At 35.0% G+C, this 115,343-nt stretch carries 113 protein-coding genes, 1 other RNA gene and 7 pseudogenes (2 of these 121 cut by a window edge); 64 read left to right on the top strand and 57 right to left on the bottom strand.

Annotated features, from left to right (window positions below; genetic code table 11):
• Nucleotides 1–346, top strand: the 3' end of a protein-coding gene (gene wmk / locus OOL05_RS00910) for a WO male-killing family protein Wmk (protein WP_264730434.1). Its footprint begins 587 nt before the window's first position; only the last 346 of its 933 coding nucleotides appear in the window; its start codon lies off the left edge, out of view; it ends in the stop codon at nucleotides 344–346.
• A 66-nt stretch (nucleotides 347–412) separates the two neighbouring features.
• On the opposite strand, the gene OOL05_RS00905 is transcribed toward wmk (OOL05_RS00910), so the two are convergent.
• Nucleotides 413–1,330 carry a patatin-like phospholipase family protein gene (locus OOL05_RS00905; RefSeq protein ID WP_264730432.1) on the bottom strand — a complete coding sequence of 306 codons (918 nt, stop codon included), beginning with the start codon at nucleotides 1,328–1,330 and terminating at the stop codon, nucleotides 413–415.
• On the opposite strand from OOL05_RS00905, the gene OOL05_RS00900 reads away from it, so the two are divergent.
• Nucleotides 1,329–1,850 carry a phospholipase D family nuclease gene (locus tag OOL05_RS00900; RefSeq protein ID WP_264730430.1) on the top strand — a complete coding sequence of 174 codons (522 nt, stop codon included), beginning with the start codon at nucleotides 1,329–1,331 and terminating at the stop codon, nucleotides 1,848–1,850. The two genes, OOL05_RS00905 and OOL05_RS00900, sit on opposite strands and share 2 nt — an antisense overlap.
• Here the strand turns inward: OOL05_RS00900 and OOL05_RS00895 are convergent, their stop codons facing one another.
• The 16 genes from OOL05_RS00895 to OOL05_RS00820 all read right to left on the bottom strand — a co-directional run bounded on the left by OOL05_RS00895 (nucleotide 1,851) and on the right by OOL05_RS00820 (nucleotide 14,823).
• The gene (locus tag OOL05_RS00895) at nucleotides 1,851–2,066 is read right to left on the bottom strand and encodes a hypothetical protein (protein ID WP_264730428.1); all 216 of its coding nucleotides are present in this window, start codon (nucleotides 2,064–2,066) and stop codon (nucleotides 1,851–1,853) included.
• Between the two features lie 285 nt (nucleotides 2,067–2,351).
• A complete protein-coding gene (locus OOL05_RS00890; RefSeq protein ID WP_264730426.1) occupies nucleotides 2,352–2,900 on the bottom strand; it encodes an ankyrin repeat domain-containing protein in 549 nt (182 codons plus the stop codon).
• A gap of 33 nt (nucleotides 2,901–2,933) precedes the next feature.
• On the bottom strand, nucleotides 2,934–3,884 hold the full coding sequence (locus tag OOL05_RS00885) for a contractile injection system protein, VgrG/Pvc8 family (RefSeq protein WP_208571686.1): 951 nt from the start codon (nucleotides 3,882–3,884) through the stop codon (nucleotides 2,934–2,936).
• Nucleotides 3,885–4,094 (bottom strand): tail protein X, encoded by a 210-nt coding sequence (locus OOL05_RS00880; protein ID WP_208571687.1) that lies wholly within the window; start codon nucleotides 4,092–4,094, stop codon nucleotides 3,885–3,887. It lies immediately after the preceding gene.
• Nucleotides 4,091–4,438 (bottom strand): phage tail protein, encoded by a 348-nt coding sequence (locus OOL05_RS00875; protein ID WP_264730424.1) that lies wholly within the window; start codon nucleotides 4,436–4,438, stop codon nucleotides 4,091–4,093. Before OOL05_RS00875 ends, OOL05_RS00880 begins: the two co-directional genes overlap by 4 nt.
• Before the next feature lies 1 nt (nucleotide 4,439).
• Nucleotides 4,440–6,746, bottom strand: a complete 2,307-nt coding sequence (locus tag OOL05_RS00870; protein WP_264730422.1) for a phage tail tape measure protein — start codon at nucleotides 6,744–6,746, stop codon at nucleotides 4,440–4,442.
• A complete protein-coding gene (locus OOL05_RS00865; RefSeq protein ID WP_255565541.1) occupies nucleotides 6,728–6,859 on the bottom strand; it encodes a hypothetical protein in 132 nt (43 codons plus the stop codon). The genes OOL05_RS00870 and OOL05_RS00865 overlap by 19 nt, the downstream gene beginning before the upstream one ends.
• Nucleotides 6,856–7,113 (bottom strand): phage tail assembly protein, encoded by a 258-nt coding sequence (locus OOL05_RS00860; protein WP_264377101.1) that lies wholly within the window; start codon nucleotides 7,111–7,113, stop codon nucleotides 6,856–6,858. The genes OOL05_RS00865 and OOL05_RS00860 overlap by 4 nt, the downstream gene beginning before the upstream one ends.
• A gap of 46 nt (nucleotides 7,114–7,159) precedes the next feature.
• The gene (locus tag OOL05_RS00855) at nucleotides 7,160–7,666 is read right to left on the bottom strand and encodes a phage major tail tube protein (RefSeq protein ID WP_264377102.1); all 507 of its coding nucleotides are present in this window, start codon (nucleotides 7,664–7,666) and stop codon (nucleotides 7,160–7,162) included.
• Nucleotides 7,667–7,681: 15 nt separating this feature from the next.
• Nucleotides 7,682–8,857: a phage tail sheath subtilisin-like domain-containing protein gene (locus OOL05_RS00850; protein WP_264377103.1), complete on the bottom strand. Its 1,176-nt coding sequence runs from the start codon at nucleotides 8,855–8,857 to the stop codon at nucleotides 7,682–7,684.
• Nucleotides 8,850–9,401 carry a hypothetical protein gene (locus OOL05_RS00845; protein ID WP_264377104.1) on the bottom strand — a complete coding sequence of 184 codons (552 nt, stop codon included), beginning with the start codon at nucleotides 9,399–9,401 and terminating at the stop codon, nucleotides 8,850–8,852. Before OOL05_RS00845 ends, OOL05_RS00850 begins: the two co-directional genes overlap by 8 nt.
• 15 nt (nucleotides 9,402–9,416) lie before the next feature.
• A complete protein-coding gene (locus tag OOL05_RS00840; RefSeq protein ID WP_264377105.1) occupies nucleotides 9,417–10,802 on the bottom strand; it encodes a hypothetical protein in 1,386 nt (461 codons plus the stop codon).
• Nucleotides 10,799–10,993 carry a hypothetical protein gene (locus tag OOL05_RS00835; RefSeq protein WP_264377106.1) on the bottom strand — a complete coding sequence of 65 codons (195 nt, stop codon included), beginning with the start codon at nucleotides 10,991–10,993 and terminating at the stop codon, nucleotides 10,799–10,801. Before OOL05_RS00835 ends, OOL05_RS00840 begins: the two co-directional genes overlap by 4 nt.
• Complete coding sequence (locus OOL05_RS00830) at nucleotides 10,993–12,177, bottom strand: hypothetical protein (RefSeq protein WP_264377107.1); 1,185 nt, start codon at nucleotides 12,175–12,177, stop codon at nucleotides 10,993–10,995. The genes OOL05_RS00835 and OOL05_RS00830 overlap by 1 nt, the downstream gene beginning before the upstream one ends.
• Nucleotides 12,178–12,188: 11 nt before the next feature.
• Nucleotides 12,189–14,120 (bottom strand): DUF4815 domain-containing protein, encoded by a 1,932-nt coding sequence (locus OOL05_RS00825; RefSeq protein WP_264690044.1) that lies wholly within the window; start codon nucleotides 14,118–14,120, stop codon nucleotides 12,189–12,191.
• Nucleotides 14,121–14,136: 16 nt separating this feature from the next.
• Entirely contained in the window at nucleotides 14,137–14,823 is a 687-nt protein-coding gene (locus OOL05_RS00820; protein WP_264686082.1) for a hypothetical protein, read from the bottom strand.
• Nucleotides 14,824–15,075: 252 nt separating this feature from the next.
• On the opposite strand from OOL05_RS00820, the gene OOL05_RS00815 reads away from it, so the two are divergent.
• From OOL05_RS00815 to OOL05_RS00790, 6 genes are all read left to right on the top strand, one after another.
• Entirely contained in the window at nucleotides 15,076–15,564 is a 489-nt protein-coding gene (locus tag OOL05_RS00815) for a sigma-70 family RNA polymerase sigma factor (protein WP_264377110.1), read from the top strand.
• Between the two features lie 52 nt (nucleotides 15,565–15,616).
• The gene (locus tag OOL05_RS00810) at nucleotides 15,617–16,420 is read left to right on the top strand and encodes an ATP-binding protein (RefSeq protein WP_264377111.1); all 804 of its coding nucleotides are present in this window, start codon (nucleotides 15,617–15,619) and stop codon (nucleotides 16,418–16,420) included.
• Nucleotides 16,421–16,443: 23 nt separating this feature from the next.
• Complete coding sequence (locus OOL05_RS00805; protein ID WP_264377112.1) at nucleotides 16,444–17,253, top strand: helicase RepA family protein; 810 nt, start codon at nucleotides 16,444–16,446, stop codon at nucleotides 17,251–17,253.
• A gap of 27 nt (nucleotides 17,254–17,280) precedes the next feature.
• Nucleotides 17,281–17,784 carry a hypothetical protein gene (locus OOL05_RS00800; RefSeq protein ID WP_230609029.1) on the top strand — a complete coding sequence of 168 codons (504 nt, stop codon included), beginning with the start codon at nucleotides 17,281–17,283 and terminating at the stop codon, nucleotides 17,782–17,784.
• Nucleotides 17,785–17,946: 162 nt separating this feature from the next.
• Nucleotides 17,947–18,939, top strand: coding sequence for an AAA family ATPase (locus OOL05_RS00795; RefSeq protein ID WP_264690046.1), 993 nt, complete (start codon nucleotides 17,947–17,949; stop codon nucleotides 18,937–18,939).
• A 35-nt stretch (nucleotides 18,940–18,974) separates the two neighbouring features.
• The gene (locus OOL05_RS00790) at nucleotides 18,975–21,119 is read left to right on the top strand and encodes an AAA family ATPase (protein WP_264377114.1); all 2,145 of its coding nucleotides are present in this window, start codon (nucleotides 18,975–18,977) and stop codon (nucleotides 21,117–21,119) included.
• 765 nt (nucleotides 21,120–21,884) lie between these two features.
• Here the strand turns inward: OOL05_RS00790 and OOL05_RS00785 are convergent.
• Together OOL05_RS00785 and OOL05_RS00780 are read right to left on the bottom strand one after the other, a co-directional pair.
• Complete coding sequence (locus OOL05_RS00785; RefSeq protein WP_264376970.1) at nucleotides 21,885–23,000, bottom strand: hypothetical protein; 1,116 nt, start codon at nucleotides 22,998–23,000, stop codon at nucleotides 21,885–21,887.
• Complete coding sequence (locus tag OOL05_RS00780; protein ID WP_264376971.1) at nucleotides 22,966–24,198, bottom strand: hypothetical protein; 1,233 nt, start codon at nucleotides 24,196–24,198, stop codon at nucleotides 22,966–22,968. The genes OOL05_RS00785 and OOL05_RS00780 overlap by 35 nt, the downstream gene beginning before the upstream one ends.
• A 217-nt stretch (nucleotides 24,199–24,415) precedes the next feature.
• Here OOL05_RS00780 and OOL05_RS00775 point away from each other — a divergent pair, with 217 nt between their 5' ends.
• From OOL05_RS00775 to OOL05_RS00655, 25 genes and pseudogenes are all read left to right on the top strand, one after another.
• On the top strand, nucleotides 24,416–24,871 hold the full coding sequence (locus tag OOL05_RS00775; RefSeq protein ID WP_264376972.1) for a crossover junction endodeoxyribonuclease RuvC: 456 nt from the start codon (nucleotides 24,416–24,418) through the stop codon (nucleotides 24,869–24,871).
• 109 nt (nucleotides 24,872–24,980) lie between these two features.
• A complete protein-coding gene (locus tag OOL05_RS00770) occupies nucleotides 24,981–26,192 on the top strand; it encodes a DNA modification methylase (protein ID WP_264376973.1) in 1,212 nt (403 codons plus the stop codon).
• Nucleotides 26,193–26,220: 28 nt separating this feature from the next.
• Nucleotides 26,221–26,706, top strand: coding sequence for a hypothetical protein (locus OOL05_RS00765; RefSeq protein WP_264376974.1), 486 nt, complete (start codon nucleotides 26,221–26,223; stop codon nucleotides 26,704–26,706).
• 18 nt (nucleotides 26,707–26,724) lie between these two features.
• The gene (locus tag OOL05_RS00760; RefSeq protein WP_264376975.1) at nucleotides 26,725–28,203 is read left to right on the top strand and encodes an ankyrin repeat domain-containing protein; all 1,479 of its coding nucleotides are present in this window, start codon (nucleotides 26,725–26,727) and stop codon (nucleotides 28,201–28,203) included.
• Complete coding sequence (locus OOL05_RS00755; protein ID WP_264376976.1) at nucleotides 28,200–30,026, top strand: phage terminase large subunit family protein; 1,827 nt, start codon at nucleotides 28,200–28,202, stop codon at nucleotides 30,024–30,026. Before OOL05_RS00760 ends, OOL05_RS00755 begins: the two co-directional genes overlap by 4 nt.
• Entirely contained in the window at nucleotides 30,019–30,243 is a 225-nt protein-coding gene (locus OOL05_RS00750) for a gpW family protein (RefSeq protein ID WP_264376977.1), read from the top strand. Before OOL05_RS00755 ends, OOL05_RS00750 begins: the two co-directional genes overlap by 8 nt.
• Complete coding sequence (locus OOL05_RS00745; protein ID WP_241654108.1) at nucleotides 30,240–30,434, top strand: hypothetical protein; 195 nt, start codon at nucleotides 30,240–30,242, stop codon at nucleotides 30,432–30,434. Before OOL05_RS00750 ends, OOL05_RS00745 begins: the two co-directional genes overlap by 4 nt.
• The gene (locus OOL05_RS00740; RefSeq protein WP_264376978.1) at nucleotides 30,418–30,945 is read left to right on the top strand and encodes a glycoside hydrolase family 25 protein; all 528 of its coding nucleotides are present in this window, start codon (nucleotides 30,418–30,420) and stop codon (nucleotides 30,943–30,945) included. The genes OOL05_RS00745 and OOL05_RS00740 overlap by 17 nt, the downstream gene beginning before the upstream one ends.
• Nucleotides 30,939–32,354, top strand: a pseudogene (locus OOL05_RS00735) (phage portal protein). The gene OOL05_RS00740 and the pseudogene OOL05_RS00735 overlap by 7 nt, the downstream one beginning before the upstream one ends.
• Entirely contained in the window at nucleotides 32,354–33,379 is a 1,026-nt protein-coding gene (locus OOL05_RS00730; RefSeq protein ID WP_264376980.1) for a S49 family peptidase, read from the top strand. Before OOL05_RS00735 ends, OOL05_RS00730 begins: the two are co-directional and overlap by 1 nt.
• A gap of 77 nt (nucleotides 33,380–33,456) precedes the next feature.
• The gene (locus tag OOL05_RS00725; RefSeq protein WP_264376981.1) at nucleotides 33,457–33,825 is read left to right on the top strand and encodes a head decoration protein; all 369 of its coding nucleotides are present in this window, start codon (nucleotides 33,457–33,459) and stop codon (nucleotides 33,823–33,825) included.
• 42 nt (nucleotides 33,826–33,867) lie between these two features.
• Nucleotides 33,868–34,872, top strand: a complete 1,005-nt coding sequence (locus OOL05_RS00720) for a major capsid protein (protein ID WP_264376982.1) — start codon at nucleotides 33,868–33,870, stop codon at nucleotides 34,870–34,872.
• 85 nt (nucleotides 34,873–34,957) lie between these two features.
• Entirely contained in the window at nucleotides 34,958–35,263 is a 306-nt protein-coding gene (locus OOL05_RS00715; protein WP_019236419.1) for a head-tail joining protein, read from the top strand.
• Nucleotide 35,264: 1 nt separating this feature from the next.
• Nucleotides 35,265–35,747, top strand: coding sequence for a phage tail protein (locus OOL05_RS00710; protein WP_264730413.1), 483 nt, complete (start codon nucleotides 35,265–35,267; stop codon nucleotides 35,745–35,747).
• 9 nt (nucleotides 35,748–35,756) lie between these two features.
• Nucleotides 35,757–36,239, top strand: coding sequence for a hypothetical protein (locus OOL05_RS00705; RefSeq protein ID WP_019236417.1), 483 nt, complete (start codon nucleotides 35,757–35,759; stop codon nucleotides 36,237–36,239).
• Nucleotides 36,226–36,690: a phage baseplate assembly protein V gene (locus OOL05_RS00700; protein WP_264376984.1), complete on the top strand. Its 465-nt coding sequence runs from the start codon at nucleotides 36,226–36,228 to the stop codon at nucleotides 36,688–36,690. The genes OOL05_RS00705 and OOL05_RS00700 overlap by 14 nt, the downstream gene beginning before the upstream one ends.
• Complete coding sequence (locus OOL05_RS00695; protein WP_264376985.1) at nucleotides 36,687–36,941, top strand: PAAR domain-containing protein; 255 nt, start codon at nucleotides 36,687–36,689, stop codon at nucleotides 36,939–36,941. The genes OOL05_RS00700 and OOL05_RS00695 overlap by 4 nt, the downstream gene beginning before the upstream one ends.
• A 2-nt stretch (nucleotides 36,942–36,943) precedes the next feature.
• Entirely contained in the window at nucleotides 36,944–37,279 is a 336-nt protein-coding gene (locus tag OOL05_RS00690) for a GPW/gp25 family protein (protein WP_264376986.1), read from the top strand.
• Nucleotides 37,280–37,281: 2 nt separating this feature from the next.
• Nucleotides 37,282–38,082 (top strand): baseplate assembly protein, encoded by an 801-nt coding sequence (locus OOL05_RS00685; RefSeq protein WP_264376987.1) that lies wholly within the window; start codon nucleotides 37,282–37,284, stop codon nucleotides 38,080–38,082.
• Nucleotides 38,082–39,242 carry a phage tail protein gene (locus OOL05_RS00680; RefSeq protein WP_264376988.1) on the top strand — a complete coding sequence of 387 codons (1,161 nt, stop codon included), beginning with the start codon at nucleotides 38,082–38,084 and terminating at the stop codon, nucleotides 39,240–39,242. Before OOL05_RS00685 ends, OOL05_RS00680 begins: the two co-directional genes overlap by 1 nt.
• Nucleotides 39,243–39,409: 167 nt before the next feature.
• A complete protein-coding gene (locus tag OOL05_RS00675; RefSeq protein ID WP_264730408.1) occupies nucleotides 39,410–40,120 on the top strand; it encodes an ankyrin repeat domain-containing protein in 711 nt (236 codons plus the stop codon).
• Nucleotides 40,121–40,158: 38 nt separating this feature from the next.
• Nucleotides 40,159–40,623: an ankyrin repeat domain-containing protein gene (locus OOL05_RS00670; protein ID WP_264376990.1), complete on the top strand. Its 465-nt coding sequence runs from the start codon at nucleotides 40,159–40,161 to the stop codon at nucleotides 40,621–40,623.
• 4 nt (nucleotides 40,624–40,627) lie between these two features.
• Nucleotides 40,628–41,059: a DUF2924 domain-containing protein gene (locus tag OOL05_RS00665; RefSeq protein ID WP_264376991.1), complete on the top strand. Its 432-nt coding sequence runs from the start codon at nucleotides 40,628–40,630 to the stop codon at nucleotides 41,057–41,059.
• A 9-nt stretch (nucleotides 41,060–41,068) separates the two neighbouring features.
• On the top strand, nucleotides 41,069–42,556 hold the full coding sequence (locus tag OOL05_RS00660) for a recombinase family protein (protein ID WP_264730406.1): 1,488 nt from the start codon (nucleotides 41,069–41,071) through the stop codon (nucleotides 42,554–42,556).
• A gap of 131 nt (nucleotides 42,557–42,687) precedes the next feature.
• On the top strand, nucleotides 42,688–42,813 hold the full coding sequence (locus OOL05_RS00655; protein ID WP_010405125.1) for a hypothetical protein: 126 nt from the start codon (nucleotides 42,688–42,690) through the stop codon (nucleotides 42,811–42,813).
• A 147-nt stretch (nucleotides 42,814–42,960) separates the two neighbouring features.
• Here the strand turns inward: OOL05_RS00655 and OOL05_RS00650 are convergent, their stop codons facing one another.
• The 7 genes from OOL05_RS00650 to OOL05_RS00625 all read right to left on the bottom strand — a co-directional run bounded on the left by OOL05_RS00650 (nucleotide 42,961) and on the right by OOL05_RS00625 (nucleotide 53,966).
• Nucleotides 42,961–44,043: a hypothetical protein gene (locus OOL05_RS00650; RefSeq protein WP_264730404.1), complete on the bottom strand. Its 1,083-nt coding sequence runs from the start codon at nucleotides 44,041–44,043 to the stop codon at nucleotides 42,961–42,963.
• Nucleotides 44,018–44,920 (bottom strand): ankyrin repeat domain-containing protein, encoded by a 903-nt coding sequence (locus tag OOL05_RS00645; protein WP_264730402.1) that lies wholly within the window; start codon nucleotides 44,918–44,920, stop codon nucleotides 44,018–44,020. Before OOL05_RS00645 ends, OOL05_RS00650 begins: the two co-directional genes overlap by 26 nt.
• Before the next feature lie 148 nt (nucleotides 44,921–45,068).
• A complete protein-coding gene (locus OOL05_RS00640; protein ID WP_230609244.1) occupies nucleotides 45,069–46,508 on the bottom strand; it encodes a hypothetical protein in 1,440 nt (479 codons plus the stop codon).
• A 1,368-nt stretch (nucleotides 46,509–47,876) separates the two neighbouring features.
• Nucleotides 47,877–49,844: a C48 family peptidase gene (locus OOL05_RS06710; protein WP_319803658.1), complete on the bottom strand. Its 1,968-nt coding sequence runs from the start codon at nucleotides 49,842–49,844 to the stop codon at nucleotides 47,877–47,879.
• A 48-nt stretch (nucleotides 49,845–49,892) separates the two neighbouring features.
• On the bottom strand, nucleotides 49,893–51,401 hold the full coding sequence (locus OOL05_RS06705; RefSeq protein ID WP_319803657.1) for a hypothetical protein: 1,509 nt from the start codon (nucleotides 51,399–51,401) through the stop codon (nucleotides 49,893–49,895).
• A 53-nt stretch (nucleotides 51,402–51,454) separates the two neighbouring features.
• Nucleotides 51,455–52,930 (bottom strand): hypothetical protein, encoded by a 1,476-nt coding sequence (locus tag OOL05_RS00630; protein WP_019236549.1) that lies wholly within the window; start codon nucleotides 52,928–52,930, stop codon nucleotides 51,455–51,457.
• Nucleotides 52,931–53,045: 115 nt separating this feature from the next.
• Complete coding sequence (locus OOL05_RS00625; RefSeq protein ID WP_264730400.1) at nucleotides 53,046–53,966, bottom strand: Rpn family recombination-promoting nuclease/putative transposase; 921 nt, start codon at nucleotides 53,964–53,966, stop codon at nucleotides 53,046–53,048.
• Nucleotides 53,967–54,086: 120 nt separating this feature from the next.
• On the opposite strand from OOL05_RS00625, the gene wmk (OOL05_RS00620) reads away from it, so the two are divergent.
• From wmk (OOL05_RS00620) to wmk (OOL05_RS00600), 5 genes are all read left to right on the top strand, one after another.
• The gene (gene wmk / locus OOL05_RS00620; protein ID WP_264336145.1) at nucleotides 54,087–54,998 is read left to right on the top strand and encodes a WO male-killing family protein Wmk; all 912 of its coding nucleotides are present in this window, start codon (nucleotides 54,087–54,089) and stop codon (nucleotides 54,996–54,998) included.
• Nucleotides 54,999–55,168: 170 nt separating this feature from the next.
• Nucleotides 55,169–55,825: a JAB domain-containing protein gene (locus OOL05_RS00615; protein ID WP_250119964.1), complete on the top strand. Its 657-nt coding sequence runs from the start codon at nucleotides 55,169–55,171 to the stop codon at nucleotides 55,823–55,825.
• 106 nt (nucleotides 55,826–55,931) lie between these two features.
• Entirely contained in the window at nucleotides 55,932–57,074 is a 1,143-nt protein-coding gene (locus OOL05_RS00610) for a hypothetical protein (RefSeq protein ID WP_264730398.1), read from the top strand.
• A gap of 96 nt (nucleotides 57,075–57,170) precedes the next feature.
• Nucleotides 57,171–58,079, top strand: a complete 909-nt coding sequence (wmk, locus tag OOL05_RS00605) for a WO male-killing family protein Wmk (RefSeq protein ID WP_264730397.1) — start codon at nucleotides 57,171–57,173, stop codon at nucleotides 58,077–58,079.
• Between the two features lie 25 nt (nucleotides 58,080–58,104).
• Complete coding sequence (gene wmk / locus OOL05_RS00600; protein ID WP_264730395.1) at nucleotides 58,105–59,007, top strand: WO male-killing family protein Wmk; 903 nt, start codon at nucleotides 58,105–58,107, stop codon at nucleotides 59,005–59,007.
• A gap of 54 nt (nucleotides 59,008–59,061) precedes the next feature.
• On the opposite strand, the pseudogene OOL05_RS00595 reads toward wmk (OOL05_RS00600), so the two are convergent.
• Nucleotides 59,062–59,400, bottom strand: a pseudogene (locus OOL05_RS00595) (patatin-like phospholipase family protein); the annotation flags it as partial.
• 221 nt (nucleotides 59,401–59,621) lie between these two features.
• On the opposite strand from OOL05_RS00595, the gene OOL05_RS00590 reads away from it, so the two are divergent.
• Nucleotides 59,622–60,644, top strand: a complete 1,023-nt coding sequence (locus OOL05_RS00590) for an IS110 family RNA-guided transposase (RefSeq protein ID WP_070357039.1) — start codon at nucleotides 59,622–59,624, stop codon at nucleotides 60,642–60,644.
• A gap of 185 nt (nucleotides 60,645–60,829) precedes the next feature.
• Here the strand turns inward: OOL05_RS00590 and OOL05_RS00585 are convergent, their stop codons facing one another.
• The 11 genes and pseudogenes from OOL05_RS00585 to OOL05_RS00535 all read right to left on the bottom strand — a co-directional run bounded on the left by OOL05_RS00585 (nucleotide 60,830) and on the right by OOL05_RS00535 (nucleotide 70,774).
• Nucleotides 60,830–61,090, bottom strand: a complete 261-nt coding sequence (locus OOL05_RS00585; RefSeq protein ID WP_264730393.1) for a head-tail joining protein — start codon at nucleotides 61,088–61,090, stop codon at nucleotides 60,830–60,832.
• A gap of 83 nt (nucleotides 61,091–61,173) precedes the next feature.
• Nucleotides 61,174–62,178: a major capsid protein gene (locus OOL05_RS00580; RefSeq protein WP_007548999.1), complete on the bottom strand. Its 1,005-nt coding sequence runs from the start codon at nucleotides 62,176–62,178 to the stop codon at nucleotides 61,174–61,176.
• A gap of 25 nt (nucleotides 62,179–62,203) precedes the next feature.
• A complete protein-coding gene (locus OOL05_RS00575; RefSeq protein WP_007549003.1) occupies nucleotides 62,204–62,575 on the bottom strand; it encodes a head decoration protein in 372 nt (123 codons plus the stop codon).
• 67 nt (nucleotides 62,576–62,642) lie between these two features.
• The gene (locus tag OOL05_RS00570; protein WP_141457038.1) at nucleotides 62,643–63,680 is read right to left on the bottom strand and encodes a S49 family peptidase; all 1,038 of its coding nucleotides are present in this window, start codon (nucleotides 63,678–63,680) and stop codon (nucleotides 62,643–62,645) included.
• Nucleotides 63,677–65,098 carry a phage portal protein gene (locus tag OOL05_RS00565; protein ID WP_007549005.1) on the bottom strand — a complete coding sequence of 474 codons (1,422 nt, stop codon included), beginning with the start codon at nucleotides 65,096–65,098 and terminating at the stop codon, nucleotides 63,677–63,679. The genes OOL05_RS00570 and OOL05_RS00565 overlap by 4 nt, the downstream gene beginning before the upstream one ends.
• On the bottom strand, nucleotides 65,098–66,129 hold the full coding sequence (locus tag OOL05_RS00560; RefSeq protein WP_039963965.1) for a PDDEXK nuclease domain-containing protein: 1,032 nt from the start codon (nucleotides 66,127–66,129) through the stop codon (nucleotides 65,098–65,100). Before OOL05_RS00560 ends, OOL05_RS00565 begins: the two co-directional genes overlap by 1 nt.
• Before the next feature lie 26 nt (nucleotides 66,130–66,155).
• A complete protein-coding gene (locus tag OOL05_RS00555) occupies nucleotides 66,156–66,380 on the bottom strand; it encodes a gpW family head-tail joining protein (protein ID WP_007549008.1) in 225 nt (74 codons plus the stop codon).
• Nucleotide 66,381: 1 nt separating this feature from the next.
• Nucleotides 66,382–68,214 (bottom strand): phage terminase large subunit family protein, encoded by a 1,833-nt coding sequence (locus tag OOL05_RS00550; RefSeq protein WP_264730389.1) that lies wholly within the window; start codon nucleotides 68,212–68,214, stop codon nucleotides 66,382–66,384.
• Nucleotides 68,214–69,669 (bottom strand): annotated as a pseudogene (locus OOL05_RS00545) (ankyrin repeat domain-containing protein). The gene OOL05_RS00550 and the pseudogene OOL05_RS00545 overlap by 1 nt, the downstream one beginning before the upstream one ends.
• A 19-nt stretch (nucleotides 69,670–69,688) precedes the next feature.
• Nucleotides 69,689–70,159, bottom strand: a complete 471-nt coding sequence (locus OOL05_RS00540; protein WP_007549853.1) for a hypothetical protein — start codon at nucleotides 70,157–70,159, stop codon at nucleotides 69,689–69,691.
• Between the two features lie 144 nt (nucleotides 70,160–70,303).
• Nucleotides 70,304–70,774 (bottom strand): hypothetical protein, encoded by a 471-nt coding sequence (locus OOL05_RS00535; protein WP_007549851.1) that lies wholly within the window; start codon nucleotides 70,772–70,774, stop codon nucleotides 70,304–70,306.
• Between the two features lie 883 nt (nucleotides 70,775–71,657).
• On the opposite strand from OOL05_RS00535, the gene OOL05_RS00530 reads away from it, so the two are divergent.
• Genes OOL05_RS00530 through OOL05_RS00510 form a run of 5 tightly spaced genes read left to right on the top strand, consistent with a single transcriptional unit; the run spans nucleotide 71,658 to nucleotide 76,770 of the window.
• Nucleotides 71,658–72,149, top strand: coding sequence for a sigma-70 family RNA polymerase sigma factor (locus OOL05_RS00530; protein WP_264730387.1), 492 nt, complete (start codon nucleotides 71,658–71,660; stop codon nucleotides 72,147–72,149).
• Between the two features lie 51 nt (nucleotides 72,150–72,200).
• A complete protein-coding gene (locus OOL05_RS00525; RefSeq protein WP_077188248.1) occupies nucleotides 72,201–72,998 on the top strand; it encodes an ATP-binding protein in 798 nt (265 codons plus the stop codon).
• A 23-nt stretch (nucleotides 72,999–73,021) separates the two neighbouring features.
• Nucleotides 73,022–73,510, top strand: coding sequence for a hypothetical protein (locus OOL05_RS00520; RefSeq protein ID WP_015587751.1), 489 nt, complete (start codon nucleotides 73,022–73,024; stop codon nucleotides 73,508–73,510).
• Nucleotides 73,507–74,727, top strand: coding sequence for an AAA family ATPase (locus tag OOL05_RS00515; RefSeq protein ID WP_264730385.1), 1,221 nt, complete (start codon nucleotides 73,507–73,509; stop codon nucleotides 74,725–74,727). Before OOL05_RS00520 ends, OOL05_RS00515 begins: the two co-directional genes overlap by 4 nt.
• Before the next feature lie 15 nt (nucleotides 74,728–74,742).
• Nucleotides 74,743–76,770: an AAA family ATPase gene (locus OOL05_RS00510; protein ID WP_264730383.1), complete on the top strand. Its 2,028-nt coding sequence runs from the start codon at nucleotides 74,743–74,745 to the stop codon at nucleotides 76,768–76,770.
• Nucleotides 76,771–76,801: 31 nt separating this feature from the next.
• On the opposite strand, the pseudogene ltrA (OOL05_RS00505) reads toward OOL05_RS00510, so the two are convergent.
• The 4 genes and pseudogenes from ltrA (OOL05_RS00505) to OOL05_RS00490 all read right to left on the bottom strand — a co-directional run.
• A pseudogene (ltrA, locus tag OOL05_RS00505) lies at nucleotides 76,802–77,914 on the bottom strand (group II intron reverse transcriptase/maturase); the annotation flags it as partial.
• Nucleotides 77,915–77,957: 43 nt separating this feature from the next.
• Complete coding sequence (locus OOL05_RS00500; RefSeq protein WP_255446080.1) at nucleotides 77,958–78,080, bottom strand: hypothetical protein; 123 nt, start codon at nucleotides 78,078–78,080, stop codon at nucleotides 77,958–77,960.
• Between the two features lie 431 nt (nucleotides 78,081–78,511).
• Nucleotides 78,512–79,783, bottom strand: a complete 1,272-nt coding sequence (gene ltrA / locus OOL05_RS00495; protein ID WP_264377358.1) for a group II intron reverse transcriptase/maturase — start codon at nucleotides 79,781–79,783, stop codon at nucleotides 78,512–78,514.
• A gap of 43 nt (nucleotides 79,784–79,826) precedes the next feature.
• Complete coding sequence (locus OOL05_RS00490) at nucleotides 79,827–79,949, bottom strand: hypothetical protein (protein WP_255446080.1); 123 nt, start codon at nucleotides 79,947–79,949, stop codon at nucleotides 79,827–79,829.
• Between the two features lie 379 nt (nucleotides 79,950–80,328).
• Between OOL05_RS00490 and OOL05_RS00485 the strand changes: the two are divergent.
• A pseudogene (locus tag OOL05_RS00485) lies at nucleotides 80,329–80,523 on the top strand (hypothetical protein); the annotation flags it as partial.
• A gap of 12 nt (nucleotides 80,524–80,535) precedes the next feature.
• Here the strand turns inward: OOL05_RS00485 and OOL05_RS00480 are convergent.
• Together OOL05_RS00480 and OOL05_RS00475 are read right to left on the bottom strand one after the other, a co-directional pair.
• Nucleotides 80,536–81,645, bottom strand: coding sequence for a hypothetical protein (locus OOL05_RS00480; RefSeq protein WP_264730380.1), 1,110 nt, complete (start codon nucleotides 81,643–81,645; stop codon nucleotides 80,536–80,538).
• Nucleotides 81,611–82,807: a hypothetical protein gene (locus OOL05_RS00475; RefSeq protein WP_264730378.1), complete on the bottom strand. Its 1,197-nt coding sequence runs from the start codon at nucleotides 82,805–82,807 to the stop codon at nucleotides 81,611–81,613. The genes OOL05_RS00480 and OOL05_RS00475 overlap by 35 nt, the downstream gene beginning before the upstream one ends.
• Nucleotides 82,808–83,148: 341 nt before the next feature.
• Here OOL05_RS00475 and OOL05_RS00470 point away from each other — a divergent pair, with 341 nt between their 5' ends.
• From OOL05_RS00470 to OOL05_RS00440, 7 genes are all read left to right on the top strand, one after another.
• Nucleotides 83,149–84,780: a recombinase family protein gene (locus OOL05_RS00470; RefSeq protein WP_264730376.1), complete on the top strand. Its 1,632-nt coding sequence runs from the start codon at nucleotides 83,149–83,151 to the stop codon at nucleotides 84,778–84,780.
• Nucleotides 84,710–86,176: a YifB family Mg chelatase-like AAA ATPase gene (locus OOL05_RS00465; RefSeq protein WP_264730374.1), complete on the top strand. Its 1,467-nt coding sequence runs from the start codon at nucleotides 84,710–84,712 to the stop codon at nucleotides 86,174–86,176. Before OOL05_RS00470 ends, OOL05_RS00465 begins: the two co-directional genes overlap by 71 nt.
• A 77-nt stretch (nucleotides 86,177–86,253) precedes the next feature.
• Nucleotides 86,254–86,736, top strand: a complete 483-nt coding sequence (locus OOL05_RS00460; protein ID WP_264730372.1) for a hypothetical protein — start codon at nucleotides 86,254–86,256, stop codon at nucleotides 86,734–86,736.
• A 210-nt stretch (nucleotides 86,737–86,946) separates the two neighbouring features.
• Nucleotides 86,947–88,131: a cell division protein FtsZ gene (gene ftsZ, locus OOL05_RS00455; protein WP_264375783.1), complete on the top strand. Its 1,185-nt coding sequence runs from the start codon at nucleotides 86,947–86,949 to the stop codon at nucleotides 88,129–88,131.
• Entirely contained in the window at nucleotides 88,131–88,529 is a 399-nt protein-coding gene (locus OOL05_RS00450) for an EVE domain-containing protein (RefSeq protein ID WP_064085650.1), read from the top strand. The genes ftsZ and OOL05_RS00450 overlap by 1 nt, the downstream gene beginning before the upstream one ends.
• Before the next feature lie 339 nt (nucleotides 88,530–88,868).
• Nucleotides 88,869–89,327: an rRNA maturation RNase YbeY gene (gene ybeY, locus OOL05_RS00445; protein ID WP_015587883.1), complete on the top strand. Its 459-nt coding sequence runs from the start codon at nucleotides 88,869–88,871 to the stop codon at nucleotides 89,325–89,327.
• Between the two features lie 54 nt (nucleotides 89,328–89,381).
• A complete protein-coding gene (locus tag OOL05_RS00440; RefSeq protein ID WP_064085649.1) occupies nucleotides 89,382–90,170 on the top strand; it encodes a succinate dehydrogenase iron-sulfur subunit in 789 nt (262 codons plus the stop codon).
• A gap of 3 nt (nucleotides 90,171–90,173) precedes the next feature.
• On the opposite strand, the gene OOL05_RS00435 is transcribed toward OOL05_RS00440, so the two are convergent.
• The 4 genes from OOL05_RS00435 to OOL05_RS00420 form a co-directional block, all read right to left on the bottom strand.
• Nucleotides 90,174–91,310: a hypothetical protein gene (locus OOL05_RS00435; RefSeq protein WP_019236658.1), complete on the bottom strand. Its 1,137-nt coding sequence runs from the start codon at nucleotides 91,308–91,310 to the stop codon at nucleotides 90,174–90,176.
• Nucleotides 91,311–91,345: 35 nt separating this feature from the next.
• Nucleotides 91,346–92,137, bottom strand: a complete 792-nt coding sequence (locus tag OOL05_RS00430) for a GNAT family N-acetyltransferase (RefSeq protein WP_264730369.1) — start codon at nucleotides 92,135–92,137, stop codon at nucleotides 91,346–91,348.
• Complete coding sequence (locus OOL05_RS00425; RefSeq protein ID WP_010406878.1) at nucleotides 92,127–92,552, bottom strand: phosphatidylglycerophosphatase A family protein; 426 nt, start codon at nucleotides 92,550–92,552, stop codon at nucleotides 92,127–92,129. The genes OOL05_RS00430 and OOL05_RS00425 overlap by 11 nt, the downstream gene beginning before the upstream one ends.
• A gap of 76 nt (nucleotides 92,553–92,628) precedes the next feature.
• A complete protein-coding gene (locus tag OOL05_RS00420) occupies nucleotides 92,629–93,606 on the bottom strand; it encodes an NAD(P)H-dependent glycerol-3-phosphate dehydrogenase (RefSeq protein ID WP_139686884.1) in 978 nt (325 codons plus the stop codon).
• Between the two features lie 323 nt (nucleotides 93,607–93,929).
• On the opposite strand from OOL05_RS00420, the gene OOL05_RS00415 reads away from it, so the two are divergent.
• The gene (locus OOL05_RS00415) at nucleotides 93,930–94,700 is read left to right on the top strand and encodes a response regulator transcription factor (protein WP_010406882.1); all 771 of its coding nucleotides are present in this window, start codon (nucleotides 93,930–93,932) and stop codon (nucleotides 94,698–94,700) included.
• A 355-nt stretch (nucleotides 94,701–95,055) separates the two neighbouring features.
• Here OOL05_RS00415 and rnpB read toward each other — a convergent pair.
• Together rnpB and OOL05_RS00405 are read right to left on the bottom strand one after the other, a co-directional pair.
• An RNA gene (rnpB, locus tag OOL05_RS00410) (RNase P RNA component class A) lies at nucleotides 95,056–95,405 on the bottom strand.
• A 157-nt stretch (nucleotides 95,406–95,562) separates the two neighbouring features.
• Nucleotides 95,563–97,803 (bottom strand): hypothetical protein, encoded by a 2,241-nt coding sequence (locus OOL05_RS00405; RefSeq protein ID WP_264730366.1) that lies wholly within the window; start codon nucleotides 97,801–97,803, stop codon nucleotides 95,563–95,565.
• Nucleotides 97,804–98,392: 589 nt separating this feature from the next.
• Between OOL05_RS00405 and OOL05_RS00400 the strand changes: the two genes are divergently transcribed.
• The 4 genes from OOL05_RS00400 to OOL05_RS00385 all read left to right on the top strand — a co-directional run bounded on the left by OOL05_RS00400 (nucleotide 98,393) and on the right by OOL05_RS00385 (nucleotide 102,688).
• A complete protein-coding gene (locus OOL05_RS00400; protein WP_264730364.1) occupies nucleotides 98,393–100,456 on the top strand; it encodes an ankyrin repeat domain-containing protein in 2,064 nt (687 codons plus the stop codon).
• A 97-nt stretch (nucleotides 100,457–100,553) separates the two neighbouring features.
• Nucleotides 100,554–101,054, top strand: a complete 501-nt coding sequence (nuoE, locus tag OOL05_RS00395) for an NADH-quinone oxidoreductase subunit NuoE (protein WP_010402402.1) — start codon at nucleotides 100,554–100,556, stop codon at nucleotides 101,052–101,054.
• Nucleotides 101,055–102,266 (top strand): tRNA guanosine(34) transglycosylase Tgt, encoded by a 1,212-nt coding sequence (gene tgt / locus OOL05_RS00390; RefSeq protein WP_264730362.1) that lies wholly within the window; start codon nucleotides 101,055–101,057, stop codon nucleotides 102,264–102,266. It begins immediately after the preceding gene.
• 104 nt (nucleotides 102,267–102,370) lie between these two features.
• The gene (locus OOL05_RS00385; RefSeq protein WP_264730360.1) at nucleotides 102,371–102,688 is read left to right on the top strand and encodes a WD_0736 family protein; all 318 of its coding nucleotides are present in this window, start codon (nucleotides 102,371–102,373) and stop codon (nucleotides 102,686–102,688) included.
• Here the strand turns inward: OOL05_RS00385 and OOL05_RS00380 are convergent.
• Together OOL05_RS00380 and OOL05_RS00375 are read right to left on the bottom strand one after the other, a co-directional pair.
• Nucleotides 102,685–103,959, bottom strand: coding sequence for a M16 family metallopeptidase (locus OOL05_RS00380; protein WP_064085407.1), 1,275 nt, complete (start codon nucleotides 103,957–103,959; stop codon nucleotides 102,685–102,687). The genes OOL05_RS00385 and OOL05_RS00380 overlap by 4 nt on opposite strands.
• Before the next feature lies 1 nt (nucleotide 103,960).
• Nucleotides 103,961–104,569, bottom strand: a complete 609-nt coding sequence (locus tag OOL05_RS00375; RefSeq protein ID WP_007302021.1) for a superoxide dismutase — start codon at nucleotides 104,567–104,569, stop codon at nucleotides 103,961–103,963.
• 135 nt (nucleotides 104,570–104,704) lie between these two features.
• Here OOL05_RS00375 and OOL05_RS00370 point away from each other — a divergent pair, with 135 nt between their 5' ends.
• Nucleotides 104,705–105,235 (top strand): hypothetical protein, encoded by a 531-nt coding sequence (locus tag OOL05_RS00370; RefSeq protein ID WP_010402422.1) that lies wholly within the window; start codon nucleotides 104,705–104,707, stop codon nucleotides 105,233–105,235.
• A 610-nt stretch (nucleotides 105,236–105,845) separates the two neighbouring features.
• The gene (locus tag OOL05_RS00365) at nucleotides 105,846–106,166 is read left to right on the top strand and encodes a hypothetical protein (protein ID WP_264730357.1); all 321 of its coding nucleotides are present in this window, start codon (nucleotides 105,846–105,848) and stop codon (nucleotides 106,164–106,166) included.
• Nucleotides 106,167–106,666: 500 nt separating this feature from the next.
• Here the strand turns inward: OOL05_RS00365 and OOL05_RS00360 are convergent, their stop codons facing one another.
• The 5 genes and pseudogenes from OOL05_RS00360 to OOL05_RS00340 form a co-directional block, all read right to left on the bottom strand.
• Entirely contained in the window at nucleotides 106,667–106,813 is a 147-nt protein-coding gene (locus tag OOL05_RS00360) for a hypothetical protein (protein WP_164819305.1), read from the bottom strand.
• An 87-nt stretch (nucleotides 106,814–106,900) separates the two neighbouring features.
• The gene (gene rsmD, locus OOL05_RS00355; RefSeq protein WP_007302024.1) at nucleotides 106,901–107,449 is read right to left on the bottom strand and encodes a 16S rRNA (guanine(966)-N(2))-methyltransferase RsmD; all 549 of its coding nucleotides are present in this window, start codon (nucleotides 107,447–107,449) and stop codon (nucleotides 106,901–106,903) included.
• 104 nt (nucleotides 107,450–107,553) lie between these two features.
• Nucleotides 107,554–107,766: pseudogene (locus OOL05_RS00350) on the bottom strand (WD_0853 family protein); the annotation flags it as partial.
• Nucleotides 107,767–107,825: 59 nt separating this feature from the next.
• Nucleotides 107,826–109,097, bottom strand: coding sequence for a group II intron reverse transcriptase/maturase (gene ltrA, locus OOL05_RS00345; RefSeq protein ID WP_264377358.1), 1,272 nt, complete (start codon nucleotides 109,095–109,097; stop codon nucleotides 107,826–107,828).
• Between the two features lie 43 nt (nucleotides 109,098–109,140).
• The gene (locus OOL05_RS00340; RefSeq protein ID WP_255446080.1) at nucleotides 109,141–109,263 is read right to left on the bottom strand and encodes a hypothetical protein; all 123 of its coding nucleotides are present in this window, start codon (nucleotides 109,261–109,263) and stop codon (nucleotides 109,141–109,143) included.
• A 386-nt stretch (nucleotides 109,264–109,649) separates the two neighbouring features.
• On the opposite strand from OOL05_RS00340, the pseudogene OOL05_RS00335 reads away from it, so the two are divergent.
• The 5 genes and pseudogenes from OOL05_RS00335 to OOL05_RS00315 form a co-directional block, all read left to right on the top strand.
• A pseudogene (locus OOL05_RS00335) lies at nucleotides 109,650–110,078 on the top strand (ankyrin repeat domain-containing protein); the annotation flags it as partial.
• 122 nt (nucleotides 110,079–110,200) lie between these two features.
• Nucleotides 110,201–111,427: a cytochrome b gene (locus OOL05_RS00330; protein WP_264730355.1), complete on the top strand. Its 1,227-nt coding sequence runs from the start codon at nucleotides 110,201–110,203 to the stop codon at nucleotides 111,425–111,427.
• A complete protein-coding gene (locus tag OOL05_RS00325; protein WP_019236739.1) occupies nucleotides 111,427–112,188 on the top strand; it encodes a cytochrome c1 in 762 nt (253 codons plus the stop codon). Before OOL05_RS00330 ends, OOL05_RS00325 begins: the two co-directional genes overlap by 1 nt.
• Before the next feature lie 85 nt (nucleotides 112,189–112,273).
• On the top strand, nucleotides 112,274–114,208 hold the full coding sequence (gene uvrB / locus OOL05_RS00320) for an excinuclease ABC subunit UvrB (protein WP_264730352.1): 1,935 nt from the start codon (nucleotides 112,274–112,276) through the stop codon (nucleotides 114,206–114,208).
• A gap of 304 nt (nucleotides 114,209–114,512) precedes the next feature.
• Nucleotides 114,513–115,343: the 5' portion of an MFS transporter gene (locus OOL05_RS00315; protein WP_264730350.1), read on the top strand. It continues 366 nt past the right edge of the window; 831 of the gene's 1,197 nt are visible here — the first part of the coding sequence; it begins with the start codon at nucleotides 114,513–114,515; its stop codon lies beyond the right edge, outside the window.

Here is a 115,343-nt window from a genome sequence, read left to right as displayed (position 1 = left end):
TGCTACTATTTTAAGTGAAAGATTATGGGAAATAGCAGAGAAGTTATCAGTGAATGCTGAAGATCTGATGAAGAAGTATGAAGAAGATAATTGCAAAGCAGAAAACGAGCTATTAAGTTGGGTGAAAGAGTCTAAAAAAATTGACAATCAAGAATCACGAGATGAACTAGGCATATGGGTAGAATTTTTATCGCAAAGAAAGCAAATTTATAAAGAAAAGATTTACAAAGCAGAGGCAATAAAAGTTGCGAATAATCTACGTATGTTGGACGTTTCTATTGATGCTATTTCTAAAATAACAGATTTATCTATTGAGGAGCTTGAAAATTATGCTTTCAAAACTTAATCTGGGTTAAAAACAGCAGTAGTTTACTGACTCATAAATAATATATTAAAATATTAGAGAGAATAGTTATATATTTAATATTTCTATACAGAATTTTTCTATCACTTTTTGATTGTCCTCTACCATTGCCTTTGCCTCCTCCTGCAGAGATTTGATATTTTTTGATGTAATATTATCCATGTCAGGTGATGCTATTTTCAATTGCGATTGTATGCGTATATATTTATCAGCTATAACTTGATCAAGTTGGTAATTTACTGCATCTAAACTTGAAGCAAACATCACATGTAGTAGTGGCTTGATCCATCCTATTTTTCCAAATCTCCTTGAATTAAAATACTCTATGCTTCTATCTGTTCTGCCAGTACCAATTGATAAAATTATAATATCATCATTTGGAAATAACCTCTTACCACTTGCATATGCACAAGCCGCTGGATTATTTGCAAATACTCCGCCATCCACTAATACCATTTCCTTTTGGTTGATTTTAAGATATTTAGGTGCAAAGTAAGTAGGTGCTGCAGTTGTAGATCGTAATGCATCTTTCAATTTGATAAAATTTCTATCTTCTCTCCAGCTTTTAAAGAAGAAGGGATAATTGTTCTTAATATCGTAGCTTGTAAGCATTAAATTATTTGTTGCATCTGCAAGAGTAGAATCACCAAAATATCTATTCAGAACGCATTCAATATTTTTGCATGAATACTGTGCACAATTTAGCCAGGAAAATATTGATCTTCTGAAAAATGAAGACTTAAAGATATGTGACCCGTCTTTCTGATAGAGATCAACTAAGTCGAGAGCAGAGTATTGTTTATTACATAATCCGGCAACGATAATACCACCTGTAGAAGTTCCGACCATTAAGTCAAACATTTGAGAGATTGGCTTTTTTGTTCTATACTCTATTTCAGCTAGAACAATAGCAGGTATAATACCTCTTATGCCTCCACCGTCGACTGAAAGAATATATTTGGCCATGTTTAGATATTTATTGATTTTTTTAACTTGTTTGCTTTTATCAGGTTGTGTTTCTTGTCCAAGTACTACTGTATGTTTCACTCCTAGAGAAAATTGCACCAATCTAATAATTGATTCTGTGGGTCATGCTAAAAAATCCGTGTTGGTTCAGGCATACCAATTTACCTCGAAGCCTATTGCTGAATCCTTGGTTCAAGCTAAAAAGCGTGGAGTTGATGTCATGGTTATTCTCGACGAATCGCAAGTTAGCTCAAAGTATAGTGTTATCAATGAGCTGTTTGAGCAAAAAATCCCAATTTGGGTAGACTTTAAACCAGCGATTGCTCATAGTAAAATAATGATTATTGATGATAACAAAATAATAACTGGCTCTTTTAATTTCACCTATGCAGCTGAATCAAGAAATGCTGAGAATCTACTGATTATAACAGGGGATCCTCAATTAGTTGAGCAATACATCGAAAACTGGAAGGATCGTCAATCTCAATCTGATGCTTACACACCAAAAGTAGAAGAATAATTACTTTAAATCAGCTTTAAGTTCATCCAATTCCTCAGAAAGATTCTTTACCCGTTCTTCCAGACGATATACCGTAACGGCCAATCCATTGTTCTGCTCTATAAATTTATCATGCATGTGTACCCGTAAGTCTAGCTTGGCGAGCCACCAAATTGTTGCTATGGTCTGTATTACCATCGTTATTATTACTGTGATTGGGATTTTTTGTTTTTGCATGCTTTTCCTGATTGTATAATAAAAGACTTTCAATTATTTCTTGTTTGGTAGTGTTCATAAGCGTCAAGTTAAGTGCAAGCGGCATAAGAAGGAAAATGGAAAAAACTATTTTAGAAATTGAGTAATAAGGTTAGTAATTTATGGATCAATCTAAAAAAATTATCTTAAACTTGACATGTATAAATATTTCCTATTGTTTCCCAGTTACGAAATATTATAGCCTTTCTTGTAATAGTCCGAATGCGATAAGATATGTGTTTATGGCTATAGCAGACCAGTAGCATATTATGGTCTGTTCGGATTATTGTAAAAAGAGCTATACTGCTCAGATTTGTGTTCCTTTTCAGCATTATAGAGCAAGTGTATAATTTCATCGTATGGTTTATCTTTATTGTGCCGTGATCTTAGCACAGCTACATCTCTTGGGTTTTTTCCATCTTTATTTCTGATTGTAGGATTTGCACCTTTCTCCAATAAAAACCTTATGATTTCTAAATCCCCTCGATACGCAGCATTGTGAAGTGCTGTACTTCCATACCCGTTGATAATATTTACATTAATTCCTTCGTCTATCAGAAATTTGACAACTTCTAAGCATCCTTCTCCTGCAGCATAATGTAGTGTAGTAAGTTTAAAAATTTGCGTATCTATATCTAATAAATTTTTTACTGAAAACTTCGCAATTTCTAAGTTACAATTTTCAGATGCAATCCGCAATATTGTTTTATAATTATCTGTAGCTTTTGCTTTCGTATAGCAATAGGTAATAATAACACATACTACTGTTACTATAAACCACCAAAAATGTAGCTTATTTCTTGAGTCTCTGTTCATATTCAATACTTTTTTCAACATTAAACATTTGGTTTACTGATTTTTTCTTAACGTTGATGCTGATAACACAGTGCGATAACCTGAACTATCTAACACATGTTCTGCTCTGTCAATTATCCATTCACCGTCTATATCTTGATGAAACCCTAACAAGCTAAGTTTCGCCTCTGCAAATAGTTCTGGATTACCAGGCATAGTGATATCCAATACTGCATTATTTCGCTTTAGTTGTTTTAACTTAGCATTTGCTGCACTTAGTGCTGATTCTACATTAGAGTAAAGCGTTTGTATGGTATAACTTGGACTACCAGAGCCAACTGTTTCTGATATAGTTTCACCCTTTTCATAGCTATGCCATTTTGCAACCACTGAGTTGTACCTACTCACGGTAAAATGCACTTTCCAATTTATCGTGTCTTGAGGTCTAATAGCTGTTGTTCCTAAAGCTTTTCCAGTTGCCGACTTTGCTTTGCCTTTGGGAATAAAGAGTATGTATCCGCCAGCTAGCTTTGCCATTGCTCCGTATTCTATTGCTATTTTTGTTAATAAACTTATATCACTTTCTTCTATTTGGTTAATATGTGGAATCAACACATTTTCAAACTCTTCTGCAACTCCGTACCCATATCCGTGCTTTTCTGCTATTTCCTTAACCAAGTTACCTAAAGTAATTTGATGCCATTCCTTAGATACTTTCTCTTTTAATGACAGTCTTAAATTTGTTGCATGGGCTTTTATTAGTAAGGTTTTAGGTGGACTCTGCACCGTAATTTCATTAACTGTATATACACCCATTGGCATTACTCCGATTTCCCTGTACCCTAAAGAAATATTCAATTCATTAGGAATATCTATGTCTTTGTCCCTATAATCAACATGTACTTCAACTACATCGTCTATTGTCCCAGATTCATCGGTAAGGCGCAATGATATGACTCTATCTTTAACTGATTCACATTTATCTATTATAAAATCTGGCTGCATTTATTCCCAGACCTTTAATTTTGACTTTTGTACTGGTTTCTGAATAGTAGGAAGCTTTATCTTTAATCCTGCAGGCAAAAAGCTTCCGTATTCTGCCAAACCTAAGTTCTCTGCTAGTACTAATTCCACTACTCCATCCGTAAATCCATAATGTTTCCAGCAAATCAGATCTAGCATTTCTCCTTCTTTGGCTAAGTAATATATAATCATCTATAGCTCTTCAAACTCAAACTAAATTCAACTTTTCTTGGTAGTCCACTAGGTAAAAAATACATCTGCTTTTCTTCTAACCTGGTAATTACGAACTGTCCTAAAATATTACCTAAACTATCTACTAAAATATGTGGTTTTTCAGCTTCTTTCATATTCTTTAATTGATTTAGCCCATTGAGATTATGTAGATAAATCGTTCCTTCTAAATCTATATCTTCTATACCTTGACCGATATTTTGTAATAGTGGCATATTTTCAATACACTCAATTGTACTCCAACGATTTTCTCTATTATACTTTAAACTTGTTGGAGCAAATTTATAAGGGCCAAGAGACAACATTTTAATAAACGGAGTCTATGGTATCAAATAAAACATCACGTGACTTTTCTCTTATCCTTTTTATTACTTCATCTGCAAGACTACGAACATCTTGATTTGGCTCTGCTTTAATGCTGATAGTATAATTATTAGTGATGTTCTGAGTTTTATTTTGTTCTTTATTTTCAAATTTACTCTTTGCAAATATCTTATCATTATCACTCTCTGTAAACTTTTTCTCCTCAATAAGGCTTTTGATTCTGAAGCTATTCTGATTTCTATTGGAAAATTCTTTAATTATACTGTTACCTAGCAAAGGATTTCCACTGTTGAGAATATTACTCTTTAGGGGATTATGTACTGCTTTTATTTCAGTAACAATACTTTTTCTTTTTTCAAATTCTTTCAGTGGACTATTTTTAGCAAATATGCTACTAACTGTATTTTCTATCCATGAAAAGGCTTCTCCTATAGGTTTAATGAGTGATTTTATGTATTCCAAAAAGCTAGAAAAAAAGTCTTTCACCTTTTGCCAGTTAGTCACAACAAGAGCTGCACCAGTAACAAGACTTGCTATTAAAAATCCAATCGGGTTACTCATTATAGCGAGTGTTATTGCTCTTAGTCCTGTTACTACTGCAGGAAAAACTGTAGCTGATAAAAATGAAAATACTCCAAGTAGGTTTGCTTTCAGACTAAAAATCGTACTTCCTAGCAATGTAAATCCGTATCCTAGTCCTACTGCTACAATTTTTAAACTTATTAAAGCTGCTATAGTTCCCATGATTGCTGTAGTTAAGGTTGGATATTTTTCTGCAAACTCTGCTATATATCTAGTTTTTTCTTGTAAAAATTCAGCTATAAATTTTAAAGTAGGCAGCATCACCGAGCCCAGGTTCATACCAACTTCAGCTATTGCATTTCGAAGGAGTCTTAATTTATTGGCTGTAGTGTCTGCACGATTTTTGAATTCTTTTTGCAGAGAGCTTCCGTACTTTTCTGTGTTAGCCAATAACTTTATTGCATCCTCATACTTATTAAAACTTCCAGCTAATAATGCAATATCATCTTGATATTCCTGACCGAAAAGTCTCATCAGGATTGTAGAACGTTCCTGATTATCCATTTTCTTTAGAGTTTGAAAAAAGTAGAGTAATGCTTCTTCCCCATTTTCACTTATTCTTTGCACCATTTCTTCTGTGGATATACCCATTTCTTCTAGCGCTGCCTTAAATTCTTTTCCTTGTCCTTCAGCAGTTTGAAGCTTAGAAAGTAAAGCATTTATAGCAGTTGCAGCTTTTGCTGGTTGTTTGCCTAAACTAATGAAAGCATTTACTAAACTGCTGGTTTGTTCAAACTTTAATCCAAACTGCTTTGCAGTACCACCAACTATTGCTAGAGCTTCAACCATATCTTTTGCTTTAGCAGCAGTGTTATCTGATAAGTGGTTGATTACATTACCAACGTGCTCCATTTCACTAACATCAATTCCATAAACGTTAGAGAGTTTAGCTATGGAATCACCTGCTTGCTCTGCAGACATATCAAATGCTGTAGACATTTTTGCCACCGTTTCTGTAAATTTGAAAAGATCTTCTTTTTTGATACCAAGTTGACCACCGCTTGCAGCTATTTGTGCCAGTTCTGCGGCTGATAATGGTACAGTACGTGACATCTCTTTTAACTTTTTTGCAAATTTATCAGATTCCTTTGTCTTTTCATCAAAATCAACTACTTTTGTAACATCAGCCATAGCACTTTCAAAGTCAATAGCAACTTTAATTGGTGCTGCAAGTGAAAGCCCTAGTCCAATAGTCTCTATAATTTGTGACTTAAAATGTGTCTTACTTGCTAAAAAACTTTGGTGACTACGTATTGCAGACCCAAGCTTACCATACTTACCTTTTAGCACTTCAATAGAAGAACCAAGTTTATATTGATCACTTACTAATGACTTAATATTTCTTCCACTTTTTCTTACTTCCTCATTGAATGAATGCAAAGCATCTCTCTTTCTTAAGTATGCCTCTTTTGCTTTTGTTGCGGAGGTTTTGGCCTTGTCAAACTCAGCTTTTAAAGTTTTGCTTGGTTTCTCTATTGCTTTCATTTGTTTAGCTAAAGATTTTACCTGATCCTCAAAACCTTTCCATGACCTTCTGCTAGTTAAAACATCACTACCCAACTGCTTAAACTTTGATACTGATTTTAAAGATGAATCAAGCTTTCTTATATTCTCACCAAGACGGGTAAGTTGACCACTGCTTCCCTTTATTACAGTATTAAAACTGCCATCAAGTACCGCACCTATTTTTATCGATAATACTGACATTTGAACTCCCTAGCTAATTTGCTCCATAAAATAAACTCACTAATCTCCATATCAAGAATGTGCTCAACTCCACCACCTATGATAGAGCCAAGCACTAGTATTTCTAATCTCAAGTTTTTTGGATAATCGGTGAAAAAAAATCCTTTAATACTTCTTGAATTTTCACATAATCAGCAATATCTAACTCTTCAATTGCTTCTTTTGCAACTGATGTCAAATTGGCAGTCAAAGTTACTTCCTTATTTAGGTCACTACCATTAAGTCTCTCAATAGCTAGATAATCCCTAACTTTTGGACGTCTAACGGTAAGTTCTGAGACAGAAATTCCATCAACTGTTATTGGATTATCAAGTTTTACTGTTGTCATACTTTCTCCTAAAAAATAAAATTCTAAAATCTTTTTAAAACTAAACCTAAATACCTAAAACCGTTTGCAGCAAGGCCATTTGATCAACACCATTTATCTTTCTAATCATATTTTCAGCATCGATTTCTATCAGCTCATTACCACCTATCGTAAGTTTATAATAATGGGCAGCTACAGTACACTTCAGCGTTGCTTTTTCAGCAGGTTTCCAGTTACCAAAGTCAAATTCTTTAAAAATGCCTCTTAAATTGATTATTACTGCTTCAATATCATTACTTCCACTACCTTGCATTCCACCACGGAGCGTCAAAGCTACTGAATTCCCATTTATTAGACCAAATAGCCTAAAGAGTTCTGTATCGTATTCAGAAAAAGTGAAATCTGCTTCAATCTTTTCCATGCCCATATCAATATTTACTGTAATATCCATACCACCAGCACGATACTCTTCTGTTTTTATGGTAAGTTTTGGTAGGGTAATTTCATCTATTTTTCCTGCATAACCACGACCATCAACAAATACATTAAAATTCTTTAAAATCTTTGGTAACATCTCTTTCTCCCCTTTTTATAATATTGTACCACTCACAAGATGTGACCTGAAAGTAATCTGTTCTGCTGGATATGGTGGTGTAAACTCGAAATCAAAATACACTTTCCCGCTTGCAATGTTTGCCGGTGTATTGAGCTCTGGTGTTGCATAACATTTTCCACTGATAATCGCTCCTTGTGCTTTTAAATTGGCCAAATAAGAATTTACCCCCTCAATCACATCATCTATATAGGTTTTGGTAATATTGCGATCAACTGCCCATAAATGAGCTCGAAGTAAACTATCGTTAATTAAATCTGCAGTCCTTCTCACTGACAAAAAAGCCCATTTTGAGTCATTTGAACATGTCCTATTTCCCCAAAGCCTATAGCCATTTTGATGAATTATCGTTGTTACTTCATTTTCATTTAAATGGTTTGCTCTACAATTTGTATTACCGAGCGTAAAATCAATAGGCCTGCTTGTTCCAACAATACCATTTATCTCTTTATTTGAAGGTGAATGCCAAAATCCTTGCTCGCTATCTATTTTAGCTATTAAACCTGCTACAAATGGGCTTGCCGGTTTTTCTTCCCCTTCAAACACCTTAACCCATGGATCAACTACGTAAACTCTTGAATTACTGATGCTTTTTCGCCATTTTATTGCTTCTTCATCATTGGTATTTGGTCCATCTGCAACAATAATTGCTCTTAATTTTTCTGCTATGGAAATTAAAGCACTCACTACTGGATTTACTCCATCTATTTCAGGTAACTGATGAGTAAACTGAGGTGCAATTAATATTCTTGGCGCAACATGGACTATACTTTCACTGCTGAGAAATGCCTCAATTCCCTGATATTCTCCAGTCTCTTTATCAACTCCACCGATTATACTTTGAATAGTTTCACTTTCTTTGAGCTTTGAATCGCTGTTTTCACTTTCTTTAACTCGAATAACTACTACTGTTGCACCGATTTGGGAAAATATTCCATTTACTGCAGAAGGTAAACTTCCATTCTTTCCAAGTCTTGCTGCTTCTTTTAAGCTTCCTGCTATCAGTACCGGTTTATTCAGTGGAAATTTTTGCTCATCAGCTTCAGGTGCAGTACCAATTACACCTATCACTGATGATTTAGCTGCACGTACTGTTTTTGCTCCTGAGGTTACCTCAATAACATTTACTCCGTGCAAAAATTCTTCAACCATTTCTTTGCATCTTTTGTTTAAAATCGTTTAGTAAGTTCTCTACACTTTTGGCTTCTGCAATTTTCTTCTTGGTAATGTCTTCCAACTCTTCACATTTCATTATTTCTTTTACTGCTTTTTTTACTTTTTCTTCAATGATTCTTGCCATTTCAGTAACTGTAATACCACGTACTTTTGCTAATGGCTCTATAATTTCTGCATCTTTTTCGTCTATAGATTCTGGTGCTGCTAGAATGTTTTCTGCGGCTTTTGCTTGTATTTCGTACGACTTAAGCTTCTGATGAGAATATCCTGCGTATTGGTGAGTATAGTTATTATAATAAGTACGGAGACTAGAAAGTGCAGAAAGTTTTGCATTTTCCAATAATTCCAGCTCAATATCTTCCTTATTCCTTTCAACAATTTTCTCTCCTTCTGTTAAACAATAACTTTTTTGCCAGTCAAAATTCTTTGGCGCTTCATACCAATCATTTCCAATTGGCTTACTTTCAAGCGTTGTTGTTTCTACTTGTTTGTTATGTTCAAATCTAATATAAATTGGCATTGGTTTTCTCCGTTTTTAATTCCAAATTTTATGAGTGGCATCTAATCCTGGGCATTGCCAAGCTCTTAGCGTTCTCTCTACGTCCACCTCAAGTCCTGTGGTTAGAAAATTGCTGCGAAAGTTATATATTCCCCACTGAATAAATTGACCATAGATTGTGCTATACGTATGCTCACTTTCAAAGAACTCAGGTGTCTCACCAACTCTTTCACCCCCTGAGTGAAGATTGGATGACGTATAAAGTAACACTGTAACAGTTTTTCCTGCTGGAATGATTATGTTACCTGATGCAATAAATTCAGGACTGTTAATTTCATGCTGGTAAATACGTGCCCAAGTAATTCTCGAAATCTCTGACTTCCTTGTATTAGTTTTATCAGGTGTACCTATAAATAATCCTGCTCCTCCATAATTAACTTCATCTTTATACCACATTGCAGATCCAACAAAGTTTAGAGTTTTACTTATATCTACATTGCTTGTGTTTTTTACGAATATTACTCCCAATGCAGCATAAGGGTATTTCAGCATATTGAATTGCTCAGAAAATCCATCATACATGAATCTTGGGTATAATTCTCCATAGATAAATGTACCTTTGCTTCCCTCTAAAAAACTGAGTTGTCTTGGCCGATAAAAACTAACATAGCTTGTATCATATGTGTGAGTACCTGCTAGTAGTTGTAGCATATAGTCTGTTTTTGTTACATCACTACTCCACTGACCAAGCTCAGTTGTAAAAGTTCCGTGGCCAAAGTAATTATTTTTTCTACTTAGTACACCAAATAAAAAAGGTAATGCTCCAGGTTCAATCATATGACGATTTCTTACTTCTTTCATGATTGATGAGCCACTTGGTACATCATTAACAGTACGGAAGTTATTCACTAAACCTTTAAGACCATCTTTATGATCATCGCCAACACTGTTTATTGCTGCAATATTGGCATTCTTTCTTGTATCAAGTAGCGATAAATTTGTTGTTCCTTTTTCATCAATTCTCTTTAATAACTGCTTCTCTGATTCAGAGATCACTGCTAAAGAACTAGCTTTTTTATTATCCAGATCAGTTAAGTGTTTTTTTGCACTATCAAGAAGTTCTTTTAGCTTACCATCTGTCATCTGTACAATTTCAGAAACTGAACTTTTGCCGATTATTGATTCCAGTGCTTTAGCAAGATATGCTAGTTGATCTGGAGTACTGTTTTCTGCTAAATCCTTAAGTCTTTTTTGTAGTGCATCAATTATTCCTTTTACTTCAGTCATCTGCACAATGTCAGCAATAGCTTTTTTATCTGCTATCAATTCCAGTGATTTTGCAAGATATGCCAGTTGATCAGGTGTGCTGTTTGCTGCTAAATCCTTTATCCTTTGATGTAACGCTTCTATTGCTTCTTTCATTCCCAAAAATTCAAAAAAGTTTCAAATCTAAATCGTTTAAAATTATTTTTTAGTTGATTATGCTCATCTTCTCTTTCGGTAATATCTTCATCTATTTTCTCAATTGTGATACGGATACGAACAACATCCTGCACAGCAATATTTTCTGGATGAGGCAGTGGATATCCTCGTTTGGTTTGGTCAACAGTCATTATGTGACAATCACTCTGAGATTTTTTACCTTAGGGCGATAAACAACTGTTCCACTTAAAACTAATTTTATCCTTGTCTCATTAGCATTAAAGTTTGTCAGTACATGAGTTCTCTCCACCCAGCTTTCTCCAATTGGTTTTCCTGATGTTAAATTTACTAATTGCCAATCCACGTTTTTTTGTACATATGCTTTAACATCTGCAGTGCCAGGTATTAGCGCATCATACGTTATGGTGATTTTAGTGTTAGCTCCTGCTGTAATGCTTCTAGTTACATAATCTCCTTTTTCCCCTATATTACCCATAACTAGCTGTAACCCAGGATATAGCACTGGACTTTTTTCTTTTGACCCTTTTAAATTTGCCTTTACTGTTAGCTCTCCAGATAGTCTTTCACGCAGCGCGAGCGGCAAGTTATCAGATAGAAAATTTTCTTTTCCTTCTTCATCTGTCAGAATAAATTCTACATTGGTATCAAATGCTACTTTTTCGACGTTCGTCAAAACAATTAAATCTGATACGTTATTTGCAGTAACTTTACCAAGATCAATAACGTGAGAATTTTCGCTAAATTTTGCAGCTAGTAGTCGAAACGTTAAATCTAAATTTTGATGTGGAGTCCAGGTGCTTGCATTGCTAGATGAAAGTAATACTCCTACTTGATATGGCTGACTTGTTACCCAACGGCTATTTACTGCATCATATTTGCCAAGTTCTGCTATCTTTACTGCAGTACCAGGATCATCAGTAAGCAGTACTATTGCATACTCCTCTCCTGCATGGCAAAACACTGGTGGCCATTCTATACATGTTGCTGTGCCATCTATCTTTATATCTTTTGGCTCAATATAACTTTCAGCAATGACAGTCTGCGAGGGCATTCCCACTGCTGTTTCTCTAATCTGCACAACAACACGTTTTTTGCCGCTATTTGTGAACCATAAGTTTAGGCCTCCTATGTGTCTGCTCTCATTTAAAGTAAATGTTTGGGCTAAAGGGTCAATTCTTCTTGCTGCGATAACTCTTCTTCTTTCTTCTATAGTAATAGTTTTTTTACCAGTATAAGTTGTCTCTCCATAGCTTCCTTTATCCCCATAAAATTGTACTAATTTAGTACCTGCTGGAATATTAGCAGGAACGGTAAATCTTCCTTTTAATTTTCCCTGGTTGTTAGCTGTGAGCATATTTTTACCTCTTACGCAGTAGGCTGAATGAAGATACCATCGAACTTCACCTCCTTGAGCTTTTCATTTGGCTCAAAACCTTCGATCTCAAAATTCTGTACTGCTTCTCGCATAAATTCAGTTTCATAAGAATTACTTGACAATAGCTCTGTTGTTTCTCTAGTATTAAACACTCTAGTTACTGGACTTTTCCAATTCGTGGTAACCTCTGTCCAGTGGTCAATGTTTTTATTTAGAGTAATTTGTGCCGGGACTGGATCAAAAGCTTGATATGGATTGATCTTTTCTCCTTTGGTCTGTAAAAGCTGCTCCAGTACCGGTTCAAGTTTATAAGGCAAAAGATATCTTTCCCCACCTTTTTCAATATCTGCAACTTCTACATCTATTGGCAGAACTAGCTCTCTATTTACTATTGCTGCAGACTGCGAAATTCCTTGATCACGCATATCATCATCAAAGAATGAATCAACAAATATTCCTTTTTTGGTGGTAGGTTCTCTTGAATTTGCATCACTGCGTAGACGTTCCTGTGCAACAAGAGCATAAAGATCATTTATTCCTTTTTTCATTGCTTCAAGCTCATTCATCGGTACAGCATGAATAGCATTATTCACTATTTTTATCCCTTCTTTTTCTCCGTTTTTCCATGTCTGATGAATGTAGCAGAGCAAAAGTTGTCCGCTAGGTGCTTTAGGCATTGATGGTCGCCAAGGGTGAGCTATACCTTTTATTCTCCTTACTGCTCCTTTGCTATCGATAGTAATTAAATCAAAGCGGGGCATTTTCCAGGTGTAATCAATCAGAACCAAGCTGTTATCAACTGCTCCTTTTACTTTACATCCCTCTTCACTTATATCTTCAGGACTTACATGAGTGCGACAGTGGTAAGTTATTTGATAACTACTTCCAGGAGCTGGCTCTTTACCAGGTAATGACCAATCGACGTTTCCTGCGTTTAATTTGTAATCTATACTATTTTCATAAATAACATTACCTTGTTTAATTTGAATAATCTCAAGTACCGCAGAGTCAGGTATTGGATCAACAGCTCCTGAGTATGAACCGTGAGTAATGGTAATGGTTTTTTGAACGGTTATATCTACTTTTTTAATTTCACTTATTGGAAAATCATTAACTTTAAGTTCCATTACTCTTTGGCTATTTGGCTGAAAAGTATGTGGTTCTGATTCAACTGATTTTATATCCGGATCTTCATCAAAAGAAACACGAATACTGTGAGGAAGTTCAATCTCATAGCCATCAACATGAGCTTTGCCCTCATTAATCACAAATATTTTTTTCCCCTTTTCGTCCCCTTCTTCTCTCTGCAAACAAATTACTTCTAGACCGTTTACTACGTAAGATCCATTTGCTTCTTTATCATAACGAGCAAGAGCTGTAGTTACTATGTTTGCTTGTGGTGGCGGTGAATGTTCTATTAATACTCCATTTTCAATGTTATAAATTGGATAAAATTCTCCTTCAGAAAAACGTGGAGAAAGACCTTCTGCTTGATAACCCCAAATGGTGGAAACTTTAAGCCTTGCAGCGCCTACTTCTTGATAATTACGTGTACCAACTGCAGGATCACGAAGATTTTCGTCCTCAAGTTCTGTAATTGTAGATTCTAGATAATAAACACCTATGCGAACTGTAGTATTAAGCGGGATAACAAACTCTTTTGCCTCTACCTTTCTCACCGCTCCACGAAGATAGATTTTTCCTGACTCAAGTGTAACTTTTTCCCCATCTATGATGCAATTGCTTCCTGTTATAACATCACCATCACGAAATATTGCATCACCTATGCCTTTAAGCTTAGAGAGAGCATATTCTTGGGTTTCGTTTAATTCTGCAGATTGTAGACCTCTTCCTGCCAGGAACAAACTTTTTTCGTACTCTTTGTCAGGATTAAAGCGGTTATAATAGGCGTTTAAAGTCATTTTATGCTAGAAAAATTCAAAAAGTTACAACAAATGAAAAAGTTTCCCGAGTTGCAGATGTTCTGATAAGTGGTACGGTGTGTTCTAAAACTAACAAAATCCCAGGATTTTCCACGTCTTTTGGCTCGAAATATCTCTGTCCTTCAGGTAATCCTTCTTTTATTTTAGTACCAACCATAACCCCTAATTCCCGTATAACTTGATTTGCTGCGTCCGTGAAATCGAAAGTAAATTTAAGGTAGAGATTGTTGGTTGGTACAGCGGAAGATTTAAACCTTCCAGAAGGAGTTATAAGTTCGCCGTTTTCATCACCTTTGCAGAAGAGAACTTCGTCTGCAGTACGTCTGCCAAGTTCATTGAGTAGTTTTTGAGAAGTAATAGGCTCCGGTGGTGTGCTTTGAACGTACTCTATAGTAACTGTACTATTCTCTACAATAGAGCTATTTTCTGTGCGCTGAATAACACCAGTACTACTCTCAACTATATAATCTATACTTGGCTGATAAGTTGTTTGTCTGATAAAAATTTTTACGTCTTTAATGGGATGGTGATCAAGCTTGATTTCGCTATCAGCTGCAAAAGTTTTTTCTACTTTATGATTGCTTTCCCAACCTGCATCACCTGTTCCCCAGGCAAGATGTATCGGCTGCTCTTTTATACTTGCTGCTATTGCTGCTCTTCCTGATTGTGTAAGAATTGACACCTGTGATGAGTTTGAAAGGCTTATATAATATATATTCAGGATTTGGAAAATTTTTGTCCAAAAAAAATGAATTTTTGCCTAATTTTTTGTTGCAGTATTATTTAAAAATCGAACTGTATTATTCTCGAAAAAAAAACAATAGAATATCAATAGGTTAAAAATTGCATCTGTATTATTTATTTTTGCCCCTGTCCTACAAAGTGGACCTGTAAGTTCTCATCCTTAAAGCATTAATTGTTTTAGGGAAAAGTTATGAAACTAAAAACTGCCATAGTTGTTCAAAATATACGGTATCAAGCTAAGAGATTAAAACTTTTTGAATGCTTTGCTCATGAAACTCATGAAGATCTTGAGCAAGAACTTTTCTGTGAAATTTGGACTTATCTTGATAGATATGATGAAAGTAAAGGTAGCTTTAACACTTTTGTAGCAAGATTAACTGAACGTCGTGCCAATAACTTATTGGAGAAACAACTATGTATGAAGCGCAATATTAATAACTATGTCAATATTGAGAAAACAGAAGCTTTTGAAGATGAAGTAGCGAAACGTACTGATGTAGATTACATGATTTCAACGCTACCAAGAAAGATGCAAAAGATATGCGAACAACTCAAGTACTTTAACTTATATGAAGTTGCTAAGATGAACAACATATCAAGAACTACTTTAAATACTATGATAAGAAAAATACGTATAAAACTCTCTTCCATCTACTACAAGAGCAAAAAGAAAAATTGAACATAAATTCTACCTTTCCTGAATATATAACATATACCATTGAGGTGAATAAATGACTTTTAAAATTCTAAACAATAATGAAAGATTGAAAACAACTACAGGAATAAAAGTAGTAATTTTTGGTCCTTACGGTATTGGTAAAACCAGCCTCTTAAAGACTATAAGTGAACCAACACTATGTCTTGACTTTGAAGCAGGTCTGCTTGCTGTTCAAGATTGGCAGGGAGATTCAATTAGTGTTCGTACTTGGAATCAAGCTCGGGATATTGCCTGCCTAATTGGTGGTCCGAACCCTGCACTAAAATCTGATCAAGCGTATAGCCAAAGACACTATGAGCACGTATCAAGTAAATACAATGAAGAGTTTTCTAAATATCGATGTATTTTTATTGATAGCATCACTGTAGCATCACGTCTTTGTCTCTTATGGGCAAAAATGCAACCGGAAGCTTTTTCTGAGAGAAGTGGAAAGCAAGACATGAGAGCTGCTTACGGAATACTTGCGCAAGAGATGATGGCTTGGCTCAATCAGTTTCAACATATCAGAGATAAAGACATCATAATAGTTGGCACATTAGGTCAATATCTCGATGACTGCAATCGTCCAACTTGGCTACCTCAATGTGAAGGAGCTAAAACTGCTAGTGAGATTCCAGGGATAGTTGATGAGGTAATCAGCATGGTTGGAATCAAGAAAGATGATGGTACAGAGAAACGTTCATTTGTCTGTCAGACTATTAATACTTGGGGATACCCAGCTAAAGATCGCAGTGGCTGCCTGAATATGGTTGAGGAACCACATCTAGGTAAATTACTTGCGAAAATTAAAGCCAAAACTTTGGCTCCTATTGTTTAATTAAAAATTGGAGAATAATTATTATGGAACAAAGCTTTTTCAATATCGGTCAAAAAATTCCCTTTTTCAGCATAAAAGAGTATTTAAACGACAAAGCACCGATACCAGAAGATATAATCTCACCAAGGATTTTAACAAAAAGAGGTCTATTGGTACTAGGTGGCCCACCTAAAATTGGCAAAAGCGATTTTCTAATTTCATGGCTTGTCCACATGGCTGCTGGAGTTTCATTTTTGGGTATGACTCCAAGCAAACCTATGAAAATTTTCTATCTGCAAACTGAAATTGAATATGAATATATGAAAGAACGTTTGCAACAACTTCAACTGGATAACGAACTTTTGAATATAGCTGCCAATAACTTAATCATTACACCAAGAGTACAATTATCTTTCAGCAGTGAAGAAATAGATGAAATTAAAAATGTTATCAAAGAGCGTTTCAAACCTGATATTATTGCCGTCGATCCTCTTCGTAACATTTTTAACTCAAGTGAATATGGCAATGAAAACGACAATAGCGCTATGTTATTCTTCTTGCAAAAAACACTTGAAAGACTGAGAAATGTTATCAATCCAGATTCGGGCATAATACTCACTCACCATACAAAAAAACTATCCAAAAAAATGTTAGAAGAAGATCCATTTCAAGGCCTAAGTGGTGCTGGATCTTTACGTGGATTTTATAGCACTGGCATGGTGATGTTTGCTCATGATGAGGAAAGCACTGTCCGTCAAATAGTATTTGAGCTTCGTAATGGTGAACGTGTAGCAAATAAGCTTGTTGATAAGATAGATGGTCGTTGGAAGCTTGCAGACCAATGGAGTAACTGATTTTTACTTAATTTATAGGAGGACAATATGTTATCAGATTTTTTAACTGATTTTAATAACGCAAAACTGCAGAGCAATTTAATACCAAAAGGTACAATAGTCAAGGTAAAAATGGCAATAAAGCCTGGAGGTTATGAAAATTGGTTCACTAAAAGCTATGCTACCGGCAGCATCTATTTAAACGCTGAATTTACCGTCACTGAAGGTCAATATGCAAAACGTAAGATTTTTCAAGTAATTGGTATTAAAAGTGGCAAAGCAAGCGTTGAAGGAGAAGATACTTGGGGAGAATCTGGACGTTCTATGCTTAGAAGTATTTTAGAGTCAGCACGGAACATTCATGCAAATGACACTTCAGAAAAAGCAGTGATTGCTAGAAAAATCAACTCTATAGCTGATTTTAACGGGTTAGAGTTTACTGCAAAAGTTGGTATTGAAGCCGACAGTAGATACGGAGATAGAAACAGAATTGCTACAGTTGTTACTCCAGAACAAAACAATGGTATTGAATCTGACTGGTTGCCATTTTGAAGTACGACGAAGAGAAGCTCTGGATTGCTGTAATTGAGAGAGCTATCAAAGATGCAGCAGTAGAGCTAAAGAAAGAAGCAATTAAATGCAGAGTCTTTTGAAACTGTTTGTGAGCTAGCTAATCTCAGCTCTAAACGTATGAAAAGTATGTATGGGGGTTTTATGCAGAGAAAGGAAATAAAAGGATTATTGATTGATAATATTAAGGAGTGTGTACCTTACCTAATTCCAAACGGTAATTTTTATCGAGAGAGGACTTATGTTGGCAATTGTGATGGGGATACGATTACAGTTAAAATAGTGGGTAAAGAAGCTGGAAATTGGCGTAATTTTACTAAAGGAATCAGTGGTGATATTATTGATCTTTGGACTTTAGTTAAAGGTGATATAAATTCCGCTAAGAAGTGGTTAAATACTAAAGAAAACACAACAGAACATAAAATTACATCGTTTTCAGCAAGGCATTACTTGAATGATAAATCACCAATGCCAAAAGATATAATAGGCCCAAGAATTCTAACTCCAAGTGGTCTTTTAGTTATAGGTGGAACTCCAAAAATAGGAAAAAGTAATTTTCTACTTTCCATGTTAGTACATTTAGCTGCTGGAGTATCATTTCTTGGTATGAAGCCTGCAAGGCCACTTAAGATATTCTATCTACAGAATGAAATGGAATATAGAGAGCGCTTACAGAAGCTAAGAATCAGCAAGAAAATCCTTGATGAAGGAACAGAAAACTTAGTTATTACTAAAAAAGTACAGTTAACTTTGAATGTGGAAAAAATAAAAGAAATTATGTCGGAAAATCTCGATGTAAAAACAGTTGATCTTATAGTGATAGACTCTCTTTTTGATTATAGGAGTATGATCTCTTTTCTGCAAAATAGTATTGATGAACTACGCTCTATAACTAATCCTGCTGCTGGAGTAATAGTTACACATTACACCAAAAAAATGTCAACAACCACGTTAAAAAAGAATCCATTTCAAGCATTGAGTGGTGCTAATGTTTTAAGAAGTTTATATACATCTGGAATAATGATATTTAGGCCAGAAAGGAATACTCTGCAATTGATGTACGAACTTAAAAACGGCAAACCAATACCAACAAAATTCATAAATATGGTTAACGGACGCTGGATAGCTACAGCTTAACCAAATTTCTAAACTTTAAATATATTGGAGATTTTATGGATATCTATTGTGATTTTAATACTGCAGCTCCACGAAAAAATGCACCGTTAGTAGAAAAAGAACAACTTAAAGCTCAGCTTCTGTTAAATATCAGATCATGCCTTTCTTATCTATTGCCAAGAGGGATTTTTCGTGGTGATAAGTTTTATGTAGGCAATATACAAGGTGATAAAGGAAAGAGTCTAGTAGTAGAATTAAGTGGCAGTGAAGCTGGCCTATGGCATGATTTTGCAACAGGAGAAGGTGGTGACATTATCGACCTTTGGGCAGAAGTGCATAGAAAAAGTACTAGAACAGAGTTTACTGAAGTAATGGACTCTATAGCTGAATGGCTTGGTCATTTTAAAAAGATCAAAACTGACAAAACTGCAGGTAATCCAACTGCATATTGGGATTATTACGATGAAAAAGGCCAAGCTCTTGTTAGAGTATATCGTTATGATGATGATAGTGGAAAGAGATATCTTCCTTTTGATATCAAAAAATCCACCTTTAGTGTACCAGAGATAAGGCCACTATATAATATTCCAGGTATTTTAAAGTCCGATAAAGTTGTTCTGGTTGAGGGAGAAAAATGTGCAGAAGTGCTGATAGAGAAAGGAATAATTGCAACAACAGCAATGTCAGGAGCAAATGCACCTATTGAGAAGACAGATTGGACTCCACTTAAAGGTAAACACATTATTATATGGCCAGATAATGATGAACCAGGCAAACGATATGCTGAAAATGCTGCAAAAAAGCTGTTAGATCTTGGAGTTGCATCACTTGCTGTGCTTGAAATTCCTCAAGATAAGCCTGAGAAATGGGATGCCGCTGATTGTGTAAAGGAGGGTATAAGCATTGAAGAATTTTTAGCTTCAACTCCTTTACTTACTATTGATACCCCATCTACTGACATTCCAAATACTTCAAATATGAAAAGTTTAGAAAGATCTACAAAACAGCCGCTTAACATTTTAGACTGGAGTGTGAGTCGTTATTTAGGTTCAGTACCAATACAAAGGTTTCTTGTTGAAGGGTTATTTCCTTTAGGTGTTACCTCAATAGTAGCTGCTATGGGAGATACAGGTAAAGGTATGCTACTCCTTGACTTGGCACTTAAGGTTGCAAGTGATGCAGATCAGATATGTGGTTTTGGTTCCCTTGTTACAGAGCATGGATCAGTGGTGATTTTTTCAGCAGAAGATGATGCAGGTGAGATACACCGTCGTCTTGATCGTCTTGATCCTAGTAGCAAGAGAGCAGAATATCAAAATCGATTATTTATTATACCTATTCCAAATACGGGAGAGCCCTTTTCTATAGTGAAAAGCAACATGCGTGGTAAATGTCCTGAAACTTCAGATAAATTTGAAGACATCTGTAGACAATTAGATAAAGTAAAAGATCTAAAACTAATAGTATTTGATCCACTAGTATCATTTGTCCATGCTAATATAAACTCAGATCCAGAAATGGGATATTACGCAATGGGGTTACTTGCAAACTTAGCAAATGAAACAGGAGCAGCTGTAATTGTAGCACATCATATGAGAAAACCCAAGTGCAGTGAACCGATTACGACTGTGGAACAGGCAAGAGATGCGATAAGAGGTACAACTGCACTTGTTGATGGTGTGAGGTGTTCTTTTGCATTATGGCCTGCTTCAAAAGAGCATCAGAATACTGTGTTTAATACATTAAAGGTTAGTAAAGTTAATAATGCAGTATACCAAGGAGCTATAGTTAAGTCTAATGGAGCAACAGATAGGAATATAAGAACTTACTTACGCTCCTCAACTGGCTTGCTTGAGGATATATCTGAGGAATTTAAGCTTGGAAAATTATCTGATGAATACTTAAAAAAGATACTGATGCAAGCTATTGCAGTGTCAGCAGAAGAAGGTCATCCGTTTACTCATACAGGTGGACCAGGAGTGTTTCAACAACGGCATAGATTACCAGCTGCATTTCATGGTGTTAGTAGGCATAGACTTGAACGTTTAGCACAGGAACTATTAAACGAAAGAAAAATAGTAAAAGGTATGGCTACAAACTCAAAAGAGGATAAATGGCTTGATATCAAAACTGGTTCTTTTGCCAAAGGAGAAGGTAAGTTTAAGCTAGGTGCAGGAAGGTTTGAAATAGGTAACTTCTAAAAAATACTTAAAGCTCACTTATGAAAGTTTTGTGGGTTCATTTTGTCTCTCTGAAAGTAAGGTTTTAAGAACAAAAAATGAATTCCACACGACCAAATTTCCATGATTTCCGGAAAATTTATCAAGATTTGGAAATTAGAGTATATTCACACTTAAACTATTGAAATTCGTTGATTTTTAGCCATCTAATATAAGAAATATTACGTTTCCATTTCCAAAAAATTTAGCTAATTTGGTAATACTCAAACCCGCTACAGTGGCTGATTTCCACTTTCCGAGAATCTTATATATTATATATATATAAATAATAATAAATGATATAATAATAAACTAATATAAAATACAATAACTATAGTAATGGTTCATAGTAACTTTTGAGCAAAAAGAAAGAAGTTTGGAAAAGTAGTCACTAATAGAAATACAACACAGAGACAAAAATACGAAAAACCTACTATTGCATTTTGAACAACTTGAAAAAAAAGATGAAGGACCTAAAAGTGAAAGACAAAACAATTTATAATAGCGTTTTAAAAAGACTCTATGACCCAAGGGTACAATTATACCACCTTGACCTAAAGAACGCTTATAACAGCCCTTAAAAGCCGATTAATACCATGTCCTAACTTAGAAGTAAAGACCCTATGCCAATTTTATCACGTTTTACTTTAGTTGTAAAGAAATTTTTTTAATGTATGAGACAGATTTGTATAGTCGATATTTTACGTAACTTATGGCGCTTAATTGGTTATTTAGTATCTCTAAAACTTAACGAGTTGCTTTTATAACCAAAGTAAAAGGGTTAATACGGTAACCATAATCTTTACGCGATGATCCAGGCCAACCAACTGTTTGAATCACATCATTACGTTCGATGTTTAGTCCTAACTTTTTGGCTAATGTAGTTTTTATTGTTCTTTGAATTGTGTTTATTGGTTTTCTAATGTAATGTTCTGGATCTGCTTCTGGATCAAGATTTAGGCGCTTTTCTATTTCAGTGATGCTAAGCAACATGTGTTTTTCAGGGGGTAATTCTTTTTTACAATCATTCAAAAATTGTTCAAATAATATGCGAAAAACTTTCATACATGTTACAGCTTTCTTATTTAGAATCTCTATATTATTTACATAAAGTGAGCCCTCTATCAATTGCAACTTTAGTAATTCCTTCTCTTTAGGAGGTTCAATTAGATTAAGTGAAGTATGCAAAATTTGCATTGAAGTATTTGGTATGAACTCTAGTACTCCTCTTTGTGCTGCTTCTTGGAATACTTCAATTAAAGTCTTATGCTGAAAGAAAAGGTCAACCATTTTTACTATGGGCAAATCAAGAGGTATGTTTGATGGATTTTTTCTCAGTATTACTAATACGGTTGGATTGACTCTTAGCCTATCTATGGTTAAGAATGTTGGATTGGTGCAAAAATCAAGAACAATGAGATTTACAAATTGACCTTGGTCACCAACATGATAAACTCCTCTTTCCACCTTTTGCCACATGAAATGCGTATTACTTAGCTGACCTTCAAACCAATGCATGATTTTCTCTGGGTTTAAATATACAGATAAGCGATGAAATCTTTGCTTCTTGTAGGTATTAGGTAAAATATCACGGTTGCAGTTTTCACAAATTATATTATCGCATGCTTCGTTAAAGTCCTCATCAATGAAAATCTCATTGTTACAGTATGGATCAACTATATTTGGCCAATCTAATTTATCTTGTCTACGAGAGCAGATAATATAAGACCTCTCCTGCATCTTAATTAATTCAAGATCTGACAAATACCTTGCTGCTTTGATGTAATTTTGATTTGAGTTAACCCAAGAGCTGCCAGAATTAAGAAGATCAGAGATTTGCTCTTGGCAAGATTGTAAGACCATAAAATTGTTTTATGTATGCTTTAAAATCCTCTCTTTCCCTTTTATTCAGAGGATGTTCAGAGTAGTAAATTGCTATATACTCATCACTTCGCTTGAAAAATAAGCCTATCTTTTTGCCTTGAAATATTACTTTAATCGACTCTATAAGTGGCACTATGTTTCCTACAAATGGCTTTAAAACATGCAATTCCGGTGCAATAGGATCATATGGAGCAACAGTCAAAGTGATATTAGTATAGCTGTAATTGAAACGATTTGACTGAAACTTTAACTCAAAAACACGAATATTTGAATCAGATTCATTAATACAAGTTTCTATAAATTTATGCACCTGTTCCGCGAAATTTTTATCCTGCACATCTACAAAAATACATTCGCAGCCAAAGTAACAACTTGCAATGCTATTTGCTATTTCTATAGCTTGATCAATATTTCTAGCACCAAGATCTACCTGAGTGCCATTTAGTAGAAAATCCAAAATCATCCACTCTGCCTTATGGCCATGAATGACTTTGTTTGAATTTAACAACAAATCTATATCGCTAGCTTTGCGTATTAACACATATAAACGATTCTGATGATAGAAGAAACCTTGTAGTTGATTCTCGAAACTGTCATTTCTCTTAATGTTATCTTCTTTCAGTATTTGTTGTATGATTTCCTCTGAGATAAAGTCCTTAAATGGAGTACTTGGTCGTCTTGGTATTTTTTGTAAGGCAAAAGACATGAAACTCTTTCTTTGTATTTTTTCAAAGTGATAGACAGACTTTAAAAGATTGTAATCTGCATGAAACAGTAGAAACAGCAAAGACTTCTTATCATATTTATTATTATTTTTTACAAGGTAGGATTTCATGAGTTCCGTAGTTAATGCAGATCTTGCAATTTCACTGACAGTGACTTCTAGTTTTGCACGGTCAAAACAGGTAATCAAGTAGTAAGTAACGAGAGAATCGGAATAATTAGCAATCACTTTACGTTTGTATTGTACAGATGTATTATCGTAACTTTCATCATCAAAGAGTTGAGCATTTAATTTATCTTTAAAGGAGTTTTGAAAAATAATATTTAATTGCTTACCAGAAAGTGAATCTATCCAAGACTGACGTATTTTTGTATTGTGAAAACGATCAAGCAAATGGTTAACAGGGACTTCTAAATCATCTTCCCAAAATTTACGATTTGGATAAATGTTCATAAGAAACTAACCACACCATGATAACATAATAGACTATTTAAATAGTTAAGATAGAAATCTGAAAGTCTTGACCAATAATTATGCAATAGCTGTTTACTGATTTTTAACCAAGTTTTTTCTAAAAAGTTTGCTTAAGAAGAAGATTTTTTGGACAAAAATTTTTCAAATCCTGAATATATATTATATAGCACTCTAGCGAAACAAATTCTGAATATAAATGTCAATCCTAACACTGGACCTTGGCAAACAAACGGGCTGGGCAATTCTAACAGATGGAATAATTGAAAGTGGAAGCAAAGGCTTTCATGGTAGTCGTTTCAGTGGAGGTGGCATGTGCTTCTTGAATTTTCGTAATTGGCTTAATTCTTTGAAAGACATTTCTGCAGTGTATTTTGAGGAAGTAAGAAGACACTTAGGAACTGATGCAGCGCATTGCTACGGCGGTTTTCTTGCCGTTCTATCTGCTTGGTGTGAAGAGAACAATATTCCCTACCAAGGTGTTAATGTTAAAACTATAAAACGCTTTATCACAGACAAAGGCAATGCAAGTAAGAGTGAAGTTATTGAAGCGATACGTGAAAAAAGTTTTTCACCTCGAGATGATAATGAGGCTGATGCTTTGGCATTAATGTTCTATGTTAGTAAAGATTTTAACATATTAAAAATACCATAAAAAGTGGGTCCTTTCGGCCATACTGGCTGGTTTGGTGGGTTCGACCTCAGGCCTTCTTTAGCGTCAGACATATTTTAAATATTAACTTTTTAATTAGTATAGCAATTATATGAATTTAGTAATCCACTATTATCCTGTTGAAAACCTCGTCGAATATAAGCGTAATCCTCGTAAAAATGATGACGTAGTAAATAGAATGTGTGCTTCTATTCGGGAATTTGGCTTTCGTATACCAATAGTTGCAAAAAGCGATGGAACTGTGGTTGATGGTCATTTAAGACTTAAAGCAGCAAGAAAACTTGGTATGGAAAGTATACCAGTGGTTTTAAGTGATAATTTAAATGAACCACAAACCAAAGCTTTTCGATTACTGGCCAATCAATCAGCTAACTGGGCAAAGTGGGATGATGATCTTTTAAAGGTAGAAATTCAAGAGTTAGAAGATTTGCAGTTTGATCTTAAAATGACTGGATTTGAATTAGAAAAAGTTCAACATTTCCTTGATGATTTAGATAGTGAAAAAGAAGATTTTTCTGACTTGGTTGGTGATGAAAAAAGGGTAGAAATAACAAAACCAGGGGATTTATGGATTTTAGGTGATCATCGAATCTATTGTGGTGATAGCTCTGTAGTTGAATCATATAAAGCGCTGTTAGATGATAAAATGGCAGACATTACTGTTTGTGATCCTCCATATAACGTTGATTATGGTGGTAGCCAAGATAAAAAAATATTAAACGATAATCAAGGTGAAAAGTATGAGCTTTTTCTCTATGACATCTGTTCCCATATTTTAGCATATACGAAGGGAGCAATTTACATCTGCATATCATCATCAGAGTTTTCAACGTTACAAAAAGTATTTGAGGAAGCAGGAGGAAAATGGTCAACATTTATCATTTGGGCAAAGAATCATTTTACACTAGGCAGATCTGATTATCAGAGACAATATGAAGCAATGCTCTATGGATGGAAAAGCGGTAATAAACGTGAGTGGCATGGAGGAAGAAATCAAAGTGATCTGTGGTTTTATGATAAGCCAATACATAATACACTACATCCAACAATGAAGCCAGTAGAGCTAATGGAGAAAGCAATAGTTAATAGCAGCAGACCTGGGGATACTGTACTTGATCCATTTAGTGGTTCTGGAAGTACACTGATTGCATGTGAGAGAACAGGAAGAATTTGCAGGACAATAGAGCTAGATTCAAAATTTGTAGATGTAACCATAAAACGTTGGCAAATATATACCGGAAGAGATGCCTTTTTAGCCAGTACTGGTAAAACTTTTGCAGAAATTCAAGAAGAAAATTCGTAAAAAGGAGCAAAAAGAGAGGAGGAAAAGAGTGGAAAAAATCACGCAGACGGAATGGGCAAGAGAGATAGGAGTATCAAAGCAATATGTCTGTTATTTAGTAAAAAAAGGAATAGTTAAGTTGGAGGATAGTTTGATCAATAGAGAACAAGCAAATGAAGCGGTAGCAGCAATAAGAGATCCAAGTCAGCCACTTAGGAGGAAAAATCCAGAAAACGAAAATACAAGTAATCTTTCTACAATGTTGCTAAAAACGCGAATAAAAAATGAGATGGAACGTGGTAAACTGCTTGAGGCGAAAGCTAAGGCTGAGATAGGAGAACTTGTAGCAGTAGAAGAAGTAAAAAGTGAGGCATTTAACGTAGCAAGAGTTGTCCGTAATAATTTGCTTAATATTCCAAATAGAGTTTCAGCGCTGCTTGCATCACTGAGTGACACTGAAAAAATTCACGAGACGCTAACTGAAGAGATTACAAACTCACTTGAAGAATTATCTAACGCTAAATTTAAAATATAAAAAGATTTTGAATACAAAATGGCTGATAACTTAAGTTTAGAGTTAATAAAGTGTTTAATCAATCAACCTGGATTAGATGTTAATGTCAGAGGGTTAAACGGAAAAACTCCACTGCATTGCGCTATAGAGTTTGATGAATTAAGCATGGTGGATCTGCTACTTACGAAGAAGAACATTAATCCTTTTGTAGAAGATAATGACGGCAAAACATCTCTTGATTACGCTAAAGAAGGAAAAAAAGCAGAAATATTAAAAGCGCTAATTAATAATAAATACGGGTCAGAACAAGATAGCTTACTTCATTTAGCTGCAATGGTGGGTGAGGTAAATGCTGTAAGGTACCTAATAAATAGAGGCATCGATGTTAATTCGCGTAATGCAATATTTCATACACCATTACATTTGGCAGCTGGTATTGGACATGTAGAAGTTGTAAAGATTTTAGTCAGAGAAGGAAATGCTGAAATCGAGGTTTTTGATGCACGAAATCAGACACCGATGCACTATGCAGTTAACAACAAAAAATTAGAGATAGTAAAGTTATTACTGGAGCTAGGAGCAGATGTAAATAGCGCACGTGTAGGACAAAATTCAATGAAATTATCACCTATTCATATAGCTGTAAGTAATACTAATTACGATGAAAGAGATTTGTGTCTCGATATTCTCAAATGCTTAATAAAGGAACCTAATGCTCAAGTAAATTTGCAAGACTACGAAAATAGAACACCACTACATTACGCTGAAAGACTTAAAACAATAGAGGTCTTACTAACGCGAGAAGATATAGATCCATTGGTAAAAGACGATAACGGTAAGACACCATTTGACTACGCTAAACCTGAGATAAAAAAGGCTTTGATGAGTAATAAATACGGTTCTGAAAAGAATAGTCTACTACATTTAGCTGCACAAAGAGGAGAAATTGAGCTTGTAGAGTCTATTTTAAAAGAAGAAATTGATATTGATATTTCAAACAATAAAGGTCTATCACCGATTTACCTTGCTGCAGAAAAAGGACATTTACATGTAGTAAAATTACTACTGAAAAAAGGAGCAAACTATACACCTGTTCTGCACTCAGCAATCAAGTCAAATAATTTAGAATTGCTAAAAACTTTATTTAAAGAAAAGAGTATCAAATTACCAGATGAGATAGGCAAGTCTGTACCAGTTTATTATAGATGTATAGAATATAGAGATGCAAAAGTAAGAAAATACAATAATGTGATCTGTATTTTTACCTCAGTAAGTGCAGTAGCAATATCGGTATATATAGGGTTAACAGCAACAACAATAAGTAGTGCAATCATTTTTGCAACAATAACAGGGATATTTGCGCTTATTATAGCACTAATCATAAGTGAGATGAGCAAAAGATATATAGAAAACGAATTTCAGAAAAAGATGTTTATGGAACTGGAGGAGTGTGGAGGAATAAACTCTACTGTTAACAATATTGAGATAGAACCAATTATGAGTAGATGCAGACAATGATATACGCCACATCTTTTTCTGAAGGTTTAAAACCAGATCCAGAGCTTAAAGTATCAGAGTGGGCAGATGAGTATCGAGTTTTAGCCCCAACTGCAGCATCAGAGCCAGGTAAATGGAGAACAGAAAGAACTCCTTATTTAAAAGAAATAATGGATTCACTATCACCATCTTCACCTGCAGAAAAAGTAGTATTCATGAAAGGAGCGCAGATTGGGGGAACAGAAGCTGGTAACAATTGGATAGGCTATATTATCGATCAAACACCAGGACCAATGCTAGTAGTACAGCCAACAGTTGAAATGGGAAAGCGTTGGTCAAAAGGAAGATTTGCGCCACTGATTGAAAGTACACCATGTTTAAAAAGTAAAGTAAAAGACCCAAGGTCAAGAGATTCGGGCAATACTGTACAGAGTAAGGAATTTCCAGGTGGAATAGTAGTAATAACAGGTGCAAATAGCAGTGTAGGACTCCGATCTATGCCAGTAAAATACCTCTTTCTTGATGAAATAGATGCATATCCAGGAGACTCAGGAGGAGAAGGAGATCCAGTTTTACTTAGCATAGCTCGTACCAATACTTTTGCACGGCGAAAGATTTTTTTAGTATCAACGCCAACGATTCATGGAATAAGCAGAATTGAGAAAGAATTTGAAGCAACAGATAAGAGATATTTTTTTGTACCATGTCCGCATTGTAATTATTACCAAATATTAAAATGGTCACAAATAAAATGGGAAGATAAAAATCCAAATACAGCACACTATATATGTATAGAATGTGGTAAAAAGATAGAAAATCATCAAAAGACAGAGATGCTTGAGCGTGGAGAATGGAGGCCTACTGATAGAGTAAAAGGTGAGAAAAAAGGATTTCATCTTTCAAGTCTTTATAGTCCAGTTGGCTGGTATAGTTGGCAACAAGCAGTAGAAGATTTTCTCCATGCAAAAGAAAGTGAACAATTACTAAAAGTTTGGATAAATACCACGCTAGGAGAAACTTGGGTAGATAAAGGAGAAGTACCAGATTGGAAGCAATTATTTAATAGGAGAGAATTTTTTCCCGTAGGCACAGTACCTAGGAGAGAAGTGGTGCTTACTGCAGGAGTAGATGTCCAAAAAGATCGTTTAGAAGTAGAAGTTGTAGCATGGGGAAAAAGCCGCGAAAGTTGGTCAATAGAATACCGAGTATTTGAAGGTGATACTGGAAGAGGAGAAGTATGGGGAAAACTCTCTGAGCTCTTAAATCATCATTTTATCGGTGAAAATGGTCTTGAATACATGATAAGTATGATGGCGGTTGATGCTGGGTATGCGACACAAGAAGTATACAACTGGGTAAGAGGTCATCAAGGCTCTGGAAGAGTGATGGCAGTGAAAGGTGTAAATAAAGCGCTAGTACCACTTAGCAGCCCAAGTAGAGTAGATATAACAGTTGGTGGGCAAAAGCTGAAAAGAGGAATAAAGCTCTGGCCAGTGGGAGTATCGATATTAAAATCAGAGCTTTTTCAGCTACTTAATATTTTAAAAGAAGGTGAAGAAGCTCCAGCAGGATACTGTCATTTTCCTGAGTATGCACCTGAATATTTTAAGCAGCTAACGGCAGAGCAATTAGTCAGCAAGGTAGTAAAAGGATACACCAAACAAGAGTGGCAGAAGGTAAGAGAAAGAAATGAAGTACTAGATTGCCGAATTTATGCGAGAGCAGCATCTATTGCACTTGGAATTGATCGTTGGCCAGAGAGTAAATGGAATAGTTTGAGTGGAAAAATAGAAAGTAAAAAACCTAAAAAAGTAAGACAGAGTAAGTGGTTGAAAAATGTATAACGAAGAGTATTTAATTCAAGTTGAACAAGCAATAAAGAAGCTGCAAAATGGAGAGCGAGTAGTATCAATTGCATATGGTGATCATGTTGTGAGATATGCTGAAGTTCAGATAAATGACCTGCTAAGCTTAAGACAACGTATTAAAGCTGAGCTAAAGATTGCTGGAGTGGAGCCAAAGAGGAAAATTGTTTTTGCTACTAATAAGGGAATTATATGAGAGAATATCAAAATTTTCTGAAACAATTAAAGTATGTAATAGTCAATAGTGGTGTATTAGAAAAAGAAGGTAAATGTAAGAAAATAGCTGATTTATCAAATAAAGTATATGCGAATGCAGTAGTAGACCTATCACATTGGAATGCAGATGTAAATTTTAAGCTAGTCAAAGAAGATGGAATATTGGGATAAGGCAACTCAAGGATTAAAATTTGTAGATCTAAAGTACGCAGAGAGAAGAAAAGTTGCTGAAGAAGAAGGACTTCTGTATGGTGCATACCATTTTGGAGTAGGAGAAAACGGAAAAGACCAAGCTGAGCATTTTTTAGAGACAGTAGGAGATAGTTCTAAAGTTCTACTTGCTCTAGATATAGAAGAAAACAAAAATGGAGAAAACATAACACCAAAACAGGCGGAAGATTTTGTAACTAGAGTTCAAGAAAGAACTAATCGCTTACCATTGATTTGCGGAGGAGCTTATTTTCTAAAAGATTTTGCTACACCAATTTTAACTAAGTGTCCACTGTGGAAAATAAGATGGTCTAAACTACCAAAAGGATGGAATAAGTGGGTTTTGTGGCAATACACTAATGGTCAAATGGGACCTAAACCGCATTCAGTAAGAGGAATAGGACCATGTGATAGAAGTAAATTTAATGGAACAATAGAAGAATTAAAGAATTTTTGGTTATCAGGATGTTAAAGACCTTAAAACAACTATTTAGTAAGCCAAAAATCAAAAGTTCTGCATGGGATGCGTCAGGCTCAGGAAGAAGAGTGATGTATTGGCAAGGAGAAACAGGAAGCATAAATAATTTACTTTCTCAGAGCCTTGGGCACTTACGTAGCCGCTCTCGGGATATGGTAAGAAAAAATCCATATGCAGCCAATATCATTGATACAATAGTAAGTAACTCTATTGGAACAGGAATAAAACCGCAATCAAAAGCAAGAGATGGAGAATTTCGAAAGAAAGTGCAAGAATTATAGCTAAAATGGACAGATGAAGCAGATAGCTGTGGAATAAGTGATTTTTATGGATTACAAGCTCTAGTATGCAGAAGTATGATAGAGGGAGGAGAATGTTTTGTACGTTTAAGAACGAGAAAGCTGGAAGATAGATTTTCTGTACCACTACAACTGCAAGTACTTGAGTCTGAACATTTAGATAATAAAACAAATCAAACTTTAGGAAATGGTAATGTAATAAGAAACGGGATTGAGTTCAATAGACTTGGGCAAAGAGAGGCATATTACTTATTTGGAGAACATCCAGGAGAAGGCTCATTTGGAGAATCAGTGAGAGTACCAGCAAATGATGTTTTACATATTTATAGACCTTTAAGACCTGGGCAAATCAGAGGGGAGCCTTGGCTTTCTAATATACTGTTAAAGCTCTATGAACTTGATCAATACGATGATGCAGAATTAGTGAGAAAAAAGACAGCAGCAATGTTTGCAGGGTTTATTACAAGACTTGATCCTGAGGCAAATATTTTAGGAGAAGGCGAAGCGAATGAGCAAGGAGTAGCATTATCTGGCCTAGAACCTGGAACAATGCAGCTTTTAGACCCAGGAGAAGATATAAAATTTTCAGAGCCGTCTGATGTTGGAGGAAGTTATGAAGCATTCATGAGACAGCAGCTAAGGGCAATAGCAATAGGCACAGGGATAACATATGAGCAACTAACAGGAGATTTAACGGGCGTTAATTATTCATCAATCAGAGCTGGATTAATAGAGTTTCGTCGTCGATGTGCTATGCTGCAACACAACATTATAGTATTTCAATTTTGCAGACCAGTATGGAGTAGATGGCTAGAATTAGCAGTGCTTTGTGGAGAACTGAGTATAGATGAAAAAGTAGTAAAAGCAGCGAAAGAAGAAGTAAAATGGATACCGCAGGGATTTGATTGGGTGGATCCGCTAAAAGATCAGCAAGCACAGCAAATGGCAGTAAGGAATGGCTTCAAAAGTCGAGCAGAGGTAGTATCAGAAATGGGTTACGATGTAGAAGAAATAGACCAAGAAATAGCAGAAGATCAAAAGCGTGCTAATTCTTTTGGACTTTGTTTCGATTCTGACGTTAACCATAAAAGGGAAGGAAGGTGATGTGGATAAATAAGCCAATAATGGTAGAGAGAAGAAGCTTTGAACTACTATCATTATATAACAGCAAACAACCTATCTTTAAGAACTTAAAGCATTTTCATATAAACCCAAAAGGAATAGCAATAATACGTATTTATGGAGTTTTGACAAAAAAAACAGAAGCTTTTGATCATATTTTAGATATGACTTCGTATGAAAATATTCATGAAGAGATAGAGAGTGCTTTAGAAGATAAAAGCATAGAGACGATTCTACTTGACATAGACAGTCCAGGAGGGGAAGTAAACGGTGTCTTTGACCTAGCTGATTTTATCTATAGTGCAAGAGGAAAAAAGAGGATAATAGCAATAGCAAATGATGATGCATATTCTGCTGCATATGCTATAGCTTCTAGCGCTGAAAAGATTTTTCTCACCCGCACTTCAGGAGTTGGGAGTATAGGAGTAATAGCAAGTCATATAGATCAAAGTAGGTTTGATGAAAAGCAAGGTATTAAGTACACCACAATCTTTGCTGGTAGTCGAAAGAATGATTTAAACCCACATGAGCCAATGACGTCTGAAAGTCTGGGAAGCTTACAAAAAGAAGTAGACCGACTATATGAAATGTTTTTGCAGCTAATAGCAAGGAACAGAGGTCTTTCAATTGAAAAGATTCGATCAACAGAAGCAGGTCTATATTTTGGCGAGAAAGCAGTAGAAATAGGTCTTGCAGATGGAGTTACAACATTTTTTGAATTTATCAATAATCATAGGAGTGTTAGCATGACAACTAATGAGTTAACTGAGGAAGGCTACGAGAACTGTAGTAGAGAAATTTTAGAGATAATAAGATTATGTAATATATCAAAGATGCCAGAAAAGATAGGAGAATTTATTGAGCAGGGCGTAAGTGTTGAGCAAGCACGGGAAGTTTTAATGGAACTGCTAGCAGAGCGAACGAAGAAGACAGAAATACTGAGTGCAATACCACAGAATTCAGGAGAAGATTTAATGATACAGGTAGCAAGAAGTCGTAGGAGTTAAAGTATTTTTATAACCGCCGCGTACAATAACTACAAACATGGCGGTAAAACTAAAGGAAAAAAAGGAGAAAAGAAAATATGACATGTATAACCGAACAAAATAATCTAGGTGACTTATTAAAGTATGAGGCATCAAGTCTATATTCAAGAGATCAAATAACAGTAGCAAAAGGGCAGAACCTAAAGCTTGGTACAGTAGTGGCTCTTGATAAAGATAGCATGGTTAAGATAATAAATCCAACTGCCACAGATGGTACACAAACAGCAATAGGTGCAATAGTAAGTGATGTAAATGCGACAGAAAATGCTAAAGCAGTAATTATTACTCGTGTTGCAATGCTAGCTGATTGTGCGGTTGTGTGGCCAGCAAATATCACTGAAGAGCAGAAAAATGCAGCAATAAAGCAACTTGAAGGACGAGGGATCATTATCCGTAAAGCGGTGTAAAGCTATATTAAACAATAAAAAACACAAAGGGGAAAATAAAAGATGCAAAATCCATTTACAAATACAGCATTTAGTATGACGGCACTAACAAATGCGATGAATATATTGCCGATAAATTATGGACGAGTTGAAAATTTAAATTTGTTTCCAAGTAGGTCAGTAAGATTTAGACATATTACGATAGAAGAACACAACGGAGTGTTAAGTTTACTACCAACGCAAGTACCCGGAGCACCAGCAACAGTAGGAAAAAGAGGAAAAAGAAAGATAAGAACATTTACGATTCCGCACATTCCGCATGATGATGTAGTGCTGCCAGAAGAAGTACAAGGAATAAGGGCATTTGGATCAGAGAGTGAACTGAAAGCGCTTGCAGATGTAATAACTGATCATTTGCAGCTAATGAGAAACAAACATGCAATAACATTAGAGCATTTGCGAATGGGAGCGCTAAAAGGAATAATTTTAGATGCTGATGGGTCAGAATTATTAAATCTGTACAACGAATTTGAAATCACACCAAAAGTAGTAAATTTTGCACTAGGAACTGCAACAACTGATGTAAAGCGTAAGTGTATGGAAGTACTCCGGCATATAGAAGATAATCTAAGTGGTGAATATATGACCGGAATTCATGCCTTGGTAAGCCCTGAGTTTTTTGATGCACTAACTTCGCATAGTAAAGTGAAAGAAGCATACGAGAGATGGCAAGAAGGAGCAGCGCTAAGGAATGATATGAGATCAGGATTTACGTTTTGTGGAATCACGTTTGAGGAATATAGAGGGCAAGCAACTGATCCTGAAGGAACCGTAAGAAGGTTTATAGAAAGAGATACAGGACACTGTTTTCCAGTAGGAACAGCGAGCACATTTACAACATATTTTGCACCAGCAGATTTTAATGAAACAGTAAATACACTAGGACAGCCACTATATGCAAAACAAGAGCCAAGAAGATTTGATAGAGGGACTGATTTGCATACACAGTCGAACCCTCTACCAATGTGCCACCGCCCGGCAGTTTTGGTCAAGGTCGTTGCAACATAAAAGTACTGATAGAGCAACAAAAAGGCAGTTAGTATTCTATCAGCATATAGCGTACTGATGAAAACTTAATGAATAAAATAGAAGAATGCAAGGGAATATTAAGAGATTATTTAAAGATTGTTTTGCCCATTTAGGAGAAGTGGCTTTGTATAAATCAAAGGATAAGTCATATATGGTACAGGTATTAAAGCAACAGCCAGATAAATTATACGAGATTGGTGAAGGACAATTTGTGGGAGAGATGCTTTTTCTTGAGGTAAGCATTTTTGATATACTGAGGCCAATTGTAGGAGATATTTTTGTTATAGGTGATTGCAAATACAAAATACATACACTACCACTTAGAGATAAATCTGGAATGGTCTGGCGAATCGAAGCGTCTGGGGTGTAAAATGTCTGTGCATATAGAAGTTGAGGTAATAGAAAGTGTAAATGCTAAAAGAAAAAAAATAGAATTAGCAATAGTGAGAGCATTAAACAAAACGGCACTATGGTTAAAAGCGCAAGCAGCTAAGGAAATCAGTGAGGAAAAGAAAAGTTTGATAAGAAAGAGATTAAGAATTTTTAAGGCAAAAACTAGCAGATTAGACGTGTTAATTAGATCAAATCTCTATGACATTAGAGCATCGACAATTGGCAAGATACAAAAAACAAGAAGAGGATCGAAAGTAGGAAAGCATGAGTTTATAGGAGGATTTGCAGCAGTTATGCCAAAAGGAAATAGCGGTATGTTTAAACGTGAAGGAAGAGCAGCATTGCCAATAAAGGAAGTTAAATTGTCACTCGAACCTGAGGCTTCAAGGATAATAGGGAATCTTGTTAATTATGAAGTTGAAAAGGTATTTGAAAAATATTTTATACATTACATGAGTTAAATTATATGCATGACAAAGTTCTGGAAAGATTTACATCAAGCAATTTGCAGCACACTGAAGGAAGAAATACCGGCTATACAGACATGTGAAATTTATCCAGCAATAAGGAAAGAACTGTTAGCACCAGCGGTTTTTGTGGAACTTAGCAGTCTTGAAAAAGGACATGATCCAGGAACAGAAGAATTAGCGTTGAAAGCAAGATTTGAAGCACGAATTGTGATTGATAGCACAATAGAAAATGCATCTATTATGGTCAGAACATTAGCTGCTGAGGTTGCGAGAGTAGTAAATAAAAATACTTGGAACGTGAAAAATGTTTCACCAGGAGAATTTATATCAGGAGGAGGAGATGACTTTAGACCAGAGCTCGATGCATATTTAGTGTGGATGGTTGAATGGGTGCATACAATACACGTAGGGCGATCTATTTGGAAAGAAGGAAAATTTATGCCACACAAAATAGAAATCGGTGAAATAAATGTTAGAAAATAATTTTGCAATTTCGGAACTACAGAGGAAACTGGCCAACATTGTTCGTATAGGAGTTGTAAAAGAAATAGATTATGAAAAAGCAAAAGTAAGAGTTAAAATAGGAGATATTGTAACAGATTATCTGCCATGGATAACAAGTAAAGCAGGAAAAGATAGAGATTGGTCTCCGCCAGATATTGATGGACAGGTTATGGTATTTTCTCCTCTTGGTGAACTATCATTAGGAGTGGTGTTAGCAGGAATATATCAGGAAAAATACCATGCACCAGAGAATAAAAAAGAAATAAATAGTATAAAATTTCAAGATGGAACAAAGTTGTCATACGATAAAGATAAACATCATTTAGAGATTGAAGTAGTAGATAAAATAACACTGAAAGCTGGAGAATCGAGCATAGAAATGACAAAAAGTGGAATAAAACTGAAAGCAGAAAGGATCGACTTAAATTGAACAAAGGAATAGTGAGTTTAGGAGACTACTGTGGAGAAGCTATACCACATTTCTGCATTAGCGGAAGTAATAATGTTTTTGTAAATGGTAAGCCAATGTGCAGACAAGGAGACAGTTTTAGTGAAGGAAGAGCATTAACTGAAGGATCAAAAACAGTGTTTTCAAATGGTCTTGGTATAGGAAGAGTAGGAGATATAGTTTCATGTGGGTTTAAAGTAATAAAAGGCAGTGAAAGCGTCTTTGCAAAATAGAAATGAAGGGTATGGATGCTAAAACAGGAAAGACGTTAGAAGGAATAGAGCACTTAAAGCAGTCGATAATTGATATACTGACCACTCCTATTAACAGTAGAATAATGAGGAGAGATTATGGCTCAAGATTATTTGAATTAGTGGATAAGCCAATAAATAGAGATTTAACTTTGGAAATCTATTCAGCAGTAGCAGAAGCTCTACAAAGGTGGGAGGAAAGATTTAAGCTAGAAAAAGTAAAAATGACAGAGGTGAAAGAAGGAAAAGTAACGCTTGACCTAGAAGGATTATACTTACCAAGCGGGAAAAACATTCATTTTGATGAAATTGTAGTTTAAAAATGCAGCAGCCAAATATTATCGAACCACTGAACTTTGAAGAGATTTTTGCTCGGATGAAGGAAGAGTTAGTGAAGCGTGATGCAAGCTTTACAGGATTGGTGGAAAGTGATCCAGCAATGAAGATATTAGAAGTAGCAGCGTGGCGAGAACTTTTACTCAGACAAAGGATAAATGAATCAGTAAAGAGCAATTTACTAAAATTTGCGACAGGAGAAGATCTTGATAATTTGGCTGAGTTTTATGGAGTAGAGAGACAAAAAGAGGAAAATGATGAACGATTTAGAAAGAGGGTAAAAGCAAAAATAAAGGGGTGGTCAACAGGAGGAAGTAAGGAATATTACAAATATCATGCACTGTCAGCAGATAGTAGAGTAAAAGATGCACTAGTGGAATCACCTATACCAGGGAAAGTACAAATTTCAATCTTATCAACACAATTATCCACAACTGGCATAGCTTCAGAAGAGCTACTTGAAATTGTAAAAAAGCAGGTTACTAGAGATGATATAAGGGTTTTAACAGATACAGTAACAGTAATTGGTTGCAATATTACGGAAATAGATATTCACAGCAGAATGAGCATAAGTCCTGTAATATCGAAGGAGGAAATCAAGAAGCAGTTCATCAAGAAGTTTGAAGCAAGTAGAAGGCTGGGATGGAATGTTACAAGATCATGGATAATAGCGAATTTATTTGTAGATGGTGTAGAAAATGTGGAATTAATCGAGCCAAAAGAGGATGTTGTGGTTCTGGGAAATGAATGTGCAAATTTGAGAAATTTAAAGATTGAGTTGAATTAATGTTATTGCCACCAAATGCAACAAAACAGGAAAAAGCGCTAGTAGATGCAACGGATTATAAAGTTGATCCAAGTTGCATCAGAGGGTTTAAGTTTAGTCTTAAAGAAGAAACATTGCCGTGGTTGATTGAGGAATATGAATTGGGGGAAATTCTACGCTGGGTAAAAGATAAAAGAAGGGCGATAGTAGAAGGAGTAAAATTTCAGCGTTTAAGAGGAACCCCAGAATCACTCAAAATAGCACTAAAGTGGGCAAATATAGAAGATATTACAATCATTGAGGAGCCACCTGGAAAACATTTTTTTGAACTGCAGATAGGGATAAGGGATGTTCCAAATAACTTTTTTGTGGATGCAGTAGTAGAACTTGCAAAACTATCGTTACCAGCAAGATCGCGGCTAATGAGGATTTTCAATGATCACTATAACGTTGATAGGTTTATTTTAGATGAAAGTTTATTTGGAAGTTTGTTATCAGACTACTCTGGTATAAAAGTTGAAAAAAATGGGCCAGTGTTATCGTTTGGAAGAATAAATTTTTTCAGTTCTAGAGGTCCGTTAGTAGAGATTGTAGACAACTATTTAAGAGAGCATTATGAACAAGCATTTAGTAATGACATATATCGGTTGAATGTAGCAGTGCTTGGGGAAACAGAGCCTCACACAAAGGATTACAAAGGCATTTATGAAAGAAGTCATCAGTGGTATAACTTAAAAGCCCTGTATCCTCTAACTCAAAGCTTATTACCATCGATTAAATTTGCAAAAGCGCAGATTGTACTGTCAGATAGCTGGAAATTAGGAGAAATAAATAGCTGTTTTCCGGTTGGTAGAATAGAAGAAGAAGGAAATAAATTTGTATTGGGAAACGATAAACTTTCAGGGCAACGTTGGAATTTAAAACACAAGCCAATTTTAGAAAGGTTTAGCGTTACTCACCACTACAAAATAGAAAACTATACAGATCAGAAGATTACAAAATATGGTTTGGCAGAACACAACGTTTACTATAAAAATGATTTGGATTCAGAGCAAAAAGACTCAATACACGAATTAGAAAATTACATTTTAGTATTTTACCCAGGAGTACTGAAGTGGCACGAACATAGACATTTGCACAGAAGTTGGAAAAATAGTCAAGTAATATGTCTAATAAGTTAAGTACTTATATTTAGATCCTCATATATTATATTAATAATAGGTAAAAGTGTATGAAATAAAAAGAAAAGGACTTGCTTTCTCATGCCAAAAAGGACATGACTTGAATAGCAGCAGGTAAACATAAGAAATTTATCTGGCGCTGGAAAAGCTAATTTTGTGAGGTAAGTATGAAGTTTAGCAAGAGTAAGTTTTTTAAAGAAGTATCAAATAACGGGTTTAAAAACATTAATAAAAAAAATGAAGAAGGAGAGACGATCTTGCACCAAGCAGTAGAAATCTCCGATTACAAAACAGTGAGATTATTAATAAAAAAAGGGGCAGAGGTTAATGCAAGAGATAAAAATGGTTATACACCTCTGCACTGTGCAGTATTCGCAAAAAGTTTAGAAAATGTAAAAGTGCTGCTAAGGTCGGGAGCAGAAGTAAATGCCACTCAATATGTCAGTGGATGTACGCCACTCCACTCTGCGTGCAAGATGGGGGGAGCAGGAGTTGAAATAATAAAAGAGCTAGTAAAAGCAGGAGCTGAGGTTAATCAACTGAATAAATATGGTGCAACACCAATGTATTACATCTGGGAAAGTGAAAAGCATTGTCTATGTGATAGCAAAGAGAGTGAAAAGGCGAGCAAATTTATGAGAGAAAAAGGTGGAGTAACAAAAAGTAGAGAACTGACGTGCTATGGAATAGAGAGGCTAGTGGGAGAAATAGCAGACATGTTAAATGGGAGTTATTTGCCAGAGTTAAAAATAATAGAGATAGAAGAAATAAGGAAGAGAGACAAATCACTGATAAAGGAAGAATGTAAAAATTTAGCAAGCAAAATAATGAGCCAAGTGAACGAAATGATAGATGAGGTAGCGAAAAGGAAGGTTTAAAAGAGGGATTTAAATTTAAAGAAAAGGCGAGGTGGATTATGTTAAAGCTTGGCAAATTTAATAAATCAGCAAAAGAATTATTAGAGAACTCATATAAAAATATTTATGAAAGAGACAGAACAGCTCTGCATTATGCAATAGACGCAAAAACAGTGAGGTTATTAGTTGAAAAAGGAGTGAATGTAAATGCAGCAGACGTAGGAGGATATACAGCACTGCACCTAGCAGTAACGGAGAAACGTCTAGAAATCGTGAGAGAATTGATAAAATCAGGAGCAGAAGTAAATGCTGAGGAATATGGAAATAAATGCATACCTCTACACCTTGCGTGCATGGTAGGAGAAAAAGAAATAGTGGAGGAGCTAGTAAAAGCAGGGGCTGAAATAGAGCAAGCAGATAAATTTGGAATGACAGCGATGGATTATGCTAAAAATAGCAAAAAGATAACCGAGGTATTAAAGAAAGAAACAGACAGAATTGAAAAGCTATTTATGAAGGGCTAAAAATATGGAGAAAGAAATAGAAAAGAAAGTAATGAATTTAGAGAGAAAACCTTTGGGTGAGCTGAGAAAAACGTGGAAGAAGGTATTTGGGGAAGAGGCGCCTAGATACTCAAAGAAATATCTGATACCAAGATTAGCTTATAGAATGCAGGAAAAATCGTATGGAGAAATGTCAAGAAAGGGGACAAAAAGACTAGAGTATCTGGCAGATCGGCTAGAGAAAGGAAAAAGAATAAGTAGCGATAAATTACCAGTAGAAGGGACAGAATTAATACTAGAGAGAGAGGAAGAGACGCATGCGGTAATGGTAACAGATAAGGGTTTAATCTACAGAGAAGAATTTTATACGTCATTATCAGCAGTAGCCGGAAAAATAATGGGAATGAGCTACAACGGACCTTTATTATTCGGGATGCGTGACAAAAGTGGAAATTGAGGAGAGAGAATGCTAAAAGAGGTAAGGTGTGCGATATATACGAGAAAATCAAATGAGGATGGACTAGAGCAGAAGTTTAACAGTCTTGATGCGCAGCGAGTAGCATGTGAAAAATATATAAAGATCAAAGAAGGCTGGGTAGCATTGGCAAAAAGGTACGATGATGGAGGCTATTCAGGGAAAAATTTAGAAAGACCAGCGATAAAGGAATTATTTGAAGATGTTAAAGGAGGAGAGATAGACTGTGTAGTAGTATATACGCTCGATAGGCTCTCAAGAGAAACAAAAGATAGCATCGAAGTAACATCATTTTTTAGAAGGCACCGAGTAAATTTTGTAGCAGTAACGCAGATATTTGATAATAATACGCCAATGGGAAAGTTCGTACAAACGGTGTTATCAGGAGCAGCACAACTAGAAAGAGAAATGATAGTGGAAAGAGTAAAAAATAAAATAGCAACATCAAAAGAACAAGGATTATGGATGGGGGGAACTTTGCCGCTTGGGTATGATGTGAAAGATAAAGAGTTAATAATAAATGAGAAAGAAGCAAAGTTGGTAAAACATATATTTGAGAGGTACATGGAGCTGAAGTCAATGGCAGAGTTGGCAAGGGAGCTAAATAGTCAAGGTTACAGAACGAAAGCAGATATCTTTAAAAAAGCGACGGTGAGAAGAATAATAACAAATCCAATATATATGGGAAAAATACGGCATTATGAGAAAGAGTATGAAGGAAAACATGAAGCAATAATAAAAGAGGAAAAATGGCAAAAAGCGCAGGAATTGATAAGTAATCAGCCATATAGAAAAGCAAAATATGAGGAAGCGCTGCTTAGGGGAATAATTAAGTGTAAGAGCTGTAGTGTAAATATGACACTGACATACTCAAAAAAAGAAAATAAAAGGTACCGATATTATGTATGCAACAATCACTTAAGGGGAAAGAATTGTGAATCAGTAAATCGAACAATAGTAGCAGGAGAAGTAGAAAAAGAAGTGATGAGAAAAGCTGAGCAGATATATGAAAATTGGAGAGAAAAGACCGAAGAAAAATGGGAAAATTTAAATTTTGGAAAGCAGAAAGAAGTAGTGAAAAAGTTAATAAAAGGAGTAATGATAAAAGAAGATGGAATAGAGGTGAGTTTAGAGGATAAGGTGGAATTTATACCAATAAAAAAGAAAGGAAAGAAATGCACAGTAACTGAGCCAGAAGGCAAAACAAACAATGCACTACTGAAAGCAGTGGTAAGAGCCCATCTGTGGAAACGGCAACTAGAAGAGGGAAAATACGAAAGTGTGAAGGAGCTGAGTGCCAAAATTAATATAGGTACAAGACGTATACAGCAAATTTTAAGGTTAAATTATTTAGCTCCGAAGATTAAGGAAGACATAGTAAATGGGAGACAGCCAAGGGGTTTGAAGTTAGTTGATTTGAGAGAAATACCGATGCTGTGGAGTGAACAATTAGAGAAGTTTTACGGCTCAGCGTCGTAACGTTTATAAAAACAACATGAAAAAACATCGAAAAAAGTATGTGCCAGAAAATTAAAAAAGGTTATTGCAAAAGGAGCTACTACAAAGGGCCACACAAAAAGATGTTGAAATCGATATAGAAGAGCAAATAAATGTTACAAAATCAATTATGTAAAAATATCAATACAAGTGATGAAGATTTTAGCATATTAGGTGCAACAATGGTAGAAAATGATCCAATTTTAGCTGCATATTTTAATAGTAGACCTGGAGTGTAAAAGGCAGCTCAGCCAATTGTATGTCCCATATCCTCATTTTGTAGCCAGCTTAAAAACAATATAAAAGAGTATTCTTAGAAGACATTGGTACAATTTCCTTAATCTATAAATTATAGTAGTTTGTATTTAAATAATAATCTTCAACTTTTATGGCAAACTAGCAATTTTTCCCCTAGAATCAGAAGCCCTTCTTAGCTCTTCACGTCCTACCCATGAATCTTTGTTCTTGTTAGACTCGCTTATTACTTCAGGACGCATTAATCCACCAGATCTAGCAAAAACACCTCGATCTATAGCTTCAATAACCGATAAACCTCCCAATAAGCAATTTTGCCCTATTTCTTCATGACTTGCTATTTCTTCAAATAGATCTTCATCGCTCACTTCTACTCTTATCAATTTTTTATTGTTCTCATCAGGATATAATCTAACTTCTAATTCTCCCAAACTAGTATAGAAAGTTAATACTATACTGCTGCCTTCTGTAAGATCTGTATAATTCCTTATGCCGTTTTCAGTTTTAATTTCTACTTCACTTTTACCGATCTTTACTATATTTCTTCCACAGTTTACCTCTCCATCGGTTAGACCTAAACCCCTTACCCCATCTGTTATCTTTATAATGTCTATTTTACTATCTTTAGAATATTCTAAGTAAAAAACGGAGTTGTCTACTCTTGCATCTTTTAGCTCTCTATTGGTTGCACTTTTTGCGATTTCAATAAACTTATGAGAATTGCTAATATAATCTCTATAAGCTTTTTTTAGGTTAGTTTTATGCTCTTTAAATTCTGATGTCAGTGTGTTAGCATCAACTGTATTACCAAACACTGCCCCTTTTGATACTAATTGACATATTATATTACTAGCAACTTTAGGATTTTTTTCTAATTCACTGATTTTTTTCATCACATAATCGGTAAAAGTGTACTCATTACCTGAAAAGAAATCTTGTGAAAGAGAATAGTTTAATCGTACACCAGACTTTATAGCATCGTTTACAATCTTTTCAAGTTCAGCCATATTTTGAGCTTGAAATACCTTATCAGAAAACCTATTTAACTTCTCCTTTTGATTTGAAGTTAAATTAACGAGTAATTTACTGACCTGTCCTTTCTTTTGCTGACGATAAATAATATTTTTATCATAATCTAATGCTCCTGCTTCTAGAAATATTTTTCTTAACTCTTGAGCAAGATCTTCATTATCCCAAGCAAAACCGATCAACATACGAAAACACTTTTGATTCACCCATTCCTTGCCGAATATTTAGCACTACTTTTAGGTCTGAGTCTCTTTTATGCTTACTTAAAAACTCCTTTAAATTTTTAGTGCAGTCTGAATCTAGTACAAGTAAGTCATACAATTCCTTATTCATCTTTTTCTGTTTATCAGTTAAAAATAATTCTTCAATATCATAGCAGAGGTTATTAGTTGCTATTCGTTGTGGAGTTTTGCCCTTTCTACTTGTTATATTAGGGTTAGCTCCTTTCAGGAGAAGAGAGTTTGCATTATCGTAATGACCTTTAGCAGCAGCAAGGTATAGTGGTGTTTTTCCTTTATTATCTTGTATGTTAGGATCTGCGCCTGCTTCTAAGAGTAAATCTATAGCCTGATTTCCTGTGCGACGAAATCCACCAATCTTTGCTCCTGCAATCGCATGCAATACTGTTGATTGAGATTCTCCTCTTCTTAGGTTAAGAATTACTTTTAAATCTTTATTGTTTCTATTATCATGTAAAAATTCTTCAAGGGGCTCAGTATTATCAAATGAACCACAGTTAGAAGTTAAACATTTTAGAGCACTAAGTAACTTTTTGTTTAAATTTTTTTGACTTGGCGTAAGATCGTGATCTAGAGCAAACCAAACACAAATCTGTTCACTTAATCCAAGTTTGCTATCTATCAAAGATGATGGTTCATTATAGTTTCTAACTGATGGTAAGTCTCCTGAGTACCACATATCATTCATCAGCTCATTTAATAAATGCTCTTTAGATGATAAATGTTCTATAATTGATTCATATTCGAAATCATATAGTTCTGATTTGGATTTTGGTTTTAGTAAATTGATGATAGATTTTACTATCCCAGTAAACTCACCCATACTTATCCCTCTAAGCTAAGATATATGATACATTGTATGCGATATGTAACATTAAGTCAATAACCATAATCTTTTTACTACTCACGTCGTTTGTTAAGTTTTTATGGTGAGTAATATAAGATCTTTAGACAATCAAGCAGTTTAGCATTTACCCTACAGTACGGCTTGTTGTCTGTTTTGAATTTGTTACTATCTCACACCAACTATTTTTTTTCTTTTCATTAGATAAGGTAATTTTTTCAGAAGATTGACGTAGTGTTTCATGTTTTTCAAAATATCCTCGTTTAATCGCATCATGTACTGAATATCCACCAAGTAAGCAATTTTCTCCTATTTCTTCCTTATCTTTTAATTGATCAAGTTTCTTCTTGTCATCGTCACTTATCTTTACTTCAATTTTATTGTTGTCTTTATCACTAGAACGTAGATGAATACTAATCTTTCCTACTTCAGTAGTAAAAGACATTTCAATGCCACCTTCTAAAACGTCTGTATAATTTCTTTTTCCTCCTACATTTTCAACTCTTACTATACTCTTTCCAACATGAAATATATGATGTCTAAAACTTAAATCTTTTACTTTTGGATTATTTATAACTTTTGCAACCTCAACAGTGCTATCTTGCGAATATTTTACATAAAAATATCCATTATCCATTTCTACGTGTAAAGCTTTGCCTTGGGCACTACTGTTTATAATACCTTCATCTGCTACACTTTTTAGCTTGTTATCGATTTCTTCACGTTCTGCAAAAATCTCATAACTGAACCCATAAGTTGCATACAATAACTTATCATCATAAAAGGAACTGCATTTTACTCTTCCACCTTTTAATAGTAAATTACTCATGATATTGCGTATAATACCTATATTTTTATCATCTGATACACCCTCGTAGGCAGGAATATCTCTTATTCCCTTAGAAACTAAACTTGTTATAGTCTCACTATCGTCTGATAAACTCTCATAAGGTGGTAATCCCTTATGCTGTCGTATTCTATCAGGGATATTTCTTATTTCCTTAAAAATTAAACTTGTTATAGTATACTTATCATCGTTATATTTTGAATTGAGTCTTATCCCTTTTTGCAAATATTTATTTGTTATGCACTCTATACGCTCTAAAGCAGTGTTTGTAAAATTTTCATGCTTATCCCTATAACCTTGATCATTTTTTGTTACTACATCTTTTAACTCTTTACGAAATTCATCAATTAGACTTCTCTCACTTTCAGTCAGTAGTAGATCTAACTTAATTAAAGCAGAGTCTCTTGGACTAATAGGGTAATTTTTCCAATATAAATCACTATCATCAGTTTCACTCTGATACGACAATGTATGTTTTACACATGTGTCAACAGCCTCCCTAGTTTCATGTCTCTGATCAAGGTCATAACATTCCGAACGATTACTTATTCCTTGAACAAACAAACTATAATCATCTAAATCTGTTATGTCATCTTCAGGCGTTGGTCCCTCATTGCTATTACACTCAATTTTTGAATGCCATGGCTCAGTATTTAATTCCTCTCCTAGCTTTTGTTCACTGATAGATTCTACAACATATTTTACTGACTCTGTATCCATACTACCTCCTAGCCTAGATATAGAATATATTATGTACAATATATAATATTGGTCAAGCTAATTTCAACACAATCTTTTTACTACTCATATTTTTGTTAAGTTTTTATGGTGAGTAACAATGGAGTATGTAGATAGGTTAAAAGTTGCTTATGACTGCAAATTTGAGCTAATTTTACTATAGATTAAAATAGTTAAGACCTATATTTGATATCACTATTATTAAGAGCGTGATGGATTATGCTTTAAAGGAGTACGGAAACTGCTGAAGTTTTTACAGCAAACCTGTATGGAGCAACTTCAGCAGAATAAACAAACACATGCCAGTATTAGTAGAGAATTATTTATAAGTCAATTAACTTTTTCAAAAAATATTTTAGTGAAGATACCATGCTAGCTAGTGTTATAAACAATTCAATTGTTTACTCCTTCAAAAAAGATCGTATATTTTTGAGAACAAGTTGCGTAAAAATAAGGTTATAAAAATAGAAGATTTAAATTATTTCCATAAGCTTAGGCAAAACAGTTCGTATGTATATATGGATAAAATGGGCTAATATGGCTAGTTTTAGCGTATAGCAAAGTCAGAATACAAAAAAGTTCGTATGTATCGCGCGGTAGTCCAATCCATACCAAAAAAACTTGTTCTCACCGCACTTGGTTTTGAGCGCTGAAAATGGTTGATTTACTTGAGATATTAATAATATAGTTTACTGAATTAATAGTAATTCATTTGAGAATAAAAAGAAAAATTTATGATAATTTTACATTTCAAATCGATATTGTTCTTTTTATAAAAAATATTCCTATACTGCGCAAGGTCAAGTTTTAACCACATCAATTTTTCTTTCAAATTAAATCTTATCTTTTACAATGGGTCTTACGTTTAAATTATTTGATACCCAAAATTAAGGAAGCCATTTTAAACGGCACACAACCTCAGCATCTAAAACTAGCTGATTTGAAGGAAATATCACTCTCATGAGAGGAGCAAATGAAGGTGCTTTACGGACAAGAGTCTTAATAATAGTCTTCTATATTATTGTTAATAAACACCACCATAAAATATCTTACTATTACCCACAAATAAAAACATAGTATTGTATTTACTCAAATAATTTAATTTTATTAACCTGAAAGCTTATTGGATTAAAATTATTAAACTAAGAGTTATAATTTTAGCAACTAAAAGCTGTAAATTGCACCATATAAACAGTTATTTCAAGCAAAAGTTATGCCATTAAGAGCTACGCAACAAACATTTATATTTGTGGGTAATAGTAAGATAAAATATGCAGAAACAACCTAGAAGACCGATTACAACCAATGCGTAAATATAGAGTAAAGAAAACTTCATCCACCTATTAACTTCTACCTACTACCTCTACTATTGCTATGGTTATAAACTCTACTCACTCCATCAATTTTATCTAATGCAGACTGCGGGTTACCAAAATCAATTGATATCACTCTTTCTCCGCCTAATTGTAATGCTCCTCCACCTCCACGCTGTGGGTATTGGAGTCCTAAAAATTGTAATAGTAATGGATCAATTTCATGTTGAATTCCTGGATGATCTTGAATCAGTCTACCCCTAGGAGAAGATAGAGGATCATTTTGGAATAATTGTGAAATATTTCTTCTCCGATTTTTAAAGTATTGTTCATTTCTTTGAGATTGTCTAGTGTCATTTCCAATGCCTACACTAAGAAGACCACGTATATAACCTATAATACCCTCACCTTTCTCTCCAAAGTTATTATTTCCCTGTAAAGCTTGATCAATAGCTTGGTTAATATCCCTAGCATTTTCGTATACCCATATGCCACAATTATGGCCATCTGTTTGCTGATGAACGGAAACATTATGGACATTATCATCGTTAATATCACATTCTCTTAAAGCTCCTCGAATATTATTGTCAATACCACTATCTGGACCAAGTGAATCAGCATAATACCCATAATAATTTCCATTTTGGTGTACAATAACTAATGTAACCCAATGACGATTACCTACATTAATAATAGCAATTAATCTATCTTTTTCACCCGAATCTACTTTTTGTTTAAAGTTAGCTATGTGACTACTTAATAAGCCCCTACCTGTTGGATCATTTTGATTTCCATCGACTCCTACTGAAGTTATTGTAAAATCATGACGATTATTAGTTGGATTAGATCGATCATCATAGAAAGTATATTGTTGTGCAGCGAAAAACATGTCATGAGTTTGTAGCCAATAACGATAATTTTGATTATCTGTTGCAAAGTCTAGTGCAAGTAGATCATGCACATCTTCTATCTCACGAGCGTTGTTTCTACGAAGGATAGCATTTATTTGTTGTAATATTCCTTGTGCTGTAGGAGTACCACCTCCCCTTATTCTTGACTTTAATGTTTCTATTACCTGTGCTCTAGTACCTTGCAAGTAACTAAACGGAACATGTAGATTGTCGCCTATATCAAGCAAAAAAATCGAATTTTGTCCTGGTGCTTTTTCTTCGTAAAAACGCCTAAAGTTTTCACGAGTCTGATCTGATAATAGACCTTCTGGTGGATTCTCATCAATAACACTTTCAGGTCCCACTAATCCTCCTGGTCTTGAACCGCGAACATGACGATCAAGCTTGTGTACATACTCTTCTCTTCCTATCCCTTCTGGGAAAAGTATAAGATTACCTGCTTCGCGTGCATCTCTATTAAACACAATAGGAAACAAAACCACCTCATTTCCAGAAGTAATAGGTATAAATCCTCTGTGTTGTTTCTTAAGTCTTCCGATTTCTTGTCTCGCATCATTTTGCTGTTGTCCTACTTCTTCTGCATTATTAGCAAGTCTTAACACATATCCAATTGGGTGAGTATCTAGGTCATTCTCTCTAGGTTGTCTTAATAATAAAAGATCTAATCTCTGTTCTGTAATTCTTGTGAGTATTACCCTTTCTCCTTCTTCTTCCTGCCCCCTTTTTAAACTATATGTTTGACCAACTTTATACATAGCAAGCACTTTATAAGGATTATCACTAGCATAAAATGTACCATGTAGTATAGAACGGAACTTATCCTCACTATTAACATTTATTGTATCCACAAGCGGCATCAATGCTCCAGAGATCTCTTGAAATAATCCTCTATGCTGAGCTATATTTTTCCAGCCATCATTCACAACTTGATTTAAAGTATTATGTACATTTTCAGTATTGGGCACTTGTACAAGATCACCAGCAAGAAAATTATTTGCATTATTATTTTGGTAATCGTGATATAAACCAAGGTCATTTGGTAGATCAATATCTAGTTCAAGTTGATTATTAAGTGTGCATGAAACTTCCCACACATGAACATCATTTCCATTAACATTAAGAGTCTGTAAATTGATGGCTCCTTATTGTTGCGCATCGTGAGCTCTAATATGAAGTATAACTATATCAGAACCTTCAGCATGAAAGACCATAGTTAAACATCTTAAACCCTCATCACCATGTCTAAATATGTACTTTGTTATAGGTGCTTCGTCTTCCTCTTCTAGTTCTAAAGGGTGCCTATCAAAAGCACTACTTCCAAAAGCAAAGCCAGTTATGCAATCAAATATTCTATTATAATTCTCTGCATTTCTTGGTATTTCAGCAGGAAGATGGTGAAGCAAGAAATCTCTAACATTTTCTCTAATGCCTTCATTCTCCAAACACTCAAATAATCTTTGTACTAAAGGAAATCTATCCTGTTGAAGTTCTACTGTATCAACACTAAAAGGATCTAGATCTAAATTAAAATTTAATCCAACACAGACAGTATTTCTTGATTCAGTATGGATAGGTATAAATGAAGAAGTGTGTAACCTTCCAGCGTAGCCTATGGCACAGTTTAATGTAACATCTGACGGTGTGTCAAATATAGCAAGATTAATAACAATAGGAATATTTTCTCTTTCTGCTTGATGACGTACAAGAAATGCAACATGTGTGTTTCTAGGAGATAAATCAAGATCGATGCCTATTGTGTAGCGATGACTAAAATTTGCTAAGAAACCTAATAAAAACCCGTGACCCTCAAATCTTTGATTGCGATTTTCAATATTATTTTCCAGTACTTGTCTGTAATTATTATAGATGTCAGTTATGTATGGCAAAATTTCTCTGCGTATTCTATCTCTTACATCTTGTCTTCTATCACTCGCTAGCATTTCCATAAAATTATCAATTCCTTGTTGACCCTGTGCTACTTGCGCAAAATTGACCAACCTACCAAGTTGTCTACGCTGATTTTGATTGAGTTGTCTTCCTTCTATTTCCTTAATTGTTAGTCTGTGATCTCCTAAGAGCCGTCTAATAAGATTGATTTCAGATGCTGAATATTTGGCAAATTTATCCCTACCTTGACGATCTTTTTCACGAATTACCTCGAATACCGTTGCAATTGCCTCTCCCTGACTCTTGCCCTTTCCGTGCATGCATACTTTGTATTGCTCAAAATTTAGGTCTTCTTCCCTTAAATTTGGATTTTGCCGTCTAATCTCTTGTACTAGAGCATTTCTCTCCCTTGTACTGAACCTCAACCCATCACTATTAGGACGATCAGAAATACTGTAGCATCTGACAACTTGCTGTCCGTCACGATAAACAGCAACTTTTAGGTTTGCCGTATTTCGATTTTCACCATTACGTGGATTAACACCATGGTTATCAAAACGAAAATAGACTCTCTCATTTGCATTTAAGATATTAGCATCATGTGCAGTAGAAAACATACTAAAAAAGAATACAGGAAGGAAACGACCTGCACTTACATGATACAAGAAAGATGGACATTGATCTAAAAAAGATTCAAATCCTTGTCTGAATCCTTCAAGATCTCCATCCACCAAACTCCTAATAAGTCCATCACCATTACTCATACAAAATACCCCTTATTTACTACGACCAGAAACACCAAGAGTTCATAAGTGGATTACTTATTACCACTAAGCGTAAAGACGCTTTTTTTCTTATAAGAAGAAACACCACTTACACTAGGAGTTCCAAGCTCAGACTGCGGACTATCATCAACTGGCAAAGTTGTTTTCTTACTACCATGAGCTTTAGATCGTGATCGCAAATTACTGCAAGGACCATCACCTACAGGACCAGGTGGTAAAATTGTTTTCTCTAACTCAGAGAATAATTCTTCTGCAAACAGACCGTAATCTACATTTACTCTTTTACCTTCCCTACCGCATAATCTAAGGTCTCTTATTATTAGTTTTTTAAAGAGCTCAAACTTTTCAGGAAAGCAATCTTTGGCAAATGACATCATATCTAATATTTCTTTTTTCTCTATTTCTTTTTCTTCATCAGTCTTATAAATGTCTTCTCGTCTCCAATTGACTATTAACTCTGCAAATACACCACTTGTAGGAACTGTATAATTAGAAGTATTAACAGCAGCTTTTCTGTATTGATACAAGCTACCACATTCCCAAAATTCCATAATAAGAGATCTAGCTTGAACATTTGATTCAGGATTTTTCAACATCACATCTGAAAGAGAGGAAAGAAAAAGCTCATAGTCTCGCTGTGAGAATATTTTGTCCGAACAGTCTCCTCTTGCTGAAACTTCTTTATAACACCAGCACTGTACCAAATCATGAACCGTATCAAAAAAACATGACTCTATTAATTCAGCAAAAAGGGAATATACTCCTTTATCTTTCTGTGATAATTTCTGTAAAAGAGTATCTTTATCGACTATCTTATTTACACAAAAATCTAAAATAGGGGCGTCTTTCTCAACAGATTGAACGCGAGAAAGAGCAAGAATAGCTTCTGTGAGCTTCTTTTCCTTATCTTCTTCTTTTAAATGATTATAAAAATACTCTACCCCTTCACTCCACTTAAGTTTTACAGCACTGTCAAAACCTTCTACTGCATCATACTTCTTTAATTCCCCAGATTCTCTATCGATCCAGAAATCAAATACAGGACCTTTCCTCTTTATGCTATCTAGTAACGAGTTTCGTACGTATTTGCCAAATTCAGTTTCAGTTTTACCATCAAATGCACCAGGAGGAAACTTGTTCCTATAAGATTCAAATCTTTTTTGAAAGAGAGGATGAATTTTATCCACTACACAGTAACTACAAGCCATCTCATATTTGCGAAGTGGATTATCTATTCCACCTATTTTTTCTTCAGTAAACCTTTGACCTAAAGCAGCATTATCCAACCTTACACCTGACCAGCAACCTTCATCTTGAAATACATTGTGCAAAAACTTCAACTTATCACCCTTAAAGTATTTTATGTGCTCCATAAAGTTATCTTGAAGGACTCCCACCCATCTCTTGATAGCTGACTTCCTCCCGGCAACAACTGCTGGATCTGGATGTTTAATAGCTTCCTGTAATTTTTTGGACATCGTAGCCCGAAGCTCTTTCTGTGTTGGCATTATCCCCCCTATTAAGTATTAACAGTGTCATGTAAAAAAGGCATTATACAGAAATTAGAATGGATTGCAATATTAAAATTACCAGAATAGAGGGTTTAATAAAAAAACGTTATGGCTAAAACTTCTTTTCTTGAATTTTCTCAATATAATCAACAGAAAGACCAGTAGTTTGAGTTATAATGTCAATAGAAACTCCTGCTTTAAGTAGATTCTTTGCAACCTCAATTTTCTCTGCTTTTCTGCCTTTTTCATGGCCGATTTGGATGCCTTCTTGTCTACCTTCTTGTCTACCTTTTTGAGTGGCATCATCGAGTTTTTGAGCGAGGACAGCCTGTTCATCACGAATACGCTTTATCTCTTGTTCATAGGCTATAAATTCTTTTTCTGACCAGTTGAACCTATTTAATTCTTCATACGCTCTTTTAATTATTAGATCACTTCCTATTATTCTCTCTAGCTCTTCTTCACTAGTTTCATCTGCATATCTAAAGAAGTAGACCCATTTTTCAACTATACTTGAAAGCTGATCTTCTTTTGTTTTTGGAAATTTAGGCAACTCAATAAATATAAAGTAAAAATCTTTTAGATCACGTTCATTAGTATCTTCATCGCGAATAGTATGCTTTGATTTGTACTCAGACTTATCAGGAAATAAAATACAATCTGCTATAGCAATAAAGATAATTTCCTTAAGGTCCTGGTATTGATCACCTTTATCGGCTTGTCTTGAATAGGCTTTAGCAGCATAGTATTGGGCACGTTTCTCGAAGCCTTTGGTTTTAGCGACCTGCATTTCAATAATCCATTGCACCCCCGTGGAATCTCTACATAATACATCAACAATGCTTTGCTTTTTAGAGGCAATATCAGGGTCTTGAATAGTACTTAAAAACTCTATATCCTTTATTTCATTTTTGCCAGTAAAACCCAGAATATCATTGAGAAAGTGAATGAGGATGTCTTTATTCTTTTCAGAGCCAAAGATACGGCGAAATGCGACATCATTCTTGGGATCCAGAAACTTCGAGAGAGCCATAGCAAGAGTACCTAAAAAGCATTAATAATTATACACAATTCTGAAGAAATATTCAACTAAAATGCAAACATAGAAGTTTTTGTATATCTTTGTTTGGTAGTATTAACATGTATAATATTTATGGCAAACATCTCAATAAGGTATCAGATAGCACAAAAAGTAAGGAACTGGAGGTTAAAGCGAGGATATACTCAAAAAGATTTAGCGAAGAAAGTCAGTGTAACGTATCAAGTAGTACTACAATATGAAAAAGGAACACGTAAAATTTCGATTGAAAAGTTGTATGCTATAGCAGAGATATTGTCGATTGGTATTGTAGACCTAATTCCTGTATCAAATGAAAAAATCTGTTTTGAAGATAAGGGAGAGGAAATATTAAATCTAGTAAGAAAATATAAAACGATTAATGATCAAGAGTTGCGCAAGGTGTTTTACTTGCTAACAAAATTTACCCGAGTTGGTGAGAAAAGTAGTAAAAAAGCAGAGAAAGTAAAAATTGCAAAGGGCCTGGTTAAAGCAGGGATTTCTGTTGATATTGTTTCACAAGCAATTGGCCTCTCTGCTGATGAATGTGTTGAAGAAAAAATAGGTTCTATATACTGCAAAATAGGAAAGAAGATAAAAGAATGGAGACTAGTGCGGGAATATACTCAGAAGGATTTAGCAAAGAAAATGAGTACAACACGTGACGAAATAAGCAATTATGAGCAAGGAAGAGTTGCTGTTCCACTTGATAAATTATATGCAATAGCAGAAACATTATCGATTAGTATTACAGATCTTCTAATAGAGGAAGGTAGTAAAGTAGAAAATGAATTACCGAATTTAATTGAAGAATACAAAAAGATTGAAAGCCAAGAACTACGTAATGTACTAATAAAATCTATGTTTAAAAGCATACAAATTTGTGAGGAGAAAATTAGAGAAGAAGAAAGAATCAAAATTGCAAAGAACTTAGTTAAAAAAGGAATTTCTACCGATATTATTTTGCAAATAACAGGCCTCTCTTTAGGCGAAATTCAACAAATTTAAGTAAAAAAATCAGTATCTATTAACATCTTTACTTTTTAATGAAAAAATAAGTAAAAAAGATTGAAAAATTGATTTGACTTCACTCGGAAGCTATGGCTCTATGCCAATGCTGATAAAAAAACAGCAGTAAATATTTAAAAAAAGTTTGTTGTTAGTGAAGGGTAAATTATATGAATAAAAGTAAAGAAGAAATAGAATTCAGAATATTAGAAAGCAAAGGCAAAGCACTACTTGATCGTGAAATAATGGAAACGTTTCTAAGTGCAGTACATGAAAGGCCGCAAGCTCAAGAAATTGCTAAAAATCTGGTGAATACTTATACGGGAGTAGGAAGGATTTTAGGCCGAGAAATGGATGACCTGAAAGTCATAGAAGGAGTAACTGATTCTTCAATAGCAATGATTATGTGCGTTAAGGAAACACTAGAAAGGGTACTGAGAGAAAAGCTCAAGGGAGAACCAATCATGGACTTACAAGGGCTAGTAGAATACTTGAACGTAAGTATAGGTCATGCAGAGAGGGAATGTGTAAAAATACTGTACTTGAATAAAAGGCGCCAACTAATCGGAGAAGAACTCTATATTGGTGAAATGGAAAAAGCACCGGTGTACATAAAGGAAATTATAAGAAAAGCATTAATAAAGAATGCAACATTAGTAATAATGTCACACAACCATCCTGGGGGACGCTTAGAACCTTCAGAAGAAGATCAAGCAGTAACAAAGAGCTTGGCAGCAGCGTGTAGTACTGTAAGCGTTAGATTGTTTGATCACATTGTTATCACAAGTGCAGGCTATTTTAGCTTTCGAGAAAACGGATTGTTATAGCAGAAAGTATTTGCAAATCTGCTCACTATAATTTATAATGAGTAATATAATGTATAATAACAAAGTTTATTGTACACTTAAAAAGTATTTTTAATATGAGGTTTATATGACTAGTAAAGATCAGAATAAAAAGACTAATGTTAATCACAAGAAAATATTTGGTGCTCTTGAAAGCGTTGATATAGAGCAGTCTAAATTTGTGAGTAAAATTAATAGCCAGAAGGAGATAAAACTGGAAGATACAATGCCTTTCCCTAGCAGAAACGTTCGCGAAAACAAAATCAACTATGGAAAAGGACTTGATTATATATATGGCACAAAACCTGTAAGTGATCAAGAAGATAAAAATCCATTTGCCTCAGCTTTGCAAAAAATAAAGCCAAATACAGAGAAGCTGAGCTGGTTTAAGAGTTCTATAGTAGAGGCAAAAAACGTAAATGAATTGCACAAAGTTATAGACAAAGTACTAGCTTCTGGAGCAAGGCTAAATGCATGTAATGATGGAGAATGGAGCTTCGCGGAATATGTGATACTGGGCACACATTTTCATAAATTTGATAAGGCTGATCGTAAAAAGCTAATACGTAAATTAATGCTAAGTGGTGCAGAGTTTCATGATACTCTACTGCAGAATAAACTGATAGGTGAAATCTATAATGAGCTACAGCCAGAAGTTCAGCCACAGATAGATAGGCAGCTAGAAGAACTAGAGAAGGCTAGCGAAAGTGCTGTGCAAGAAGGAGAATTAATAGATATCGAGATAGACAATGCAACATTATATATAGAATTTTCTGAGGACAGTAAAGTAGAGGTTGCAAAAATACTGAGAGAGTTAGGAAGTAATATTTTAAAAATTGGCAATGATGCAGTTGAGGTTAAAAGTGAGAAGGGAGGTATAAGAAACTATACCGATATTTCAGATGGCAGCTCTGTCATGTTAGAATTTCCTACAAGCATTGGTAAGCTAAATATTGTATTGTACCAGGACGTAAAAAACTGCAGTCAGGTACAAGTAAAAGTAGCGGATAAGGAAATGTGGGCTGAATTACAAAAAATAGGAGAAGAAATTGGAAAAAATTGCCTCTTTGGGGGAGTGAAGCTTAAGGAAGTGGTAGAAAGAGGTAATTTTACTAGATGTGGCATATGGAATGAAAAGTATGCTATAAAAGAGATTAGCAATGATGAAGTATTGTCTCCGTGGGTAAATAGGATACGTGAAGGTAGTAAAGAAACTTTTAGAAAACTTTAATGTGTCTATAGTCACCTTTAAGGTTCCAGAGGTTTTTTCTTACCGTTATATCTGGAGCCTTAACAAAATTGAGCTATAGTAGAAAATATTATACGCATGGTTGTTTTCGTGGAAAAAAGTCTAGACTGTGAAGTAGGGGAAAAAGTAAAAAGTTGGAGGTTAGAGCGAGGGTATACTCAAAAGGATTTAGCGGAGAAAATTGGTGTAAAGTACTGGGTAATACTACAATATGAAAAAGGGAACCGTAAAATTTCAATTGAAAGGTTATATGCTATAACTGAGGCACTATCAATCAGTATTACTGATCTCATTCCTGTGTCAAAAAGCTGTCTTGAAGATGAGGGAGAGGAAATATTAAATCTAGTAAGAGAATATAAAAGGATTAACGATCAGGAGTTACGTAGAATGTTTTGTTTGCTAACCAAATTTGTCCAAGTTAGTGAGAAAAGTAGTAGAAAATCGGAAAAAATAAAAATTGCAAAGGGTCTGGTTAAAGCAGGAATTTCTGTTGATATTGTTTCACAAATAATTGGCCTCTCTGCTGATGAATGTGTTGAAGAAAAAGTTGGTTCTATATACTGCCAAATAGGAAAGAAGATAAAAGAATGGAGGCTAGTGAGAGAGTATACTCAAAAAGATTTAGGAGAGAAAATGAATACAACACGTGACGAAATAAGCAACTATGAACAAGGAAGGACTGCTGTTCCACTTGATAAATTATATGAAATGGCAGAAGCATTATCGATTAATATTACGGATCTACTAATAGAGGAAGGGAGTAAAGTGAAAAATGAGCTACCTGATTTGATTAAAGAATACAAAGAAATTGAGAGCCAAGAACTACGTAATGCATTAATAAAATCTTTGTTTGAAGGGATGCATATTTGCGAAGAAAAAGTGAGGAAAGCGGAAAGGATCAAAGTTGCAAAGGATTTAGTAAAAGGGGGAATTTCTATTGATATTATTTTGCAAATAGTTGGTTTATCCGCTGATCAAATTGCATGAAAATTTATTTCTAAGTAAGGTATATATGTTTGTTTCTGTAAGAGATGTTAGTTCTATACACTACAAAATAGGGCAAAAAATAGAAGATTGTAGATTAATGCAAAGGTGTACTCAAGCAGAGTTAGCAAGTAAAATCGGATTAGCATATAAAGAAGTAACCAATTATGAAAATGGGTATATTCCTATTCCGATTGAAATACTATATGTAATAGCAAGAGTACTGTCAGTTAATGTTGTAGATCTATTACCTAAACCAATAACAGTAAGAGAGTATGAAGATGAAGACGAAGAAATATTCTATCTAACGAAAATATATGAGAATCAAAAGTTAGGCAAAATAGTACCTTCATTAGTCAGGTTTGTTCATATTAGCGAGAAAATCAATCAAGAGGAGGCAAGATTAGAGGTAGCAAAAAATCTAGTAAAAGAAGGAGTTTCAGTTGACATAATTTCCCAAGCAACCGGCTTATCTATTTACGAGTATGATAATACAGAGAAAGAAGTCTGCACTGATTCTATATACTACAGAGTAGGGCAAAGAATAAGAGAATGGAGGTTGATGAGGAGATATACTCAAAAAGATTTGGCGGATAAAGTTGATTTAACGCTCAAGGAAATACACGACTATGAAAAAGGATGTACTGCCATCTCATTTGATAAATTATATGAAATATCAGATGCATTATCAGTGAATATTAAAGTTCTGCTACCTAAAACAAGAGAAAGCAAAAAGCCATTGAATTTAATGGATGAGTACGGAGAACAAGAATCATTAGTCAAATCTCTATCTGAAAATATGAAAAGTGGCAAGGAAAAAGTTAAAAAAACAGAAAGGATCAAGGTTGCAAAAAATCTAGCAAAGGCAGGTGTTGCTATTGATATTATTGTGCGAGCAAGTGGCCTAACTGCTGATGAGTGTGAAAATTGAATTGTGTTAAAGACGGTACTGAGAAACAATATATTAAGATATAAGTAAAGATAGTTATATATTTAATATTTCTATACAGAATTTTTCTATCACTTTCTGATTGTCCTCTATCATTGCCTTTGCCTCTTGCTGAAGAGATTTGATATTTTTTGATGTAATATTATCCATGTCGGGTGATGCTATTTTTAATTGCGATTGTATACGTATATATTTATCAGCTATAACTTGATCAAGTTGGTAATTTACTGCATCTAAACTTGAGGCAAACATCACATGTAGTAGTGGTTTTATCCAGCCTATTTTTCCAAATCTCTTTGAATTGGCTATGCTTCTATCTGTTCTTCCAGTACCTATCGATAACAGTAGAATATCATCATTTGGAAATAACCTCTTTGTATCTTGTCAAAAGCATCTGATGTTTTAAGCTTAAGCATTAGGTGGAGAAGGGAAGAACTTTGAATATCTCCTTAGATATAAAATCTGTGTGGTAGACAAGAGTTCCCTTCTCAAAAGTATAGGCTGAACGGTATCGTAGAAAGACCTAAATGGTTATAATTCTGTATCCACAAGGTTAGCCTTACTTTTCATTTTAATAGTAACGTATGGAGTTATATATGATCAACAACTTTTTGGGTATAGACATATCAAAAGATCGCTTTGATGTTTCTCTTTCATTCATAAGCAACAAAGGAAAACGTGAAACCAGGAAAAGGAGTTTCAAGAATAATGATCATGGGTTTCAAGGTTTACTGAGCTTTCTACAAAAGCATAATGTAGAACAAGTAAAAGCCTGCATGGAAGCTACTGGTTGTTATAGTGAAGCCTTAGCTGAATTTCTACACAATACTGGACATTTTGTGAGTGTTGTTAATCCAGCTTGTATAAGATTTTATGCAAAAAGTAAGCTTATACGACAAAAGAATGATCAGACTGATGCAGAGATAATTGCCGATTATTGCCAAAGACAGGAACCTATTCGTTGGGCACCACCTTCTCCTGAGTTAAAGAAATTAAAGCATCTTTATCGTTGCTCGGCTGCGTTAAAAGATGAATTGACATTAGTAAATAACCACTTAGAAAAAAAAGAGAGACTGCCTAAAGAAGTTGCAAATGCTTGGGAAGACCTTGCAATGAACATAAAACAAAAAATAGAAAGAATAAAAAACTCCTTACGTGAACTATTAAATAAACACAAAGAATTGTTGGAAAATTTTCAACTTCTATTGACCATTCCAGGAATAGGAGAAGAATCAGCAGTAGCTATTTTGGCTGAAGTTCCTAACATAAAAGCTTTCAAGGATGCCAGGCAATTGGCAGCATATGCTGGAGCTATACCACGAAATATAACGTCAGGTACGTCTGTACATGCCAAGCCCAGATTAAGTAAATCCGGTTCACGAACATTATGTAAGGCAATGTACTTTCCTGCCATAGTAGCTAAGAATCATAATCCTACTATTATGACTTTTTGCAAAAGGTTAAAAGAGAAAGGCAAGCATAACATGGCCATTGTGGGAGCTGCAATGCGTAAGTTACTCCATATTGTTTTTGGTGTTTTAAGGTCAAAGAAGGCTTTTGATCCAGATCATATCAAAAACTACAGAGCTAGGAGTTTGGCTGAAAGTTTAGTGCTTTAAAATCAAAAAACGCTCCAATTATGTAAAATAGTATCTTACACAAATTTTGTAACTGGTTAGTGAATATGTTGATAAGTAAATTAATTTTATACGTACAAAAAAGCGGAAATTTACTTATCAACATATTCACTAACTATAATCTGTGTACCGTTACACAAAATGTGAATTGGAAGTATTTTTTAATTTTATGATACAGCTTGAACAATTTTTGTAATTTTTTTGTTGACTTGCAAGACGGTATCTACCATTGGCCTCAGTACATCAAAAATGCTTACCTCAAGAAAAAGCATCTCTCCCACAAATTGTCCTTCACCAATCTCGTATAATTTATCTGGCTGTTGCTTTAATACCTGTACCATATATGACTTATCCTTTGATTTATAACAAGCCACTTCTCCTAAATGGGCAAAACAATCTTTAAATAATCTCTTAATATTCTCTTGCACATTTCTCCGCTATATACTAACATTTATATGCTAAGAAGAGGTAAAGCATTCTTCTGCCTCACACCGCTTTATATTTGCTCTACCTATGTTGCAACAATCTTGATTAATGTTGCTGGACGGTGGCACATTGGCAGAGGATTTGACTGCGTATGTAAATCGGTCCCTCTATCAAATCTTCTTGGCCCTTGTTTTGCATATAGTGGCTGCCCAAGAGTATTTACTGTCTCATTAAAATCTGCTGGTGCAAAATATGTTGTAAATGTACTTGCTGTTCCTAGTGGAAAACAGTGACCTGTATCTCTTTCTATAAATCTTCTCACGGTTCCTTCAGGATCAGTTGCTTGCCCTCTATATTCCTCAAATGTGATTCCACAGAACGTAAATCCTGACCTCATATCATTCCTTAGCGCTGCTCCTTCTTGCCATCTTTCATATGCTTCTTTTACTTTAGCATGAGAAGTGAGTGCATCAAAAAACTCAGGGCTTACCAGTGCATGAATCCCGGTCATATATTCACCACTTAAGTTGTCTTCAATATGCCGCAATACTTCCAGACACTTACGTTTTACATCAGTTGTTGCTGTTCCCAGGGCAAAATTTACTACTTTTGGTGTTATTTCAAATTCGTTGTACAGATTTAATAATTCTGACCCATCAGCATCTAAAATTATTCCTTTGAGCGCTCCCATTCGCAAATGCTCTAATGTTATTGCATGTTTGTTTCTCATTAGCTGCAAATGATCAGTTATTACATCTGCAAGCGCTTTAAGTTCACTCTCTGATCCAAATGCCCTTATTCCTTGTACTTCTTCTGGCAGCACTACATCATCATGCGGAATGTGCGGAATCGTAAATGTTCTTACCTTTCTTTTTCCTCTTTTTCCTACTGTTGCTGGTGCTCCGGGTACTTGCGTTGGTAGTAAACTTAACACTCCGTTGTGTTCTTCTATCGTAATATGTCTAAATCTTACTGACCTACTTGGAAACAAATTTAAATTTTCAACACGTCCATAATTTATCGGCAATATATTCATCGCATTTGTTAGTGCCGTCATGCTAAATGCTGTATTTGTAAATGGATTTTGCATTCTTTTTTCCCCTTATTAATTTTAGTTAAACTCCCTTGCGGATAATGATCCCTCGTCCTTCAAGTTGCTTTATTACTTCAGCTTTTTGCTCTTCAGTGATATTTGCTGGCCACACCACTGCATGATCTGCTAGTATTGCAACACGAGTAACAATTACCGCTTTAGTATTTTCTATTGCATTTACATCACTTACTATTACACCTATCGCTGTTTGTGTGCCATCTGTTCCAGCGGGATTAAGTACTCTAATAAGACCATCTTCCGTCTTTTTGGCAACTACTGCACCAAGCTTAATATTTTGTCCCTTGGCTACTGTTATCTGATCTCTTGAATATAGACTTGACACCTCATACTTTAATAAGTCACCCAGATTATTTTGTTCGCTTATACAACTCATAAATTTCTCTCCTTAACTGATTACCGCCGCTTTTATCAATGCTATATACGGCGGTTATAAAAATACTTTAACTCCTACGACTTTTCGCTACCTGCATCATCAATTCTTCTCCTGAATTCTGTGGTACTGCACTCAGTATCTCTGTCTTCTTCGTTCTTTCTGCAAGTAATTCCATTAAAACCTCCCTTGCTTGCTCAACACTTACGCTTTGCTCAATAAATTCTCCTATCTTTTCTGGCATCTTCGATATATTACATAATCGTATTAATTCAAGAACTTCAGTACGATACTTGGTTAAATTATCAGTTTCTAGGTCATTTGTAGTTTGTTCATTCATAGTAATACTCCTGTTTTTATTAATAGATGAAAGAATTGTCATTCCATCTGCAAGACCCATCTCTATTGCTTTCTCGCCAAAATATAGCCCTGCTTCAGTATTTTTTATTGCCTCTACAGAGAGGCTTCTATTCCGCGCTATTAGCTCAACCAGCATTCCATATAAACGATTCACTTCGCTTTTTAGATTTTCTAAACTCTCAGAAGTTATTGGCTCATGTGGATTTAAATCATTTTTTCTACTTCCAGCAAATACTGTAGTATATTTTATCCCCTGTTTTTCATCAAACCCACTTTGATCTATATGACTTGCGATTACCCCTATACTCCCAACTCCTGAAGTGCGGGTGAGAAAAATCTTTTCAGCACTAGAAGCAATTGCATACGCAGCAGAATACGCATCGTCATTTGCTATTGCAATAATTCTCTTTTTTGCTCTTGATTCATAAATAAAATCAGCAAGGTCAAACACTCCATTTACTTCTCCTCCTGGGCTATCTATATCAAGTAGAATCGTCTCTATGCTTTTATCTTCTAAAGCGCTCTCTATCTCTTCATGAATTTTTTCATATGATGTCATACCCAGTAAACCATCAAAAGTTTCTGACTTTTTTGTCAAGATTCCATGTATCGGTATTATTCCTCTTTCACTATTTCTTACTGCATGTTTTATATTTTTAAAGATAGGCTGCTTTCCTGCTTGTAGTGACAGTAATTCAAAACTCCTTGGTTCTACCATTACACATCTGTTTAGCCATTGTTGTTTCATAGTACCTCTTGATTGGCCGTAACGTCAGAATCAAAACTTAAGCCCAGTTCACTTGCACGTCTTTGATCTTCTGCTATTTCTTGGTCAATTTCTTCTACATCGTAACCCATTTCTGATACTACTTCCGATCGACTCTTAAATCCATTTCTTACTGCCATTTGCTGTGCTTGCTGATCTTTTAGCGGATCGACCCAATCAAATCCCTGTGGTATCCATTTTACTTCTTTTTTTGCTCCTTCTTTTCCCTTTGTCCATTCTTCACCTATGTCTAGCTCTCCAGAAAGTAGTGCTAACTCTAACCACCTATCCCATACAGGACGGCAAAACTGAAATACCATAATGTTATGCTGTAACATCGTGCACCTCCTGCGAAACTCTATCAATCCTGCTCGAATGGATGAATAATTAACGCCTGTTAAATCTCCTGTTAGCTGTTCATATGTTATCCCTGTACCAATCGCTATTGCCCTGAGTTGCTGTCTTATAAACGCTTCATAACTTCCTCCAACATCTGACGGTTCTGAAAATTTTATGTCTTCTCCTGGGTCTAAAAGCTGCATTGTTCCTGGCTCTAAACCTGATAGTGCCACTCCTTGCTCATTACTTTCACTTTCTCCCATGATATTTGCTTCTGGATCGAGTCTCGTAATAAATCCAGCAAACATTGCTGCAGTTTTCTTTCTCACCAGCTCTGCATCATCATATTGATCAAGCTCATAAAGCTTCAGCAGTATATTAGAAAGCCAAGGCTCCCCTCTAATTTGCCCAGGTCTTAGTGGTCTATAAATATGTAAAACATCGTTTGCTGGTACTCTCACTGATTCTCCAAATGAGCCTTCGCCTGGATGTTCTCTAAATAAGTAATATGCCTCTCTTTGCCCAAGTCTATTGAACTCAATGCCGTTTCTTATTACATTACCATTGGCTAGTTTTTGATTACTTTTACTATCTAAATGCTCTGATTCCAGTACTTGCAGTTGTAATGGTACATATCCCTCCAGCTTTCTCGTTCTTAAACGTACAAAACATTCTCCTCCCTCTATCATACTTCTGCATACTAGAGCTTGTAATCCGTAAAAATCACTTATCCCATTACTGTCTGCTTCATCTGTCCATTTCAGCCATAATTCTTGTACTTTCTTTCGAAATTCTCCATCTCTTGCTTTTGATTGCGGTTTTATTCCTGTTCCAATAGAGTTACTTACTATTGTATCAATGATATTTGCTGCATATGGATTTTTTCTTACCATATCACGAGAGCGGCTACGTAAAGTTTCAAGGCTTTGAGACAGCAAATTGTTTATACTTCCTAACTCTGGTTGAAAGTGTAAAAATCTTCTTCCTGAGCCTGCTGCATCCCACGCTGAGCTTTTGATTTTTGGCTTGTTAAATAGTTGTTTGAATGACTTAAGTAGCATCACTTTTCCTGATCTGAAACTTTAGATAACTCAGCTTCTAATTCCTCTATCGTTGGTAAAGCTGTCTTTATATTCTCTGGTAGATTCTCGGTTATCCTATATTCCGCAAGGCCTATCGGCTTATTTATGTCACGTAATGCGTACTCGGCTATAACACCAACTTTAGAGCGGTATAGGATAAGACCAATTGATTGATTATCACCTGGCTGTCTTAATAAATCATCAACTGCTGAAAGGTAAAAATTCATCTTCCCAGTATATTCTGGCCTAAATTTACCGGCCTTTAACTCAATTACAACATAGCAACGGAGCTTAATATGGTAAAAAACCAAATCTAAATAGAAATCTCTGTCTCCAACCCGTAAATGGTACTGCCTTCCTAAAAATGCAAACCCTTCACCAAGCTCTAAAAGAAAACGTTCTATGTGAGCTACAAGAGCTTTTTCTATCTCCCTTTCATGCGCTTTTTTACCAAGGCTTAAAAAATCAAATACATAAGGATTTTTGAGCGTTTGCTGTGCTAAATCTGATTGAGGTGATATAAGATTATTCCTAAAGTTTGTTATTGCTTTACCTTCACGTTTATACAAATTTGTCTCTATTTGCATAGACAAGATATTGCGAGACCAGCCGTGTTCACATGATTTTTTAATATACCAAAATCTTTCTTCTTTATTTTTAACTTCGTACATTATTACAATATTGTGTCCCCAAGGTAATTGGTCAACAGCTTGTTGACCAATTTCATTTTCGCTATATTCTTCCGCAAACCTTCTCATATATTTTAGATTCTGAATGCTAAACCCCTTCATATCAGGAAAAGCATCTCTTAAATCACGACTGAGTTGATCAATAATTTTAGCACCCCAACCATGTTCTTTTTGCCGCTTTAAGATCTCTGTGCCAATATGGTGATAAAGCACAATAAGCTTGCTATTTACTGCTAATGCTGCTTTATAACGACTAGTAGCAATCTGCTCTTTCAGCTGCTCTAAAAATTCTGTATATTCTTTTGCTATAACTTTTGTCATAAAATTCCTTTCAACGATTTTTATCATTATATGATCCCTTTACTCGTTGAAAAAACAATTTTCCTCTTTGGCTTCATACCTGCAACTTTTAACTCAGCCTTAATTCGTTGTCTTAAATTCAATAAATCATTTATTTGAACTTCAGCATATCTCACCACATGGTCACCATAAGCAATTGATACTACTCGCTCTCCGCTTTGCAGCTTTTTTATCGCTTCTTCGACTTGAATTAAATACTCTTCGTTGTACATCTTACTTCTCATTCAACCATTTGCTTTGTCTCACTTTTTTAGGTTTTTTGCTTTCTGGCTTTTCACTTAAACTATTCCATTTACTCTCTGGCCAACGATCGATTCCAAGCGCAATAGATGCTGCTCTGGCATAAATTCGGCAATCTAACACTTCATTTCTTTCTCTTACCTTCTGCCACTCTTGTTTGGTATATCCTTTCACTACCTTGCTGACTAATTGCTCTGCCGTTAGCTGTTTAAAATATTCAGGTGCATACTCGGGAAAATGACAATATCCAGGTAGAGCTTTTCCTTCTTCTTCTTTTAAAATATTAAGTAATTGAAAAAGCTCTGACTTTAATATCGATACTCCCACTGGCCATAGCTTTATTCCTCTTTTTAGCTTTTGACCACCAACTGTTATATCTACTCTACTTGGACTGCTAAGTGGTACTAGGGCTTTATTTACACCTTTAACTGCCATTACTCTTCCAGCTCCTTGATGACCTCTTACCCAGTTGTATACTTCTTGCGTTGCATACCCTGCATCAACTGCCATCATACTTATCATATATTCAAGCCCATTTTGACCGATAAAATGATGATTTAAGAGCTCAGAGAGTTTTCCCCATACTTCTCCGCCTCCAGTATCACCTTCAAATACTCGGTAGTCTATTGACCAACTTTCGCGGCTTTTTCCCCATGCTACAACTTCTACTTCTAACCGATCTTTTTGGACATCAACACCTGCAGTAAGTACCACTTCTCTCCTAGGCACTGTGCCTACGGGAAAAAATTCTCTTCGGTTAAATAATTGCTTCCAGTCTGGTACTTCTCCCTTATCTACCCAGGTTTCTCCAAGCGTTGTGTTGATCCAAACTTTCAGTAATTGTTCACTTTCCTTTGCATGCAGAAAATCCTCTACTGCTTGTTGCCAACTATACCACCCAACTGGGCTATAAAGACTTGAAAGGTGAAATCCTATTACTTTGCTATTGTGTACTTGATTTGTAGCTCTCCATTCTCCACGGTCTAGCATCTCTGTCTTTTGATGATTTTCTATTTTGCCGCTACATTCAGTGCAGACATAATGTGCTGTTCTTGAGTCATTATTTTCCCATTTTATTTGTGACCACTTTAATACTTGGTAATAATTACAATGCGGACATGGTACAAAAAAGTATCTCTTATCTGTTGCTTCAAATTCTTTCTCAATTCTGCTTATTCCATGAATCGTTGGTGTTGACACTAAAAAAATCTTTCGATGTGCAAATGTATTAGTACGGGCTATGCTGAGTAAAACTGGATCTCCTTCACCTCCAGAATCTCCTGGATAGGCATCTATCTCATCAAGAAAGAGATACTTTACTGGCATAGATCGGAGGCTTACACTGCTATTTGCTCCAGTTATTACTACTATTCCACCTGGAAACTCCTTACTTTGTACAGTATTGCCTGAATCTCTTGACCTTGGGTCCTTTACTTTACTTTTTAAACATGGTGTACTCTCTATTAACGGTGCAAATCTTCCTTTTGACCAGCGCTTTCCCATTTCAACTGTTGGCTGTACTACTAGCATTGGACCTGGTGTTTGATCGATGATATAGCCTATCCAGTTGTTACCAGCTTCTGTTCCTCCAATCTGTGCTCCTTTCATAAATACTACTTTTTCAGCCTGTGAAGAAGGAGATAGTGAATCCATGATTTCTTTTAAATAAGGAGTTCTTTCTGTTCTCCATTTTCCTGGCTCTGATGCTGCAGTTGGCGCTAAAACTCGATACTCATTCGCCCACTCTGATACTTTAAGCTGGGGATCTGGCCTTAAACCTTCAGAAAAAGATGTAGCGTATATCATTATCTGCATCTACTCATAACTGGTTCTATCTCAACATCATTAACAGTAGAACTACACTCCTCCAGTTCCATAAACATCTTTTTCTGAAATTCGTTTTCTATATATCTTTTGCTCACCTCACTTATCATTATTGCTATAATAAGTGCAAATATCCCTGTTATTGTTGCAAAAATGATTGCATTGCTTATTGTTATTGCTGTTAACCCTATATATACCGCTATTGCTACTGCACTTACTGAGGTAGAAACACAGATCACATTATTGTATTTTCTTACTTTTGCATCTCTACGTTCTATACACCTATAATAAATTGGTACAGATCTGCCTATCTCATCTGGTAATTTGATACTCTTTTCTTTAAATAAAGTTTTTAGCAATTCTAAATTATTTGACTTGATTGCTAAGTGCAAAACAGGTGTATAGTTTGCTCCTTTTTTCAGTAGTAATTTTACTACATGTAAATGTCCTTTTTCCGCAGCAAGGTAAATCGGAGAGTGACCTTTGTTATTTAAGATATTAATATCGATTTCTTCTTTTAAAATTGTATCTACAACTCCTTTCTGTGCAGCTAAATGCAATAGACTATTCTTTTCAGAGCCGTATTTACTACTCATCAAAACCTTCTTTATCTCAGGTCTATTTTCAGCGTAATCAAATGGTGTCTTGCCGCTATCGTCTTTTACCAGAGGGTCTATGTCTTCTCGTGTTAGTAAAACCTCTATTGTTTTCAGTCTTTCAGCGTAATGTAGTGGTGTTTTATTTTCGTAATCTTGTAAATTGACTTGAGCATTAGGCTCCCTTATTAAGCATTTGAGAATATCAAGACATAAGTCTCTTTCATCGTAATTAGTATTACTTACAGCTATATGAACAGGCGACAATTTCATTGAGTTTTGTCCCATGCGTGCACTATTCACATCTGCTCCAAGCTTCAGCAGTAACTTTACTATCTCCAACTTTTTATTATTAACTGCATAGTGCATTGGTGTCTGATTTCGTGCATCAAAGACATCTATTTCAGCTTTTCCTTCTCTTATCAAAATCTTTACAACTTCTGCATGTCCTATCCCTGCTGCTAGATGTAATGGTGTATGATGCAGAGCATTTCGTACATTAACGTCAATACCTTTTCTGATCAAATATCTAACTGCATTAACTTCACCTATCATTGCAGCTAAATGAAGTAAACTATCTTGCTCTGATCCGTATTTGTTATTAATTAGTGCTTGTAATATTTCTGCTTTTTTCCCCTCTTTGGCGTAATCAAGAGATGTTTTACCTTCATTATCTTCCACAAAAGGATTAATATTCTTCTTCGTGAGTAACAAATCCACCATGCTTAATTCATCAAACTCTATAGCGCAATGCAGTGGAGTTTTTCCGTTTAACCCTCTGACATTAACATCTAATCCAGGTTAGACACTTTATTAACTCCAAACTTAAGTTATCAGCCATTTTATATTCAAAATCTTTTTTATATTTGAAATTTAGTATTAGATAATTCTTGGAGTGAGTTTGTAATCTCTTCAGTTAGTACCATATGAATCTTTTCAGTGTCACTCAGTGATGCAAGTAGTGCTGAAACTCTATTTGGAATATTAAGCAAATTATTACGAACAACTCTTGCTACGTTAAATGCTTCAGTTTTTACCTCTTCAATTGACACAAATTTGCCTATTTCAGCTTTCACTTTAGCTTCCAAAAGTTTACCACGCTCGGTTTCATTTTTTATTCGCGTTTTTAGCAATATCGTTGAAAGTGTTTCTCCGCGCTCTTTTCTCCTCAGTGGTTGACTTGGATCTCTTATTGCTGCTACCGCTTCATTTGCTTGTTCTCGGTCAATAAGTCCATCTTCCAGCTCAACTATTCCTTTTTTTACTAAAGAACAGACATATTGCCTCGAAAATCCTTTTTCCCTTGCCCACTCTGCTTGCGTAATTCTCACCTTTTTTTCTCCTTTTTTAGCACTGCTCAAGCACTTCTCAGCTATAATTTCGTAAGTAGTTAACATTTGAAATATGTCTAACGCTAAAGAAGGCCCGAGGTCAGGACCACCAAATCCGCTATTCTGGCCAAAAGGACCCACTTTTTATGATATTTCTAGTGTATTAAAATCTTTACTAAAATTCATAACATAGAACATTAATGCTAAAGAATCTGCTTCATTATCATCTGTTGGACAAAAACCCTTTTTCTGCACTGCTTCAATAACATCAGCTTTACTTGCATTTCCCTTGCCAGTTATAAAACGTTTAATAGTCTTAACCGAAACACCTTGATAGGGAATATTGCTTTCCTCACACCAAGCAGAAAGGTGTGCTAAAAACCCTCCATAGATATGTGCAGCATCAGTTCCCAAGTGTCTTCTCACTTCTTCAAAGTACACAACTTCAATGCCTGGAAATTTATACTTAAGTGAATTAAGCCAATTACGAAAATTTAAAAACTGCATTCCACCACCACTAAACCTGCTAACATGAAAACTCTTACTTCCACTTTGCACTATTCCATCATTTAAAATAGTCCAGCCAGTTTGTTTGCCAAGATCTAGGGTGAGCATTTCCTTTCAGTTGTTGTGTACATATATATACAAGATTCGAAAAAATTATGTCCAAAAAATCTTTAATTTTCGAAATTTAACAACTAACATGAAAACTCTTTTACAGCCAATTTGTTTACCAAATCTTTCAATTGCCGAGTACATATATATACAAGATTTGAAAAAATTACGTCCAAAAAATCTTCAATTTTTGAAAATTTTTTATAATTAACTCTTTCTTGAAGATGTTTATTTAAAAACCTTCTAAACATGATTTTTCTACTTTCAGAGGTTCTTTTATTATTCTAATCTGATATTTTATATGTTTTTATATATGTGTATATTTTTATATATGTATTATATATATATATTATATATAAGGGTTTCAGGAAGCTAGAATCCTCCATATTGGCGGACTTCAGATATGCCGTTCCTAGGAACGATTTTAGGAACGCATGGTGAAAACCCGCCATACAGGCTAGTTTTAGATTCCTGATTCCTAATTCCTGATTTAGGAATCCAGTAATTAGGAACGGAACTTAAGGTTATAGAGAGCATACTTTTCAACTATTTTCCTCTTAAAAATTTAAGCTATTCTTTTAATAGCGAAATCCACATTTTTAGCTCTTTAGGTGATATTGAATTTCAAAATATGAAATTCTTATATATTTTTAATATAACTTTAGGAAGCCTGAGCTACCCATTCTTTGAAATCCATTCAAAATAGGTTCCAAAAACCTGAACTGTATTATTTTAAATTGCATCAGTATTATTCTCAAAAAAAAATAACAGAATATCAATAGATTAAAAATCGCATCAGTATTATTTATTTTTGCTCCTGTCCTACATAACAGCATTAATAACTCTCATCCTTAAAAGCATCAATTTGTTTTTAAGGAAAGTTATGAAATTACAAAACTACCATATAGTTATTAAAAATGTAAAATATCAAGCTTATAGACTGAAACTTGCTAAGTGCTTTATTAATGAAGCTCACGAAGATCTTGAGCAAGAACTCTTCTGTGAAATTTGGCCATGCCTTGATCAGTATGATGAAGATAAAAGTAGCTTTAACACCTTTGTAGCAAGATTAACTGAAAATAAAGCTATTAACCTGTTAAAGAAACAGCGATGTGCAAAACGCGATATCAATAACTATATTAGTATCGATGTAACAGAGCTACTTGAGGGTGAAATAACAAAACGCATTGATGTAGACTATATGATCTCGGTTTTACCAAAGGAATGGCAAAATATATGTGAGCAACTTAAATTTTTTAACTTACATGAAGTTGCCAAAATGAACAACGTTTCAAGAACCACTTTAAACAATATTATCAAGAAGATACGTGCCAAACTTTCTCCTATTTACTACGAAGGCAAAAAGAAAAATTGAACAAAATTTTTGCCTTTCTTGTATATATATACATCGTAGCATGGATAAATAATGGTTCTTAAAATTTTGAATAATAATGAAAGATTGCAAACAATATCAACTGTAAAAATGGTCATCTTTGGTCCTTATGGTATTGGTAAAACAAGTCTCCTAAAGACCGTAGATGAACCAACACTTTGCCTTGATTTTGAAGCAGGGCTTCTTGCTGTTCAAGATTGGCAAGGAGATTCAATTAGTCTTCGCACTTGGAATGAAGCTAGAGATATTGCTTGTCTTATAGGGGGGCCTAATCCTGCGCTGAAGTATGATCAAGCATATAGCCAAAGACACCATGAACATGTATCTGGTAAGTACAAAGATCTTTTCCCTGAGTTTTCTAAATACCGATGCATCTTTGTAGATAGTATAACCGTTGCTTCACGTTTATGTCTATTATGGGCAAAAATGCAACCTGAGGCTTTTTCTGAGAGATCGGGAAAACAGGACATGAGAGCTGCATATGGATTACTTGCTCAGGAAATGATGGCTTGGCTCAATCAATTTCAACACATCAGAGACAAAGACATCATCATAGTTGGCACTTTAGGTCAATATCTCGATGATTTCAATCGTCCAATTTGGCTACCTCAATGCGAAGGGACTAAAACTGCTAGTGAGATTCCTGGAATAGTTGATGAAGTAATCAGTATGGTTGGAATCAAGAGAGATGATGGAACGGAGAAACGCTCTTTTGTTTGCCACACTTTAAACCCTTGGGGATACCCAGCTAAAGACCGCAGTGGACGCCTGAGTATGGTTGAAGAACCGCATTTAGGCAAGCTGCTTACAAAGATTAAAAGCAAGTTTTAAAATTTAAACATGGAGAGTGATATATGTTACAAAACCTATTAACTGATTTTAACACTGTAAAACCGCAAAGTAGATTGATACCAAAAGGTACAATAGTAAAGGTAAAAATGACAATCAAGCCTGGAGGTTATGAGCATTGGTTTACTAAAAGCCCCACTACCGGTAGCATTTATTTAAATACAGAATTTACCGTTATTGAAGGCCCATACGCAAAGCACAAAATTTATCAAATAATTGGTATTAAAAGTAGTAAAGCAGAAGATACTTGGGGAGAAATGGGTCGTTCTATGCTTCGCAGTATCTTGGAATCGGCACGTGACATTCATCCACATGATAACTCAGAAAATGCAATCCTTGCTCGTAAGTTAAATTCAGTTGCAGAATTAAATGGCTTAGAGTTTACAGTAAAGGTAGGTGTTATAACTGATGAATATGGAGAGAAGAACAAAATTGCCTCGGTAGTTACTCCAGAATACCGCAAAAATTATGAAATTGACAGAGTACCATTTTGAAGTACGACGAGGAAAAGCTTTGGTCTGCTGTCGTTACTAGAGGTATTCAGGACGCAGTAGGAAAAAACCCAAAGCTAAGAGAAGAAGCAATTCATTGGCTGAATTCAAAATCTTTTGAAACTGTTTGCGAGCTAGCTAATCTCAACTTTAAACGTATAAAAAATATGTATGGGAATTTTATGTCTAAAAAGCAAAAAGAGTTAAAGATGTTATTGATTGATAATATCAAGGAGTGTGTTTCTTACCTACTTCCAAATGGTGAGTTTTACCGAGAAAAAACTTATATTGGAGACTTAAATGGAAATACAATTACAGTTAAAATAGTAGGTAAGGAAGCTGGTGATTGGCGTAATTTTACTGAAGGAACTGGTGGTGATATTATTGATCTTTGGATTTTAATTAAGGGTGATATATATTCTGCTAGAAAGTGGCTCAATAAAAAATCAAAGAGTGAAGAAAAAAAGGAGAGAGAAGAAAAAATATTTTCTGTAAAGCAGTACTTGAGTGATCAATCACCAATACCAGAAGATATAATAGCTCCACGAATTCTCACTCCAGGTGGTCTTTTAGTCATTGGTGGTACGCCAAAGGTTGGCAAAAGTTATTTTCTTCTCTCTTTGCTTGCACATCTTGCAGCAGGAGTGTCGTTTCTTAAGATGAAGTCAGCAAGGCCACTAAAAATAGTCTATCTGCAAAATGAGATGGAGTACAATTATATCAGGGAACGCATACAACAAATCATAACTAATCAAAGGCTACCAAATCTAGCAGAAGAAAACTTGATTGTTACTACAAAGATGAGATTAACTTTAAATGATGAAGGTATAGAGAGAATAAAAGAGATCATAGGGGAAAAATTTAAAACGATAGATCTTATCGTCTTGGATTCGATTGACTATGAAAATATATTCCCTGGCCTGCAAAGCAGAATAGAAAAATTACGTTCTATAATTAATCCTATGGCTGGAATCATTATTACACGTCATACCAGAAAAGTATCGACAGCTACACTCGCAAAAAGTCCTTTTCAAGCTTTAATTGGTGCTAATGCTTTAAGAAGTTTTTATACGTCTGGTATGGTAATGTTTCAACCAAATAAACGTGCAAATGTCTTGCAAGTAGTATATGAGCTAAGAAACGGTAAATCAATACCAGCAAAATTCATTAGCAGAGTAAATGGGCGTTGGCAGAACTCTAAAGTTATAGCTACGGCTTAATTTGTCTGCAAAAACGTGAAAACTCAGCTTCTGCAAAACATAAGATCTTGTCTTTTTCACCTACTACCAAGAGGAACATTTCGTGGCGATAAGTTTTATGTAGGTGATGTACAGGGTAACAAAGGCAAAAGCACTGTAATAGAGTTAACAGGTGAAAGAGCTGGATTATGGAAAGATTTTGCAACAGGAGAAGGTGGTGACATTATTGACCTTTGGGCAACAGTACACGGGAAGAATGCGAAAACAGAATTTCCTGAAGTAATGCTTTCAATAAGTGAATGGCTCGGCATCAAAGAAAAAAATAATACTAGAGATTTAGAACAATACCTGACTTGTAGCTGGAACTACTACGACGAGAGCAATCAAGTAATCGTAATAGTCTACCGTTATGATCCTCCTCTAGAGAAAAAACAGTTTAAACCATTTGATGTTAAAAAACAAAGATTCAAAGAGCCGGAGATAAGGCCGCTCTACAACATTCCAGGTATCTTAAAATCAGATAAGGTTATTCTGGTTGAAGGAGAAAAATGCGCAGAAGTACTTATAGAGAAAGGAATAACTGCAACAACAGCAATGTTTGGAGCAAATGCTACCCCTGATAAAACAGATTGGACTCCGCTAAAAGGTAAACATATCATCATTTGGCCGGACAACGATGAACCAGGTGATAAATATGCCAAAAATGCTGAAAAGAAACTTTTAGAACTTGGTGTTACATCACTTGCTACGCTTAAGATTCCACCAAATAAACCAAAGAGTTGGGATGCTGCTGATTGTGTGTTAGAGAGAATAAATATTGAAGAATTTATCGAAAAAAACTCAAGAAAAATAATTATTAAACCACCACTTGATATTTTCAGCTGGAGTGTAGAACGTTTTGTAGGCCCAGTACCAAAGCAAAGATTCTTGGTTGAAGGATTATTTCCTTTGGGTGTAACATCTATTTTGGCTGCAATGGGTGATACTGGTAAAGGTATGCTTCTTCTTGACCTAGCCCTCAAGGTTGCAGGTAGCATAGATCAGGTGTGTGGATTTGGCCAACTTGTTACTGAACACGGATCTGTTGTGGTATTTTCTGCAGAAGATGATACAAATGAAATACATCGTCGCTTAGAACGACTTGATCCCAAATGTGAAAGATTAAAATATAAAGATAGGCTATTTATTGTACCACTGCCAAATATAGGAGGATCATTTACCATACTTAAGAATGTTCGCGGTAAAGTTGTAGAAATATCTCCAGAATTTGAGTCTGTAGTGAAACAGCTGAGCAAGGTAAAAGATTTGAAGCTCATTATATTTGATCCTCTTGCTTCTTTCATTCATGCAGATTTAAATGCTGATCCAGCAGTAGGAGATTACCTCATGTGTTTATTATCTGATTTAGCATGTAACACTGGAGCTTCAATAATTACTGCACATCATATGAGGAAATTAAAGGGAGAAAAACCTATATCAACAGTAGAGCAAGCACGAGATGCTATTCGAGGTACTTCTGCTCTCGTAAATGGAGTCAGGTGTTCTTTTGCTTTTTGGCCTGTTGAGGATATGACTAAACCGATGATTTTTAGGTCAATTGGAAAAATCCCAAGACAAAATGCCTTATTTTATGGAGCTGTTGTTAAGGCAAATGGCCTAGCTGATCGTACCATACGTACTTACCTAAGAAATGAAGAAACAGGGCTATTAGAAGACATCACTGAACAATTAAAAGCTCAAAATATTAGCGATAAAGATCTTAAAATATATCTTATTGATTCAATTGCGCGAGCTGCTAGTTCAGGACATCCATTTACTCATACAGGAAGTGCGGGAATACATAAACAACGACAGGAGAGGGAGAGGGAGAGGGAGAGGGAGAGTAGACCAGTGGAACTTCCCCTACCAGTCTCTCGCAGAACTGTACATAAACCTCTCAGCTTATACAGCTCCCATTATTTAGCCTTTTTGACCCTAAACCTAGTGTCCAATGATAGAAAATATTTGGAGACCTATCTCTCACCTTTCCTAGAAATTGTCTTGCTAGTCTTCCGTGACTCCTGAGTCTCTTATATTTCCTTTTGACCCACTTTTCTAGATGCCGCTCTACATTCTTTAGAGATTTGTAGACCTCAGTTCTGTAAAATTTGCCATAGTACTGATACCAGCCTCTGACTATTGGATTTACTTTTCCTGATATCTCCTCTAATGTTATATGCGTATTTCGTAGCATTTTCCATGATCTTATGGTTGTAGTAATCTTTTTCTTGGCCTTGTTGCTAATTGCTGGGAGAAATGAAACAAAATGCTTCCCTATTTTATTTCTTGCTAACCTGGGTCTGAATGTGTAACCCAGAAAATCAAAACTTTGTTTAGGAAATTCATCTCTCCTATTGTCATCCTTACAGTACACTATCTGTGTCTTTTTAGGATGTAATTTCAACCTATACTCAGCCAATCTTTCTTCGATCATTACTTTCACAAATCTTGTCTGTTTCTCTGTTCTGCAGTGCACTATCGCATCGTCCACATATCTCTCAAATGGTACCGTCGGATAGTTCTTTTTCATCCATATATCAAACACATGATGCATGAATATATTAGAGATGATTGGGCTAACTGAACCTCCTTGCGGAACTCCTTTATCCCTAACTACTTTACTGCCATCTGCAAGTTGTATAGGGGATTTCATCCACCTTTCAACATATAGTATGACCCATTTGCAGTCTGTGTGTTTCTTGATAGCCTGAAGTGCTAAGTCGTGATCCAGATTGTCGAAGAACCCTGATATATCAAGGTCTACCACCCAATCGTACTTCCAGCATCTCTTACGCGCTGTATCTACCGCATCCAATGCTGATTTATTCGATCTATAACCATATGAATCCTCATGGAATTTTGGCTCCACTAACGGTTCGAGATACATTGTTGCTGCTGTTTGCGCTATCCTATCTGATACTGAAGGAACACATAAAATTCTTTGTCCTCCTCCCATATCTTTCGGTATTGCTACAGCTTTTACAGGCTCTGGAAAATAACTTCCGGATGTCATACGATTCCATAGTTTGTATAGATTATCTTTTAGATTTTCCTCAAACTTTGTTATCGAAACCCCATCTACACCAGCAGCACCTCTATTTTTCGATACTTGTTTATAAGCTCTCCAAATAAGTTGCTTTGGTATATCAAAAGACTTTGTTTTATTCATTAACTCCTCCCTTTCGGTTGATAAATAACTAAAACTAAATAACTCAGCTCCTTCGCTCCATTTCCATTACAGAAACTTCTTCACTACTACGAGCTGATCCGCCCCTGTTTTCCGCATCGGTACTCTCATCCTCAGAGATCAGCTCCTTGGATTTCTCCCTTATCATCGAAACGACAGGTTCCCGCAGTTCCACGCAATAGCCCAAAATAGATTCATGCCACCTCTATGCCGGACGCCATCTATCCAGTAAACAAGCTCCCGATAGATTTATCCCAGGTTAAGTCTAACCCCTGGTTTTGACATCATCCAATTCCTTTCGACACTTTATCAGTGGTTCATTTTCATTCATCTCTCTATTTTACACATGACGCATATTTGCGCCTTTTCCATAACGCTCACTACCTTAGCTTTTTACCAAAGCAGCTTATGGTTGTTTGAAGCCTGCTCTTGTAAGCCGGCTCCGAGGGGCCCACCCCCATCTATTGCGTAGCTTTTGCACTTAGTTTGCTCTTACTTGAACATTCCTTGTGTCTCTACGGCACACTAGACCAGTGGAACTTCCCCTACCAGTCTCTCGCAGAACTGTACATAAACCTCTCAGCTTATACAGCTCCCATTATTTAGCCTTTTTGACCCTAAACCTAGTGTCCAATGATAGAAAATATTTGGAGACCTATCTCTCACCTTTCCTAGAAATTGTCTTGCTAGTCTTCCGTGACTCCTGAGTCTCTTATATTTCCTTTTGACCCACTTTTCTAGATGCCGCTCTACATTCTTTAGAGATTTGTAGACCTCAGTTCTGTAAAATTTGCCATAGTACTGATACCAGCCTCTGACTATTGGATTTACTTTTCCTGATATCTCCTCTAATGTTATATGCGTATTTCGTAGCATTTTCCATGATCTTATGGTTGTAGTAATCTTTTTCTTGGCCTTGTTGCTAATTGCTGGGAGAAATGAAACAAAATGCTTCCCTATTTTATTTCTTGCTAACCTGGGTCTGAATGTGTAACCCAGAAAATCAAAACTTTGTTTAGGAAATTCATCTCTCCTATTGTCATCCTTACAGTACACTATCTGTGTCTTTTTAGGATGTAATTTCAACCTATACTCAGCCAATCTTTCTTCGATCATTACTTTCACAAATCTTGTCTGTTTCTCTGTTCTGCAGTGCACTATCGCATCGTCCACATATCTCTCAAATGGTACCGTCGGATAGTTCTTTTTCATCCATATATCAAACACATGATGCATGAATATATTAGAGATGATTGGGCTAACTGAACCTCCTTGCGGAACTCCTTTATCCCTAACTACTTTACTGCCATCTGCAAGTTGTATAGGGGATTTCATCCACCTTTCAACATATAGTATGACCCATTTGCAGTCTGTGTGTTTCTTGATAGCCTGAAGTGCTAAGTCGTGATCCAGATTGTCGAAGAACCCTGATATATCAAGGTCTACCACCCAATCGTACTTCCAGCATCTCTTACGCGCTGTATCTACCGCATCCAATGCTGATTTATTCGATCTATAACCATATGAATCCTCATGGAATTTTGGCTCCACTAACGGTTCGAGATACATTGTTGCTGCTGTTTGCGCTATCCTATCTGATACTGAAGGAACACATAAAATTCTTTGTCCTCCTCCCATATCTTTCGGTATTGCTACAGCTTTTACAGGCTCTGGAAAATAACTTCCGGATGTCATACGATTCCATAGTTTGTATAGATTATCTTTTAGATTTTCCTCAAACTTTGTTATCGAAACCCCATCTACACCAGCAGCACCTCTATTTTTCGATACTTGTTTATAAGCTCTCCAAATAAGTTGCTTTGGTATATCAAAAGACTTTGTTTTATTCATTAACTCCTCCCTTTCGGTTGATAAATAACTAAAACTAAATAACTCAGCTCCTTCGCTCCATTTCCATTACAGAAACTTCTTCACTACTACGAGCTGATCCGCCCCTGTTTTCCGCATCGGTACTCTCATCCTCAGAGATCAGCTCCTTGGATTTCTCCCTTATCATCGAAACGACAGGTTCCCGCAGTTCCACGCAATAGCCCAAAATAGATTCATGCCACCTCTATGCCGGACGCCATCTATCCAGTAAACAAGCTCCCGATAGATTTATCCCAGGTTAAGTCTAACCCCTGGTTTTGACATCATCCAATTCCTTTCGACACTTTATCAGTGGTTCATTTTCATTCATCTCTCTATTTTACACATGACGCATATTTGCGCCTTTTCCATAACGCTCACTACCTTAGCTTTTTACCAAAGCAGCTTATGGTTGTTTGAAGCCTGCTCTTGTAAGCCGGCTCCGAGGGGCCCACCCCCATCTATTGCGTAGCTTTTGCACTTAGTTTGCTCTTACTTGAACATTCCTTGTGTCTCTACGGCACACTAGACTACCTGAAACTTTTCATAGTATGGGAAGAGATAGATTAGAGCGTATAGTGCAAGATCTTTTACAGGCAAAGCAAATAGTTAAAGGAATGGCTAATGGTTCAAAAGAGGATAAATGGCTTGATGTAAAAACAGGACCATTTGCACGTGGGGTGGGAAAATTTATTCATGGAGCTGAAAAAAACTATTTTTGATAACAAAAAACTCTATTTTTTTATGGTCAAAGTAAAAGGGTTAATTCGATAACCATGTGATAATCTTTGCCAACCAAGTGTTTGTATTACATCATCACGTTCAATACTTAATCCTAATTTCTCAGCAAGTATAGATTTGATTGTTCTTTGCATTTTATTTAATGGTTTTCTGATTTGTTGTTCTAAATCTGCTTCTAAACTAAGTCCCAAGAGCTTTTCTAACTGATTAATATTGAGAAGCGTATGTTTTTCAGGTGGTAATTCTTTCTCACAGTCATGTAAAAATTGCCTAAATAATATTCGAAAAATATTAAGACATGATGCAGCTTTTTTATTTATAACTTCAATACTATTAACATATACCATACCTTTAACTACCTGTAACTCCAAAAGCTTTGTTGGTACAATTGGTTCAACACGTTTAAGCGAAATATATGAAGCTGGTAAAACTTGCAAAGAAGTATTTTCTACTACCTCTGGTACTCCTCTTTTAGCTGCCTCTTGAAATATCTCAGTTAAAGTCTTAAGCTGACAAAACAGTTCTACCATTGGCACTATATATAGGCTCAATAATAGATTAGGTATATCTTTTTTTAGAGTGATGAGAACTGTCGGATGGACTCTAAGTTTATCTATAGCTAAAAATATCGCATCAGTACAAAAATCAAGGATTATTAGATTTACAATGCGACCTTGATTACAAATATAATAAACTCCTTTTTCTACTTTTTCCCACATAAGTCTTGAATCATTCAACTTTGTTTCAAACCAGTCTATGATTTTCTCTGTATTTAAGTATATGGATAAGAGATGAAATCTCTGTTTTTGATAAGTATTAGGTAAAATATGACGAGAACAGTTTTCACAAATAGCGTCATCACATGCTTCATCAAAGTCTGGATCAATGAAAATCTCATTGCTACAATTTGGATCAATTACATTTGGCCAATCAAGATGATCTTCTTCACGAGAGCAAACAATATAATACCTTTCTTGCATTTTTATCCATCCAAGATCGAATAAGTATCTTGCTGCTTTAATATGATTTTGGCTTGGATTGATCCAAGAACTATTTGAACTTAAAAGATCAGCAATTTGCTCGTGAAAGAATTTTAAGACCATAAGATTGTTCCATATGTTTCTTCAGGTCCTCTCTTTCTTTTTTATTGAGTGGATGCTCTGAATAATAAACTTCCCCACTTATTTTGAAAGAAAATGTTACCTTTTTGTTTTGGAACATTACTTTAGCTGATTGAATAGATTGTAGTATGTTGCCAATAGATGGCTTTAAAATATGTAACTCTGGTGCAATAGGATCATACGGTTTTACACTTAAAGTAAGATATGTATTACTATTTTTAAAATAATCTGACTTAAAATTTAACTCAAATATACAAATGTCAGAGTCAGAACCATCTATACATGCTTGAAGAAATTTGTGCACTTGTAGTGGAAAGTTCTTATCTTGTATATTTACAAAAGTACATTCGCAGTCAAAATACCCACTTACAATGCTATTTGCTATTTCCACAGCTTTATTAGTATTTTTAGCACAGAGATTAACCTGAGTGCCATCAAGAGAGAAATCTAAAATCATCCACTCAGGTTTATGACCATGAACAACTTTGTTTGAATTAAGCAGTAAATCCATGTCACTTCCTCGACGTACAAACATATATATTCGATCTTGATGATGGAAAAAACCCTGCAACTGGTCATCATCCTTAAGTATCTGCTCTACAGCTTCTTGTGACATAAACTCTTTAAATGAAGTGTTTATTTGTCTTGGTGATTTCTGTAGAGCAAATGATATGAAACCTTTCTTTTGTACTTTATCAAAATGATAGACAGATTTTAGAAATTCACAATTTATGTGAAATAGTAAAAACAACAAGGATCTTTTATCATACTTGGTATTATTTTTTATCAGATACGATCTCATTAACTTCTCAGTCAGAGCAAATCTTGCTACTTCACTGACTGTAGCCTCAAGTTTTGTACGATCAAAGTGGCTAATGAGATAATAGTTAAAAAGAGAGTCAGAGTAACTGGCAAGTATCTTACGTTTTTGTTGAGTGGATCTATCATCGTAGTCTCCGTCCTGAAAAAGTTGCCCATTTAAATGACTTTTAAAGCAATGCTGAAAAATGATGCTCAGTTGTTTACCAGAAAGAGAATCTAACCAAGATTGACGTATCTTAGAATCCTGAAAGCGATCTAGTAAAAGGTTAACCGGAACTTCTAAATCACTTTCCCAGAATTCGTAACTTGGATGAACATTCATAACACATTAAATAAGCTATATTATACATAATATGACAATTCGAGCAAAGATTTTTTGGACATAATTTCTTCAAATCTTGTATATTTAATTAAGGAGAATTTCTTGTTTGCGCGAACTAAACAGCTTTTTTAAATAAGGTGTTTAGTTTAAAATGGTAAACGTTTTCTTTTAGCTGGTGATAAGAATTCTCCTAACCTATAAGAAAATTCACAGGAAGAAAAACATGCAAAAAGGGGAATTAACTATTAATTGCCGTTATGAGCCCAGTCGGTTGGCAGGTACATATTTGGCAGATGCTTATGAACAATTATTGAAATATAAAATAAAGGAGGTAGAAGAAAATGACAACCGTAAGCTTGTATGCAAGGGTTTCATCAAGACAACAGGCACAGGAGAATACGATAGAGAGTCAGATTGTAGAATTGGAGCGTCGCATTAGTAGTGATGGACATGAATTATTAGATGAGCATAGGTTTGTTGATAATGGTTACAGTGGATCAAACTTAGAACGTCCTGGCTTAGAGAGTTTACGTGATAGAGTAGCAGAAGGTAAGATTGATAAGATATACATTCATTCACCTGATCGGCTATCACGGAAATTTTCATATCAAATGATCCTACTCGAAGAGTTTAAAAAGGCTGGATCTGAAATAGTATTTTTGAATCATAAGTTTGATGATAATCCTGATTCCCATTTATTTCTACAGATTCAGGGAGCAATAGCAGAATATGAACGTGCAAAGATTATGGAACGAAACCGTAGAGGTAAACTTCATGCGGCCAAAGCTGGGTGTATAAGTGTGATGGGTAGGGCGCCTTACGGTTATCGCTACATAGCAAAACATGTAGGTGAAGGAAGTGCTCAATTTGAGGTTGATGAAGAAGAGGCAAATATAGTGCGTAAAATATTTAGTCGGGTTGGCCAAGAAAGAGCAAGTATAGGAGAAGTTGTACATGAACTGAATAAGATACCGGTAATAACACGAACAGGAAAAAGGTATTGGAAAAGGAGCACTATTTGGAACATGTTAAAAAATCCTGCTTATATAGGACAAGCAGCTTATGGTAAAACTAAGACATGCTCAAAACCACAAGTAAAAAAGTCAAAAAAAGGAACTTGTGGTAAACTTAAAAGTGGTCGCTTTAATAGTGATAAAGAGAATTGGACTTATATTCCAGTACCAAAGATAATCAATGAAAATTTATTTGATTCAGTGCAAACGCAATTAGCTGAAAATAGACAAAGAGCAAGAGTACGGCAAAGAAGAGAAACATATTTATTACAAGGTTTAATGGTATGCCAACGTTGTCAATATACTTATTGTGGTACAAACCACGTTCATAAAAAGTCGACATATTATTACTATCGTTGCTCTGGTACAAACTCTAGCAAATTTAATGGCAATAAAATCTGCGATAATAAATCAATACGCACTGATATATTAGATGGAGTTATATGGGAAGAAGTTAAGAGTATCTTGAAAGAGCCAGATAGGATTGCAAATGAATATCAACGTAGATTATCAGAGAACAAAAAACCTTTACATAATCAAACACGTGAAAAGCAAGAAAGTAAGCTAAGATTAAGTATCAAAAAATTTATTGATAGCTATGCTAAAGGGTTTATAAGCCAAGAAGAATTTGAACCAAGAATCACAACAATGAAACAACATTTGAAAGAAATTGAAGAAGAGAAAGAAAGAACACTCGATCAAAAGAAGTTACAACAAGAATTGAGCCTTGTTACAGATAGCTTGAAAAACTTTTCCTCAAGTGTTGAATCAAAACTTGATCTGGTAGATTGGCAGACTAAACAAAATATTATTAGAATGTTAATTCATCAAATTGAAATCAATCACAATCACTTGTATATAGTATTTCGCATAAAAAATCTTGCAAATTTTGATCAAAGTAGCCATAATAGAATTATGCAATGTTGTACTAGCAGTCAATATTGTTGGACTGCCGGATAAAACTGTTGCAGAATCTAAAGAGCGCATCAGAGCGGCATTAAACTCAATTAATTTACTACTACCTCCAAAAAGAATCACAGTTAATCTTTCCCCTGCGGATTTGCTTAAAGAAGGTAGTCATTATGATTTAGCTATTGCTGTTGGATTACTTGTTGTAATGAATGTGATACCAGTTGAAAAAGTTCAGTCTTATATAATTATGGGCGAGCTTGCACTAGACAGCAGAGTCATACCAATCTCAGGAGTACTTCCAACAGCAATCAATGCAAAACAGGCAAATAAAGGAGTAATTTGCCCAAGGGGAAATGGAGTAGAAGCTTTATGGGTAAAGAATGTTTCTATTCTGGCTATAGAGAAATTAACCGATATTATCAGACATTTTAAGGGTGAGCAGTTAATTCAGCCGGTAACTTTTAACTATAGCGCTGCACCCAAAGAAAAAAATTCAGTTCCAGATATAAAGGATATTAAAGGTCAAGTTGTTGCAAAAAGAGCAGCTGAAATTGCAGCAGCAGGTGGACACAATATGCTCCTTGTTGGACCTCCTGGTACTGGAAAATCAATGCTTGCTAAGCGATTTATAGGGCTATTACCTGATTTGACTGAGCAGGAGATGATTGATGTTAATATTATCTCTAGCATAACAAAAGCCGGTAACGAAACATTTAAAGTAACTCGTCCCTTTCGTGAACCTCATCATTCATGCTCCATGCCAGCGATGATAGGAGGAGGAAAAAATGCAAAGCCTGGGGAAATCACCATGGCTCACAATGGTGTGTTATTTCTTGATGAGCTACCTGAATTTCCAAGGCTTGTGCTTGATTCTCTACGCCAACCACTTGAAGATAGAAAGGTAACTATTGCACGTGCAAATGCTCACATTACTTATCCAGCTAATTTTCAACTTATAGCTGCAATGAATCCCTGCAGGTGCGGTTATTTAGGTGATGCAAGTAGATCGTGCAACAAAGCTCCAAAGTGTGGCACAGATTACAAAAACAAAATATCAGGACCATTGCTTGATAGAATAGACATATGCATTGAAATGCCAAACGTCAATATATTCTCTCCTGAAATTTGTTCAGAAGGAGAAAGTACTAAGACGATAAGAGAAAGAGTGATATCAGCGAGAAAAATTCAAACTGAGCGTTATAGTAAATTTAATATTCGTTGCAATGCAGAAGTCAGTGGTGAAGCATTTAATAAATTCACTGAACCAGATCAGGAAGGGTTAGAATTGCTAAAATACGTATTGAAAGAAAATTATATTTCTAATCGAGGCTACACACGCGTATTAAGAGTCGCAAGAACCATTGCAGATCTTGTAAAAAGTGAAGAGGTAAAGAAAGCACACATTGCAGAAGCGCTGAATTACAGAATAAGAATGTATAAATAAATTAATCTGCTTGACAGAAAACTTTTTTTTGCCATATACTACCATTAGTGAAATTTTAATATTTTAGGAGTACAGTTATGCCGACAGTAGAAACAATCAAAGATAAAGTTAAAGAAGTTTATAATCAGGGTTATGGTTTTGTAAAAGGACATAAAAAGGGAACAATTTTTATTTCTTTAGCAGTTATAGCAGTAGCTTCACTTACAGCTGCTTATTTTTTAAGTCCAGCTTATGCAACCTTTGTTGGTACAGTTGGAACAAAAGCTGCAACACTTGTTAATCCTGCGATTACTGCAATGTCTAATTTTGCATTTGCTCATCCACTTGTTGCTAGTTTGGTAGTTCTTGCTGCAGTAGCAGCTTTAATAACTGCACCTGTGTATGCATATATGAACAGTAGTAAGGCAGGGCAACTTGCTAAGCTTGAGAAAAATTTCAAGGATGGTTGCGAAGTAGATAGTGAGAGTAATGATTGGAAGTTTAAAGCAGGTACTACACCATTAACGCTCTTGAGTGATATTACCAGTATTAATCTTCCAAAAACAATCGGTCAAGCGTAACAAAACAAAAAGGGATAGAAACCTATCCCTTTTTTCTATTGGTTAAAATTCGAAAATCACTACGTCTATTGATTAGTGATATTTCTAGTGTTAAGAATAAGTAAATCTTGTTTACTATTTGCATATATCAAAATGAAAAATGTTTGCATATTGTTAAAAAAGCAGTAACTTGTTATCAAGTGAATTCACTAATATTTGAGTAAAATTTAAATGTCAATTGACCTTAGTTTACCAGAATTACCCATATTGCACCCAAGGATTACCGTTGTGGGAGTGGGTGGTGCTGGTGGAAATGCTGTGAACAACATGATTCAATCCAATTTACAAGGGGTAAATTTTGTCGTAGCAAATACCGATGCTCAAGCGTTAGAGAAGTCATTATGTGATAAAAAAATTCAGCTTGGTATTAACTTAACTAAGGGCCTTGGTGCTGGTGCTTTGCCTGATGTTGGTAAAGGTGCAGCAGAAGAATCAATTGATGAAATTATGGAGCATATAAAAGATAGCCATATGCTCTTTATCACAGCAGGGATGGGTGGTGGTACTGGAACAGGTGCTGCACCGGTAATTGCAAAAGCAGCCAGAGAAGCAAGAGCGGTAGTTAAAGATAAAGGAGCAAAAGAAAAAAAGATACTGACTGTTGGAGTTGTAACTAAGCCGTTCGGTTTTGAAGGTGTGCGACGTATGCGCATTGCAGAGCTTGGACTTGAAGAGTTGCAAAAATACGTAGATACACTTATTGTCATTCCCAATCAAAATTTATTTAGAATTGCTAACGAGAAAACTACATTTGCTGACGCATTTCAACTCGCCGATAATGTTCTGCATATTGGCATAAGAGGAGTAACTGATTTGATGATCATGCCAGGACTGATTAATCTTGATTTTGCTGATATAGAAACAGTAATGAGTGAGATGGGTAAAGCAATGATTGGTACTGGAGAGGCAGAAGGAGAAGATAGGGCAATTAGTGCTGCAGAGGCTGCAATATCTAATCCATTACTTGATAATGTATCAATGAAAGGTGCACAAGGAATATTGATTAATATTACTGGTGGTGGAGATATGACTTTATTTGAAGTTGATGCTGCAGCCAATAGAGTACGTGAAGAAGTGGATGAAAATGCAAATATAATATTTGGTGCCACTTTTGATCAGGCGATGGAGGGAAGAGTTAGAGTTTCTGTTCTTGCAACTGGCATTGATAGCTGTAACAACAATTCATCTGTTAATCAAAACAAGATCCCAGCAGAGGAAAAAAATTTTAAATGGCCTTATAATCAAATTCCAATATTAGAAACAAAAGAATATGCTTCAACTGAGCAAACAAACGAAAGAGTTAAGTGGGGTAGCAATGTTTATGATATACCAGCTTATTTAAGAAGAAAAAAATAATGCAATTTTGGCTACTCAAGTCAGAGCCAAGTGAATACTCGTGGCAAAAAATGGGAAAGGAGCAGGTGACGCAGTGGAATGGTGTATGCAATTATCAAGCTCAAAATTACATGAGAGCTATGAAATTAGGCGATCTTGCATTTTTTTATCATACAGGTAAAGAGAGAGTTATACTTGGAATAGTTGAAGTATTAAAGGAGTATTATCATGTTTATAATTCCAAATTTGGACTAGTGAATGTAAAATTTTTGAAACCTTTAAGTAACCAAGTGACGTTAAACAGTATAAAACAAAACCCACTTTTGAAAAATATGGTTATATTAAAACAATCACGTTTATCAGTTTCTCCAGTTTTAGAGACTGAGTGGAATGAAATAATAAGGATGAGTGATGTGTAATACCTGTTGCCAAACAATATTACCTCAGCACACAACATACAGCTGTATGAGTGTTTGTTTCGAAGTAGCCGATTTTTCATCAAACACAAAGCAGTGCTTGACACTGGAATCCAGCTGTAATGCAACCACATTAAAAATGTTGTGTTTTAATATAGCTTTTATATTCACTCACCTAATGTCTAATCAGAATTCCTGGATCCCAGTGTCGGAGCACTGGGATGACATACTTCTAGTGTACAATATTCGTATAGTTGTGTGTATGATACGATGGTCTATAATTCTTCTTTTTTGGGTTCCAATGTCAAGTGATGGGATAATGTCCTTTCTGGTGCTTTATTCATGTTAGAAGTAAATATTCTTGATAAGAGGTGGCATAGTATTACGAAGGACCCACAGAGTTTTGTATTAAATATTATTAACGCTTCTCTAAAAGAATTAAAAATAGATCATTATAAACCAAATATATCAATAGCTCTCGCTGATGATAACTTGCTACATCAACTTAATCTTAAGTTTAGAGAAATAGATAAGCCAACTAATGTACTATCATTTCCATGCGAACAGTTATCTAGTGAATGTGATCTAGGAGACATAGCAATTGCAGTAGATACAATAGAAAGAGAGTCTCATGAGTACTGTATATCTATCCTCACTCACACTGCACACATGTTAGTTCATGGATTGCTGCATTTACTTGGCTATGATCATCAAAAAGAAGATGAAGAAATTATAATGAAAAGTTTAGAGAGCAAGATTTTAGCTTTGCTTGAATTTGAAAAGGAAAAGTATGGTAGATAATACCAAAATATGTTATTTACAAAAAAGGGGTTTTAGCTGTAAAAGGTAAGCAATATGGTTCAGTTTTCTTTACCAAAAAATTCTAAAGTTAATAAAAAGGGCAAGATTTATCCTACTCCTACTGGAGCAAAAAATATTAGAAGATTTCAAATTTATCGTTGGTCTGCTGATGATGATAAAAATCCAAGAATAGACACATTTTTTATCGATATGGATAATTGTGGCCCTATGGTACTTGATGTATTAATAAAAATAAAGGATGAAATAGATTCAACCTTAACTTTTAGACGCTCTTGCAGAGAAGGAATATGCGGATCTTGTGCAATGAATATTGATGGTACCAACACTCTTGCATGCACTAAATCTATACATGATATAAAAGGTGAAGTAAAAATATATCCATTACCTCATATGTATATAGTAAAGGATCTAGTTCCAGATCTAAGCCAATTTTATGAGCAATACAAATCGATTAAACCTTGGTTACAAACAGATAAATCTGCCTTACAAAATAAAGAATACTTTCAATCTCCTGAAGATAGAAAAAAATTGGATGGTCTGTCTGATTGTATACTATGTGCTTGCTGTTCGACTGGTTGCCCAAGCTATTGGTGGAATGGTGATAAATTTTTAGGGCCAGCGGTATTACTGCAAGCTTATAGATGGATTGCTGACAGTCGTGATAATAAGAAAGAAGAAAGACTTGCTTCTTTAAACGACCCATTTAAGTTGTATCGTTGTCATACAATAATGAATTGTACAAAAACCTGCCCGAAAGGGCTTAACCCAGCAAAAGCGATAGCGAAAGTAAAACAGCTTATGGTAGAGAGAGAAGGAATTTGAGTGTTATTTCTGGCACTCTTCGTAAGAAAATAGTAGACCCTCTGAAGCATAGGGTATTGTTAATACTCTAAACGTTCTTCCATTCATGAAATGTATTGTTTCACCATATGATTCCAGTAATCTTTTAAACAACTCATGTCTTTGATTATTAATAGTTTGAAAATCCTTTTTTCCTAAAAGCTTTTTAGATTCAAATAGGTGAAGCATAATCTCGTGATAAGTTGGATAAGACTCCAAAAATTTTGGATCAAACTGAAAAGTTTTTATAAAAGCATTATTATAAAATTTTAGCTTTTGATTCTTACTATATATCGCTACAGCAATCGATAGCTTCTCAAGCAAACTTTCTTGTGCAGCTAAACAATTGCTTAGCTCAGTATGTAATTTTTTTTCATCACTAATATCTTTTCCATACATTACTATGCTATTAGAATTTTGCACTGGAACTTCAACAAAATTAAAAACCTTAGGTTCGTTCTTGTAAGTTATTACACACTCTCCTGGTTTTACGTTATAGGAGCCACTCGCAACAGTAAATTTTTTAGAGCTGCCTATATATTTATCATAAAATAAGTTATAAAACCTTACTTTTTTATTCTTATTGTGCTTCAGTATTGGAAATGGTAAAGAGTCAAAAATTTTTTTATAGTTCTCCAATTCTCGCATAAGCTTACTATTTTCTAACTCAAGTTCATTAGCTTTTATCTTATAATCGGAGATATTCCTTATCCATAACAACACACCAATCACATTATTAGAATAATCTATTATGCTTTTACCATAACATGTGCAATAAACCTCACTGTCTTTTGACTTTAAATCTAGAGTAAAAGATTTATTTATTTCCTTTGCCTCAGCAAAACTTTTAATTAAGCTTTCTGATTGCTCAAAAAAATTTACAAACTCATTAAATGAATAAAAAACAGTATTAAGCAAAATTAGTAAATTGGGAGAAAATTTTTCTATACGTTTTTTTGCGTCCCAAATATAAAATCCATCATTCACAGTATCTATTAAATTATTTATGATAACATTTTGATGTTGTAAATCCTTAATTTTATTACTAATTTTTAATTTAGAATATGAGAAAAAGAAGAATACTAGAATTAGTAGTAAAACTATTTCATACAAAAAAAACATAGTATTCTAAAACAAATATAAAAATTTGTAACCTCTCAGCAAAGAGATTGTACTGAAGAGGTATATAAGTGAAGATTGCCCAATACCCTAAAGCCTAATCTCTTATAAAGGTTTACAGAAGGTTTCATGCAATGTGCTACTATGTATTTGCACTCAAATTGCCTAGCTATCTTTATTCTTTCTAGAACCATTTGAGTTCCTATTCCACGACCCCTGTAAATTGGTAAAACTCCATCGCTATAAAAACCAGCTATGCTGTCTTGAATATAAAGACCGCATGTTCCAACAATTTCGTTATTTAGCATTACAAGAAAAAATCTTAACCTTGAACTCTTATCATCATAATTCGATAATTGGCGAAAAAATGTGCTAACAATACTAATTCTATGATAAAAAATTTTAGAAGTGTGTAAATCTAATTGCTCTAAGAGCTCACTACTATTTACAACATTGAACTTCAAATTTGGAACAGTATCATCAGGCAAAAAATAATCTTTTATATTGAGTAAAACTTTTTTTGGTGTGCTAACGTGTTTTATTTCGCATTTTTCTAAAATACCCCCTATTTTTATACGTGGACTTATTATCCATGTTGCTTCTATATTTCGTGCTTTGAGATAATCTAGAGTTCTGCATATGGAAAGCTCAGTACATTGATCTTCACAAAACACAAAATTAAATAACGATTCTCTGGTACCATTTACTGTAAATATAACATTATCAAATTCGTCATGTATTTCCCACTTGGACAAATTCGTTGCATAAAGTATATAATCCTTTAGGTTCTGAATAATTAAGCTTGAATAACAAATTTTTTTATTCTGCATAAACCAACAATAAACAATAAAAGGCTCCTATAAAAACAAAGGCTAAAATTGCAGCTACAACATCATCTAGCATAATACCTAAAGGACCTTTTGTATTTTTATCAATCAAATTTATAGGCCACACTTTTATTATATCAAAAAACCTAAAGGAGAAAAAGCACACCAACAATACAGAGCTATTCATTTCTTGTTCTAATAATATTGAAACTAGAAGTACTGTCAGCAATTGACCAACTACTTCATCAATTACTACCTCTTTTGGATCATGCGGAGCTTTGTAATGTTGTATATAATTGCCTGTAGACCATAATCCAACTAAGAATAAAAAAAAAATAATTGCTGTACCTAAAATTCTGTCATTGAGTAATATAGGAACAATTGGGTAAGCAGCCAAGCTGCCTATAGTACCTGGCATGTGTTTTACCGTGCCAGATAGCCACCATGTTGATATTAATTTATATAAAAATTTCACAATATACCGAAATATAAAACTAATTTACAAGAACAGAAATAGTATCTTCTATAGAAGTATTTTCATATAGCAATCTATAGATCGCTTCACATATGGGCATTTTTATCTTTAGCTTTTCTGCTAAATCAAATGCAGACTTAGCAGTGTTAAAACCTTCAATTACCGACTTACCTTCTGATAAAATCTGCTGAGCACTAGAACCATTACTATTAGCTACTTTAGATCCAAAAGATAGATTTCTTGAATTTAATGATGTGCATGTCACAACCAAATCGCCTAAGCATGCTGGTCCAAGTAGTGTATTTATATCTACATTGCCGTCACCAACTTTTGCTGAGTATAAAGCCTTAATTTCACTCATACTTTTCGTAATTAATGCTGCATGAGCATTAAACCCAAACCTACCTAGAACAACCCCACATGCTATAGCAAAAACATTCTTTAACGCTGCACAAACTTGTATTCCTATAACATCGCTACTAAGGTACAATTTAATATTTTCTTGCTGTAGCTCTGATACTAATTTTGAACCTAATACTTCATTTTGACATGCAAGAACCATCGAATATGGTAATTTTCTTGCAACTTCTATAGCAAAGCTAGGACCAGAAAAAACAGCAAGAGGATTATTAGGTAAAACTTCATTGACTACTTCACTAGGTAATTTTAATGTAGATTTTTCTATTCCCTTACAAGCCAAAATTATTGCCACATTTTTTTTTAGGTTACAATCATTCAATTGATGACATATCTCCCTTAGAGACTGAGTGGGAACAGCTAGAATTATTACTGAAGCATTAACTGCATCTTCAATAGCTAATTTTACTGATACATTATCAGAAATTGGACAATCAGGTAGCTTGTCACTTTCTCTTTTCTCTTTAATTGATTCAAATATGGCCTTATTGCGAGTCCACAAAATTACATTTTTCTTACTACTTAATGAAATCGCAATTGCTGTACCCCATGCGCCAGCACCTAAAACTGATATTACCACTCAATATTCCTGAAAGTATTACTTATAATTTAAAACTGTAGAATAAGTAAATTAAAAATATAACATAAAAGTATAAAATAGTTTAAATATCTATTAACCTAAGTATTCTTTTAATAAAAATAGCTTCTATTCAATATTTACTAAAAATAGTATTATTATAGTATATCTATTGTATTTTAGATCTATTTGTATAATTTTGGAACGACACATTAACTATTAATTAATAAGTGTAATTTCTATTATTCATTAATAAAAATTTGATTTGTTACTTTCCTTGGTTATATATATTACTAAAATTATAAATTATTTATGGGGTGTAAAATATGCGTATATTATTAATTGAAGATGATCAAGTAAGTGCAAGGACTGTAGTTAATGCCTTAACTTCTGATGGACATTTTTGCGACGTTGTTACTTCTGCACAAGATTATAACAATAATATGGTTTCCTCGGGTGGAGACTGTTACGATCTAGTTATTCTAGATATACACCTGCCTGGTGATATTGATGGATATGATATACTGTTAAGATTAAGAAGTGCAAAAATCAAAGTTCCTGTTTTAATACTTTCGTGTATCTCCGCTGCCAACCATAAAGCTAAAGGACTTGGGTATGGTGCCGACGATTACTTAACCAAGCCATTTCACAAGAGCGAATTATTAGCTCGAATTAAGGCCATAGTCCGACGTACTAAAGGCCATCCCGAATCAGTGATAAAGATTGGTAATATGAATATCAATTTTGATCACAGGATTGTTGAGGTAAAAGGCAAAACAGTTCACCTTACTAACAAAGAGTATTCCATGATAGAATTGCTGGCATTGCGTAAAGGAGCAGTGTTGACAAAAGAAATGTTTTTAAACCATCTTTACAATGGCTTGGACGAACCTTCAGACAACAAAATAGTTGATGTTTTTATGTGTAAATTACGTAAAAAACTTGAAAGTGCAAATGATGGAATAAGCCACATAGAAACCGTTTGGGGTAGAGGATATGTTCTAAAAGAGTATGTTGACGATGAAGAATACTCTAGTGTTAATATAAGCGAAAGCAGTAGTGACTATCAAGCAGAACAAGTGAAGGACAACGCATGAAATGCTTTATTCACCCATTCATTGAAGCAACAAAATAGGTAGATGAAATAAGATAAAAACCAATCGTAAAAGTGAGGTAACATGGTTAGTCTTTTAGAACTTTACAAAGACTTGCAGCAAAAAATAGAAAAGTTGGAAGCTAAGCTAAAAAGTTATAGGTAAGAAAATAAGGTTTTAGAGATAGAGAATGACGAGTTAAAGGAAAAGCTCGGTTAAAATTCAAGCTTTGTTAAGTTCAAAAGGAAATAAAAAAAGAGATAAGCCAAGAAGTAAAAGGAATATAGGTGGTCAAATTGAGCGTACAGGATATGTGAAATGTTTGATACATTTACATAGTATGGCTGACATTCATGCATTGCCTAGGTGAAATATAAGCCGAGTTCTGTTTATGTAGCTATTTATCTGGAGTAAATGTTACCATTTACTTCATGCGATTTACCCGAGTAGATATGAGAAAAACATAAAATCTACTTCTATTTAATCTTGCTCCTAGTGTTGGTTACTTGACTACCAATGTTGCCATTGTTATGGTGCGCTCTTACCACACCTTTTCACCCTTGCCTAATAATATTTTAGGCGGTAATTTTCTGTAGCCCTATAACTGGAGTTACCTCCGGCGGGCGTTACCCGTCACTACCTTTTCTTGGAGCTCGGACTTTCCTCTGCTGTGTTTATCACACAACAGCAGCTACTTATTTCACCTAGAAATTATACTTTAACATTAAAATCACAAAAGCAAAAGAAAATTTCCTAACAGTCTACATACTAAAAACATTCAGACAAATAGCTAAAGGTGATATTCCGGTACATCATCGCTATCCCAAGATAAGCTTTTTTCACTTTTAGACTCTAGCTCAGTCAGTCAAGATCCTGGTCCACCGCTTGAAGACGATGAGCTACTTCTTGACCGACTACTACTCTCCACCGATATACTGTTTAGCACTGTTTCAGATTGATCCATAGTTCGCATAGATATATGTCTCATTCTGTTATTAGCGATAAAAATTTCTTCATCGCTATTGCCACTTGAAGATGATCGCCTTCTATCATTGAAATTAGTTAGTTCTAACACAGGGACAGAATTACGACCCTTAACATATTTGTATGCTATGAATCCTATAATTCCAGCAATACTTATTATCGCTCCAACCAAAGACCCACCTATCATTCCTGCCCTATTAGACTCTATAGCAAGCTGAGCGGGCTGTGGTGAAGGAGTAGTTTGAGGAAGTAAAGTTGTAGTGAACAGAGGAGTTGTTGCTTTTGTTCTAGTACTTGGGATAATGGACAATGTTTGTATAGTTTTCTCTGAGTTTGTTGTTGGCGCATTAGTTGGCATTGTAGTAATCATAGTTGCTTGTGAAGTCGCAATAGTTTCAGCTACTGTCGTTGGTTCTGATGACGTACTCATCTTAGTTGTTAATTCTGTTAAAGGCTTACTCATCGTAGTACTGCTTGCTGTAAAAGTTGACTCAACAGTCGCTGCTGTAGATTTTACAGTACTTGTCTCAGTTTCTGAAGTTACTATCGGTGCACTAGTTGACGTTGTAGCAACTGTGGTCGCTTGTGGAGTAGTAGTTGTTTTTGCTACTGTTGTTGGCCCCACTGTTACTGTACTTGTTTGAATTGTTGACTCTGTTGAAGGCCTACTCGTTGTAGAAGTAGGTGCAGTGGTAGTTGATGCTACTGTTGTTGACTCCACTGTTACTGTACTTGCCTGAGTCGTTGACTCTGTTGAAGATTTACTCATTGTGGAAGTTGGTACAATGATAGTTGATGCTTCTGTTGTTAATTTGGTAGTCTTTACAGTGTCGGTTTCTGTTGTGCTAGTAATTGCAGCAGTCGTCGTTTTCTTAGAAGTCACAACCGTCTCTGTAACAGTTATAGGAGCCACAGTACTGCTGGAAATAATACTAGGCATCAATTGGCCGTTAATGATATTAACAAAATCACTGAGAGCTTTGATACTGCTTGTCGGTATTATCGTTGCTTCAGAAGATTTTCCAGAGCTCTCTCTATTAAAAGTTATAATACTCTCTCCACTTACCGCAGTGACGATAAAACCTCCTTGGCCATTGTCTTTAACATACAATTGTTCTATAGGATCTTCACATTCACAAACAGTAAAATTTGATTTTGGTCCTCTCTTAGCAAGCCTTGCTAAATGCAATTCTTGCGTATTAGAAGATTGTTTTTTTGCAAGAAAAGCAACCTGATCATCGCCTTCAGTTTGTTTCACATACTGTAAAAAGCTTATTTCATATTCTCTGGAAAGAGATAGTGCTTTATTATCTATCTGACATCTCTTACTAAGCAAACATTCATCTTTCTTTCCACTTTTTAGATCCTCAACCACTTTGGCCATATCGAACTTAAAAATATTTGTTCTTACCTCTTGATTTTCAATACTATTTTTTCCCACTTGCGAATAAAGCATCGTATTTTCATCTAGTACTAATTGCCCTGGATTATTAAACTTGAATAATTTTCTTTCTATGATGCCGTTTGCTCCAGATAAAGCTTTAAATTTTCCATTCGTGTCTGATTGTAAATACCAAGAAACTAAAGCTTGATCCTTTAAATTATGAGCAACTACAACAACATTACCATTACCAACTTTCACTGCTTTTGGTTGAAAGTAGCTATTGCCTTTATTTGCATCATTATGGTTATTAATGTTTTTTTGTAATTTTACTTTTCCTGAATGCTCAACTAAGGGAGCATTCGTTGAATGTTGAATTTTATAAGTGTGAAACATTAAACTTTTTATGTATTTTTTTCCTTCTTCGTTAGTTTCTTCTGTAGGAAAAATAACTCCAACTTTATCTACTTCAGCTGAATTTTCTATTAGTGTGGGAGATAATTGGCCCTTGAATTCATTTGCTACGTTGACACATGTATCACACTCGTATGTTTTCGATTGATATAATGGACTAATAAGTAACTTTACTCTACTGCTTCCATTGCCGTTATCTTGATAGCTGAGTCCATAAGTAACTCCATTTCCTTCAATCAACCCTACGTTTACTGGGTTAAAACCTATCGCTTCTTTAACTTTCAGTGTAGTTGTATTAACTCTAAATAATCTACTTAATATAGACATAATTATATTTAAAATTTTAATAAAACGCTATTATGATTATTTCTATATGTAACGTCAATAAAATTTTAACTAAAATTAAGAAATTAATTTTTAAGTACTCTAAGATAATACGCTAATAAACCCAGATTTCCCATAGACAATATGCTTCCTTTGAAACCATATAATAAATTTAGCAGCTTGTTGACAACAGAAATTCCTTTACAAATCCCCCAAATACCCTTACCATGACATCAAGGGTATTTATGACTCAAAACTTGTTTTTGATCTGCAGGCTCAATGACAAAATTCAGTAAAAAACTCAGAGTATTTATTGGCGAATTACATAAAATTATAGCGGCTTTTTTTATTTTTTCTACATTCAGCCAAAATCCGCTTAAAATAAGCGTTAGAACATTATTACAATGCCAATTTACATTATAAAACTCACTACTAGGGGATTCTTTTGCCTTTTTTCCATCTAGTTAATTTCTTAATGTTTATAATCCCGCTACGTGTTAGTGATATAACTATACAAGAAGTAGTAGAAAGCTAGCTTGCATTAGCTTTATTTGTTATAATTACATTCGGTTTTATAAAGTGAGGAGTAAATATGCCAGAAGTTACTGGGGAAGATTCTAATAAGGAAAGTAGAATAGAAAACGAGCTACAACAGGATTATGAATATGAATTGATTAAAAGTTTATTCATGTTTCCTGATAGGCGTCATTTGGTAGATATTGCTGAAGCTACAAAAGGCTCGTTTGATAATTTAATGTGTGCGTGGCTTGTTACAACTGAGTTGACAGACAGTCAAGAAGAGTTAGATGAGGAATTGCTATCTATTTTTAGTGCAATGAGATCTTTGAGTGCAGGAGATAGTTACCGACAACTTCAAAAGTTTTTATTAAATAATAAAGATAATCAAAATCTAAAAACCGTTCTTAATTGTGAAAGGGGAGAGTCTAGTTTGACGATATTGCACATAATATCAAGTATGGCTTGGGCAAGAAAACAATATGATTGTGCCGTAAGTTTGCTTTTAGAAGCAGGAGCTGACCCTAATATCAAGAATGATAAAGGAAGGACACCATTACACTATTCTACTGGACCTTATAGTATAGCTGCTCTCTTAGAAAAGGGAGCTGACCTTAATGCAGAAGATAATGAAAAAAAAACGCCTTTGCATCATGTTGCTAGTGTTGGTTGTTCTGAAGGCGTAGTTTTACTCTTAGAGAAAGGAGCTATTTCTGATCAAGGTGATAAACAAGGAAAAACTCCTCTGCAAGTTGCACGTGATAATCATCATGAACATATTGAAAAGTACTTTGTGACTTATAAGCGAGAGAAGTTGAGTGATAAGTTACGCTCTATAATGGAAACAAAAGACTGGTTCGAAGATGGTTCAGGTTACGTTTTAACTAAGAGACAGGGGGGCTTGAGAAGAAAGTTGTTGGATATAGTAAATAACTCAGAAGGTGATTCAGTTGTTGAAGATCTACAAGAATTCTTAGATGATTTTGGGAATGATCAAGATCTAAGAATGGTTTTGAATCTTCGAAGTAATGAAGGAGAGTTGCAGGTGCATCAACATGCTAAAAATCTTGATTCTTTTGCTCGTTCAGGTACTGATGAAAGAGCAAATAAATTTGAAGTAAAAAGATTACTTTTGAAAGCAGATGCAATCAATTTACAATGGTCAAGTTATGATGAGAAGGAGTATTATTCTAGGGATTTATGGAGTAATTTACCGCCGAATCGACAGATAAAGCTAAAAGAATTTTTAGATAAAGTTTCTAAAGCTCAAAATATGGATGAACTAGAAGGAGTTGTAAATGAGGCTATTCTCTCAGGAGGAAGGATTAATAGACGATTTTCTCAAGATAAGAAGCGTAATTTTACAGATTGTGTTATGGAAAGGATTGGTGAGTTAGGAAAGAATCCTGAAGTTGCAAGCAAGATAGTATGCAAGTTGGTATCAATAGGGGCAGTGTTATATAATAAAGATAATATGAAAGTAATTGATACACTAGAATCTGAATTTAAAGAGCACAAAGAAAATATGATAGAAGCTTATCTAGATTATCTAGAGAGTACCCTAGATTTTATGGAAGTTATAAAAGGAGCAGTTATTAATGGTATGGTAAAGAATGCAAAAATAGATAACACTACTTTATACTCGGAATATTCCGAAGATAGTATAATAAATGTTGCAAGGCTCACAGAAAAAGCTAGTGAGTTAAGGCGAGCTCAGGGAAACATAGACTATGAAAGAGATATAATAAAGATTGGTAAAAGTGAGGTAGCAATTATAACAAAGAATGGTATAAGGAATTACACCAATCTTGCGGACGATAGTGATATAGTGTTGACTTTCCCTACCACTAAGGGAGAGTTAGACGTTAGGTTATATCCTGATAAGCAAAATAAAGACTGGATAAAGGTAGAAGTAAGAGATCAAGAGAGGTTGAAAGAATTAAAAGATTGTGAAGAAGAAATAGGAAAAAATTGCTTATTTGGTGGTTACTCAGTTTACAATGCTATTGAACGTGGGTACTTTGAAAGGCCTGCAGGAATTTTCCAGGGAGAAAGATTACAAAGTGGTGAAAAAGTTTCTCATGTAGATCAATTACACAGTAAAAAAAATAATAAGGTACGTCAAATTGGATTATACTAAGCTTGGTTTACAGTAGGTCTTAGATTATGCAAGAAGTCTAATTGCAATTGTTAACTCTTCAAGTATAATTTGTTGAGATTTACATGAACCTTATTAGATGAAAGAGAAAGAAGAGCAGTTTAGTTTTACACCAGACAATCTTAGCAAAGCAAAAAAGTCTATAGAGATGTATCCTAAAGGTAGAGAAGGAAGCGCTGTTATGCCTTTACTGTATCTAGTACAAGAACAATGCGGATGGGTTCCTGAATCTGCCATGCGCTACGTTGCTGACATGCTTCATATTCCACATATTCGCGTGTATGAAGTGGCAAATTTTTATACCATGTATAATTTAAAGCCAGTAGGTAAATATCTAATACAAGTTTGTAGAACAACTCCTTGCTGGTTATGCAATAGCGAGGAAGTTTTAAGTACCTTTAAAAAGAAGCTTGGAATCAATATCGGTGAAACCACTAAAGATAATCTATTTACTTTAAAGGAAGTTGAATGTCTTGGTGCATGTGTTAATGCCCCTGTTGTACAGATCAATAACGATTTTTATGAAAACCTCACTCCTGAAAAAGTGGAAAATATCATAGCAGAACTTTCAAGTAAATAGATGGAAAAGTTCTCGTTTAGGATAACCAAGCAATCAGGTTCTGCAAGAGTTGGAACGATCAAAACTCCAAACGGAAGTATAGAAACACCAGCATTTATATTTTGTGCAACCAAAGCTGCTATTAAAGCTGCAGATATCGAGAGAATCAGAGAAGCAGGTACTCAGATAATACTTTCCAACACCTATCACCTAATGCTCCAACCGGGAGAGGATACTGTGGCAAAGCTTGGTGGCTTGCACAAGATGATGGGATGGAGTGGGCCAATGCTCACTGATTCTGGTGGATACCAGATATTTAGTTTAGGACACGGATCAGTTTCAGAAGAGATAAAGGGAGTAAGACAGAAACAAAAAACTCTGATCAAAATTAACGAGGATGGGGCAATTTTTCGTTCTTACATAAATGGTAAAACTTATTGTCTAACTCCTGAAAAGTCGATACAAATTCAACAAAAATTAGGTGCAGATTTAATCTTAGTTTTAGATGAATGTACTCCATTTCACGTCAGCAAGGAGTACACAAGGAAATCGATGCTCATGAGCCATAGATGGGCTGAACGTTCTTTAAATGAATTTGAAAAAAATAATAATGGCAAACAGGTGCTTTATGGAATTAGTCAAGGCGGAGTGTATCAAGATTTGCGTAGAGAAAGTTGTGATTTTATCAACGATTTGCCATTTTTTTGTCAAGCAATAGGTGGATCACTTGGTCAAAGTAAAGAGCAGATGTATGATGTAGTTTCCTTTACTATGGAACATTTAAAAAAAGATAGGCCTACTCATTTGCTTGGTATTGGTGGAATTGTAGACATTTTTCGTGGAGTAGAGCTTGGAGTTGATACATTTGATTGCGTGCATCCAACTCGCCTCGCAAGACATGGTGGCGCGCTTGTTAAAGTAAAAAATAGAGATTCTATTTCTTCAAAGTGCAAAGAGCATATTAATTTGCGAAATCAACGATTCGAACTAGATGATAACCCAATTGAGAGTGATTGTTTGTGCTTTACCTGCAGAAAACATTCAAGAGCTTATATACACCATCTACTGAAAGCTAAAGAGTTGCTGGCTTATACACTCGTTACCATTCACAATGTTTTCTTCATGAATAAGTTGATGGAATCAATAAGACAAGCAATATTGAATGATAGGCTAGATCAGGAAAAAAATAATTGGATTAGTGAAATACCGTTGCATTGTGAATTATATACCTAGTTCATATTTTGCACATGTGCGTTGCATTTTTTAATCTTCTTTAAAAACTTGACAGTACATTATATATACGGATATACTAGAAATATAATTTTTGTGAGGCATTTATGGTTAAAAATAAAGAAAAACATCAAACAGCGTTTTGCGTTTCAGCCTTTACACTCTTAGCTGGTTTATCATTAATCGCAACTGGAATTGCAGTGGGTACTGTACCTGCTATAGCTTCTTGTTTAGTGATAGGAGGAATTTTAACTGCCTTGTCTATTGTGCAATCAGTAGAAAGCTATTTATTTTTACAAAACAGCGAAAAAACTTTCAATAAAATGATTAGTGGTATATGCGATGAACCAGAAAGCAAACTTTTTATAGAAAGGATTTTGCAACCATTCATTGAACTTTTTAGTGAGAATAAGCAACATAATTAAAGTACACTAAGCATAGAAACCACTTTATCGTAACTTGGCAATGAATTAATTTCTCCAATCGCAGCTAAAGTAATTCTTTCATGCTGAGATAGCAATTCTTCTGCTGCTTTTTTTATATCGTAAATAGTAACAGCACTAATTTTTTCTATTAATTCGTTTTTACTGATGTATTTATTATAGTTACCGTAGTAGTGTCCTAACGTTTCAGCACGCGAGCTAACACTTTCGCGTGACATTAAAATTTGAGATTTTACTCGTTCTTTTACTCTATTTACTTCTTCTTCCTTTAAATCATCTGTAGACAATTTCTTCAACTCTGTCGTTATAGCTTTCAAAAGCTTATCTAGATTACTGCTATCTGTACCAGCAAAAATCGAAAGCATTCCTGTATCAGCATAGCTAGAGTTGAATGAGTAAATGGAATAAGCAAGCCCCTGCTTTTCTCTTACTTCCTGAAACAGGCGTGATGACATGCCACTTCCCAGTATGGCATCAAGAACTTTGAATGTGTGATATCTATTATCATCACGAGAAACACTAGGTAGACCAATTAATAAATGTACTTGATCTAATTTACGATGTTCTAAATACTCACCACCGGTATAACTTGCATTCTCGCTTTTTTTCAGCTCTTTTGAATGAATCTTTGAGAGAAAGTCTTTGATTAATTGAACAACCTCCTCATGTTCAACATTTCCTGCAACAGCAAATATAATGTTCTCGCCAAAGTAATGCTCATTTATGTAGTTATCTAGATTAGCTCGAGTAAAAGATTTGACAGTATCTTGCGTACCCAAGATTGACCTACCAAATGGTTGATCTTTATAAGCTGCTTCAAAATACTTATCAAAAATGATATCGCTCGGTGAATCATTAGTTTGAAAAATCTCTTGTATTACAACACCCTTTTCGCGTTCCAATTCATCCTCTGGAAATGTAGAATTCATTAATATATCTATTAATATATCAATGCCAGTCTTTATATCTTTTTTAAGAACCTTCGCGTAATAACTTGTACTTTCTCTACCGGTGCAAGCATTGAAAGCTCCACCTATGTCGTCAAAAGCTTTTGCAATTTCAAAAGCAGTTCTTGTCTTTGTTCCTTTGAAAGCCATGTGCTCTAGGAAATGAGATATTCCATTTTGACTTGCACTTTCAGCTCTACTGCCAACACCAACTCGTATATTTAAAGCTACGGAATCAACTTCATGCACTCGCTCAGTTATTATGCGCAGACCATTATCTAGTTTTGTTACTTGTGGTATATTCATCTTATATATTCTTCTTTAAATTCTCTTCTACAAAATCCCAATTGATCAAATGATCAAGAAAAACTTTTATGTAGTCAATTCTGCGATTTTGGCAATCCAAATAGTATGCATGCTCCCATACATCCATAGTAAGTAGTGGCACTTGGCCATAAATTAGCGGTAGATCCGCATTTGGAGTTTTAGTGATTTTGAGTTTTCCTTTTTCAAGTACTAACCACACCCATCCACTGCCAAATTGGCTTACTCCATAATTTGAAAATTCTTCACAAAATTTGTCAAAGCCACCGATATCATCTTGAATTTTTTTTGCTAGAAGACCATCATCTTTAGGTTTACCACCACCATTTTTTTTCATTGAATTCCAATAAAAAGTGTGATTCCAAACTTGTGCTACATTGTTAAAAATAGGAACTGTATTATTATTTCCATGAACTTTCGTTACTAATTCCTCAATTTCCATATGTTGATAATCTGTGTTTTCAACCAGTTCGTTGAGTTTATTTAAATATCCCTTATGGTGCTTATCATAATGAAAATTCAATGTATTTGCAGATATGTAAGGTTCTAAAGCTGCTTTATCATATGGCAGCTCAGGTAAAGTAAAACTCATGCTGACCTCTTTATTTTCGATGGTATGGTAATATGTGCTTTTGCGCAACAGATAATTTAGTTAGGTAGTGATTGCATTTATTCTAAAACAAGCGATATTAGTAAGATAATTATGTTTTTATTTTAGAGGGGTAATATGTTAAATTTATATGATAATTTTAAGAAATATGCTAAGTTTGGAGATGTTCCTACCAAAAGTGTTGGGTGTAACAAAATTCCACAAAATAGTTTCTATAAATCCGTTTACCTTATCAACAGTGTTGTTGGGCCAGTGAAAAATGTAGCTCTTGGTAGTTACCAAAATCCTTCTATGATTCAGACTACTACTTTTGCGTTAGCTAGTGTAATTCTGCAACCTTTATATCTAGCATTGGCGTATTTGTCATACTGGCCGGCAAAAGGATTAGCGAAAGTAGTAGATAGTTTTGATCTTAAGCGTAACACAAAATCGTTCATAGATTATTCATCCATGTTGTCACGTAAGACATGGGACCATAGTAGTGCATTATCTAAATTTGTTAACACAGTTTTGAGTTATGTTGTTAGTGCTGTTATTTGGGCTGCTGCGCTCGTTGTTACGCCACTCGTTTGGACTATTGATAAAGTGGCAAGTAAATTTAGTGATGCAAAAAGTGAAGGTGTTGGTAGTCCTTCTTTGTCAAAATAGATAGCCTACCAAGTGCATGTGAAACCATTGTATCTGTGTGGCAAAATAAAGTAGACGAGATAAAGACACCTATAGAAGCAAGAGGATGTCATGCAAGTAGCTGACACTGGCATCAAGCTTTTTCGCGCAAAAAACGTTGTAAGGTGTTTACCAACTTAGTTGAATCCCAGCTGGGATGACACTTGGTTATGCAAGAAATCTATTGTCAAAAAAAATTACTTCCGCATATTTTGAATCTGATTATAATGACAATTAGAGATATTTTAAGAGCTCAAAATCTATCTTTGTCTGCAGACTTTCAACTAACTTTTCAATAAAAAACGTAGCGTATCTTTTTCAGCGGTCTGTCATATGTGCGCTGCATTTTTTTCTAATCTTTTTATACAGGAGGATTTTATGTCCAGAATTCCAGATACTTGACTTTTACTTTAGCTAATAATGGGCGCCTATGATTTTTATAAAGAAAGTGTAGGAAATAGAAACATTTCTGTTTTTTGAGTAACAAAAAACCACTTTAACTTGCCATTTATATTTGAAAAGTAATTATATTAATATAATATTCATATTTATATACTAATATTAGTATATTTGCAAAATTAAGGAATGTATTATGTTTCGAGGAAATTTACAGGGTTTCAATAGTGAGGAAAAGGGAGTAGATTTACAACAAAAGTTGGATGATTTTTCAAGTTACAGTGTAATTCGAGACATTATGCGTATATGCTCCAATAAATGTCAAAATAGTTCATCACTGCAAGAATGCCTACAACAATGTCTTCAAGTATTATCATTTTATAGTCTTGAACTTTCCGAACCTCGTTCACAAATTAGTGAGAAATTAGCAGCTAGTACAAAAAGTCTCTATGATGAAAGCGAAAAATTATTGCTTATAGTAGATGAAATACACAATCAAGATCCAATGTATTTTTAATCACAAAAGAAGATATTAGTTTACTAATATCTTCTTTTTTTTATCCGTTTAGCAGAGTGATAAAATAAGGTAGACAGATAAGACCACCATAAGAATAAACGGTATCATGCCAGTGCTTGACACTGGCATCCCGATACAATGTTGAACACTTTTTTTTGCCTTTCGAGAGTAAGTTCTTTCAATCGAAACACTATATGTACGTTATCATCGTCAATTTCAATGTGTTGAACTAACTTTCTTATTATATCAAGTTTAGTTTCATAGTCTGCTTGATTAAGCTCTCTCAGAGGAAAAACTTTCTACACTGTTTGTGATAAAATCTAATTCTCTCTGTAGACTCTTTTCATCGATAGCTTCTTCCCTTTGATCTCTGATTCCTTTAACTCCTTTTCCATGCTCTCAACTTCTAAGTCATACTTTTCCTTCGTTATATGACCCCTTGCATATACATAAGCTAATTTTTCTATACCTTGTTCTATTTTACTTGCACGCTTTTCAAGTTAATCCTTTGCTTGCGTACTTTCATGTTTTACGAGTCTGAGCTGATATTCCTTAGTCATTGCCTCTGGTTCTTTGAGTACCATCTTCATTTCTTTCCATACTGCTTCTTCTAGTATATCAACTCGTATTGATTTGCTGTTACACACCCTATTCCCACCAAAACGAATTGATTTTTTCTTTCAGTCCTCGGAAAAATCTTACTTAGCTTAGCTATAGATGTTTACAAAAGAAATTCAAGTGAGTGAAGAAAGAAAAATTATTTTTGCAATACCGTAGGTACGCTCCACAATTATATTGAAGTTTTTATTGCACTCAAAACCTTCATTTTTCCTCATTTCTAGAATTATTAACGCATTATCATTTAACCAGCCTGAGTGAGCTAACTCATCTAAAGTTGAGTTAACCAGATTGATATTATAAGGTGGGTCCATAAAAACTATATCGCACTTTGAAATAGGTCTTGGTAATCCGTTAGCATTGCAACAAATTAACGTGATATCGTTCGTAATTCCAAAATCTTCTGCTGTTTTTTTAGGCAGTTGCAAATTGTAATAATCTGAATCTACCATGAATGCATGTTTAGCACCTCGAGAAAGTGCTTCAAATGAAAAAGAGCCACTTCCGCAGAATAAATCAAGTACATTTAGGTTATAAATAGGTTTTCTTGAAGAAAGTATACTAAATATTGCTTCTCGGACACTACTCATAGTGGGCCGTGCAGCTAAATTCTTGCCTGTAGTTATTTTTCTTCCACGATATTTACCCGCAATAACACGTAACATATAAAACAAGTTCGAAGTTAACTAATTATTTATAATACACATTTAATGTCAACATAGCTTCAGCAGTCTAATAGAAAGAAGGTTGCTTGTGGAGGAACGCAAGATCAATCGCTTTTCTTTGATTTATTTTCTATACTGATTGCACGACCAATCTCGTCTTGTAAATCATCATGGTTGTTTTTTTCATCATGACCCATCCCTTCAATTCTACTTTCTAACTCTAACTTAATTAAAGTATTGATTTTCTCTATACTATCGAGGAAATTGTGACACTCTTCATCACTATATTCCTCACTAGATGCTTTTTTTTCTATAAAGGAGAGTAGACCAGTGGAACTTCCCCTACCAGTCTCTCGCAGAACTGTACATAAACCTCTCAGCTTATACAGCTCCCATTATTTAGCCTTTTTGACCCTAAACCTAGTGTCCAATGATAGAAAATATTTGGAGACCTATCTCTCACCTTTCCTAGAAATTGTCTTGCTAGTCTTCCGTGACTCCTGAGTCTCTTATATTTCCTTTTGACCCACTTTTCTAGATGCCGCTCTACATTCTTTAGAGATTTGTAGACCTCAGTTCTGTAAAATTTGCCATAGTACTGATACCAGCCTCTGACTATTGGATTTACTTTTCCTGATATCTCCTCTAATGTTATATGCGTATTTCGTAGCATTTTCCATGATCTTATGGTTGTAGTAATCTTTTTCTTGGCCTTGTTGCTAATTGCTGGGAGAAATGAAACAAAATGCTTCCCTATTTTATTTCTTGCTAACCTGGGTCTGAATGTGTAACCCAGAAAATCAAAACTTTGTTTAGGAAATTCATCTCTCCTATTGTCATCCTTACAGTACACTATCTGTGTCTTTTTAGGATGTAATTTCAACCTATACTCAGCCAATCTTTCTTCGATCATTACTTTCACAAATCTTGTCTGTTTCTCTGTTCTGCAGTGCACTATCGCATCGTCCACATATCTCTCAAATGGTACCGTCGGATAGTTCTTTTTCATCCATATATCAAACACATGATGCATGAATATATTAGAGATGATTGGGCTAACTGAACCTCCTTGCGGAACTCCTTTATCCCTAACTACTTTACTGCCATCTGCAAGTTGTATAGGGGATTTCATCCACCTTTCAACATATAGTATGACCCATTTGCAGTCTGTGTGTTTCTTGATAGCCTGAAGTGCTAAGTCGTGATCCAGATTGTCGAAGAACCCTGATATATCAAGGTCTACCACCCAATCGTACTTCCAGCATCTCTTACGCGCTGTATCTACCGCATCCAATGCTGATTTATTCGATCTATAACCATATGAATCCTCATGGAATTTTGGCTCCACTAACGGTTCGAGATACATTGTTGCTGCTGTTTGCGCTATCCTATCTGATACTGAAGGAACACATAAAATTCTTTGTCCTCCTCCCATATCTTTCGGTATTGCTACAGCTTTTACAGGCTCTGGAAAATAACTTCCGGATGTCATACGATTCCATAGTTTGTATAGATTATCTTTTAGATTTTCCTCAAACTTTGTTATCGAAACCCCATCTACACCAGCAGCACCTCTATTTTTCGATACTTGTTTATAAGCTCTCCAAATAAGTTGCTTTGGTATATCAAAAGACTTTGTTTTATTCATTAACTCCTCCCTTTCGGTTGATAAATAACTAAAACTAAATAACTCAGCTCCTTCGCTCCATTTCCATTACAGAAACTTCTTCACTACTACGAGCTGATCCGCCCCTGTTTTCCGCATCGGTACTCTCATCCTCAGAGATCAGCTCCTTGGATTTCTCCCTTATCATCGAAACGACAGGTTCCCGCAGTTCCACGCAATAGCCCAAAATAGATTCATGCCACCTCTATGCCGGACGCCATCTATCCAGTAAACAAGCTCCCGATAGATTTATCCCAGGTTAAGTCTAACCCCTGGTTTTGACATCATCCAATTCCTTTCGACACTTTATCAGTGGTTCATTTTCATTCATCTCTCTATTTTACACATGACGCATATTTGCGCCTTTTCCATAACGCTCACTACCTTAGCTTTTTACCAAAGCAGCTTATGGTTGTTTGAAGCCTGCTCTTGTAAGCCGGCTCCGAGGGGCCCACCCCCATCTATTGCGTAGCTTTTGCACTTAGTTTGCTCTTACTTGAACATTCCTTGTGTCTCTACGGCACACTAAACTCAGAAGATATTACTCCTGCACCAAGTAGTGCAGTAAGACCTTCTTCTTTTATTAATAGTGTATTTAGTTGGATGGGAACTTCAACAACTGCTGCACTCAGTAGCTTATTTCAGAGTGCCCCTGCTTTACCTCCTGCACAGCAATCTGCTGTCCACTCAGCTGAAAGCTCAATAGATTTTTCACGAGGTAATTTGTATGGAACAGCCATGTTAGGTTATGTAATGTTCAAGCAATTTACAGGGAAAAAATATTCAGAACCACTGAATAATTCGCTTTTTGCAATAGAAGGAATTAGAGAAAAAGAGTTTCACACTATGGCAAAAAATGTCGAGACGGCACTTAGTAAGTGTGAAAAACTTTATCAATGTCCTCGAAGTTCATTAAGCAATTCAACAATATCTAAAGGTGTATGTCATCAAAAGTCCCTTTAAAACAAGCACTCAAATTTGAGTGCTTGTTTTTGTGAAATCTACTCTTTAAACTTAAACTTTTTATTGTTTATTAGCGTTAAATTGTTACAATACAATGAGTTAAGATGACAAAGCTTTAAGTTATGGAAGATGATAGCAAAAAAGAAATAATAGAAGAAAAAGGTATATTAGGTTGGATAGAGTATAGACTGCCTATATTTTCTTTTCTAAAACATACTGCTTCTTATCAAGTACCAAAAAATTTAAATTATGCTTGGAATTTTGGTTCTTTAGCTGGTATAGCGCTGATTTTACAAATAATAACAGGTATATTTCTTGCCATGCACTACACTCCGCATGTTGATCATGCATTTAATAGTGTGGAGCGTATAATGCGTGACGTAAGTTATGGATGGCTGATACGTTATACTCATGCTGTTGGGGCGTCGCTCTTCTTTATGGTGGTCTATGTTCATATCATGCGTGGATTATATTACGGATCTTATAAGAGACCGCGAGAAATGGTATGGTTTATTGGCATATTTATATTTTTTGCAATGATGGCAACTGCCTTTATGGGATATGTTCTTCCATGGGGACAAATGAGTTTTTGGGGTGCAACAGTTATAACTAATTTATTCTCGGCTATACCTTTAATTGGTGATAAAATAGTTATATGGCTATGGGGAGGTTTCTCTGTTGATAATCCAACGCTTAATCGTTTTTTTGCGCTGCATTATCTTATGCCTTTCATTATTATCGCTTTAGCTATGTTGCATGTTGTTGCTCTGCATAGGTTTGGCTCTAATAATCCAAGTGGAATAGAAGTCAGGTCAGATAAGGATACCATTCCTTTTTATCCTTACTATATAGCAAAGGACTGCATAACTTTTGGTTTATTTTTTATAATTTTATTTGGATTTGTTTTTTATGCCCCTAATTATCTTGGGCATCCTGACAATTATATAGAGGCTGATCCTATGGTAACTCCAGTACATATAGTGCCAGAGTGGTATTTCTTACCTTTTTATGCGATGCTGCGTTCAATTCCAAATAAACTTATTGGTGTACTTACCATGTTTGGATCTATTTTAGTGTGGTTTCTTTTGCCTTGGCTTGATAAATCAAAGGTTAAAAGTGGTGCTTATCGACCATTATTTAAGAATTTTTTTTGGGTTTTTGCAATAAATTTTGCATTTCTTGCCTGGCTTGGGGGACAAGAAGTTAAGGAGCCTTACATTACTTTAAGTAGGCTCTCAACTCTTTATTATTTTTCATATTTTGTGATAGTTTTACCTTTACTTAGTAAGTATGAGAAACCAAAAAAATTACCAAAAACAATAAGCGATTCCGTGCCGGAGATGAAGTGATGCTATTGGTTAAAGTTGCTGTGTTTTGTGTATTATTTTTCGCTAATTCTCTATCTGCAGAGGAGTTTAAACCTTTACCAAATAAGAAAATTGACTGGAGTTTTAATGGAATTACCGGATCTTTCGATAGAGAGTCAATTCAGCGTGGCTATAAAGTATACAAGGAAGTCTGTGCTGCTTGCCATTCAATGAATAGAATAGCGTTTCGTAATTTGCAAGATGTTGGTTTTTCTGAAGAGGATGTAAAACAAATTGCAGCCTCTTACCAAGTGAAAGATGGTCCAAATGATTTGGGTGAAATGTTTGATAGGCCGGGAGTGTCTTCGGATTATTTTATTGCACCTTTTGATACAAAAGAAGCAGCTGCAGCAAGCAACAATGGAGCAATTCCACCGGACTTATCATTAATTGTCAAAGCAAGACATGATGGTGCAAATTATGTCTATTCACTACTAATTGGTTATCAAAACGGTGAACATGATGAGAACGGTTTATATTTTAATCCATATTTTTCAACAGGCAGGTTAGCTATGGCACCACCACTCTCTGAAGGAATGGTAGAATATGATGGTACAAGGCAAGCCACAGTTGAAAATATGGCATATGATGTGGTAAATTTCTTACAATGGGCAGCAGAGCCAGAACTGGAGCGCCGACATAAACTTGGGCTAAAAATAGTGACATATTTTATAATTTTGACGGTGTTTTTTGTATTAACCAACAACAGGATTTGGAGCAGGCTCTATAAAAAGAAAAAATAGAGTTTTTTATGTTCATTCTTTCATACCTTATTTACACTAGCAAATGTATTGTATAGTAATAAATACATTATGAAAATATAAAGGTATGGAATTTCAAATAGTTACACATTTTCAGCCAGCTGGAGATCAACCACAGGCAATAGACAACTTAGTTGCAGGGTTAAATAGTAATAAAAGAGATCAGGTTTTGCTTGGAGTTACTGGCTCTGGAAAAACCTTCACTATGGCAAATGTTATTGCAAGAACAAACAGGCCTGCATTAATTATGGCACATAATAAAACTTTAGCGGCGCAGCTTTACGAGGAGATGAGAGGATTTTTCCCTCACAATGCTGTTGGATACTTCATTTCTTATTATGATTATTATCAGCCTGAGGCTTATTCGCCACAAACAGACACTTATATTGAAAAAGACTCTTTAATAAATGAAAGAATTGATATGCTACGCTATTCTGCTATATGCTCTCTTTTGGAGCGTAGGGACACGATTGTAGTTGCGAGTGTTTCTTGTATATATGGTCTTGGTTCGCCTGAGAGCTATCTCAGCATGACCTTGACTTTAAGTGCTGGAGATAAGATTCATGTTAATGACTTTCTGAATAATTTAGTTAATCTCCAATATAAACGTTCTGATGTCAGATTTGAGCGAGGATATTTCAGAGTGCGCGGCGATATTATTGATATATTTCCTGCCTATTATGAAAATAAAGCTTGGCGTTTATCATTGTTTGGTGATGAAATAGAGGAAATTTCTGAGATTGATGCCATGAACGGCAATATTATCAGACGCATAGATACAGTCACCATTTTTCCAAATAGCTATTACACTACATCACGTGAGACTCTTTTGCAAGCAGTTCAATTGATTAAAAAAGAACTACATGAACGCCTGGATTATTACTATTCACAGAACAAAATTGTTGAAGCAAAACGCCTTGAGCAGCGTACTAATTTTGATATTGAAATGATGATGGCAACGGGAGTGTGTAAAGGTATTGAAAATTATTCGCGTTATCTTTACGGAATGAAAGCCGGAGATCCACCGCCTACATTGTTTGAGTATTTACCTAAAGATGTAATTTTATTTGTTGATGAAAGCCATGTAACCGTTCCCCAGATAGGTGCAATGTATAGCGGTAATGAAGCACGTAAAAAGAAATTGATAGATTATGGTTTTAGGCTACCTTCTGCTTTTGATAACCGTCCATTAAAATTGGAAGAGTGGGAGGCAATACGGCCACAGACTATTTACGTTTCGGCTACTCCAGGAAAATATGAATTAGAAAAGACTAATCACGCATTTATAGAGCAAGTTATCCGCCCAACAGGACTGACAGATCCCATCTGCATCATAAAACCAACAGGGAGTCAGGTTGATGATGTGATTCATGAGGCACAAGTGACGATAAAAAAAGGGTTTTGTATTCTAATTACCACATTGACAAAAAAAATGGCTGAAAAACTAGCTGAGCATATGAGTGAGCTCAGTATGAAAGTAACTTACCTACATTCAGATATTGGTGCACTGGAAAGAATTGAAATTATATGCAAATTAAGATCTAAAGAAATAGATGTTCTTGTTGGCGTTAACTTGTTGCGGGAAGGTCTTGATATTCCCGAGTGTGGATTGGTTGCAATTTTAGATGCTGACAAAGAAGGGTTTTTACGATCAGAGACTTCGCTCATTCAAACGATAGGTCGTGCTGCACGAAATGTTGAAGGCAGAGTAATTTTATATGCAGACAAAATTACTAATTCTATGGATCGTGCACTGAAAGAAACTGAAAGGAGAAGAAAGAAACAGACAGAGCATAATACACTGCATAATATTGTACCAAAAACTATAATAAAGCCTATATCAAATACTTTACAGGAAAAAGTGGTGATTGAGAATTTTAGCAAGGATGATCTAAATAGTTTGAAAAAGCAAATGTTGAAGCATGCTGAAAATTTAGAGTTTGAAGAGGCGGCGAAAATAAAAGGTATTATTGAAAAATTTAATAACAGACCCGTTACATAACTAGAAAAAAAGATAAATAATTAATAGCTAAACTGACTTTGATTTATCAACAATTTGAAAAAACATCATCTAAGTGGCAGAAAAATGAGCCAGTTCATGATAATTTCAAATTTTCACCTTTTATCTTATAGGTAATGATTGTTGAACTTATTTCTTTCTTGAGATCATATACAGATTCTAACAATTAAAATCTCACAACAAATTTGTTGTTTCATAGCTTTTATATAATCTATAATTGCAACTGTTTTAACATTAATCAGAGACTAAAAGAGGCTTGTTATTAATGGATTACTTATAAAATCTTATGGAAAGTAGAGCTTGGTTCATTTGGCTAATCAGTAACTTGATTGTTGTATTCAGCAATATGCAGATAATCTACACCTTTATAAGTGTGAATCTTGAAAAAGAACTTGGGCTCACGATTGCGCAAGTTGCACTAGCTAATTCAGCATATACTTGGACTTTTGCTATCTCACAATTTTTTAGTGGGGCAATGTTTAATGTTTTTTCCAGCAAAAAAATTTATTTTTTCTCGTTGTCGATTATGATCTTTGGGTTTTTTATCCTTATTAGTAGTGACAATTTTGTCCATTTAATTTTATCTCAATTCTTGATTGCAATTGGAGCATCGTTTGGTTTTATTGGCGCCGCTCATATAAGTAGCACATATTTTCCCCTTACTCAATTTGGACTGATGTTCTCACTAGTGCAGACAATTTCAAGTCTTTCTGCTTTGATGATTCAAATGTGCTTCTCTAGCTTGCTTGCCGAAGGTGCAGATTGGAAAAATCTTATTGTATGCGTAATATTATTTGGCGTATCGATATTTGTACTTATGTTTTTTTATCCGAAAGGACTTTCAAAAAAAAATTTGGGGGAATACACAATAAAGAGCTCTATAAAAACAGTAATATGTTCTGTACTAACAGTGCTAAAATTAAGAGATATCTGGATAACCTCAATAGTGGGTGCTATTACTTTTGGAACATTTTTAGCGCTTAATATGCTGTGGGCACCAAGGTTACTAAGCAACTTAGAACTCAATACAATGGAGTTAGGTGTGGCAACTGCAATATTGTGGCTTGGTCTTGCAGTTGGTGCTCCAATTGCAGATCTAATCTCAAATCTATTTAAA

Source organism: Wolbachia endosymbiont (group B) of Episyrphus balteatus (genome assembly GCF_947250575.1).
Lineage (GTDB): Bacteria > Pseudomonadota > Alphaproteobacteria > Rickettsiales > Anaplasmataceae > Wolbachia.
Note: the sequence above shows the minus strand (reverse complement) of the source record. Positions and strands in the feature narration are given on the sequence as shown.

Excerpts from the sequence above, each read along its gene's own strand:
- OOL05_RS00580 (WP_007548999.1), bottom strand. The coding sequence starts at position 62,178 with ATGCAAAATCCATTTACAAATACAGCATTTAGCATGACGGCACTAACA.
- OOL05_RS00655 (WP_010405125.1), top strand. The coding sequence starts at position 42,688 with ATGTTACAAAATCAATTATGTAAAAATATCAATACAAGTGATGAAGAT.
- OOL05_RS00875 (WP_264730424.1), bottom strand. The coding sequence starts at position 4,438 with ATGTTGTCTCTTGGCCCTTATAAATTTGCTCCAACAAGTTTAAAGTAT.
- OOL05_RS00830 (WP_264377107.1), bottom strand. The coding sequence starts at position 12,177 with ATGCTCACAGCTAACAACCAGGGAAAATTAAAAGGAAGATTTACCGTT.
- nuoE (WP_010402402.1), top strand. The coding sequence starts at position 100,554 with ATGAAAGAGAAAGAAGAGCAGTTTAGTTTTACACCAGACAATCTTAGC.
- OOL05_RS00370 (WP_010402422.1), top strand. The coding sequence starts at position 104,705 with ATGTTAAATTTATATGATAATTTTAAGAAATATGCTAAGTTTGGAGAT.
- OOL05_RS00460 (WP_264730372.1), top strand. The coding sequence starts at position 86,254 with ATGCCGACAGTAGAAACAATCAAAGATAAAGTTAAAGAAGTTTATAAT.
- OOL05_RS00805 (WP_264377112.1), top strand. The coding sequence starts at position 16,444 with ATGGAACAAAGCTTTTTCAATATCGGTCAAAAAATTCCCTTTTTCAGC.
- uvrB (WP_264730352.1), top strand. The coding sequence starts at position 112,274 with ATGGAATTTCAAATAGTTACACATTTTCAGCCAGCTGGAGATCAACCA.
- OOL05_RS00905 (WP_264730432.1), bottom strand. The coding sequence starts at position 1,330 with ATGGCCAAATATATTCTTTCAGTCGACGGTGGAGGCATAAGAGGTATT.
- OOL05_RS00745 (WP_241654108.1), top strand. The coding sequence starts at position 30,240 with ATGAGAGAATATCAAAATTTTCTGAAACAATTAAAGTATGTAATAGTC.
- OOL05_RS00670 (WP_264376990.1), top strand. The coding sequence starts at position 40,159 with ATGTTAAAGCTTGGCAAATTTAATAAATCAGCAAAAGAATTATTAGAG.
- OOL05_RS00555 (WP_007549008.1), bottom strand. The coding sequence starts at position 66,380 with ATGTACAACGAAGAGTATTTAATTCAAGTCGAAGAAGCGATAAAAAAG.
- OOL05_RS00565 (WP_007549005.1), bottom strand. The coding sequence starts at position 65,098 with ATGCTACTTAAGTCATTCAAACAACTATTTAACAAGCCAAAAATCAAA.
- OOL05_RS00530 (WP_264730387.1), top strand. The coding sequence starts at position 71,658 with ATGAAATTACAAAACTACCATATAGTTATTAAAAATGTAAAATATCAA.
- OOL05_RS00685 (WP_264376987.1), top strand. The coding sequence starts at position 37,282 with ATGCAGCAGCCAAATATTATCGAACCACTGAACTTTGAAGAGATTTTT.
- OOL05_RS00855 (WP_264377102.1), bottom strand. The coding sequence starts at position 7,666 with ATGTTACCAAAGATTTTAAAGAATTTTAATGTATTTGTTGATGGTCGT.
- OOL05_RS00785 (WP_264376970.1), bottom strand. The coding sequence starts at position 23,000 with ATGGTCTTACAATCTTGCCAAGAGCAAATCTCTGATCTTCTTAATTCT.
- OOL05_RS00750 (WP_264376977.1), top strand. The coding sequence starts at position 30,019 with ATGTATAACGAAGAGTATTTAATTCAAGTTGAACAAGCAATAAAGAAG.
- OOL05_RS00570 (WP_141457038.1), bottom strand. The coding sequence starts at position 63,680 with ATGAAACAACAATGGCTAAACAGATGTGTAATGGTAGAACCAAGGAGT.
- OOL05_RS00835 (WP_264377106.1), bottom strand. The coding sequence starts at position 10,993 with ATGACTGTTGACCAAACCAAACGAGGATATCCACTGCCTCATCCAGAA.
- OOL05_RS00815 (WP_264377110.1), top strand. The coding sequence starts at position 15,076 with ATGAAACTAAAAACTGCCATAGTTGTTCAAAATATACGGTATCAAGCT.
- OOL05_RS00385 (WP_264730360.1), top strand. The coding sequence starts at position 102,371 with ATGGTTAAAAATAAAGAAAAACATCAAACAGCGTTTTGCGTTTCAGCC.
- OOL05_RS00770 (WP_264376973.1), top strand. The coding sequence starts at position 24,981 with ATGAATTTAGTAATCCACTATTATCCTGTTGAAAACCTCGTCGAATAT.
- OOL05_RS00450 (WP_064085650.1), top strand. The coding sequence starts at position 88,131 with ATGCAATTTTGGCTACTCAAGTCAGAGCCAAGTGAATACTCGTGGCAA.
- OOL05_RS00825 (WP_264690044.1), bottom strand. The coding sequence starts at position 14,120 with ATGACTTTAAACGCCTATTATAACCGCTTTAATCCTGACAAAGAGTAC.
- OOL05_RS00400 (WP_264730364.1), top strand. The coding sequence starts at position 98,393 with ATGCCAGAAGTTACTGGGGAAGATTCTAATAAGGAAAGTAGAATAGAA.
- ftsZ (WP_264375783.1), top strand. The coding sequence starts at position 86,947 with ATGTCAATTGACCTTAGTTTACCAGAATTACCCATATTGCACCCAAGG.
- OOL05_RS00480 (WP_264730380.1), bottom strand. The coding sequence starts at position 81,645 with ATGGTCTTAAAATTCTTTCACGAGCAAATTGCTGATCTTTTAAGTTCA.
- OOL05_RS00640 (WP_230609244.1), bottom strand. The coding sequence starts at position 46,508 with ATGGATACAGAGTCAGTAAAATATGTTGTAGAATCTATCAGTGAACAA.
- OOL05_RS00440 (WP_064085649.1), top strand. The coding sequence starts at position 89,382 with ATGGTTCAGTTTTCTTTACCAAAAAATTCTAAAGTTAATAAAAAGGGC.
- OOL05_RS00660 (WP_264730406.1), top strand. The coding sequence starts at position 41,069 with ATGCTAAAAGAGGTAAGGTGTGCGATATATACGAGAAAATCAAATGAG.
- OOL05_RS00755 (WP_264376976.1), top strand. The coding sequence starts at position 28,200 with ATGATATACGCCACATCTTTTTCTGAAGGTTTAAAACCAGATCCAGAG.
- OOL05_RS00615 (WP_250119964.1), top strand. The coding sequence starts at position 55,169 with ATGAATAAAAGTAAAGAAGAAATAGAATTCAGAATATTAGAAAGCAAA.
- OOL05_RS00860 (WP_264377101.1), bottom strand. The coding sequence starts at position 7,113 with ATGACAACAGTAAAACTTGATAATCCAATAACAGTTGATGGAATTTCT.
- OOL05_RS00700 (WP_264376984.1), top strand. The coding sequence starts at position 36,226 with ATGTTAGAAAATAATTTTGCAATTTCGGAACTACAGAGGAAACTGGCC.
- OOL05_RS00340 (WP_255446080.1), bottom strand. The coding sequence starts at position 109,263 with ATGATAAGGGAGAAATCCAAGGAGCTGATCTCTGAGGATGAGAGTACC.
- OOL05_RS00790 (WP_264377114.1), top strand. The coding sequence starts at position 18,975 with ATGGATATCTATTGTGATTTTAATACTGCAGCTCCACGAAAAAATGCA.
- OOL05_RS00800 (WP_230609029.1), top strand. The coding sequence starts at position 17,281 with ATGTTATCAGATTTTTTAACTGATTTTAATAACGCAAAACTGCAGAGC.
- OOL05_RS00500 (WP_255446080.1), bottom strand. The coding sequence starts at position 78,080 with ATGATAAGGGAGAAATCCAAGGAGCTGATCTCTGAGGATGAGAGTACC.
- OOL05_RS00470 (WP_264730376.1), top strand. The coding sequence starts at position 83,149 with ATGACAACCGTAAGCTTGTATGCAAGGGTTTCATCAAGACAACAGGCA.
- OOL05_RS00890 (WP_264730426.1), bottom strand. The coding sequence starts at position 2,900 with ATGAACAGAGACTCAAGAAATAAGCTACATTTTTGGTGGTTTATAGTA.
- OOL05_RS00415 (WP_010406882.1), top strand. The coding sequence starts at position 93,930 with ATGCGTATATTATTAATTGAAGATGATCAAGTAAGTGCAAGGACTGTA.
- OOL05_RS00325 (WP_019236739.1), top strand. The coding sequence starts at position 111,427 with ATGCTATTGGTTAAAGTTGCTGTGTTTTGTGTATTATTTTTCGCTAAT.
- OOL05_RS00575 (WP_007549003.1), bottom strand. The coding sequence starts at position 62,575 with ATGAGTTGTATAAGCGAACAAAATAATCTGGGTGACTTATTAAAGTAT.
- OOL05_RS00675 (WP_264730408.1), top strand. The coding sequence starts at position 39,410 with ATGAAGTTTAGCAAGAGTAAGTTTTTTAAAGAAGTATCAAATAACGGG.
- OOL05_RS00725 (WP_264376981.1), top strand. The coding sequence starts at position 33,457 with ATGACATGTATAACCGAACAAAATAATCTAGGTGACTTATTAAAGTAT.
- OOL05_RS00630 (WP_019236549.1), bottom strand. The coding sequence starts at position 52,930 with ATGCCAACACAGAAAGAGCTTCGGGCTACGATGTCCAAAAAATTACAG.
- OOL05_RS00895 (WP_264730428.1), bottom strand. The coding sequence starts at position 2,066 with ATGCAAAAACAAAAAATCCCAATCACAGTAATAATAACGATGGTAATA.
- OOL05_RS00880 (WP_208571687.1), bottom strand. The coding sequence starts at position 4,094 with ATGATTATATATTACTTAGCCAAAGAAGGAGAAATGCTAGATCTGATT.
- ltrA (WP_264377358.1), bottom strand. The coding sequence starts at position 79,783 with ATGAATAAAACAAAGTCTTTTGATATACCAAAGCAACTTATTTGGAGA.
- ltrA (WP_264377358.1), bottom strand. The coding sequence starts at position 109,097 with ATGAATAAAACAAAGTCTTTTGATATACCAAAGCAACTTATTTGGAGA.
- OOL05_RS00715 (WP_019236419.1), top strand. The coding sequence starts at position 34,958 with ATGCAAGGGAATATTAAGAGATTATTTAAAGATTGTTTTGCCCATTTA.
- OOL05_RS00365 (WP_264730357.1), top strand. The coding sequence starts at position 105,846 with ATGTTTCGAGGAAATTTACAGGGTTTCAATAGTGAGGAAAAGGGAGTA.
- OOL05_RS00560 (WP_039963965.1), bottom strand. The coding sequence starts at position 66,129 with ATGACAAAAGTTATAGCAAAAGAATATACAGAATTTTTAGAGCAGCTG.
- OOL05_RS00380 (WP_064085407.1), bottom strand. The coding sequence starts at position 103,959 with ATGAATATACCACAAGTAACAAAACTAGATAATGGTCTGCGCATAATA.
- OOL05_RS00490 (WP_255446080.1), bottom strand. The coding sequence starts at position 79,949 with ATGATAAGGGAGAAATCCAAGGAGCTGATCTCTGAGGATGAGAGTACC.
- OOL05_RS00885 (WP_208571686.1), bottom strand. The coding sequence starts at position 3,884 with ATGCAGCCAGATTTTATAATAGATAAATGTGAATCAGTTAAAGATAGA.
- OOL05_RS00795 (WP_264690046.1), top strand. The coding sequence starts at position 17,947 with ATGCAGAGAAAGGAAATAAAAGGATTATTGATTGATAATATTAAGGAG.
- tgt (WP_264730362.1), top strand. The coding sequence starts at position 101,055 with ATGGAAAAGTTCTCGTTTAGGATAACCAAGCAATCAGGTTCTGCAAGA.
- OOL05_RS00710 (WP_264730413.1), top strand. The coding sequence starts at position 35,265 with ATGTCTGTGCATATAGAAGTTGAGGTAATAGAAAGTGTAAATGCTAAA.
- OOL05_RS00720 (WP_264376982.1), top strand. The coding sequence starts at position 33,868 with ATGCAAAATCCATTTACAAATACAGCATTTAGTATGACGGCACTAACA.
- OOL05_RS00840 (WP_264377105.1), bottom strand. The coding sequence starts at position 10,802 with ATGAAAGAAGCAATAGAAGCGTTACATCAAAGGATAAAGGATTTAGCA.
- OOL05_RS00590 (WP_070357039.1), top strand. The coding sequence starts at position 59,622 with ATGATCAACAACTTTTTGGGTATAGACATATCAAAAGATCGCTTTGAT.
- OOL05_RS00900 (WP_264730430.1), top strand. The coding sequence starts at position 1,329 with ATGTTTAGATATTTATTGATTTTTTTAACTTGTTTGCTTTTATCAGGT.
- OOL05_RS00680 (WP_264376988.1), top strand. The coding sequence starts at position 38,082 with ATGTTATTGCCACCAAATGCAACAAAACAGGAAAAAGCGCTAGTAGAT.
- OOL05_RS00780 (WP_264376971.1), bottom strand. The coding sequence starts at position 24,198 with ATGAACATTTATCCAAATCGTAAATTTTGGGAAGATGATTTAGAAGTC.
- OOL05_RS00650 (WP_264730404.1), bottom strand. The coding sequence starts at position 44,043 with ATGTTGATCGGTTTTGCTTGGGATAATGAAGATCTTGCTCAAGAGTTA.
- OOL05_RS00810 (WP_264377111.1), top strand. The coding sequence starts at position 15,617 with ATGACTTTTAAAATTCTAAACAATAATGAAAGATTGAAAACAACTACA.
- rsmD (WP_007302024.1), bottom strand. The coding sequence starts at position 107,449 with ATGTTACGTGTTATTGCGGGTAAATATCGTGGAAGAAAAATAACTACA.
- OOL05_RS00665 (WP_264376991.1), top strand. The coding sequence starts at position 40,628 with ATGGAGAAAGAAATAGAAAAGAAAGTAATGAATTTAGAGAGAAAACCT.
- OOL05_RS00845 (WP_264377104.1), bottom strand. The coding sequence starts at position 9,401 with ATGCCAATTTATATTAGATTTGAACATAACAAACAAGTAGAAACAACA.
- OOL05_RS00425 (WP_010406878.1), bottom strand. The coding sequence starts at position 92,552 with ATGCCAGGTACTATAGGCAGCTTGGCTGCTTACCCAATTGTTCCTATA.
- OOL05_RS00625 (WP_264730400.1), bottom strand. The coding sequence starts at position 53,966 with ATGGCTCTCTCGAAGTTTCTGGATCCCAAGAATGATGTCGCATTTCGC.
- OOL05_RS00645 (WP_264730402.1), bottom strand. The coding sequence starts at position 44,920 with ATGGGTGAGTTTACTGGGATAGTAAAATCTATCATCAATTTACTAAAA.
- OOL05_RS00775 (WP_264376972.1), top strand. The coding sequence starts at position 24,416 with ATGTCAATCCTAACACTGGACCTTGGCAAACAAACGGGCTGGGCAATT.
- ybeY (WP_015587883.1), top strand. The coding sequence starts at position 88,869 with ATGTTAGAAGTAAATATTCTTGATAAGAGGTGGCATAGTATTACGAAG.
- OOL05_RS00730 (WP_264376980.1), top strand. The coding sequence starts at position 32,354 with ATGTGGATAAATAAGCCAATAATGGTAGAGAGAAGAAGCTTTGAACTA.
- OOL05_RS00870 (WP_264730422.1), bottom strand. The coding sequence starts at position 6,746 with ATGTCAGTATTATCGATAAAAATAGGTGCGGTACTTGATGGCAGTTTT.
- OOL05_RS00850 (WP_264377103.1), bottom strand. The coding sequence starts at position 8,857 with ATGGTTGAAGAATTTTTGCACGGAGTAAATGTTATTGAGGTAACCTCA.
- OOL05_RS00525 (WP_077188248.1), top strand. The coding sequence starts at position 72,201 with ATGGTTCTTAAAATTTTGAATAATAATGAAAGATTGCAAACAATATCA.
- OOL05_RS00690 (WP_264376986.1), top strand. The coding sequence starts at position 36,944 with ATGAAGGGTATGGATGCTAAAACAGGAAAGACGTTAGAAGGAATAGAG.
- wmk (WP_264336145.1), top strand. The coding sequence starts at position 54,087 with ATGGCAAACATCTCAATAAGGTATCAGATAGCACAAAAAGTAAGGAAC.
- OOL05_RS06705 (WP_319803657.1), bottom strand. The coding sequence starts at position 51,401 with ATGAGTAATGGTGATGGACTTATTAGGAGTTTGGTGGATGGAGATCTT.
- OOL05_RS00475 (WP_264730378.1), bottom strand. The coding sequence starts at position 82,807 with ATGAATGTTCATCCAAGTTACGAATTCTGGGAAAGTGATTTAGAAGTT.
- OOL05_RS00430 (WP_264730369.1), bottom strand. The coding sequence starts at position 92,137 with ATGCAGAATAAAAAAATTTGTTATTCAAGCTTAATTATTCAGAACCTA.
- OOL05_RS00740 (WP_264376978.1), top strand. The coding sequence starts at position 30,418 with ATGGAATATTGGGATAAGGCAACTCAAGGATTAAAATTTGTAGATCTA.
- OOL05_RS00535 (WP_007549851.1), bottom strand. The coding sequence starts at position 70,774 with ATGCTCACCCTAGATCTTGGCAAACAAACTGGCTGGACTATTTTAAAT.
- OOL05_RS00610 (WP_264730398.1), top strand. The coding sequence starts at position 55,932 with ATGACTAGTAAAGATCAGAATAAAAAGACTAATGTTAATCACAAGAAA.
- OOL05_RS00330 (WP_264730355.1), top strand. The coding sequence starts at position 110,201 with ATGGAAGATGATAGCAAAAAAGAAATAATAGAAGAAAAAGGTATATTA.
- OOL05_RS00435 (WP_019236658.1), bottom strand. The coding sequence starts at position 91,310 with ATGTTTTTTTTGTATGAAATAGTTTTACTACTAATTCTAGTATTCTTC.
- wmk (WP_264730395.1), top strand. The coding sequence starts at position 58,105 with ATGTTTGTTTCTGTAAGAGATGTTAGTTCTATACACTACAAAATAGGG.
- OOL05_RS00405 (WP_264730366.1), bottom strand. The coding sequence starts at position 97,803 with ATGTCTATATTAAGTAGATTATTTAGAGTTAATACAACTACACTGAAA.
- OOL05_RS00550 (WP_264730389.1), bottom strand. The coding sequence starts at position 68,214 with ATGATATACGCTACATCTTTTTCTGAAGGTTTAAGGCCAGATCCCCAG.
- OOL05_RS00375 (WP_007302021.1), bottom strand. The coding sequence starts at position 104,569 with ATGAGTTTTACTTTACCTGAGCTGCCATATGATAAAGCAGCTTTAGAA.
- wmk (WP_264730397.1), top strand. The coding sequence starts at position 57,171 with ATGGTTGTTTTCGTGGAAAAAAGTCTAGACTGTGAAGTAGGGGAAAAA.
- OOL05_RS00705 (WP_019236417.1), top strand. The coding sequence starts at position 35,757 with ATGACAAAGTTCTGGAAAGATTTACATCAAGCAATTTGCAGCACACTG.
- OOL05_RS00520 (WP_015587751.1), top strand. The coding sequence starts at position 73,022 with ATGTTACAAAACCTATTAACTGATTTTAACACTGTAAAACCGCAAAGT.
- OOL05_RS00760 (WP_264376975.1), top strand. The coding sequence starts at position 26,725 with ATGGCTGATAACTTAAGTTTAGAGTTAATAAAGTGTTTAATCAATCAA.